Source organism: Kurthia sibirica (assembly GCF_003143975.1).
GTDB classification, from domain to species: Bacteria; Bacillota; Bacilli; order Bacillales_A; family Planococcaceae; genus Kurthia; species Kurthia sibirica.
In genome coordinates this window covers 1-115,343 of sequence record NZ_QFVR01000007.1, presented here as the reverse complement: position 1 = coordinate 115,343, position 115,343 = coordinate 1, and the positions used below count along the sequence as shown (strand labels likewise).

Sequence of the window (115,343 nt, the reverse complement as noted above, 5' to 3'; positions counted from 1 at the left end):
ATTTTTATCTTTGAACCAACATGGTTTTATCGCATAAAAGATGTATGGCATGAAGTAGATATAAAAACGGCCAGTGTTGGAGGTGATACTAGTGGATTGGAGTAAAACGAAAACCATTTTTATCATCGTTTTTTCTATCTTGAATGTCTTTTTATATTCTGTCTATGTGAATAATTATAACGAAGAAAAAGACCTTGAAATTCTTGGTGAAACCAGTCTAGAAAGCGATTTAAAACGAGCAAATATTACGCTAAATAAATTGCCGAATTCCGTTGAAAAAACAACGTATATGTCTGGTAAAATCAAGCAGTTTGAAAACAAAGATTTAGAAGATCTACCTAAAAATCAAATATTGACGATTCGTGATAATACAATCGTAGAAAGTACATTGAAAAACCCCATGCAACTAGATGAAATTACTGAGAGATCATTGACTGATTTCATAAAAAAAATGTCTTATGCAGGTAATTCATATGTGTTATGGAGTATTGATTTAGAAAATCGAGAAGCTACATTTTTCCAAGTAACAGATGATCATATCGTGTTTTACAACCAAAGTGCGGCAATCAAAGTATATTGGTCAGCTAAAAACGAAGTGACAAAATATGAGCAAACAATGTTTAATACATTGAAGCCAGTGGGGGAAAAAAGCTCCTTAATAAAAGCTTCTCAAGCTGTCAAAACAATCTTTGAAAAAGGGTATTTGAAAGATGACACAGTTATCACTTTAGCAGAGCTTGGTTATTCAACTTTGGTACCGTTAACAGAGACGCAAGTATTATCGCCTACTTGGCATATTCAGACGTCTATTCCAAATGGTAAAAAAGGGAAATTGGATGTTGATTTCTTTGTTAATGCAGTAGATGGGCAAGTACTTGAAATAGAAAAAAATATTGAATTTATCAATAAAGAAGCAGTCGCCGATTTAGACTATAAAGGGCAGAAAATTGAAAATTTAAGTGATACGGTGATCGAAGATTCAAGAATGAACAAGTAAAGTTAGGAGTCTTTTTATTATGCAATTTAGTGTCTTAGCAAGTGGTAGTACAGGCAATGCAGTTTATGTAGAAAGCGGGGACCATGCGTTTATCGTCGATGCAGGATTGACAGGTAAAAAAATGGATCAACTCTTTGAAAAGATAGATCGTGACATAAAAAAACTAACAGGTATTTTAGTGACACATGAGCATACAGATCATATTAAAGGTGTAGGTATATTAGCGCGTAAATATAATATACCGATTTATGCCAATGATAAAACATGGCAAGCAATGGATGGTTTAATTGGTAAAGTGCCACTTGAACAGCGTTTTAACTTTGATATGGAAACGGTAAAATCATTTGGTGGTTTAGACATTGAATCATTTGGCGTATCACATGATGCAGCAGATCCCATGTTTTACACATTTCATGAAAATGGACGTAAACTAGCTGTTATAACCGATACAGGCTATGTCAGCGATCGTATGAAAGGTATTATACGTGGAGCCGATTCCTATGTCTTTGAAAGTAATCATGATGTAGGAATGTTACAAATGGGACCACATCCATGGTCGATTAAACGACGTATTTTAAGTGATGTAGGTCATGTTAGTAACGAAGATGCAGCAATTGCCATGAGCGAAGTTATCTTTGAAAAGCAGACGCAAATTTATTTAGCTCATCTCAGCAAAGATAATAATATGAAAGATTTAGCACGCATGAGCGTGTCACAAACATTACAATCCGTTGGCATTATGCCGAATGAATACGTTCATTTACATGATACAGATGCTGAACAACCGACAAAACTTGTGCTTGTCTAATAAGAAAAAAATCATTAGCAACGATTGTTGTTGATGATTTTTTTTGTTTTGACGTTAATATCTGGGGGAAATACATAAAGTATCATGCAATTTTGACGTAATTTTTAATCAATTTTCATGTAATTTTCATGTTCACCTTGTAAAGTGAAAATATCAAATAATAATAACAGAGATTGAGGAGGAATGAACAATGGGTTACTATGATGACACAGAACATGGTAAACGTAATAAAGGAAATAAGGGTGGCAGTAAAGCGGGTTACTTTTTTTCAGCTTTATTAGGTGTAATTATTGGTGCATTACTCGTATGGTTAATCGTCCCATCTTTATCTAATTCATTGCCGGGTAGTACAAGCAACTCAGTCAATAAAACAGAGACACCTCAATTATCCACTGAAATATCGACAAATGTTACAGATGCTGTGGATAAGACAAAGGATTCTGTAATCGGCATTACAAATATTCAAAAAAAACAATCGACTGAAGATATTTTCGGTGGTGGCAAAAACACATCAGATGAAGAATCTAGTAGCGAAGCAGGTAGCGGTTCAGGTGTTGTGTATAAAAAAGATGGTGGTAAAGCATATATTGTTACTAATAACCATGTAGTTGATGAAGCAGACGCATTAGAAGTTACATTAGCTGATGGTAAAAAAGTAGATGCAAAACTAGTGGGTAAAGACCAGTGGACAGATTTAGCGGTTATTTCAATCGACGCAAAACATGTAACACAGGTCGCTAAATTTGGTGATTCAGATAAATTAAAACAAGGCGAATCTGTTATCGCAATCGGTAATCCACTTGGATTGGACTTATATGGCTCTGTAACAACGGGTGTCATTTCTGGTAAGGATCGCACAGTACCTATGGATATAAACGGTGATGGTACCGCAGATTGGAATGCAGAGGTACTCCAAACAGATGCCGCAATTAGTCCAGGGAACTCAGGTGGTGCCCTCATTAATTTAGCCGGTCAAGTAATTGGAATCAACTCGATGAAAATTAGTCAATCTCAAGCGGAAGGCCTTGGGTTCTCAATCCCAATCAATACAGCCATTCCTGTCATTGAAGAATTAGAGAAAAAAGGTAAAGTCGAAAGACCAGCAATGGGCGTATCGCTAATTGACTTAGCAGATGTTCCAGCATTTTATCAAAACCAAACATTGGAATTACCAAATGATGTGACGTCAGGTGTGGTGGTTGGTTCTGTTGAAAGTGGATCTGCAGCAGACAAAGCGGGGATCAAGCAATATGATGTAATCGTTGAGATGGATGGTAAAAAAGTAAGTAACTCTATTGAATTACGCAAAATTTTATATAGTAAAAATGTGGGTGATTCAGTGAAAGTTAAATTGTATAGCGGTGGTAAAGCAGTCAACAAAACTATCGATTTAAAAAGTACAATAAAAAACTAGTTGTGGATAAGTAATAGAAATGTAAAATGATATAAAAACTAGAGAGCCGTAAGGGGAATTGAATATCCTTTGCGGCTTTCTTGTTGTCTGTTACAATAGATTGTGGATAAAGTACGTAAAATTGTGTATAACTTTTATTATATTCTGAAAAATGAATGGAGGAGTCAAAGTGGCAATTAAATCATGTGAAAATCATATAGGGCATGCATTGGATGTTTTTGTAGCAAATGAAAAAGATTTTCCAATAATGGAAAACTTGAAAGAAGAAGAAAAGTTATCCACAAAGTGTGATTTCTGTGACGAGCAAGCAGAATATCTTGTGGGGAACAAATAATCCCCTACAACATATTGTGTAGCCTGTGGATATGTGTATAAGTTCTGTGGATAAAGTGTTCATAAATTATGGAAATGAGTGGATAAACCTGTGGGTATAACAATTGTATCAGTCGGAAAACTGAAGGAAAAATATTTAAAATTGGGAATAGAAGAGTACGCAAAACGTCTTGGAGCCTATTCGAAAATGGATTTAGTCGAAGTTCTCGATGAAAAAGCGCCAGAACAATTAAGCGATGCAGAGATGATCATCGTCAAGAAAAAAGAAGGCGAACGCATTTTAGCGAAAATTGCTCCAGATGCATATGTTTTTGCATTAGCGATTGAAGGTAAGCAACGTTCATCGGAGGAATTATCGAAAGAAATCGATCGTCTGTTAACATATGGTCATAGTAAAATTGTTTTTGTCATCGGTGGCTCTCTTGGTTTACATGATGATGTTTTGAAGCGTGCAGATGCTAAAATTTCCTTTGGCAAAATGACTTTACCCCATCAACTTATGAAACTAGTCTTAATTGAACAAATTTATCGTAGCTTCCGCATTATGAAAAATGAACCGTATCATAAATAAGTAATTTTTAGATTGTGAAGTACAAATGAAAAATGAGAAACGGCTTAGTAATAGACCGTTTCTCATTTTTTATGTTATTTCTTAAATGAACCTTCAAATAGAATTTCTGCCAATGGACGGCGGTTTGATGGTGTTTCGCGTGCTTGTAGTTCAGGAGATAGTGTATGTGTTTCTCCTTTATATCCGATAGCAATTGCCAAATGAACATCAAAATTTTCAGGAATATTAAAAGTTTCTTTTGCGACATCTTTATAAATACCACTCATTGGATGTGTAATTAAACCATCTTTTGCGGCTTGTAATGATAGGAATCCCCAAGCGGCACCTGCATCAAATTCGTTTGAGCCTTTTGTATTATCTGATACAACTAATGCCAAAACAGGTGCATGTTGAGCCCAAACAAAGTTGCCCTCCATTAAAATAGGGTGGAATTTTTTTAAATCAGCATCATTTTTCGCAATGATAAAACGCCAAGGTTGATTATTACCGGATGAAGGAGCCCAACGAGCTGCTTCGAATAATGTATTTAAAGTGGCATTCTCTACTTTTTTATTTGAGAATGCACGTGGCGACCAACGATTTAAAAATAGTTCTGCAATATCGTGATCAGCCGTGCGGAAATCTTTAGCTTGAAATGTCATCGAATAAATCCTCCTATAATATCAATTTACTTTAGTAGTGTAAATTATAGTAGAAAGTGAATGCAAGTAAAAAGACTTACTAAAAGTAACTATATAACTTTTTAATAGTGTACGTGATAAAAGAGATGAGAGCGTTTTTTATGCCTTTTTCAATTGATATAGAATAGCAGAAATTGAGTCATTATGAGTTTTTAAACATGGGCAGTCTTTTTAAAAATTTCGCGACAGGAATAGCGATGATGAAACCGATGACATTTTGCACGAGATCCCCTGGAATGGAAGCAGCAGGTATAATCCAGCTACTAAAAAGAATCGCTTCTCCCACGTAATAGCAGGCAACCATTAAAGGAATGGAGGCTAAAATCGCAAGCGTATTGAATTTTGTACTGCTCCCTTTTCGTCCGAGCGACCAAGCAATACGCCCAACAACATATCCTTGCACACCTCTGGCAATAAAGGTAATGGGTGCCCATACAACCCACCCGGAGAATAAATCGAATAAGCCCATTCCAATAGCGCCTACAAGAGCTCCTTTTTTAGGGCCAAGTAAGATAGCCAAGATGAATAACATAGCCGTACCTAAATGGACAAGCCCTCCATTTGCAGCGATGGGTAAGCGAATATTTAAAAATAAAGTAGAAACAAAAACAAGAGAAATGGCTAAAGCTGTAATGATTAAATCATATGTGCGATTGCGTGTAGTAGTGAGTGACTGTGACATAGTCAAAACCTTCCTTCTATTGGAATCTGTTTATTTGACCTAACGATAGCAAATACCTGGACTGTTTAAAAGTGTCAGAAATGATAAAAATATAGATGTCAGAATGCAATGGAAATAGCGCTTGTCAAAGATCGCTCAAATAAAGAGACAATAGGTTACACGGCAAGTTAAAATAAGGTATAGTAACAAAAAGAATCGTTGAATGATAGGAGGAAGATAAAGATGGGGATTTTGAAAATAGAAAATGTTGAAATAATGCTTGAAGATGCAAAGGATATGTTGAAGCAGTTAGAAGCACCGGGTGAAATTGATGCAGCAACACAAGAGTTAATTGATTTAACGAAAGAACAAATCGCAGAACTTGAAGAGATGAAAAAAGAGATGTCTAACTAATAAATCAACGTAGGCGATTCATATTTTGCCTACGTTTTTTAAATCATCATAAGTTATTTTAATTGAAAATATACCTAGCAGGGTATATGATATGAGGAATAACTGAAGGATTAATAGAAGGGGAGTAATGGGATGAAAGTAGTAGTAATTGGTGGTGTCGCAGGCGGTGCCTCAACAGCCGCACGCATCAGAAGACTGGACGAAAATGCAGAGGTGATTATGTTTGAACGAGGGCCACATGTATCTTTTTCAAATTGTTCATTACCTTTTCATTTGAGTGGTATTGTACCAACAACAGATAAACTGATTATGATGGACCCACAGCAGTTCAAATCAAAATATAATTTGGAAGCACGTGTCAGTCAAGAAGTAATTGCCATTAATAAAGAGCGTCAAACTGTGACGGTCAGATTTGTTGAAACGGATGAAGTGTATGAGGAGTCATATGATAAGTTAATGTTGTCTCCCGGTGCCAAGCCCATATTACCGGCAGTACAAGGTATTGAACAGCGTCATGTCTTTACAGTGCGAAATGTTGTAGATATTGAACGCCTGCAACGTTATACGCAATTTTCAGCAGTAGAAAATATTGCGATTATTGGCGGTGGTTTTATCGGAGTTGAGGTAGCAGAAAACCTTCATGCTGCCAATAAAAAAATATCAATTATTCAACGAGCACCTCAAATAATGAAACCCTATGATGACGATATGGCGCAAATTATGCATAAAGAAATAATGGATGCCAATATCGATTTATATGTTAATGCAGATGTCGCAAAAATTGCCACAGACCATATTGTTTTAGGTGATGGTCAAATTGTCAAAGCGGATGCTGTCGTAGTGGCAATCGGTGTTGAACCAGAAACGAAATTAGCGCAAGAAGCGAACTTAGAGATAGGTAAAACAGGTGGAATTAAAGTAGATGGCAATTATGTTACGAGTGACCCGGCTATTTATGCTGTAGGGGATGCTATTGAAGTGTATCATCAAGTATTACACAAACCAGTACGCTTAGCATTGGCGGGACCCGCCCAAAAACAAGCACGGGTAGCAGCAGATCACATGTATGGTATTACAAATCGTAATCGTGGAGTAATCGGTTCCTCAAGTATACGTATTTTTAATTTAAACTGTGCAACGACAGGCATTAATGAAAAAACGGCTAAAGAAGCAGGTTTTCAAGCGGATAGTGTATACGTGATTGCACCCGATAAAGTGGGCTTAATGCCATCTAGTAACGCGCTACATTTAAAATTGATTTTTGAAGTACCAACGGGGAAAATTTTAGGGGCACAAGCAATTGGTAAAGGGAATGCTGATAAGCGCATAGATGTTATTGCAATGTTAATTACAATGGGGGGAACGATTGAAGATCTTAAGGATGTGGAATTATCCTATTCACCACTATTCGGTACGGCAAAGGATGTCGTTAATATGGCAGCTCTTGTAGCAACCAATATCAGCTACGGCCGTTTCAAACAAGTACATGTCTCTGATGTGCGTCGCCTATATGAAGAAAATGCATTATTCGTCGATGTGCGTGAAGAAAAAGAATTTGCTAATGGTCATATTAAAAATGCACTTAATATTCCGTTGAGCCAGCTGCGTGAACGGATGGCTGAAATACCAAAAGATCGTGCAGTATATGTTCATTGTCGTTCAGCACAACGCAGTTATAATGCAGTGATGGCCTTATTAAATAATGGCTATACACAAGTGAAAAATGTATCTGGTTCATTTTTAGGTATTTGTTTGTATGAATATTTCCATGATCAGGTTGATAAACGACAACCAATTGTTACACAATATAATTTCAAATAAGGTATAAAACCTTCGAGACTATTGTTATTACTTTAGTCGCGAAGGTTTTTCCTTTAATATAGAGGATAATGAGAAATTTCAAAATGATCGTGAAATGTAAAATTTTAAACAGACTATTGTGCTATAGATTAGGGTATATTGAAAAGAGAATTGAGTAGAGTGGGGGACTTGGATATGGTAAATATTATCGAACGTAATAATGTTCAAATGATAGGTGACGGACAGCAGACAATTTTATGTGCACATGGTTTTGGCTGTGAACAAAGTATGTGGAAATATATAACGCCTAATTTCCAAGATGATTATCGCATCGTATTATTTGATTATGTAGGAGCGGGTAAATCAGATATTTCAGCGTATGATTCATCAAAATATAATTCACTACATGGTTACAAAGAAGATGTGATTGATGTGATTGAAGCCTTAGATTTAGAAAATATTATTTTCTTTGGTCATTCGATTAGTTCAATGGTAGGTATGTTAGCGGCAATCGAACATCCAGAATATTTTCAAAAACTAATAATGATTGGCCCATCTCCTTGTTATATCAATGAAAAAGATGGCTATCAAGGTGGTTTCGAAAAAAGTGATGTCTATGATTTATTAGAAATGATGGAGATGAATTTTAGCGGTTGGGCAAGTTATATGGCCCCGGTAGGTATGGGTGATGCCAAACCACAATTAACAGCGGAGTTAGAAGATACTTTTGTCTCGACAAATCCACGTATTGCTAGAGAGTTTGCTGAAGTAACATTTTTCTCTGATTATCGAAATCTAGTGAATAAATTAACGACGCCAACATTAATTTTACAATGTTCGGAAGATAGTATTGTGCCTATACATGTAGGGCAGTATTTACATGATCGCATGCAAAATAGTGAATTAGTGGTTTTAGATGCAAGAGGTCATTACCCCCATATTAGTCATCCTGTGGAGACGACGACAATTATTCAGAATTATTTAGTTAGATAGGAGAGAGCGAAAATGAACGAACGATTAGATTATGCACCATGCGGCATACTGACGATAGACCTTGATGGCAATATTATAGAAGTAAATCAAACGCTTCTAGATTGGCTCGGGACTTCACGACAAGCTGTTGTTGGTAGTCATTTTGAATCGTTGTTGTCGATTGCTAATCGCTTAATTTTTTATTCTTATTTTTACCCAACCATTAATCTGTACGGTAAGGTTGATGAATTGATTATAAAACTCAAAAATCAAGCGGGTGAGTCAACGCCCTATATAATGAATGCTAAAAAAGTGAATTTGACGAATAAAGTTGCCATCGATTGTGCTATTTTACAAATGGAAAAGCGCGTAAGCTATGAAACAGAGTTAAAGCAGGCGAGAACAGTCATTCAAAATGCGTTGTTGGCTAAGGAAACAGCCCTTGAAAAGCTTGAACAAATTTACAGTGAAATTGAAAAAAAGCAAGTGGAGCTCATGAAAATAAATATGGATTTAATTGAGGTAACAAATACTGATAAATTGACTGGTATTTATAATCGAAAATATTTCCAAGAGCAAATGGATTTTTATTTTTCACAAAAAGATTTTTCTAAGTTTGGTTTTTCCCTCATTATGATTGATATTGATTTTTTCAAAAATGTTAATGATACTTACGGTCACCCGATTGGCGATCAGGTGTTGACGCAACTCGCACAGTTATTGCATAAAAACGCACGTCAAGAAGATATTGTTACACGCTATGGTGGTGAAGAGTTTACCATTGTTCTACCAGACACTGGGCGGAAACAAGCAATTGATTTGGCCCAACATTACAAACATCTCGTGAGTAATTCACAGTGGCCAGAAGTCGGTCAATTGACGATTAGTTTAGGTGTTGCTACATATCAAAAAGCAGATAATGTGGAAGAGTTATTAAAGAAAGCTGATATTGCATTATATCATTCGAAAAATCATGGACGCAATTGCGTCACCCATTATGACCAGTTAAATTGAAGGGATGTTTTGTACATGAAATGGCATGCATTAACTAATTTTGACCTCGCTATGATGACGGAATTATGGAATCGGAGTTTTGAAGACTATTTTGTAGCAATCAATCTTTCGGAGGAAGATTTTTTACATCGTATGGAATCATTAAATTTATCAAGTAAACAGTCATTGGTTGTAGAATTTGATGATGAACATGCTGGAATGGTACTCTATGGTGAAGAAAAATTTAAAAATCAGCAAACTGCATGGATTGGTGGTATGGGTATTATTAAAGCGCTACGTCAACATGGAATCGGAAAAGAAATGCTCAAGAAAACGATTGAGATTGCTAAAGAAGATAGCGTTGATGCCTTGCATTTAGAAGTAATTATCGGAAATGAACGTGCTGAGAGATTATATCGAAAAGAAGGTTTTGATGTTGTGAATAGAGTCGGGGTTGGTACTTTAGCTGTATTACCATCTTTTCGTGATGACGAAAAATTAACGTTAAAAAGCACATCAATTACGGATGAACATAGAGCGTATGAAATGACGGGTACACCATGGCAAAATCGTTTAAATCGCAATTATCAACTATATGCTATTATGTTACAAGAACATGAAATTGGTTATTTGTATTGGATAGAAGAAGGTTATGCGTTAAAACAACTTGTATTCTATGATGAGCATAAACCAATGGTCGAAGCAGTACTCGCAGAACTATATAAGCGTTTTGGTGCTATACAACTGGCAATCGGCAATTATAATATTGAAGATACAACCTATGACGACTTATTAGAATTAGGTATGAAAGAAAAGTTAAGACAATACCATATGGCGCTGCAATTAACATCATAAAAAGTTTCATGTGAAACATTTTTGTGAAACATAAAAAAAGCCTTGAAAATCGTTTGCTGATTTTCAAGGCTTTTTGGCATATTATATTTCTTTTAATATTCCTTTTATTAGTTGGATAAAAGATGCACGGACTTTGCCAGCAACATCTAATACTTCATCGTGATTTAACGGTTGATCTAAAATACCAGCAGCCATATTCGTTAGGCAAGAAATACCAAGTACTTTCATACCCGCATGAGTAGCAACGATTGCTTCTGGTACGGTAGACATGCCAACAGCATCTGCTCCAAGTGTGCGGATCATACGGATTTCAGCAGGTGTTTCATAAGTTGGACCGCTCCACCAAGCGTATACGCCCTCGTTAATTTTTAAATTTTGCTGTGCAGCTGTATCTTTAGCAAGCTGACGTAAATCACGATTATAAACATTTGATAAATCAGGGAAGCGTGTGCCAAGTTCATCGTTATTTGGACCGATTAATGGATTGCCGCCAACCAAATTTAAATGATCGGAAATAATCATTAATTCACCAGGTTTGAAGTCTGTATTAATAGCACCACAAGCATTTGTTATGATGATATTTTCAATACCAAGAGCCTTCATAACACGAACTGGGAATGTAACTTCCTGCATAGAAAAGCCTTCGTAATAGTGGAAGCGGCCTTTCATAGCAGCGACGACTTTCCCGTTTAATTCACCAATTACTAATTCATTGGCATGACCGATTGCTGCAGATTTTGCAAAGTGAGGAATTTCACTGTACGGGATACTCACTGCATTTGTAATATCATCTGCAAGAGAACCTAGTCCAGATCCTAAAATCAAACCAATTACCGGTTTATGCGTTGTTTTTTTAGCGATAAACGCTGTTGCTTCTTGAATTGCTGAGATTGTATGCACGTTTAATTCCTCCTTAGGAATATCATTTTCACCTTCAAATCGTACTCAATTCATGAAGGAATGTAAACCAATAGGTTGGTAGCAGGGGTAAATGGAAGATGATGGTATACTGAACGTGGTTAAAATACGATGGAAAAGGAAGAAATTTGTATGAAAAAATGGAGAAACAGTATTCAATCCAAAATTACTTTAGGTTATGGAATCATCATCCTATCAGTCTTTGTATCGTTTATTGCCGTTAATTTTCAGCTACAGAAACTTCAGTCAGAGCGGATTACCATTGTGGATCAGGGCCTCAAAATTCAAATGTTAACGAATCGTATGGAACAAAGTGTGTACGAGATGGAAATTAGTCAACATGCGTCGTTTATTACTGATGAAAAAAAATATATGAATACTTACGATAGAGCATTAAGGCAATGGCAAGAAACGTATAATATACTCAATCCTCTACTAAACAAAAGACCCGAGCAACTAAAGCAACTATTGGCTATTCAGCAGAATTTGGATTTATGGATTATGCGTATGAAAGAACATATGAAAGAGCCCGTGATTGGAGATCATATGCACCGATCAATCGAAGAAGAGCGTATGAAAGAAATGACTGCATTACACAATCAATTTGAAAACTTTCGTCTTGTAGAAAATTTAACAATGGAGCAGGAAGCAGAATTGTTAAATGAACAAAATGCAAAACTATCATCATTTCTATTCATCGCCATATTTGGTGTTTCAATGCTTGCCTTCCTTTTAGCAAAAATTGTATCATCAGCTATTACAAGTACATTAAATCATGTAACACAAACGATTCAAAAGCTAGCAATATCACAAGGTGAGTTTGAAGAACGTATCGCAATCTCCTCAAATGATGAAGTGAAGGACCTTGCCATTGCAACCAATCATCTCTTAGATAATATGGAACAAAGGGAATGGCTTCAAAGTCATCTCAATACAGTCGTGTCCGCTTATCAAGGTGTGACTTCAATCATGTCATTAGCAGAAATCTTCCTAGCAGAAATTTCAGTAGTAATCGGTGCCTCCCATGGCGTATTTTATGTAAGAAGTGATGAACAGTTTTTTCATAAAAAAGCTTCCTTCGCAGATGGACAGGATAGTTTTGGCTGTGCTTCTTTTAAAGTAGGTGAAGGATTGATTGGTCAGGTTGTTAAAAGTAGAAAGCTCTATAAATCAGATGAAATGACAAAAAATCACCCATTTTTTACGACGGATCTGGATGAACGACAGCTGACTACCTTATTAATTGTACCCATTTTACATGATGGCAAAGTGATTGCTGTTGCTGAATTTGCGACAATGAAAGAGTTTAGTCCAATCGGTCAAGAGTTATTGATGCATGTGATGACTACGTTTGGTCTGACAATTGACAGTGTGATGCGTCGTCGAGAAATTGTGAAATTATTAAATGAATCAAGGCGTTTGACGATGGAGTTACAGGTGAAGTCTGAAAAAATGCGCGAGCAGTCGATGGAGTTACGCGTAAAATCGCTGGAATTAACGGAGATGAATATAAAACTAGAAGCACGAACTCTTGATGCAGAGGCAAAATCGAGAGAGTTGGAGTTGGCAAAGCAAGATGTTGAATTGAAATCACGTGAAATTCTACAAAGTGCACAATATAAAGCAGAGTTTTTAGCGAATATTTCACATGAATTACGTACGCCACTAAATAGTATTTTACTACTATCAGAAATGATGAAGGAAAATGCTGATGTTACAATTAGTGCTGAAGAAGTAGAATTTGCGACGATTATTCATTCATCTGGTCAGGACCTCCTCTGGTTAATCAATGATATTTTAGATCTGTCAAAAATTGGTGCGGGTAAAGTGCATATTGAGTTTTCCGAAGTGAATATAAATGCTATGCCAGAGCTTTTAAATTTAGCTTTTCATCATCATGCAAAAAAAGGTGAGTTGGAGTTTACGATTGTGATCGAAGAGGATGTACCAACAGTTTTTTGCACGGATGAGATGAGATTACATCAAATAGTAAAAAATCTACTATCGAACGCTTTTAAATTTACGGAAAAAGGCGCGATTCGTGTCATGATTCGTAAGGTAAAGGCACTATCGGCAGAGATGGCAGAAACAAGTGATACCTGGCTAGCAATTGAAGTGGAAGATACAGGAATTGGTATCCCGATAGAAAAACAGGACCTAATTTTTGAGTCATTTCAACAAGCCGATGGAGCAACTGTTAGAAAATATGGTGGTACGGGGTTAGGTTTGGCTATTTGTAAGGAATTCACAAAATTACTAGGTGGTTTTATAAAACTCCACAGTGAAGTAGGTAAAGGAAGTTGTTTTACGGTTGTACTACCAAGCGCTAAAAATGATAGTGTTCATATGGTTGAAGAATCCATTCATTCAAAGGATTATGCTATTGAATTTGAGGCGGATTTTGATACAAAACGAGTATTAATTGTAGGTGATAACTATCAAAACATTTTTGTTCTACGACGTATTTTGGAAAATTCGGGTGTTATTATTACAGTAGCCGAAAATGGGCGGCAAGCAGTAGAGGCTTTGCAGAAAACGATAGGATTTGATTTGGTTTTCATGGAAATCATGATGCCGGTTATGGATGGTTATGATGCCATGCGAAGAATTCGACAAAATTTACAGCTTCAGCAATTACCCATCATAGCGATAACCGCACATGCTATTGAGGCAGAACGTAATCGATGTATTCAAGCTGGTGCGTCAGACTATATTAGCAAACCATTGAGTGCACAAAAAATTAAGGAGGTTCTGCATAATTGGATTGTAACAGATGCACCGTTATTATAGGCATGGGCATGCGATCTATGACTATTTTTAAAAAGCTATATAAAAGAAGCTGAATTACAAGTAGAAGTGTACCTGTAGTTCAGCTTTTTTGTTTTATAGTTGAATTAAGATGACACACATATCGTCTGACTGTTGCGACTGTTTATGTTTTGGTAGTATTTCATCAAAAATATGATTGGAAAAATGCCAATGTTTTGATGCCAAAAGCTGCAATTTCCTTTCGGCTACAAATTCATTTGTATGAAGTGCTTCAATGACACCATCTGTAAATAATACGATTTGTAAAGAATGATCATAATTGAAACTAGTTTTTTGACAGTGTAAGTGATCAAAAAAACCGACAGCAGTAGCATTTGATTGTAATGGTATTGTTGTTTTGTCATCAATACTAATATAACATGTAGGATGCCCTGCGTTGATATATTCAACGGTCTTTTGATCGGTATCTATTAACAAATAAATCCCCGTAAAATAAAAGGGAATATCCTCATTATTTGTTGGGAGGAGTAACATATGGCGATTGAGCTCCTGCATAACCATTTCAGGCTCAATCATCGTTTTAATGGCGTCACGTAATACAGAAGACATGTACATACAAACGAGTGAGGCTGAAATACCATGTCCCATCATGTCGATTAATAGCACACCGTAACGATGTGCATCGATTTTATACCAATAATATAGATCACCGGCGAGTTTGGCAGATGGTTGATAGGATACAGCAATCCGTAGTTGATCATTTTGAAAAGGTTCACTCAGTAAGTTTTGCTGAACTTTTGCTGCAAGGGTCAATTCTTGTTGGATTTGTCGGTCATACTCGGTGTGCCAATCCAACTCTTTTTTTAAACGTAGTGCTGCACGTATGCGAGCAAGTAATTCTGTTTTATGGAGCGGTTTTGAAATATAATCATTGCCACCAATATCAAGTGCCTCTGCTAAACGCTTTTTGTCTTCTAATGCGGTAACGAAAATAATTTGAATGTTTTTAAACTGTTCATCAGCTCGAATGCTCTTACATGCTTCTATTCCGTCCATTTCAGGCATCATTATATCCAATAAAATAAGATCTACTTCAGCAGCTTGTGAGGGTTTCTGCAGATAGCATAATAATGCTTTTGCCGATGTGAGTGATACAAAATCATTATGACCTGAATTCGATAAAAGTTTTTCAAGTGTGAATAAATTTATTTCATTGTCATCGCCTTCCTTTTACAAAAGTAAAAATTGAGGGTGAAGAGTCCTTGGTCCACTAGTGAACTGCCCAGATTATCATGTTGAAATGGTCAATATAGCTAGTCTAAAATAAAGTGTTGATCCGTCAAAATGTGAAGAGCTATTTGTTTTTTTATGTAGCAGAAAAATGCGCTTGCATTAGTGATTACTTTCCGTCTATAGTGAATGCTAGAAGGGGTGGTTTCATGTTAAAAAAAATAATATTTGCTATTTTAGGTATTGTGATTGTCTTTGCGGGGGTGACATTATATTTTACAATGTCAGCAAAAACGAAACAGCCAAAAGCACAACAGCAAAATTTTAAAATTGATGAAGACAAGGCGATTAAAAATTTATCGACAGCCGTTACATTCAAAACGATTTCACAAGAGAAAGAGAAGGACATTAACTACGAATATTTTAAAGAATTTCAACAATTTTTAAAAGATACATATCCAGAAATATATAAACAGCTCGAATATAAAGAAATTAATGATTATAGTATGATATTTAAATGGTCGGGGAAAGATTCCTCAAAAAAACCAATTGGTCTAACTAGTCATTATGATGTCGTACCAGTTGCTAAGGGAACTGAAGTGAAATGGCAGGAAGATGCTTTTAGTGGTGCTGTTGACGAAAAGTATATTTGGGGTCGTGGAACGCTAGATGATAAAGTAGGTGTGATTGGGACATTAGAAGCAGTCGATTACTTATTGAAAGAAGGCTTTGTACCACCGCAAGATCTCTATCTATTCTTTGGGCATGATGAAGAAAATGGTGGCGATGCCGGTGCAGCAGAAATAACGAAGTATTTTAAAAATAATATGATTCAATTTGAATACATTATGGATGAAGGCGGGGCCATCGTCAATAATATGGTACCGGGTGTAGAAGACCCTGTGGGTGTAATCGGTGTAGCAGAAAAAGGTTCCGCTACTATTATGTTGTCGGTAGAAGGCAGTGGGGGCCATTCTTCTCAACCAAAAAACAAAACGACAATTGGTCGTTTATCAGCCGCTATTGCTGCACTAGAGGAACAACAATTTACTGCTTCAATTGCGGGTCCGACGAAGGAACTTTTCGAATATACAGCGCCCGAAATGTCATTTGGCTATAAATATGTTTTTGAAAATCAATGGCTATTTAAACCAATTATTAAAAAGATTTTACTAGGTAAGCCAGCGACTGCAGCTGTGACCCGTACGACAATTGCACCAACCATTTTTAAAGCAGGAGATAAAGGTAATATCTTGCCGGAATTTGCTGAGGCTCAGATTAATATACGCGTGATGCCGGGTGATACATTTAATAGCTTAAAAAAACAAGTCAACGCTATTATTGATGACAAGCATGTGAAAGTGACCATTACAGGAAATGAAGCATCGGCTGTATCTTCTTCGACAAGTCGTGGTTTTAAAATGATTCAGCAGGCAGCAATCAATACTAATGATCAAACAATTATTGCACCCTATATAATGATTGGTGCATCAGACTCAAAACATTATAGTAAAATTAGTGATGATGCATATCGTTTCTTGCCTATTGAAATGGAAGATGATGGTTTAGAGCGTATGCATGGAACGAATGAGCGTGTAGAAAAAGTTGCTTATATGAAAGCAATACAGTTTTACATCGACTTAATGAAGCAATAAAAAAAGGAGAGGAAATTGTTTTCAAATTTCTTCTCCTCTTTTTTATTTACGGCGAATAAAAGTCATATGTCGACCATCTGCGCGATTTTGACGATAGGAAAAACCATCATCATGAAGAAAAGTGCATGTTGCATCAACTGTAATTTGAGTGCTTGGTACACCAGCACGTTCAAATTGTCTTTTGACGACCAACTGATTATCGATATGATATTTGTCTGTTTCTTCCTTATAATACATAAAGGGTTCTGCATAGCCTAATGCCTCGAATTTTTCAAATACATCATAATCAACTTCGAACTTGTCTTGGCTTAATGCACGACCTAGATGAACGTGTAGTAGCTGTGGGTCTATTTGTTCAATCGTAATTAGATGGTGCATAACAGCACTGCTAATCTCTTGAATCGTCCCTTGCCAACCGGAATGAATGACACCGATTAATCCACGAGATGGTTCATGAAAAATGACTGGTACACAATCGGCAGTGAATATGCCAAGCATTATATTTTTTTCAAATGTATAAAGTGCATCGGTGTCGGCGATGGCATCTTTCACAGATAATGCGCCTCGCCCCTTATCCGTATCGACTACTTTATATATTGTGGCACTGTGAGTTTGGTTTGCAACGACAAGTTGCTGAAGGTCAATCTGTAGTGATTTTGCTAAACGCTGCCTATTCATTAGTACTTCTTGTGGAAGGTCACAGCAATGTAAAGCCATATTATTATTGTCTGGAATTTGTTCATTCTTTAATGTAATACCAGCCTGTATAAAATCATGATCTATATATAGTTTAGTTGTCATTGGATTCACCCCTTCTCTATAAAATACGTGATTTCTTGTAAATTGAACAGTAAAAAAAGGGCGACCATAAAAAAGTAATTTCTTACTTTTGGGTCGTCCCTTCATTTGACTGTATTATTTTGTGTAGTTATCGAAATAACCTTGGATATAGATCATCGGTGTTCCTTTATCGCCAGAACCAGATGTTAAATCAGATAGTGAACCAATTAAGTCTGTCAGACGACGAGGTGTCGTCCCTTGAGCAGCCATATGACCAGTTAAATCGGCATCTTTATTATTAATGTATTGTTTTATTGCTACTTGTAGCGCATCACCACGTAAATCTGCAAAATCATTGTCAGCTAAATATTTTAGCTTGATTTCATTTGGTGTACCTTCAAGACCAACTGTGTATGCTGGAGAGACGACAGGGTCAGCAAGTTCCCAAATTTGACCTACTGGATCTTTGAATGCACCATCACCGTAAATCATTACTTCGACTGTTTTACCAGTAGCAGCTTTGATGGCAGCTTGAATGCCGTCAACAACAGGTTGGCAATCACGAGGGAATAATTTGACGCTATCTTCAGTTGATTTGTTTGAGCCAAGAAGGCCAAAATCTTCATTGAAGCCACTACCGTTTACTGGTGTGTTTAAAATATCAGCTAAAGTGAATACTTTTTCAGCACCTGCAGCTTGCAAGTTGCGCACTGTACGATGACGTGAATGGATATCACAAGTTAATACAGATTTCGTATAGTTAAGAATTGATTTTGGATTGTTAGAGAAAATTACTTCCACTTCAACGCCATATTCTTCGATTAATGATTTATAGTATGCGATATAGTCTACGCCAGTGAATGGGTGAACATTTTCACCAAAATGTTGGCGGAATTCATCTTCAGTTAGCGTGTCAGTCCAAGGGTTTACACCTTTTTCATCTAAGTCATCCAAGCTTACTAAGTGATTCCCTACTTCATCAGATGGGTAGCTTAGCATTAATACAGCTTTTTTAATGCCTTTTGCAATACCACGTAAGCAAATAGCAAAGCGATTACGGCTTAAAATGGGGAATATTATACCGACAGTATCGTCGCCAAATTTTGCTGAAACATCTGTTGCAATGGCATCGATTGAAGCATAGTTACCTTGAGCGCGTGCTACGACAGATTCCGTAACTGTGACAACATCTTGATCAGCAATGTTAAAACCTTCAATAGTTGAAGCGTTTAAAACAGTATCAACGACGATTTGTGCGATGTCATCTCCCTTATTAATAATCGGACCACGAAGTCCACGTGCTACAGTTCCTACTACTCTTTCCAAAATAATCTCTCCTCATATTTAAAGCATTAGTATATAAATAACTATACTTTGTACTAATGTATAAGTAAAATTAATATATATAATAGTATATATAAGGAGTGCTTATATGGTTGTGAAGTTAGATTATTATCGAATTTTTTTACAAGTGGGTAAAAGTGAAAGTTTTTCTAAGGCTGCAAAATCGTTGTATATGACACAGCCAGCAATTAGCCAAGCAATTGCGCATCTTGAGACAGAATTGGGTAGTCGCTTATTCAATCGCACGACAAAAGGTGTTAATTTAACAGATGAGGGAAATATTCTTTTTGGTCATGTGAAATCAGCTTTGGAGCTTATCGAAGTGGGCGAAAATAAATTGCTGGAATTTAAACATTTAACTTTAGGGGAATTGAAAATTGGTGTGGGTGACACGATTTCAAAATATTATTTATTGCCGTATTTAGAGGATTTTAGAAATCGTTTTCCCAATATTCATTTTAAAATTGTCAATGGAACAACGACGGAATTGACGACACAAGTTAAATCGGGGGCAATTGATATTGCTGTGTGTAATTTGCCGTTGGATGATCACGCATTAACCATTCATAAAATTAAAGAAATTCATGATATTTTTGTTTGTGGTATCAAATATAAACCCTTAATCACACAACCACTCAGTTATGATCGGCTTGTCAAACTACCACTCATTATGCTAGAACGCCTTTCTAATTCACGCAATTATGTAGAAGATTTTTTAAATGAACAAGGAATTCGTATCGCACCAGAACTTGAATTGGGTTCACACGATTTACTCATTGAGTTTGCAAAAAGTAATTTGGGTGTAGCTTGTGTAATAAAGGAATTTTCTTATGAATATTTAACGCGTGGTACACTATTTGAAATACCACTTGAAATCGTAATACCACCGCGTTTCATTGGTGTATGTTATCTTGAAAATGTACCGCTTACACCATCATCTACACGATTTGTACAAATGCTTCTATCGAAATAATGCGTTATACTATAAATATGAAAAAAGAGTGAGGTAGAGGAATGAATAAATTTACGGACTACGGTCTAGAAGAAACAATTATTGATGCAGTAAAGGATTTAGGCTATGAACAACCAACAGCGATACAAGAACTTGTATTGCCACAAGTATTAGCTGGTCAGGACGTATTAGCTAAATCACAAACAGGTAGTGGTAAAACAGCAGCATATGCAATTCCAATCTCGAATAATATTGATTGGACTGAAAACAAACCACAGGCATTAATCTTAACACCGACGCGCGAGTTAGCAGTTCAAGTTATGGAGGATTTCACAAATATTGGTCGTTATAAGCGTATTAAAGCAGTTGCGATATACGGTAAACAACCGATTAAATTCCAAATTGCTGCACTTCGCCAAAAAACACATATTGTCGCAGGAACACCAGGACGTGTCATGGATCATATTGAAAGAGAAACGATTAATTTTGATAAAATTCAGTATTTAGTAATCGATGAAGCAGATGAAATGCTAAATATGGGCTTTATTGAGCAAGTAGAAAAAATTATTAAAAAATTACCAACAGATCGTAAAACATTGTTGTTTTCGGCGACTTTTCCTGAAGCGATTAAACGTTTAGCTAAAAAATATATGATCGAACCTGTATTGTTAGAGGCAGCAGGCAATCAATCGAAGGTATCGACAATTCGTCATGAAGTAATTGAAGTACCTGAAGAAATGAAATATGACACATTTAGAAAAGTAACAACAGCCGAAAATCCGGATAGTTGTATTGTTTTCTGTCGCACGAAAGACCAAGTTGCTAAGGTCTGTGATAATTTGACAGAGGATGGTTATAGCGTTGATATGTTGCATGGCGGCATGACACAAGATGATCGTCTTGCTGTCATGAATGATTTCCGTAAAGGTGACTTCCGTTATTTAGTAGCAACTGATGTAGCGGCACGTGGTATCGATATTGACCATATTACGATGGTTGTACAATATGATTTACCACTTGAAAAAGAGAGCTATGTCCATCGTGCAGGCCGTACGGGTCGTGCCGGTAAAGAAGGCAAAGTAATTACCTTCGTCACACCATATGAAGGCAAATTCCTTCATAGTATTGAAGAATTTATAGGGTTTAAAATCAATCGTGTAAATCTGCCAACTTCTGAGCAAGTTGCATTGAATATTGAAGCATTCAAGAAAAAAATGGCCACTTTACCAGAGCGTAAAATTGCCAAAAAAGATCAATTAAATGACCATATTACAAAACTCTACTTTAATGGTGGGAAAAAGAAAAAAATCCGCGCAATTGATTTTGTTGGAACATTAACGAATATTGATGGTATTGATGGTCAGGACATCGGGATTATTACAATCCAAGATTCTTGCACATTTATCGAGATTTTAAATGATAAAGGTCACATCGTCTTAAAAGCGATGCAAAATAAAACAGTTAAAAACAAACAATTAAAAGTTCATATTGCTAAAAAATAAAAAGTTGTAACTTTTATGTGATTTTGCCGTATGAAAAATAGACCGAAATAGATAGCTAATACAATAAGAAAATAAATCAACATGTATTTTTGCATAATTTTACATGATTGACTGATTTTTCTAAGGTTGTGTTAGCTATTTTTGTTTGCTATATTTTTAAATGATAATGATAATTATTTTCATTTAAAACAATTGGAGGTTATTTTTTATGCGCAGGCGTTTATATAGTGCAGTATTTTTATCTTCTGTATTAATGTTATCAGCATGTAATGGACAAGCAAAGGAAGGCGATCATACAACAACAAAGGTTGAAACAGCCGGAAGTGATACGACCAAAAATGAAGCGGTAATGACAAAAAAGGTGAAAAACCTCGTGAATACTTTCCCGCAACAACCCGCCAAAAAAATTGTTACAACGTCTGTGACGATTGCAGAAATGCTGGATATTTTACATATTACACCGGTAGGCTTACCGACAACAGCACATACTTTACCAACAGGTTTTGAAACAGTTGAAAAAATTGGTACGGCCGTGGAACCGGATATTGAGAGAATCGTGAGCTTAAGTCCAGATTTAGTTATAGGACCTGATTCAATTCATACGAGCTTGAATAAAAAAATGGCCAATACTAAAATTCCAGCAGCTTATTTACCGACAGATTCTTATAATGATTTGAAAGAATCATTTAAAGCATTGGCAATTGCACAAGGACAAGAACAGCTTGCGACGACCTATTTAGAGAAATTAGAAAAGCAAGAGCAGAAAATTATTGCGTCACATGATGTATCAATGAAAAAAGTGATGATTATATTTGGATCTGGAGAATCCTTTATGCTGATGAATACGACAACATATGTTGGCAGTTTAGTCGAGAAGCTAGGTGCGACAAACATCGTAGCGCAGGCAACAAAATCCAAAGAAGCCTATGTGCCGATGAATATGGAGGATGTTGTTGCAACAAATCCAGATAGTATTTTACTGGTATCTCATGGCGATGCAGAGGTAGCATTAAAACAGTTTAAAACAGAAGTGAAAAAAAATGGCGCATGGAATACTTTAAGTGCGTTTAAAACAGATCAAGTAGCAGCGCTCGATTATAAGGTTTTTGGTTATTCTTCCATCGTCAAAGCCCCACAGGGCCTAGCTGCATTACAAGAAATTTTTATGAAGTAAGGTGTGCATAAATGAACAGTACACCTAACAAAAAGTATCGTATTATCCTAACGGGGATTATTTTAGTCATAATGCTTATCCTAGCAATTGGTATTGGAAGTGTGACACTTACACCGCTTGAAACGCTCAAAACACTTTTTGGTCATGGAGAGGCAATGTCTCACACGATTGTTTGGGATTTGCGTGTACCACGTGTTCTCATCGCAGCAATTGTCGGAGTTAACTTAGCTATTTCCGGCGCCTTATTGCAATCAGTTATGCGCAACCCATTAGCTGACCCGGGGTTGACAGGTGTATCGAGTGGCGCATCTGTTGCTGTATTACTCATCATGCTTGTGTTACCTAATTTAGGGAATTGGATTCCGTTAGCAGCACTGGGTGGCGGCATTATAGCCGTAACGATTGTTTACGCATTAGCATGGAAGAAAAATGGTATCTCGCCAGTACGTATCATTTTAGCTGGCGTTGCTGTCAATGCTATTTTTGGTGGAATTACAGGTTTATTGTCCATTCTATACAGTGATAAATTGCCATCTGCATTGCAATGGATGAACGGTAGTCTATCAGGAAAGGGCATGGGAGACGTTACCTCACTTTTACCCTACTCGATGGTGGGTTGGATATTCGCATTATTTTGCATTCGTTCAGCTAATTTACTTGCACTAGGGGAGAAGGTGGCTGTCAATCTTGGCCAAAATACAACGACAATACGGGTATTATTATCGTTTGTTGCAGTGTATTTAGCAGCAATATCAGTTGCAATCGTTGGTCTATTAGGTTTTGTTGGTCTTGTTGTCCCACATATGGCACGTCTCATTGTTGGTTCAAACTACCGTTTACTCATGCCGATGAGTATGGTCTTAGGGGCTGTCGTACTACTGATTGCAGATACCATTGGACGCTCGCTTTTTGCACCGTTAGATATTCCCGCGGGTATCGTTATGGCGATGGTCGGCGGTCCATATTTCTTATACTTAATGAGAAAAGGAGATATGTAGGATGTTACGAATCAATGAATTGTCCATCACAATTGAACAACAGCAAATTATTAAAGGATTGTCATTCGTCATTCAACCTGGAGAGATTGTCTCCATTATCGGTCCAAACGGCTCTGGAAAATCAACGGCACTTAAAGCGATTTCTCGCATGATTTCTCCTGGTGAAAATACTGTTTTCATAGAAGGGATGGACTTGCTACATTTGAAGTCCAAAGAAATATCACAACGTATGAGCGTGTTATTTCAATCCAATGATTCACCGACAGATTTAACGGTTGAAGAATTGATTGAATATGGTCGAACTCCCCATAAAAAATGGTATGAGCGATTGAATGACGAAGATTATGACATGATTGATTGGGCGATTGAAAAAACAAATTTAGTAACATATAGGAAGCGTCAAGTAGCTTCCTTATCGGGAGGAGAAGCCCAACGTGCATGGATTGCTATGTCTTTAGCGCAGCGTCCTAAAATTTTACTACTTGATGAACCAACGACGTATTTAGATATTGCACATCAGTTGCAATTACTCGAGTTAATTCATTCTGTTAATCGAGAGTTGGGTATGACGATTGTGATGGTATTACATGATTTGAATCAAGCAAGTATTTATAGCGATAAAATTTGTGTTATTCATGAAGGTCAAATGGTGAAGTATGGAACGTCAGATGAAGTAATGACCAAGGAATTACTTCGACAAGTATATAAGGTGGATTGTGATATCGATCGTCATTTTAAACATAGTAAACCACGTATCAATTTAATCGGAATTGCAGAATAGGAGGACTATAACAATGAAAAAAATAGACATAGTACAGCGACAAAAAGATTGCAATACTTTACTTACAGAAGCTAAAACAATGATGATCAGTAGCTTAGACGAACAGGGCGAACCTTTTTTAAGCTATTCACCCTTCATCTTTAGTGACGGCAAATTTTATATTTATATTAGTAAAATTTCCGAGCATTATGGTTATATTGTTGCGCATCCACAAGTAACCATTATGGCATTACGAGACGAAGAAGCATCGCCGAATCTTTTTGCACGTGAACGTTTACGTTATAGCTGTCGAGCAGAGATTGTTGCAGAGGCAAAGCATGAACATATATTTCAGCAATTTAATGAACAACATGGCAAAGCAATGCTAGATGTATTACGAGGATTAGATTTTTCGCTCTTTGCGTTGACACCAACAGAGGGGCGTTATGTGGTTGGTTTTGGTTTAGCATTTGATTTACATATAGCGGATGAATCATTCACGCATGTCGTCATTGCTCAAGCTACAAAATAATAAATCAGCATCAAAGGACAAATAGGTTCTTTGATGTTTTTGTTTACAAGATAAAATCGATTTGATATAATCCCTATAAGATAACTAGGTTATGGAGGGTGATGAAGCATGAATACAAATAGTTTTTTTAGAACGACCATGGCTGCAGATTATACGACAAAGAAGTTTTTTGAGAAGGTTGCTTCTGATATAAATATGCAGCTAAAACAATGGGATGAATATACGATAATCGATGTGAAATTATGGCGTTCATATACCATAGCAATTATTCATGGTGGGAAAAATTATCGTGTTGTATTATCAAAAAATGAAGTAGATATTTTACGTCATACACATCCTTATGCAGTCGATCAAAAAATTTGGCATGCCTTACATCATCAAGGCCTATCATTACAAAAATCAGAGGGTAACTATTTTTCGAAGGTTTGGCAAAAATCAGTATTACATTATAATATCTCTTGAAAATTGACCACTCTTTCATGCTATGAGTAAAATAAATATACAAATGACGAAGGAGTGTTGAATATGGCAGTGAATGCTTATTTAATATTTGATGGGAATTGTAAGGAAGCTATGGCATTTTATGCACAGGTTTTTGATTCTGAAATAACGGAGCTTAAAACATTTGGTGAAGCGGGGGTCCCTAACTTATCAGAACAGCAAAAAGAGTTGATTTTACATGGTCGTGTGATGGTGGCAGGGGCTGATCTTATGTTCTCGGACAATAACCCTGCATTCCCTTATATTGTAGGTAATAATATTACTTTGGCAGTCATAACGCCTGATGAAGCCTATATTCGCTCTAGTTTTGCTAAATTACAAGTTGGCGGAAAAGTTCATATGGAGTTACAAAAAACGTTTTGGAGCGACTGCTATGGCAATGTAGCGGATCGTTTTGGTGTTGAGTGGCAACTTAGCAAAGAGTAGTTGTCATACGTTATTCCAAGTTAGATACACAAAAAATGTAATAAAAAACAGCAGTGCAATCGTGAAGGATTGCACTGCTGTTTTGTGTTTCTCTTAAAGTTTAAATTGACGAATAATCGCATTGACATGCTCAGACATTGCTAATAATTCTTGTGCTGTAGAGGACATATTCTCCATAGATGATAATGATTCTTCTGTTGAAGCAGAAACCTGTTCAGACGATGCAGCATTATCTTTTGCTATATCAGAGAGCATTTGTACATTCGTTGAAACTTCATGAATCGTCGCTGCCATCTCTTCAGAGGTAGCGGACATATTTTCCATGCGTGGGGTGATGTCTTTCATACTTGTGATAATCGCTGCAAACTTATCAGCTGTTTCAGTAGCAATAGCAGTCCCTTGCTGAACGCATGAAATTGTATTTTTCATAATTTCAACAGTAGCACCTGTATCTTGTTGTACGGCAGCAATTAGATCGTCGATTTGACGTGCTGATTGCTGCGAACTTTCTGCAAGCTTGCGCACTTCTTCTGCAACGACAGCAAAACCTTTCCCATGCTCACCTGCTCTAGCTGCTTCAATAGACGCATTTAATGCGAGCAAATTCGTTTGATCAGCGATAGTGCGAATCATTTCTAAAATTGTTCCTATTTCCTTTGTACGATCATACAAACCACGTATTTTTTGGTCGGTATTATTCACAGCCTCGTGAATGGAACGCATTTGTAAAACGGTATGATCAATTGCTTTACCGCCATCCAGTGCTTGTTCTCGTGCTGTTTGTGATAATACAGTTACTTTAGAAGCATCATTTGCAATGCCAGAAACACCTTGTGCCATCTCATCGATGGCTTGGTTCGATTGATCGATATTCGTCATTTGAGTCTCAGTACCAACAGTTACATGCTCCATAGCGGAGGTGATTTGTTGAGAGGCAGCAATATTCTGCTCCGCACTTGAGGCTAATAATTGTGCAGATGCTTGCACGGTTGTTGTAGCATCCTTCATATTACGTAACACATCTGCTAAATTATTTTTCATCTGATCAAATGCTTGTGCCAGATCACCAATTTCATCAGTCGAGTGAATGGTGATCGGTACAGTTAAGTTGCCGTTACTAATTTCGATGGCATGATCACGTAAACGTTTAAGTGGTGTAATAATTGCACGTATGACAATAAGAACGACAACACTACCGACAAGTAAAGAAATAATAATTAGAATAATATTTGTTTGTAATGTTTTATTGGCGATTGCTTGTCCTTCAGATTTATACGTAACACCAATTAAATGCCAATCCGTACTATTATTTGTAATAGCAGATGTATAAAATTTTTCATCTTCAATCGTTGCTTCACGATTAGATGATAGTATTTTTTTTAAGTTTTCTGGAGCAGACGAGCCGGCATCGGAATGAGGGTGTGAAATATAGTTACCAGCTTTATCAACGATGCTAATATATCCTTTTTTTCCGATTTTCACTTCGTTAGCAAGAGTGTCAAATTGTTGTAATGACATATCAATACCAATAATACCGGATGAATCAGAAAGTTTTTTTGAAATGGTAATGGTTAGGTCACCAGTATCTTCAGAGATATACGGATCTGAAATAGAATAGCTATCTGAAGCGAAGGCACCTTTATACCAAGGACGTGTTGTTGGATTGTAACTTTTATCGTAGATGAAGTAAGGCATGCGAATCATATCGCCTTCTGCCGTACCTACATAGGCGAGTTCAACATCTTTATGAGACGAAATATAATCGCCTAACACATTACGAATCACAGCATTTTTATTCATTTTTAACATGTCACGATCAATGCGCTCAGCTAAAAAATCGATTTCATGAATTTTTGAGGTAATGGCATTCGTAACATTGCTATTAAGTATATTAATACTCGTTTGAGCATACTGTTGTTGTTGGGTCATAATTTGCTTTTTAGCGCTATCATAGGATAACCAGCCAATTAATAAGGTAGGAATTAAAAGAATACCTAAAAAACTAAGAATTAATTTAAAACGGATGGACTTGTTCTTTTTCATTAGACTAACCTCACAATACAATTTTATAGTACATATGTAGTATCGGTTTATATAACTAAATTAATACTATAAAATGAAATTTTTAGTTATTTTAATATGCTAATAGTTACATTATTTTTAATGATCGTGATAAAAAATTATATTTTTATTATAGAAAAGCTATATAATAGGATAAAATGATGATATGGCTGTTTTTTATAGTGCTATTGTCTTGTCAAACGTCTATAATGAACAAATTGAGAGTTGATACGTCAAATTACAAAAATATAAATAGTAAATATGAGGTGTGGAAAGTGAAAAAGGTGGCATTAGCTTGTATGATCGCGATGCTTTTTATAGCGGGGTGTGAAAAGAAGCATGAGAAAGCATATACAGAGCAAATAGAATTAGCTTTTTTTGCGATTTCACAGGAAAAATTTAATAAGGCATCTGGTTATTTCAAAATTGCGGAGAAAATTGAACCGGATGATGAAGATGTCCAACTGTATATGAAACAACTTAGCTATATTATACAAGCGAATAAAAGAAAGCATGCAGGTGATATTGAGGACGCTGTCCATTATTTGAATGAGGCGATTGCCATGCCTAATGGCTCGAGCCGTATAACGGAAAAAGCTCGTGCAACGAAGGAAAAAATTTTATTATTATAAACATATAACAAAAGGGTTTTATATCAACTAGTGATGTGATTTGGATTTTTTAAATCATGCCACTTTTTCTATTTGTTTGTTTCGGACGAATGCTTTCCTCAGCTAAGGCCTGTGAGGTCTCATCATGCGGGCAGGAGTCCTCGTCCTTTACGACACAACTCATTTATCCTAAATGAAAATCCATTTCTTTATACTTCATATGCCATACAATTTTCGCTCGAAAATGAGCAAAGCATCTACATCCAAATACATTGCGTTTTAAAATCTCTACTTACCCATTTTTAAGCGTATGAATTGGTAGCATTGTATTTTTTTGCGTTACATACCACAAGCTTGCACAAAGCATCGAGCAGAGGTGCTATTGTTTGAAAATCCTAATAGTATAGAACCCAAAAAAGAGATAAGCAATGATTGCCTATCTCTTTTTTCCCATGTTTTGTGAAAATGAACGACTTAGTAAACTTTATCACCGTTGAAAATAGAATTTTTAACGATGACGTAGTCAACTGTACGAATGGCATCAAGTTTTGTACCACCAGCATAAGAAATCGATGATTGTAAATCTTGTTGCATTTCAACTAAAGTATCTTTTAGAGAACCTTTATGTTCGACATACATTTTTTTACCTTCGACATTTTTCTTCTCGCCTTTTTGGAACTCTGAAGCAGAACCAAAATATTCTTTCACGAGTTTGCCGTCTACTTCAATCGTGTTACCAGGTGATTCTTCATGACCAGCAAATAATGAGCCAATCATAACCATCGAAGCACCAAAGCGTACCGATTTTGCAATATCACCATTTGTGCGAATACCACCATCAGCAATGATTGGTTTAGTCGCTGCTTTTGCACACCAACGGAGAGCAGCTAATTGCCAGCCTCCAGTACCAAAACCAGTTTTGATTTTAGTGATACAAACTTTACCAGGTCCAATGCCGACTTTAGTAGCATCTGCACCTGCATTTTCTAATTCACGTACAGCTTCAGGCGTACCGACATTACCTGCAATAACAAATGCCTTCGGTAAATATTCTTTAATATGTTGAATCATATTGATCACGGCGTTTGAATGACCGTGTGCGATATCGATTGTTATAAAATCAGGTGTAATACCTTGCGCAGCTAAACTTTCAACGAATTCATATTCTTCTGGTTTAACACCAACGCTGATAGAGGCGATTAAGTTACGCGCCTGCATATCTTTTGTGAATTGCGTACGTTTTTCTGGATTAAAGCGGTGCATAATATAGAAATAGCCATCTTCGGCTAGTTGCGTTGCAATTGTTTCATCAATGATCGTTTGCATATTTGCAGGTACGACCGGTAGTTTAAATTTATGACCACCCAACTCAATTGAGGTATCACATTCTGAGCGACTGTTAACGATACATTTTGCTGGAACTAATTGAATATCTTCGTAATCAAATACATTATCCATGAAAACACTCCTAAAGACGAATATTATTTTTGTTCGGACGATAATTGTTCGTCCTTTGGTAATTTAACCTATTTTCAGAATTCTGTCAAAGGTTTTGTATATAAATAGTTTGAAAATTTTTCATTTTTAACACAAATTCAATAAAAAAATAGTTGAAAACGCTTTTATATCGAGCTTTCTGTACTATTGAAAGTTTTTTGTTTTTTTTGCTAACATAGGACGAAAAACATTCCATATGATAGAATCAACGAATAGAGGAAGTTAGTATACCAGGTCTTTTAGAATAGGAAGACTAACGGGTATATAGAAATACGAAATGGAAGGACATCACAAATGAAACGACTTGAAATAGAAATTAGAGATTTATTATTAGGCTGTCCGCCAATAAAAATCGTCGCGGATGAAGGCTTTGAACAATTTGGTGAAATTATGGATGCTAATCGTGATCTTATATATGGTAGTGTAGAAGTTTCCGAAGAAGGTAAAATGACTTCATTGATGGTCGATATGGACATGATTACTGATAATAACGATATTTCTTTAGATGAGTTTGAAGAATTATCTGTTGATGATATAAAAGAATTAGCAAGTGAATTTGTAGAAGAATTTGGTCGTGGAACACTAGAAATTATTTCTTTTGTTGAATGGGGAAATGATGTGTATCAAATTGAATTTGCAGCGATGGATACAAAATACAATATTCCATTACCAGAGTCTGGTGTCATGTTAGAAATGACAAAACAGGGCTTTGTATTATCAGCCACTTTAAATCAAAATTATTATCAACTTAAATATCCAGAAGTTACATTAACAAAACAAGAGGCGCATGATATTTTCTCTAGCACGATACAAGTAGAACTCGGTGCAGAAGAATTGGAAGATCAGTTAAAATTAATGTATTATCCTAAAAAAACAAATATTGTTGTTAATGTAGCAGGTCAACTAGTGGAGTTGAATGAATTATTAGGTGAAGAAGAAGTAGATTTTATCGATATCCCAAAAATTAAACCTTCAATCTCATTAAGTAATTTATTAGGTGTGACAGATGATATGTCTCTTTTAGAAGAGGACGGTGTTATGATCTATTCTTCACAAGAAAATCCTCAAAAATATATTAAGCTACATCGTGCTGATCTTAACGAAGTAACGGTAGAATCTTCAATACCTTTTGAAGTAACAGAAGAATTGGATATCGAAATTTTAAAAGATCGTGCTTTGCAATTTTTGGAATTAATCATCGGAAATATTGATTCTAAATATCTTCTTGAAGATCAACTGGTTGAAGAAGAAGAGGACGAAGAAGAAGACGATGATTTAACAGAGGAAGAAATTGCGCTGTTAAAAGCATTATCAGAAGAAGAGGACGAAGAAGAAGACGATGATGAAGAGGAAGATGATATCCTTGAACCATTCATCACATTCACTTTCAAACGTAAATTAGGAAATATTATGTTGGATGAATTTAACGCATATATCGATATGGGTATTTACACAGGTGCAGTCAAAGATACGACAATTCCCCTTTTAAATAGTCAGTTAATCGAAGATATGGTGACCGATGTAGATGTAACAATTGATGAGGCCAATAAATTGCACAATGATTCATTAGAGATGAAATTAGCACGTGTTCCCATTCAAACAGATGATTTTATTGTCTATGAACTCGTGTATAAAGCGAGTGAAAAGGTTAAAGGTCAACGAATCGAACGAATCGATGCTGCAAATGGAAATGTTTTTTATATCGATGATGTTGAATATTTGGAACCATATTCAGAAGCAGAAGAAGAAATTTTGTAAGCACTTTTTTATCTTCACAATAACTCAGGTCATTTTAGAGAGACGATTGACAGAAAATAGCGTGTACGTTAGACTAATTAGTAACATACAAACGAATAAGACCTCACTTTTCTTGTGAGGTAGAGGCGCGATATTTATTAGTGATTAGAATAGTTCGAGACAACTTAGAAGCTAATCAGAAGGAAATATCGCCGAAGTATAGTATTATCTCAAAATTCTATGCTGGGTCTGCAATGAATAATTGCAGGACTGTCTTACTTTTTTTACCCGAAAAATGTAAGTTGTGCTATCTCTAAAAGGGAATGTTGAGAATTTACAGGACTAATTCAAAAGGTCCATGAGTTCATCTCAATACCTTTTGGCATTAGTCCTTTTTCGTTTAGGGAAATATAATAATGAGGTGTATTCACTATGAAAAAATCATTTAGTTTATTATCTTTACTCATGTTAATGTTAGTGCTTGTATTATCTGCATGTGGTTCTAAAGATAAAGAGTCAGGATCAGGAGATTCTTCATCTGATGATAATAAAACATTGAAAATCGGTATGGAAGCAGGTTATCCACCATTCAATTGGACACAAAAAGATGATTCCAATGGTGCCGTGAAAATTGATGGCAATGCAGAATATGCTGGTGGCTATGATGTTCAAATTGCAAAATTAGTAGCAGAAAAATTAGATCGTAAATTAGTCATTGTTAAAACGGAATGGGACGGCTTAATTCCAGCGCTTATTTCCAATAAGATTGATGGTGTGATCGCTGGTATGTCACCAACAAAAGAAAGATTAGAAACAATCGATTTTTCAGATATTTATTATACATCTGATTTAGTAATGGTCGTTCGTGCGGATAGTAAGTATGCAGATGCAAAATCGATTAAAGATTTTAAAGATGCTAAAATTACAGGGCAATTAAATACTTTCCATTATTCAGTAATCGATCAAATTCCAGGTGTGAAAAAAGAAACTGCAGTTGAAAGTTTCCCGACAATGCGCGTAGCATTGGAATCTGGCAAAATTGATGGTTATGTATCAGAACGTCCAGAAGGAATTTCAGCCGCGATGGCGAATGATAAATTTGTCATGGTTGAATTTGACGATGGTGAAGGTTTCCAAGCTTCGACTGACGATACAGCAATAGCAGTTGGTCTGAAAAAAGGCAGTGACTTAACGGCGGATATTAACAAAGCCTTAAAAGAAATCACTGAAGAACAGCGCCAAAAAATCATGGACGAAGCAATCGCCCAACAACCGGCAGCAAAATAGAGTGTAAGAGACTACCGACGCTGTTGACTGGTCGGTAGTCTCTTTTTGGAGGAGGGATATTATGAGTTTAGAGTGGTTAGTTAATATTGCGGTAGATAACTGGCAAATGTTTTTACGTGGCATTGGTATGACGATGCTTATTTCCGTTATTGCTACGATTATTGGTGCTGTAATCGGTTTATTAATCGGAGTGATTGACACGATTCCTAAGCAAAAAAAAGGTGTGAAAAAATATATTCTACTGGTCATTCGTGTGGTGTTGAGAATTTATGTTGAGTTTTTCCGAGGCACACCGATGATGGTACAAGCGATGGTTGTTTTCTATGGTTTGCCACTGATCATGATAGAAATCAAAAATCTAATCGGTACAGATTTCGGATTTGATGGTGACATAAATCGTGTATTTGCAGGTATTTTAGTCGTATCATTAAATACAGGAGCCTATATGGCTGAGATTGTACGAGGCGGTATTATTAGCGTGGATCAAGGACAATTTGAAGCAGCCCAAGCAATTGGTATGAGTCATTGGAAGACAATGATTCACGTAGTATTACCACAGGTTATGCGTAATATTTTACCAGCGACAGGTAACCAATTTGTTATGAATATTAAAGATACAGCGGTGTTAAGCGTGATAGGTGTTACAGAAATATTCTTCCAAACGAAATCGATTGCCGGTAATAATTTCCGTTATTTTGAATCATTCTTTATTGCTTGTTTAATCTATTTAGTATTAACGATAATTGTGACGCAAATTCTGCGCTATTTCGAACGTAGACTTAATGGAAAAGCAAGTTATCAAATGATTGATGAAATGTCGATACGCAGACCAGAAAACCCGATGTAGTAAGGAGGAATTCACGTGGAAAATACAATTATTGATATTAAAAATTTAAGTAAATCCTTTGGCTCTCATGAAGTACTTAAGGACATTAACTTCTCTGTAAAAAAAGGAGAAGTTGTCACGGTAATCGGCTCATCGGGTTCCGGTAAATCAACATTACTACGCTGTTTAAATTTACTTGAAACACCAGATGGCGGAGAAGTGAATTATGATGGAAAAAATATATTAACACATATGGAAAACGTCAATGACTATCGCACGAAGTTGGGCATGGTATTCCAGCAATTTAATTTGTTTAATAATTGTAATGTGTTGGATAACTGTATATTGGGTCAAATGAAAGTGCTAAAACGTTCAAAGGATGAGGCGAAAAAAATCGCGGAAGAATATTTACAAGTTGTCGGTATGAGTCAGTATATTAACGCGCGTCCAGCGCAACTCTCAGGCGGTCAAAAACAACGTGTAGCAATAGCGCGCGCATTATCTATGAAACCGGAAGCGTTGTTATTTGATGAACCGACATCTGCACTTGATCCAGAAATGGTTGGTGATGTGTTACAAGTGATGAAAAAATTAGCAAAAGATGGTTCAACAATGATTATCGTGACACATGAAATGGAATTTGCACGTGAAGTATCAGATCGAATTGTCCTTATGGATAAAGGTATTATTGTTGAAGATGGTACTCCTGATGAAGTATTTAACCATCCAAAGCATGAGCGTACAAAAGCATTTTTAAAGCGTGCATTAAAAAATAACTAGTCATTAATTATAAATTAGATGAAATATCTCACACCGTCATAAAAATGATGGAAGTGAGATATTTTTTTTATTTCATTTTTATGTTAAATATAGTTAATTCAATCATTCTATATAGCTATAAATAACTAAGATAAATAGAAGAAACAGGTGAATGATATCATAAAAATATCAAAATATAAATTGTATGAGAAAAAAGAAAAGTTTAAGTGTTAATGAAAAAGTAAAGAATAGAAGAAAGTTAACTATTTTTATAAGAGAGCGGTGATGAATAGTATGGTCGCTTCGACATCTAAGAGAGCATTTACAGCATTGACCTTAGGGATACTTATTTTGCAAACACTACTTATTACAGCACCGGTTCAAGCAAAAAAATCTTTACCATCTATTAAAATTACTAAACAAACGACAGCATATAAGGGGATTGGAAAGGGGAAATTAACAACAAAGATACCGCCAAGTATTTATAAACAGTATGGAAAAAAAGGGCAATGGTTTAAAGTGAAAACACAATATAAACAATATGTCTGGATAAAGGGTGCAAAAAAAATTACAGCAACGCGTTCAGCGGAGTACCGCAAAATGGAAACGGATATTATCCGTTTGGTAAATAAGGAGAGAGGAAAATATAATTTAAAAAAATTAAAAAATAGCGCATCATTAAAAGTAATGACGACGGTGAGGGCGCAAGATATGATTAGTCAAAATTATTTTGGTCATTATAGTCCGATTTATGGTCGTTGGTCACAGTTTCTTTATACGAATGAATACAAGTTTTCTTTAGCTGGTGAAAATGTTGCATCAGGTTTTGTGACAGCACAAGGTTTTGTCAACGCATGGATGAAATCAGAAACACATAGGGAAAATATATTAAATCGTCGCTTTAATAAAATGGCGATTACTGTTTTACCTGGCAAGTCTAAAAATAGGTATCAAACCTATGCAGTACAATGGTTTGCACAGCAATGAAGGGGGGCTATATATCAGCCTCTTTACATAGAGTCAATTAGTGGATAAAACTTAGGGCTAGTTAAAAGAAGATTTCCAATGTTACACTAAATGAACATCATATATAATAGGAGAAAACTATGGAGCAAAAGTTTAAACAATTGTTCAAGTCGGATATTACATGGATTTTATTAATCGCCATTATTACAGCAATCGGTGGTGAAGTGAAATTATCCCCTTTTTCAGGTGAAAATTTTCGTTTTGGTATCGGTCCGATTACATTTTTATTTATGCTATTAATTCGCCAACCTAAAAATTATATTCTCACTGGTTTTATGACTGCTGGTATATTAATGTTCTTTCGAATTTCAATTGATCTAATTATATATGGGGAAGAAATGTCTTCAGCGATAAACGAACATCTACCTTCCAGTGTATTTTACATTGTATATAGCGTTGGTTTTTATGTGTTCAAGTTAGAACAATATAAAGATCGACCCGTTTTTTTAGGGTTATTTGCGACATTGATTGAAATTAGTAGTAATAGCATCGAGCATTTGCTACGTTTAATGTTATTACCGGAAATTGTATACAATGGTGGAGCCTGGTTATTACTTTTTGCTGTGGCCGTTTTAAGAAGCTTTTTTGTTGTAGGTCTATATAGCTCGATTACATTAGCAGAGCAAAAGAAAAGGTTAGAAGAACAACTGGCGATGGGGTCAGATTTATATATTGAGACACTCTATTTACAAAAATCGATGCATCATACGGAACAAATTATGGCGGATAGTTATGATCTTTATCGTTTATTAAAAAAACGTAACGATCAGGAACTAGCTAAAAAGGCGCTTTATATTGCCCAGGAAATTCATGAAGTGAAAAAAGATGCACAGCGTATTTTTTCAGGCTTGTCCGATTTGTCATTAATTCAAACAGATCGTGAACTATTTACATTATCACAAATCTTGGAGATGTCTGCGTCATCAAATAGTAAGTATGCACAACATATCGCCCGTCAAGTAGAGATTGATTGGTCAACAACTGTTGATTTTACGGTACGTGAATATATGTTATTTATGGCAATTCTAAATAATATCGTATCCAACGCCGTCGAATCAATTGCAGAAACAGGTCGGGTGACAATTGAAGTGCAAGAACAGGGGGCGCATATACGCGTCATCATTTCAGATAATGGTAAAGGGATTTCAGATGATGAACTGACGATTATATTTGAGGCGGGGTATACGACAAAATATAGTGAAAAAGGTGTCGCTGCAACCGGCATTGGATTATCGCATGTCAAGGAAGCAGTGAAGCTGTTAGAGGGTCAACTAACTGTACAATCTTCTATTGAAGGAACAACATTTATAATTGACTTACCACGGGAGAAATTGGAGCAAGGGGGAACGGTATAATGCGTTATTTTATAGTAGACGATGATGCGGCAAGCCGTAGAATGTTAAAAACAATTATTTTAGAGGGAGATATGGGTGTTGTGATTGGGGAATCGGATAGTGGAGAAACAGCTATTCCACAAATTCTTACAAGCGACCCAGATTTCGTACTCATCGATTTATTAATGCCACATTTAGATGGTATTGAAACGATTGATGAATTACGTAATCAAGGTTTTCGCGGTCATTTCATCATGTTATCGCAGGTTGTTAACAAAGAGATGGTAGGGGAAGCTTATGAAAAAGGCGTTGAATTTTTCATTCATAAACCAATCAATCGTATTGAAGTGCAAAGTATTTTAAAAAAAACAAGCGAACGTTTTGTATTAAAAAAATCATTGATGACAATTCGCAAGTCAATTATGAACTTTGAAGCGGATACGGAGGAAGAGTCACATCGTACGCAGAAGGATGTTGCCTTATCAATCTTAAATGATATGGGTATTGTTGGCGAAGTAGGCAGTGATGATATTTTAAATATATTAATGTATCTAGCGGAACGTAAAGATCATTCGATGCAAATACCAGCCCTAAAAGATTTGTATGAAGTAATTGCTAGTAATAATAAGGTGAGTAATGTTGATATAATGAAAGAAAGTAAGGCGATTGAACAAAGAATTCGTCGTACAATTAGCTCGGCAATGAACAACTTATCAACATTGGGCGTTGTAGATTATACAAATCCAGAGTTTGAGTATTATGCACCACGTTACTTCGATTTTTCAGAAATTCGTTCCATTATGAAAATAATTCAAAATGATGGGACACCGACAAAAATGAAGGTCAATGTTAAAAAGTTTTTACAAGTATTGTATATTGATATGAATGAAAAATATAATAACCCGATGAAGAAAATATAGTGAGGAAATCGTTTTCATATCAAACTGGCATATAATCGATCTCAATGATAAGGAAAAAATATATGTTTTGTCGTTTTTTGAAAATTTTTTCAAAATTAATTGTCGGATATTGTCGGATTCATTAAGTCATCAATAGTATTAGTTTATAGTTTTTAATGGACTTCTAAAACTAATATATTTTGAGAGGTGACTCATTGATGAAAAAATTTAAACTTGGCCTTGCTTGGCAAATTTTAATTGGACTTGTTCTTGGTGTAATTGTAGGCGCTTTATTTTATGGAAATGATAACGTTACCAAATATCTACAACCAGTAGGCACAATCTTTATGAATATGATCAAAATGATTGTAGTACCTATTATTATTTCTACATTAATTCTTGGTGTAGCAGGCACTGGAGATATGAAAAAACTTGGTAAACTTGGTTTGAAAACAATCATTTACTTTGAAATCATTACAACGGTAGCCATTTTAATTGGTATCGTAGCAGCGAATATCTTCAAGCCTGGTAAAGGTGTAGATATGTCTCATTTAACAAAAGGTGATATTTCACAATTCCAAAATACGACTGAAGCTGTGTCGCATAGTGGATTTGCAGAAACGCTGATCAACATCGTTCCAACGAATATTATTTCAGCAATGGCTAGCGGTAATATGTTAGCAATCATCTTCTTCTCAGTATTATTCGGTTTAGGAGTAGCGGCAATTGGTGAAAAAGGTAAACCAGTACTAGCGTTTTTCTCAGGCGTTGCAGATGCAATGTTCTGGGTGACAAATACCATCATGAAATTTGCTCCAATCGGTGTATTTGCACTGATTTCAGTAACAGTATCAACATTCGGTGTGAAATCACTTATTCCATTATCGAAGCTTGCATTACTTGTGTATGCAGCTATGATCTTCTTTATCTTTGTCGTTCTTGGCATTGTGGCTAAAATGGCAAAAATCAGCATTATTAAATTAATTAAAGTGTTAAAAGAAGAATTAATACTAGCATTCTCAACTTCGAGCTCTGAAACAGTTTTACCACGTGTAATGAAAAAAATGGAGAATCTAGGTGCTCCAAAAGATGTTGTATCATTCGTTGTACCAACAGGGTACTCCTTCAACTTAGATGGTTCAACGCTCTATCAATCTATTGCAGCGTTATTCATCGCTCAAATGTATAATATTGACTTATCAATTGGTCAACAACTGACACTAATCATCACATTAATGATCACTTCTAAAGGTATTGCTGGCGTACCGGGTGTATCATTCGTTGTCTTATTGTCAACGCTTGGTACAGTAGGTATTCCATTGGAAGGTCTGGCGTTCATTCTTGGTATTGACCGTATTCTTGATATGGGTCGTACAGTAGTAAATGTAGTTGGTAATTCATTAGCATCATTAGTAATGGCGCGTTGGGAAGGTCGATTTGACCAAACAAAATATGATAACTATTTTGAAAATGAAGAAAAAGAAGCTACAGCGAAAGCTTAATAGAACAACAAAAAAACGTGCAAGGACAATCCATTTGTCCTTGCACGTTTTTTCTTTTCGTATGAGTATACACGCCAACCGCCGTCAGTAATTAATGATGATTCGCCGGATATGAGGAATAGAGCGATATTTGATACATCTTCAACCATGCCGACTTTAGGCATTAAATGGACACCATATATGTTGCAACCTCTAAACCAAATTGATCGACAGGGGTCATCGTAGCAGTAAAATTAGTGGCGATATATGCCAGTGCAATTGCAGTGCCACGAATACCTTGAGGACTATATTGGGAGGCGATACTTTTGTCATACCTACTACAGCCAGTTTGACCGCCGTATAAGCAAGTCCATCACGACCACCAGTGAAGCCATATTGATAATTATGCTACCGTTATTTTCTATGAAATAGGGTATTACTTTACGACAAGCCCTCATTACACCGCTCAAGTTAATAGCAAGTACACGATCCCATATGACGTCTTCAACATTACTAGTAGCTTGCATTTGGTCATCAATTCCTGCATGGCAGTTTGTTGTAATTCTAAAACAGTAGCCTGCAAAGCCGTTTCATTGAAATCTGCCATAACAATCTTGGCCCCTTGACGTGCAAAAGTAAAAGTAATTTCTTTCCCAATACCAGCACCACTACCTGTGATGATTACAACTTGATTAGTCAATCGAGTCATAATAGTCACCTTTTCCTTCCATATCGTTTATTATAGAATACGCAATCATTATAATAGAGTGTGAATTTACTTATAAAGCCATGTCATACGCATTCATTTATCTAATAGATTCTAGAAAACAGCTATAAACTATGACATAATTTAAACGGAATAACGCAATTATATAGTATACATGCTCGAATCATCATTTTATCAGATCTACTATAGTGGAGGGTTTTATATGAATACTTGGCAAGAACATTTTGATACAGAAACTTATATTTACGGTACAGCACCTAATGAATTTATCGCTCAGCATTATGACCTTTTTAAAGGAAGTAAAAAGATAGGTGCATTTGCAGAAGGTGAAGGTCGTAATGCTGTTTTTCTCTCTTCAAGAGGTTTCATGCTAACGTCATTTGATTATGCACAAAATGGTTTAAATAAGACGAAAAAATTAGCGTCACAAAACAATGTCCATGTTGCGACAAGATTGACAGATTTACTGACAGATTCCACGCCAGTAGAAGAATTTGACGGTGCTATTATGGTGTATGGTCACTTTCATAAAAAAGATCAATTTCATGTCTTTAATAAGATTATGGCAGCTGTGAAAAAGGGTAGTCGCGTCATGATGGAAATGTATAGCGAAGAGCAGTTAGCTTATAAAACGGGTGGTCCTCAAACGATGGACATGCTCTATAACGCTCAGCAAGTACTTCAGTGGTGTAACAACTATCAAGTGGAGCATTTCTATACGGGAGAAGCGTTGCGTCAAGAAGGCGAACGTCATTCAGGTTTAGCGCATATTATTCAATTAATCATTATCAAATAACGATAAAGCCGTTTAGTATTTACTGCTAAATGGCTTTTTTGCTATGTATCACTACTTTGCTAATGAAAAAAACTATGATATATTAACAAGGTTAATTATACAGTTACCCAGAGTAACTAATGGAGGCGTTTTTTTGACAATAACATCCACATTTTTTCATCAGATAGTATTATTTTATCGACCATTTGAAACGAAACTTAATGCAGTTTTAGCGCAGCATAATTTGCATCGTGCACAGTGGGCGACATTGTATTATTTAGAAAAAAACGACTCGATGACACTTGTCGAGTTAGCCGATTTGCAGGGAGTTGAAAAACCGACTGTCAGCCGTACGGTGGCGAAACTAATAGCCAGTGGACTGCTGACAACGATTGAAACGCAGGATAAAAGACAAAAGCGTTTAATCCTAACGCCAAGTGGTCAAGCATTATACCAAGCAGTACGTATACCAATTGATGAATTTGAAACAGCTGTAATGGCAGGGGTTTCAGAAGATAAACAACTTGAAATGATTGAATTGCTTCAATCATTACGTGAAAAAATATAGTAAAAAGAGGCGTATTATGAAACAAGGAAAAGAAAAATTATGGACAAAACAATTTATCAATATGGCAATCATCAACTTTTTAATTATCGTTATTTTTTACTTATTGATGGTAACAATCGCCACATTTGCAGTCAAAGATTATCATGCTACAGTTAGCCAAGCGGGATTAGTAACAGGTATTTATATTATTGGTACATTATTGGGTAGACTATTTACAGGACGTGTCATCGATCAAATTGGGCGAAAAAAAGTACTCTTATTCGGTCTCCTATTTTTTGTCTTAACGACATCATTCTATTTTTTACATTTGGGCATTACCGTGCTATTAATAAGTCGTTTTGTGCACGGTATTGGAGTTGGTATCGCTTCTACAGCAACAGGCACAATTATTGCTAATTTACTACCGGCTAGTCGCAGGGGTGAAGGTATTGGCTATTATAGTATGAGCGCGACACTTGGTACAGCTATTGGGCCATTTATCGGTATTATGATGGCACAGCATACATCGTATAATACAATTTTTTCATTATGTATGTTCATTGCAGTTATCTGTTTACTACTAGCAATTTTTACGAAGATCCCTATGCTTCCAGCGATGGGGAAAATAGAGAAAAAAACAGAAAAAACATCATTTTTCGCACAGTATATTGAACCAAAAGCAATTCCGATTGCCCTTGTAACGTTATTGATGAGTTTTGGTTATGCAGCCATTTTAACGTTTATTAATTTCTTTGCTAAAGAACGCGATCTTGTATCGGCATCGAGTTTTTTCTTTGTCGTTTATGCTTTAGCTATATTATTGACACGCCCAATCTCTGGTAAATTATTAGATCGTTTTGGTAGCAATATTGTCATGTATCCAAGTTTTGTATTATTTGCTATTGGTTTGTTATTGATTAGTACGGCTCATACAGGTGTCATCTTATTGATCTCTGGTGCTTTAATCGGTATTGGTTACGGTAATTTATCGTCTGCTGCACAAGCAATTGCCGTAAAAGTAACACCCAGTCACCGTATGGGTCTAGCAACATCTACTTATTTTATCGCTTTAGATGCAGGATTAGGAATGGGACCTTATCTATTGGGGTATATAATTCCAGTGCTTGGTTACGGTAAACTCTTTACGATTCTAGGTCTTTTCATTTTGGTTGTGATGGTTATTTATTATTTCGCACATGGTCGTCACGATAAAAAAATAATTATACAGCAAGTAAAATAAGGATTTAAGTGAAAACCCTTTAACGTTAAAAGGTTTAGTGGTAAAGTATGAATGAACCAAACTAAAGGAGTGTTTAATTTGACTAAATTACAAGATAAAGTGGCAATCATTACTGGTGGCGCTGGCGGTATCGGTAGCGGTATGGCAAAAGCTATGGCAAAAGAAGGCGCTATTGTAGCAATCGTTGATTTAAATGAAGAAATGGGTTTAGCTACTGAAGCAGAGTTACAAAAATATTCTCCAAAATCTTTTTTCATCAAAGCTAACTTGATGGAGCATGCAAATTTAAAAAATATCGTAAAAACGGTTGTTGAAAAATGTGGTAAAATAGACATTCTAGTAAATAACGCACATGTTTCTAAACAAGTACCACTAGAAGATACTACACAAGAACACTTAGACTTATCATTCGGTACAAGTTTTTACCCAACATTTTACTTAATGCAAGCGGCATTACCATACTTGAAAGAAACAAAAGGTAATATTATAAACTTCGCCTCTGGTGCTGGTTTAGATGGTCATAAAACTCAAGGTGCTTATGCAGCTGCTAAAGAAGCAATTCGTGGTCTATCGCGTGTTGCAGCAAATGAATGGGGCGAATTTGGTATTAATGTCAACATTATTAGCCCATTGGCTTATACTCCTGGAGTAGAAGCTTGGTCTAAAGCACAGCCGGAATATTACGAGCAAGTTCGTAAGCAAGTTCCACTAGGTCGTTTTGGTGATGTAGAGCAAGATATCGGTCGTGCAGCTGTATTTTTAGCTTCTGCTGATTCTTCTTATATTACTGGTCAAACGATTATGGTTGACGGCGGTTCAATAATGCTTCATTAGAATGTGGTTTTTCGTGTTTATTGAGGAGGATAATTTTGAAAGAGTCCAATTTATTTCAATTAATACACATTACGGAGTATATAAACAATTCGAATATTTATCACTTTACGAAACGATTCCCACATAAGTTAGGTGTCTCGCCAGTATTAGTGTTAGCTGAATTGCAAAAAGATGGAGCGCAAAAACAAACCGTCCTTGCAGATAAGTTAGGTTGTACACCTGGAGCAATGACGAATATTGCCAATAAACTCGTCAAGCAAGGGTATGCAGAACGTCAATACAATGAAGAAGATCGTCGTCATGTATTAATGGAAATTACTATGGACGGTAAAGCTGTTTTGAAAGATGCGCAAGTATATGGCCGTCAGGTTCAAAAAGAGATTTTTGAAGTATTATCTGAAGAAGAATTAGATCAGTATATGGCAATTACTGGGAAATTATTAAAAGCCGCAATAGAGAGAAATGAAGAAGAGTAGTTCATTTTAATGAACGACTCTTTTTTTATTTTATTTTTTTATAAAATAACTAAAATGTTGCGAGCTTACAGCTCATTGAGTTTATTACATAAATTAACTATTTAGACAAATATATTTAGTGAGAATATTTAGAATTAACAGAAAATTGTGTAGACGGATTGTTTTTAATGATTTAAAATATGTAAGTGTTAAGGTATTTTGAACCATTTTAAGACCTAGAGCAGACGTGAACATTGCATAGAGGTTTGTTGGGAGAAAAAATTATTTCAGGGGGAGCTTTCAATATGAATAAAAAGCTTAAGAAGTATGGGTCGGTTTTTTTAGCATCATCACTACTAGTAGGGGCTCTAGCAGGCTGTGGGTCAAAGGGGAAAGAAGCAAGTGGAGATGATAGTAAGGAGATTAAAATTGGTATGAACCTAGAATTATCTGGGGGAGTAGCATCATACGGTTCAGGTATTGAAAAAGGTGCGACATTAGCCATTGACGAAATCAACGCTTCAGGTGGTATCGATGGGAAGAAAATAAAGGTCGTAAAAATTGATAATAAATCAGATTCGGCAGAAGCAACAGCCGCTGCCATCAAGCTAGCAACAAAAGAAAAAGTAGTGGCGCAAATTGGCTCTGCGACATCGGGGAATACATTGGCTTCTGTACAAATTGCCAACAAAAATAAAATGCCAGTCATCGGTCCATCGGCAACTTCGCCTACAGTAACGGTCGATGATAAAACAGGCAAAGTAAATGATTACGCATTCCGAACATGTTTCATCGATCCATTTCAAGGTGAGATTGCAGCGAATTTTGCAGTAGATACATTAAAAGCAAAAAAAGTAGCAATCTTTGCGGATAGCTCGAGTGATTATGCAAAAGGTTTAGCAAAATCATTTAAAGAAACAATCGAGAAAAAAGGTGGAGAAGTAGTTGAAGAGGCGGCTTATGTAGCGAAGGATACAGATTTCAAATCAACGCTAACATTACTTAAATCTAAAAAACCAGACTTTATCTATATCCCGGGTTATTACGAGGAAGTGGGCTTGATTGTTAAGCAAGCACGCGATGTTGGTATTGATGTGCCTTTAATGGGTGGCGATGGCTGGGATTCACCAAAAATGCAGCAATTAGCAGGAGGTACAGCGCTGAATAACACATACTTCACTAACCACTACTCGGCCGAAGATCCAGATGATAAAATCCAAAAATTTGTCAAAGCATTTAAAGCGAAAAATGATGATAAAACGCCCGATGCGTTCAATGCACTTGGTTACGATACAGTTTACTGGTTGAAGGACGCGATTGAGCGTGCTGGATCTACTGATGGTGAAAAAGTTCAAAAAGCGCTGGCAGATACAAAAGATTTGACATTGGTGACAGGTAACTTCACATTAGATGAAAATCATCACCCACAAAAAACAGCAACTGTACTTGAATACAAAGATGGTACACAGGTGTTTAACTCAAAAGTTAATCCTTAATTGTTTGAAAAAAGAGGGGGAACTTACCCCTCTTTTATTATTTCACGAAGTAGGGAGTGAAGCGTATGGAATGGTTACAACAACTAATCAACGGTGTGTCATTAGGTAGTATTTATGCACTGATTGCGCTTGGATATACGATGGTTTACGGCATCATAAAACTCATCAATTTTGCTCATGGTGATGTTTTTATGATCGGTGCCTTCGTCGGTTTTTATGCCGTAACGTATTGGAATGTCGGTTTTTTCCCGGCGCTTATTATCGCGATGATTCTTTGTGCGATATTGGGTGTTGTGATCGAACGTTTGGCGTATAAACGTTTAAGAAATGCTACGCGTATCGCGGCACTTATTACAGCGATTGGTGTATCGCTACTCATCGAATACACGATGATTTATTTTAGAGGTTCACAAATTGAAACCTATCCAGATGGCCTCGTACCAAATACGAAAATTGATATATTAGGTGCTCAAATTAGTTCGCAATCATTATTGATTTTAGGCGTGTCGATTTCATTGATGGTCCTGTTACAATTTATCGTACATAAAACAAAAATCGGTAAGGCGATGCGTGCAGTTTCTCACGATGCTGATGCTGCTCGTTTAATGGGTATTAATGTTGATAATACCATTTCAGCTACATTTGCGATTGGTTCTGCCTTAGCTGGCGCTGCTGGTGTTATTTTTGGTCTGTATTATACACGTATAGATCCTTTAATGGGTTTGTTGCCAGGTGTGAAAGCGTTTGTTGCTGCTGTGTTGGGTGGCATCGGAAGCATCCCGGGTGCGATGACAGGTGGTATGTTACTTGGAGTAGTAGAGACAGTTGTCAGCGGACTAGGCTTCTCTTTATGGAGAGATGCTGCTGCTTTTGTCATATTAATTATTATTTTAATCTTTAGACCGGCGGGTATATTCGGTAAAAATACTCGCGAGAAAGTGTAGGTGGCGAACTTATGAAAAAGTCTAAAGTATTTTGGGTTTATATAATTGTTGCGCTCATCGGTTATGGCATCATCAATGTATTGATCAATAACGGTACATTGGATTTGTATTATTCGAATTTGATTATTACAATCATGATTAATATTATATTGGCTGTTAGTTTACATTTAATCATTGGTATTACGGGTCAGTTTTCAATCGGTCATGCTGGCTTTTTAGCAGTTGGTGCATATGTTTCGGCCATTTGTACGATGTACTTTAATCTACCATTTGTTATCGCGTTAGTGGTTGGAGCAATAGTTGCGGGATTTATGGGCTTATTAATCGGTATACCTACGCTCAGGTTAAGAGGCGATTATTTAGCGATTGCTACATTAGGATTCTCTGAAATTATTCGAATTTTCTTCTTGAATTGGGATTATGTCGGTGGTGCTTCAGGTATGCAAGTAACACAGATGACGACGTGGACATATGCTTTTTTCTGTACATTAGCCACAATCATTGTCATTTTAAATTTCACGAATTCTCGTCATGGTCGCGCGTGTATCGCTGTGCGTGAAGATGAGATTGCAGCGGATTCCATGGGGATTAATACGACGTATTATAAAGTTGTTGCATTCGTAATTGGCGCATTTTTTGCAGGCCTAGCGGGTGGTTTATTCTCTCATAACTTCTATGTTATTTTACCGGTTCAATTCGGTTTCTTAAAATCCTTTGATATTTTAATCTATGTTGTTCTCGGAGGTTTGGGGAGTATGACAGGTGCCATTTTTGCTGCTATTTTATTGACGGTTGTATCATTATATTTACAAGATTTCCCAGAAACACGCATGATTATTTATAGTCTTGTACTAATTATTGTTATGTTATACCGTCCATCGGGTTTGATGGGTACAAAGGAAATTACTGATTTGTTTAAATTTAAGAAACGTAGCAAAGGGGGAAACGTAAATGACTAACCCTTTACTAAAAGTTGATAATGTAGGGATTCACTTTGGTGGTCTAAAAGCTGTTTCTGGTTTTGATATCACGTTAAACGAAGGGGAGTTAGTTGGTTTAATCGGTCCAAATGGTGCGGGTAAAACGACGAGTTTCAATATGTTAACGGGTGTTTATAAACCAACGGAAGGTACTATTATTTTTGATGGTAAAGCGACGAAAAATTTATTACCTCACCAAGTTACAAAATTGGGTATTAGTCGTACATTCCAGAATATTCGTCTGTTTAAAGAACTGTCTGTATTGGATAACGTAAAGGTTGCCAATCATTCATTGGCAAAACATTCAATGTTTAGTGCTATTTTTAGATTGCCTAGTTTTTTCGTTGGAGAAGAAAAAATGACGGAAGAATCGATCGCTTTTTTAAAAATATTTGGCTTAGATCAATATAAAGATGAGCTGTCGAAAAATTTACCCTATGGCATGCAACGTCGTCTGGAGATTGCACGTGCATTAGCAGCAGGACCAAAGTTGTTGTTATTGGATGAACCGGCCGCTGGTATGAATCCGCAAGAAACAAGGGAATTAATGGACCTCATTTCATTAGTACGCAAGAAATTTAATTTAACCATTTTATTAATTGAGCATGATATGGCTTTGGTGATGGGGATTTGTGAGCGTATTTATGTGTTAGATCACGGTCAATTAATCGCTAGTGGAACACCGGAAGAAGTACAAAACGATCCAAAAGTAATTCAAGCGTACTTAGGTGAGGAGGTTGAGGACTCATGTTAAAGGTTAATAATATCAATGTGTACTATGGTAATATTCAAGCACTAAAAGGCGTATCGCTCGAAGTGAACGAAGGAGAAATTGTGACGTTAATTGGAGCGAATGGTGCAGGTAAATCGACATTGCTCAAAACATTATCCGGACTACTAAGACCAAAACAAGGTACCATTGAATATTTAGGGAAAAATCTACAAAAAAGAGCGGCGCAAAGTATCGTTAAAGATGGTGTTATTCAAGTTCCAGAAGGACGTCGAGTCTTTTCGAATATGACGGTGGAAGAAAATTTAGATTTAGGTGCTTATTTACGGCATGATCGTGCGGGAATTGCGAAAGATAAAGAACGCGTATTTGAACTATTCCCTCGTTTACTGGAAAGGAGAAAACAATCATCTGGTACGTTATCTGGTGGTGAACAACAAATGTTGGCAATGGGACGTGCGATCATGGCGAAACCAAAGCTTTTATTATTAGATGAACCTTCCATGGGGTTAGCTCCTTTAATGGTCAAAACAATTTTTGAAATTATTAAGGAAATTAATGCGACTGGGACGACAATTTTACTCGTTGAACAAAATGCAAATATGGCGCTATCGATAGCAGATCGTGCCTATGTAATTGAAACGGGTAAGGTGGTGTTATCCGGTAGAGCTTCCGAACTTCAAAAGTCAGATGAAATACGTGCTGCCTACTTAGGGGGCCATTAAAAATAGAAGGCTTCCGAAATCATAGTTGATTTCGGAAGCCTTTTGTCACCAAATAATCTGTTCAGGATAATCAAATTCTAAAACAACATGATGTGGCGGTATTTGTGATTGTAATGCTAGGTATTCGATACGTTCTTTGAAATCTACATAGTCGATATCCTCCTGGCAAATGCGTTGTAAAATTCGCGGTAATTGAATTTTCCGTTCTGTCACATTGAGCGATAAATAATAGGCGTTCAGCATATCGATATACTGCAATGAGTAATTTTTCAAATTGAGTCGAGGATGTAGATAATAGTTGTGAATACTGTGTTTTTCAGAATTATGAACGATCATTAAGACGCATTTAAAAATGCTGGCTAAAAATTTACGCGCCGTCATAATATGTAAATGCAGCATTTGAAAAGATTCATCTTCGTAAGCAAATTTAATGAAAAAATCTAAAGAAACGACAATAAACAATAATTCAGGCCATAATACTTCGGTAGAAAAATAAATATTATCATACGGAAAGGGTTGTTTGAAATCTTGTTGCAATTGAGATGAAATGCCATTGGGGGTTGTTTCGATGTTGAAATCGCCGTTGAGTGTTTCTTGTAATTGGATACACAGGTCGATGATGCGAGAGCGTACAGCATTTAAACCATCTGTAGCGGGTGGTAGTGCTAGTAATATCTCCTCGAGTGATTGTTTTAATTCTGTAAAATCCCAAAAATCTCCGCTAATGCGGACGCCGGAAAGATGCTCGGTGTTGGTCAAAGCAAGCATGAATAATCCCTCCTTTTTCTCCTGCCAGTTATATACCCCTTTTTTTGAAAAGTAATGATTATTCAGAAAATATTTAACTGACTGATAGCAATTAGTTGTAAAAAAAGAAAAAGTAAGCGAAAATATAATTATAAAATACACATTAACGCTTATTGTGAACGCTTACTTTGTTGTGTATTTAAAATGAGTAGAAAAGAGGAGATTATAAATGATTTATGCAAATCCTAATACAGAAGGTTCTTTAGTACAATTCAAACCTCAATACGAAAATTTCATCGGTGGCCAGTGGGTGGCGCCGGTAAAAGGAGTTTACTTTGATAATGTATCTCCGGTAACGGGTAAAGTATTTACTAAAGCACCAAAATCTACTCCTGAGGATATCGAGTTAGCACTCGATGCCGCACACAAAGCTAAGGATGCTTGGGGGAAAACTTCACCAGCAGCTCGCGCAAAAGTTTTGAATGCTATTGCAGATCGTATCGAAGCTAATCTTGAGCAAATTGCCGTGGCAGAATCTTGGGATAATGGTAAAGCAGTTCGTGAAACATTGAATGCTGATATTCCACTAGCGGTAGATCACTTCCGTTATTTTGCGAGTGCTATTCGTTCACAAGAAGGCTTTTCAACGCAGATTGATGAAGATACAGTAGCGTATCATTTCCAAGAACCACTAGGTGTAGTTGGTCAAATTATCCCTTGGAATTTCCCGATTTTAATGGCGGTATGGAAATTAGCACCGGCGTTAGCAGCGGGTAACTGCGTCGTACTAAAACCAGCAGAGCAAACGCCTGTATCGATTTTATATGTTATGGAATTAATTCAAGATTTAGTACCAGCAGGTGTAGTGAATATCGTCAATGGTTTTGGAGCAGAAGTAGGTAAAGCGTTAGCAACGAATAAACGAATCGCTAAAATTGCCTTTACTGGTTCGACAGCTGTTGGTCGTCTAATTATGCAATATGCTACAGAAAATATTATCCCTGTAACATTAGAGTTGGGTGGTAAGTCACCGAATGTCTTCTTCCCGGATGTTATGGATCAAGATGATGCTTATTTAGATAAAGCAATTGAAGGCTTTGTCATGTTTGCACTAAATTCAGGGGAAGTTTGTACATGTCCATCTCGTGCATTAATCCACGAGTCTATCTATGAATCATTCATGGAAAAAGTATTAAAACGTGTTGAAGCGATTAAAATTGGCAACCCGTTAGATACAGATACTATGATGGGTTCTCAATGTTCAAATGAGCAACAACAAAAAATTCTATCATACTTGAAAATCGGTAAAGAAGAAGGAGCAGAGTTACTAATTGGTGGCGAAGCAAATAATCTTGGCGGTGAATTAACAGAAGGATTCTACATTAAACCGACGATTTTCAAAGGTCATAATAAGATGAGGATTTTCCAAGAAGAAATTTTTGGACCTGTATTAGCAGTTACGACATTTAAAGATTTTGATGAGGCAATTGAAATTGCTAATGATACAGAGTATGGTTTAGGCGCTGGTGTATGGTCTCGCTCGGGCGATATTGCATATAAAGCGGGTCGTGCAATTCAAGCAGGTCGCGTATGGACAAATACGTATCATCAGTATCCTGCAGGCGCTGCTTTTGGTGGTTATAAACTGTCAGGTATCGGTCGTGAAAACCATAAGATGATGCTTGATCACTATCAACAAACGAAAAACCTTCTTGTTAGCTACGCTGAAAACAAACAAGGTTTCTTCTAAACTCGAAAGGATTGTGAGTGTATGGTAAAACGTGTAGAAGTAACGGCTGCAGCATTGGAATTGATTAGGGATTTAAAAACCAAGCATGGTGCGATTATGTTCCATCAATCGGGTGGTTGCTGTGAAGGCTCGGCTGCTATGTGCTATAAGCAAGAGGATTTCAAAGTAGGCGGAGTCGATGTACTATTGGAAACGCTTGACGGGGATGTACCTTTTTATATGCATGAAGCATTGTACAACTATAGTAAACATACACAAATTATTTTAGATGCGATCGATGGTTTTGGAAGCGGATTTTCGCTGGAAAGTATAGATGGTAAAAGTTTTTTATCGAGAAGCCGCATGTTTACCGAAGATGAATATGAAGAAGTAAAAGTTCTTTTATAAGCAAGTAAAGTTGGGCGTCTATGACGCCCAACTTTTTTTGATAGTGAATATGTGGAAGCTTAATGTACAACAAGAAAGGGAATGGCTATAATACCAGGTATTATAGAGTCAGGATTCCTTGCATCTGTTTTTAATAACATATGGAATTTGATACAGATAAACATTGATTTTATTGAAAAAACGTATTGCAATAGCACAGTTTATCATTTACTATTAATACAGATGACAACTAATGTTAAGGGGTGTTTTCAATGTTAGAGGCAATTCCAATGTCCAATTCACGCACAATCCAAACAAGACTTGTATTACCACCAGATACAAATCATATGAATACGGTGTTCGGTGGTAAAATTCTTGCCTATATAGATGAAATTGCAGCAATTACTTCGATGAAGCATGCTAAAATGCAAACGGTAACGGCATCTTTTGATTCGGTCGATTTTATATCACCTGTTCGTTCGGGCGATATATTAGAGCTTGAAGGTGTTGTTAGTACGACAGGACGTTCGTCGATGGAAATTTATATTCGTGTATCCGCGCGTAATATCGAAACGAATGAACGTCGTTTAACAACGGAATCATTCGTGACGATGGTTGCTGTTGATAGCGAAGGGACACCGCAATCAGTTGCGCCCGTATTTCCAGAAACCAATGAGGAATCACGTCTGTTTGAATCAGGGCCTATGCGTCGGGACCATCGCCGAGCTAAACGAGAAATGCCTCATTCTTTTTTCTAACAACAAAAAGAGCCTGAGACAGAACAAAAATAGTATGTCTCCAATACGAATAATCAAATCAATTGAACGCGCAAAAAACCCTACAGGAACGCAGTGACGAGGCGTTTAAAGCCCTGTCCGCGGAGAGCGTTTTCCGAGGCGGGAATTGATTGAAATGAAAAATCCCGTATGATTTCGAAAAATCATACGGGATTTTCTCTGTTGGAAATACGTTTGTCTCAGGCTCTTTTTAGTAGCTTAGTGCTTCTTGTGCAATATGACTTGTATCGCCAATCAATTCAATCGTAACGCAACCATCATCGATATGGACAATCGTCAAACTTGTACCATGGATGAAAGGTGGCTCCCAAACATGAGCAATTGATTGGTTGTTGAAATAAACGATTAATAATTTTTTTACGACAGCATGTGTCACGATTAGTACCGTTGCATCCGCATCGTATTTAGTCGTGATTTCATCGATTAGTGATACCGAACGTTCTAAAACCTGCAAAAAGGATTCACCCTCGATCGAGTGATAGTGCAGTGGATCATTATAGTAAGCATCATATTGTTGTGGGTAGCGCTCTTTGATATCCTCAGCGCGCATCCCTTGCCATTCACCTACATGTATTTCCTTTAATTGTTGTTTGAAGAAAATAGGCAGTTGTCGATTTTGACAAATAATTTGTGCTGTATCAACAGTTCTACCGCTTGGACTAGCATAGACAGCGTTAAACGATATAGAAGCTAATCGTTTTCCTAGCGCATGAGCGGCTTTTACACCGGCTATAGTCAATGGTGAATCACACCAACCTTGCATGCGCTTTTGAAGATTCCATTCTGTTTCTCCATGCCTTGTTATATAAAGAGTAACCACCAATAATGCCCCCTAAAATTGCTATGGACATATTGTAGCTGACTTTACATTAAATAGACAGTTTTTCGATGTTTCTACACTCAAAATAGGAAGAAATAAATAGAAGAAAATTAATTTAATTCATATGTTACTTCGGATAATTGGACAGCAGATTGAGATACTTGTTCGGCACCTTCTGATAAATCATCTAGCAGACGTGAAATAGTTGAGATATCTTCTGTCGTATCTTCATTAATCTTTTGAATACCGTTGACAGCTTCAACGATTGTATGGAAGGCATCCGATAATTCCTGTTGCATATTTACGCCATCATTAATCTGTGTATCAACTTCCACTACAGAGGAAGACATATTTTCAATATTATTTTCAGTTTCATGGATGAGACGAGAAACATCCTGAACAGCTGCTTTTGTTTCTTCCGCTAATTTTCGAACTTCATCTGCTACGACTGCAAAACCTTTCCCATGCTCACCAGCTCGAGCCGCCTCTATAGAAGCATTTAATGCCAAAAGATTTGTTTGGTCAGCAATGCTTGTCACAAGTAGGACAATATCATTAATTTGTTTTGAAGAAATACGTAATTTACTCATTGTCGCATCAAGTTGTTGAATGCTCTTTGTCATTTTTGCCATTAAATTATTTTGAGTCGTTAATAAGATACGACCTTTTTCTGATTTTTCATTCGTTGAATTGACGAAATTTAAACCTTGTTTAGTTGAATTGGCAATATCATCTGTTTGTGTAGACAAAGATTGGATAGAGGCAGTTGTTTCTTCACTAACAGCTGTTAATTCTTGTGATGTACTTTGCACAGTTAAGATGATCTTTTGTTTAATTATTTCTTCTTTTTCACGTAATTCTTCCAGTCGGTTATCATAGGCTTCAATGACAATTTGTTGTTCAAAATTAATAAGTTTTGTAAAAGCTTTAATTGCACGTGACGCATCAGCTCGTGACATATCCAATGTGTCGATAAAATCGATAAATGAATTAATAAGTGATTGGAAAGAAGCTAAATACCATTTTGAAGATAGGCCGATTTTCACGTGAACAAAAGCGATTACTTTACGTTGCTTAATATAGTCTGTATTAATCGTTCCGGTAAACATTTCAAATATATGTTGCGTCAATGTTACCTTTAGTTTATCGATATGAGAATGTTTACTGATGATCTGCGTTAATTCAGGAGCTAATGAAATTGCTTCGTAGAATCCTGTGACCATATTATCTACAGCATCTGCTGCTAGTGGTTGTAGTTGATGGATGATGGCGAGATCTTCGCAAGTTAGTTTTAGTAGTTCCAATTGTTTCTCTAAAGCTGAGTTTCTAGGTAAGTTGATTGATACTTGTTTTACATGGTCATCAACATTAAAAAAAGTTGTTGATTCATTGTTCTTTTTGCGATTCCATATCATGTTAATAAATTCCTCCGATTTTTCTTTGGTCTTAAAGTACTAATTATAACTATTTTTTATATAGCTTAGAGGAACTTTTTATTACCAAAAAAAGTAAGTAATGTGATTATATAATCACTTCTATAGTTTAATTTATCATTATTTGATGATGAAAAGTATAAAAAAATATAAAAATCATTTTTTGTTATATATTTTTTTTACAAAAAAATGATAAAATCCATAAATGTAATATGTTGTAATTGATGATATGATGGAAGAAAAAGTTGCAGAGGATGTTTTAGATGAATCATATGAGAGGAATTAAGTTTGGTTTTCCGTTAACAATTGTCGTCATTGTTACTGCATTGATGGTACTCAATAACGACCATACAGCTGTGACTATTACTACGCGATGGTTGATTGCATTTGGTGGTGGTCTTGTTACCTTTATCGTATCTTACATATTATTTGGTTTGAAAGACCAAACAGAGCCTAAATAAAAGAGCCTGGGACAGAACAAAAATAGTATGTCTCATATACGAATAATCAAATCAATTGAACGCGCAGAAAACCCCGCAGAAACGCAGTGACGAGGCGTTTGAAGCCCCGTCCGCGGAAAGTGTTTTTCGAAGCGGAAATGGATTGAAATGAATAATCCCGTATGATTTCGAAGAATCATACGGGATTTTCTCTGTTGAAAATACGTTTGTCTCAGGCTCTTTTTATTTATCTTTAGAAAAATCGAGCCATCCACGCTTCTTAAATAAAATGAGCATGCTACCCCCTAATAACAGCATAGCCCCGAGTACGATGAAATAGCCATAATGCCATTCCAATTCAGGCATATTGATAAAGTTCATACCATATATGCCCGCGATAAATGTTAGTGGTATGAAAATAGTAGAGACGATTGTTAAAGTCATCATAATATTATTCATTCGAATAGCATTCATCGACATATGGCTATCACGCATATCCGCTGTCAGCTCACGATTGGACTCTACCATTTCCGTGAGTTTTACTAAATGGTCATGAACGTCACCAAAATAGGCTTGCTCTTGAGGGACAAGCTGGAGTCGTTTGGAACTTAAAATACTATAGAGTAAATCGCGCATTGGGAGTACGGTGCGACGAAGATGAAGTAAATCATTTCTGAGGTCGAAAACATCGTTCATTAAAGCAACGCTATTTTTATAATCAAGCTTATCTTCTATTGTATTTAAGTGATCTTCGATATTGTAAATCATCGGAAAAAAGTTATCGACGATTTTATCGATAATTTGATACATAATATAAATTGTTCCACGTTCCCAAAATTTTGGGTGTGTAAGCAGTCGTTTACGTGTCAGTTCTAGTTCTGGAGCATGAAATTTATGATAGGTTATGACGAATTTAGTCGAAACGAATAAATTCACTTCCTCCGCTTCAATTGTCTGTTGATTTAAGCGGTGAATGACAGTGAAATGATAATCTGAGTAATAGTCAATTTTAGGACGTTGTAACCGAGAAATTGCGTCTTCAACTGCAAGTGGATGGAACTGGAAAAAACTAGCGAGTAGTTGGCTTTCTTTTGCAGTAGGTGCATCAAAATCTACCCAATACCATTCGAATTTATCATCATGAATAGCTTCTAGTGGGAAATCACTCAGTAACTTTTGATCTTTTGTTAGGCCAAGTGTGTAAATCATTTTGTCACCTCAATTGAATTGTAAAGTTATTGCCATTTTCCCATAGTCGCTGTCCTTTGTCACATTTCACCTGAAAGAACTTACTAATTGTTGTATTTGATTGGTTGTCGTTTTAGCACATTGTGTAGAGGTACTTGTGCAATTCGGCTGAATAGAACTTTTTAACATCATATAAGGCATGATGAAAAAGATGCAAATACAAATGGTGATAGATAGGCTGTAATAGATGAATTTTTTCATACCGAATCGCCTCCTTGTTAATTTGTAGTAGTGAGGACGAAGAACAACTAAATATGTTCCAATATGAAACTTTCATGTAGTGATGAACGTAAATAGAGTATTAGAAAGAGAAAGGGTGTTGTAAATGGATAATAAATGGATCAAAGTAATCTTGCACGCAAGTCCACTATTCGCACCGTTCCTTGTGCCGATTTTATTTTTCCTTCTCATACAAGATGACGAAGTAAAATCATTGTCGATACAAGCACTACTATTCCAAATTGTTATGGCGGTATTGTTGGGTATTTCGGGTATTCTTGTCTTTGTGCTCATTGGTATACCAATGTTAATTGTCTTTGGATTGATGACGTTAATCGTACCAATTATTGGTATTGTAAAAGCGTTGAAGGGCGAAAAATGGCAATATCCTATTGTCGGTCGTTGGGTATAATGTCTAAAAAGAGCAATTGCGTAAAAAGCGATTGCTCTTTTTTTATTGTAAAATAAATGATTTTTGATCATCGAATCTTTTTATTTGCACAAAATACCTTCTGCAATTTATAATATAGTCAAAGATAGTCAAAGTCAGTATGGAGGACGGGGGTGGAGATGGCACGTGAAAAATATTTCGAATATTATCGAGAATTATTTGAAAGAAGTCATTGAATCTGAAGGTCGTGGACTCATAGAGATTAAAAGAAGCGAAATTGCCGACCGCTTCCAATGCGTTCCCTCTCAAATAAATTACGTGATTAATACACGCTTTACGATTGAAAGAGGCTACCATGTTGAAAGTAAACGTGGCGGTGGAGGTTATATTCGTATATTACGTGTACGCGCAAGTTCAAAGGCACATTTAATAGAAGAGATTTTGAAGCATATTGGTGATGAAGTATCACAAATTGCAACGGAAGATATTGTCTTTCGACTTATAGATGAACAAGTGATTTCTAAGCGTGAGGCGAAGATGATTCTTGCAGCGGTTGATCGTCAGGTAATCGCCATTGAATTACCCTATCGCGATCAACTACGCGCACGAATATTGAGTGCTATTTTGATGACGATTATGTATGAAAATGAATCATAAAAGAAGGTGTATGCAATGATATGCGAAAATTGTAAGCAAAGGCCTGCTACCGTGACGGTAACGCATACGAGAAACGGTGAGCACTATGCCAAACATTATTGTGATGTGTGCAGTGAAGAAATCGGCTATGCCAAAACAGCTAGTGAGGACACACAGCCAATGTCAATTGCACAAATTTTTTCAAGTTGGTTTGGCATACCGGATTGGTCTACAGATACACCGGAATCAACGATAGAAAACCAATCGGATATTCAATGTGCAAATTGTCATATGACCTACCAACAATTTTTACAGCAAGGCAAGTTCAATTGTCCACATTGCTATGAAACTTTTTCACAGCAGTTGCCACAAGTTTTTAAACGTATGCATAATGGTGCGACAAAGCATATTGGTAAAGTGCCAAGTGGTTTACAAGAATCCTACCAACTAAAAAAAGAAATAGAAAATTTACGCCAGATGATGAAAATAGCCATTCAAGATGAAAATTTTGAAGAAGCCGCATCTTTGCGCGATAAAATATATCATTTACAAGCGAAGTTACAACAAGGTGGTGCTGAAGACGATGAACTTTGAGCATTTTTTAAAAGATGATTCTGCAGCGTGGATGTCGGGTGATCAACAGCATGGTGATATTGTTATGAGTACACGCATTCGCTTAGCACGTAATCTAGATGGACATCGTTTTCCAAGAGCTTTTTCTGAAGAAACTGCGATGGCTATCGATCGCCAAGTGAGCGGTGTTCTATTGGATGCTGAACAACTGGCAATCCATTTTTCACATTTTGATTTAACGACGAAATCAGCACTACAAAAGCAGATGCTTGTTGAAAAGCATTTAATCAGTCCGCAACTCGCAAAAAAAGAAACAGTTGGCTCGGTATTACTAGCTGACGATGAATCAATCAGTATTATGATTAATGAAGAAGACCATATTCGCATTCAGTGTTTGGAAGCGGGTTTACAACTTGAAAAAGCATTGGCGAAAGCAAATGTAATCGATGATTATATCGAAGCGAGTATCGATTATGCTTTCGATGAAAAATATGGTTATATTACTTGCTGCCCGACGAATGTCGGTACAGGTCTTCGCGCTTCAGTTATGATGCATTTACCTGCATTGACAATGACTAATCAAATGCGTCAACTTATATCGATGATGCCACGTTTAGGATTGGTTGTAAGAGGTTTATATGGTGAAGGCACTGAAGCAATCGGTAATTATTATCAAATTTCCAATCAAGTAACACTCGGTAAAACCGAGGAAGAAATCATTCATGATCTCACGGTTATTGTTGAACAAATCGTTCTACGTGAAACAGCAGCACGCAAGGCGATGTTAGAACATGCTTCCATCGCTGTATCGGATAAATTACATCGCGCGATGGGAACCTTACAGCATGCGCGAATTCTTACCACTGAAGAAGCGGCTGTTTGTTTATCAAATGTTCGTTTGGGTATAGATTTAGGTATTATCAATAGCATACCAAATGAAGTTTTAAATAAGTGTATGCTTGCGATGCAACAGGGATTTTTACAACAATATGCGGGTACAACATTAAAGCCTAATGAGCGAGATGTCTATCGTGCAACTTTAATTAGAGACATGATTCTTGATGGGATTAACCACCATAACGGGGAAAAGGGAGAGGATTCATATGATGTTTAATCGATTTACTCAAAGAGCTCAAAAGGTTTTACAATTAGCACAAGAAGAAGCAATTCGCATGAAGCACGAAGCGATTGGCACAGAGCATATTCTACTCGGCTTAATTCGTGAGGGTGGCGGTATCGCTGCTAAGGCGTTAGAGGCGATTGAAGTTAGTCCAGAAATTATTGAGGAAGGCATCGAAGACTTAGTCGGTGTTGGCACGAAAAACGTTGGACCAATTGTACATTATACGCCTCGCGCTAAAAAAGTCATTGAATTGTCAGTCGATGAATCAAGAAAACTTGGACACACATATATTGGAACAGAACATATATTATTAGCATTAATTCGTGAAGGTGAGGGCGTAGCGGCACGCGTCTTAAATAACGCAGGTGTAAGCTTGAACAAAGCACGTCAGCAAGTATTGCAGCTATTGGGTAGTACGGATGCAGCTACAAATAGCAATGCATCGGCACCAACGGCTAGTACACCTACATTGGATAGCTTAGCGCGTGATTTAACAGAGATTGCTCGTGAAGGGAAGCTTGACCCGGTAATTGGTCGTAGCAAAGAAATTACACGTGTAATCGAAGTGTTATCTCGTCGCACGAAAAATAATCCCGTGTTAATCGGTGAACCGGGTGTTGGTAAGACAGCTATTGCAGAAGGTTTAGCACAGCAAGTAATCAACAATGAAGTACCTGAAATATTACGCGATAAACGCGTCATGACATTAGATATGGGTACGGTTGTTGCGGGTACAAAATATCGCGGTGAGTTTGAGGATCGTTTGAAAAAAGTAATGGATGAGATTAGCCAAGCAGGTAATGTGATTTTATTCATCGATGAATTGCATACATTGATCGGTGCTGGCGGAGCAGAAGGTGCAATCGATGCATCCAATATTTTAAAACCGTCTTTAGCACGTGGTGAATTACAATGTATTGGTGCGACAACATTAGATGAGTACCGTAAATATATTGAGAAAGATGCAGCGCTTGAAAGACGTTTCCAACCGATTCAAGTAGACGAGCCTTCAGTAGAAGAGGCCATCCAGATTATTGATGGTTTACGTGATCGTTATGAGGCTCATCACCGTGTGAAAATTACAGATGAAGCGGTTGAAGCAGCTGTTAAAATGAGTGATCGTTATATTTCTGATCGTTTCCTACCAGATAAAGCGATTGATTTGATCGATGAAGCAGGCTCAAAAGTACGCTTACGTTCATATACAACACCACCGAATTTAAAAGAATTAGAAAATAGCTTGGAAGCACTACGTTCAGAAAAAAATGCAGCAGTACAAAGTCAAGAATTTGAAAAAGCAGCAGGTTACCGCGATTCGGAGCAAAAACTAATCGAGGAGTTAGAGCAAACGAAGAAAAACTGGAAAGAAGCACAAGGTCGTGCGGAATCTAAAGTAACGGTCAATGATATTGCCGAAGTTGTATCGATGTGGACAGGTATTCCCGTGTCGAAACTTGAAGAAGCAGAATCAGCGAAACTATTGAATTTAGAAGGCGAGCTTCATAAACGTGTCGTTGGACAAAATGAAGCAGTCGAAGCTATTTCACGTGCGATTCGTCGTGCAAGAGCTGGTTTAAAAGATCCAAAACGTCCGATTGGATCGTTTATCTTCTTAGGGCCTACAGGTGTCGGTAAAACGGAACTTGCAAGAGCTTTAGCCGAAGTGATGTTTGGTGAAGAAGATTCAATGATTCGTGTCGATATGTCTGAGTATATGGAAAAACACTCGACATCACGTCTAGTTGGCTCACCTCCGGGTTATGTTGGCTTTGAAGAAGGCGGACAGTTAACGGAGAAAGTACGCCGTAAACCATACTCCGTTATTCTTTTCGATGAAATTGAAAAAGCGCATCCAGATGTCTTTAATATTCTATTACAAGTATTGGATGACGGTCGCCTAACCGATTCGAAAGGTCGTGTCGTTGACTTCCGTAATACCGTTGTGATTATGACATCAAATATCGGTGCTGAAGCATTGAAATTCAGAAAATCATTGGGCTTTGGTGCACAAGAGAAAAAACAATCACAGGACAATGCAAAAAATGTTATGTTAGAAGAATTGAAAAAAGCATTCCGTCCAGAGTTCTTGAACCGCGTGGACGAGATGATTGTTTTCCACGCATTAGAAAAAGACCAATTATCAGAAATTGTACAAAAAATGTCGGTACAATTGACAAGTCGTTTAGCAGAACAGGATATTCAATTGGAACTGACACCTGCAGCGCTTGAAAAACTTGCAGATGAAGGTTATGACCCAGAATATGGTGCGCGTCCATTGCGCCGTGCTATTCAGAAAAATGTGGAAGATCGCCTATCAGAAGAAATTCTAAAAGGCACGCTCTTACCAAATCATGTCGTTGTCTTTGATGTGAAGGATAAAGAGTTTGTAGTAGACATTAAAGAACCAAAAATTGAGAAAGAAGTGACAGAAGTTAAATAATTGTCACTTTTAATAAATGAATTAGACAAAGAGAACACCCCAAACGTTATTGTTTGGGGTGTCTTGCTTTATAATAGAACGAAGATGGAGGTGCAGATGAAGATGGTCAAGAAAAAAACGAAATTCATGTGTAATAGTTGTGGTTATGAAGCGCCAAAATGGATGGGTAGATGCCCGGGTTGCGGCGAGTGGAATAAGATGGTCGAAGATGTGGAAATTGTACAAAAGGGCCCAAGAGGTGCTTTTCAACATACAGTAAGTAAATCAGCACAAAAAGCACTGCCGATTATTTCTATTGAAACAGAAGACGAACCGCGTGTTAAAACGGAACTAAATGAACTTAATCGCGTCTTAGGTGGTGGAGTAGTTCCTGGTTCACTGATCTTAATCGGTGGAGATCCAGGTATTGGGAAATCGACGCTTTTATTACAAGTATCTGCGTTGCTATCAAATCAAGGACACCGCGTACTGTATATTTCGGGGGAAGAATCTATTCGTCAAACAAAAATGAGAGCAGAACGTCTTGGTGTAAAATCGTCCGAGCTTTATATCTATTCGGAAACAAATTTAGAATTTTTACATGATACGATTGAAGAAGTAAAACCGAAGTTTGTCATCGTTGATTCTATTCAAACGGTCCATCATCCAGAAGTGACAAGTGCACCTGGTAGCGTTTCGCAAGTGCGTGAATGTACGGCAGAATTAATGCGCATTGCAAAAACGAAAAATATTGCGATTTTCTTAGTTGGACATGTGACAAAAGAAGGTCAAATAGCAGGGCCGCGTATTTTAGAACATATGGTAGATACGGTTTTGTATTTTGAGGGTGAACGTCACCATACGTACCGCATCTTACGCAGTCAAAAAAATCGCTTCGGCTCCACGAATGAAATTGCTATTTTTGAAATGCTTCAAGATGGCTTGAAGGAAGTAAATAATCCATCTGAGCTTTTTTTACAAGAGCGTTCACAAGGAGCACCTGGCTCGACGGTCGTAGCGTCAATGGAGGGAACAAGGCCGATATTAGTTGAAATACAATCGCTAGTATCCCCATCAAGTTTTAATTATCCAAAGCGTATGGCAACGGGTTTAGATCAAAATCGTGTGTCATTATTAATGGCTGTGTTAGAAAAACGTATGGGTTTACTACTACAGGCGCAAGATGCTTATATAAAAGTAGCAGGTGGCGTCAAATTGGATGAACCAGCCATCGATTTGGCCGTGTTAGTATGTATCGTATCAAGTTTTAAAGATATGGCAGCCAATGAGCGTGATTGCTTTGTAGGTGAGGTAGGACTTACTGGTGAGGTACGTCGTGTTTCTCGCATTGAACAACGTGTGCAAGAAGCAGCAAAACTTGGCTTTAAACGTGCGATTATTCCAGCATCCAACTTAGGTGGTTGGGAATATCCAGAGGGCATTCAAGTAATGGGTGTCGAAACGGTTAATCAAGCGTTGAAAATCGCTTTTAAAGAGCTGTAACCAGTTTCAAGTTAGAAATGCTTATGACAGTGAATATAAGGGAATCAATGTATAATCAGAAATAAAGGAGGTGGATGTTAATGTTGAAAAAACTTATTCAAGTAGTATTCCTATTTATTGGAGGGACATTGGGTTTAATTTTATTACCGCCATTATATGAATTGATTAATTTATCCTCAAACCCATGGATTAATAATCCGTATGTATCGGTTATTATAGGAGCGATCATTTTATTCGCATTATCCTTCTCATTAGTCGATCCCTTTGTCCGTTTCTTAAAATGGATGGAAGACCGCTTGCTGAAGGCACCAGTTGGTGATCTATTATTTGGTACACTCGGATTAATTATTGGATTGATTGTCGCCTTTTTAATAAGCGTTGCCATTGATGGTATGATGTTGCCACCATTTACGAATATTATCCCCATCATTTTATCAATTGTTCTTGGCTATTTATGCTTTTCAATTGGTTTCAAAAAACGTGATGAACTCTTACATGTTTTTGCTACAAAAAATTCAAAACGTAAGGCGAATGCAGAGTCTGCAGAAGAACGGATCGTAGATGATAGCTATAAGCTTTTGGATACAAGCGTTATTATCGATGGGCGTATCGCAGATATTGCTAAAACAGGTTTTATAGAAGGTGTACTGGTTGTACCGCAGTTTGTCTTGACGGAACTGCAACATATTGCCGACTCTTCCGACACACTAAAAAGAACGCGCGGCCGTCGGGGTTTAGATATTTTAAAAGCATTACAAGATGACCATACATCCAATGTAATAATTACTGAAGTAGATTTTGATGATATTTTAGAAGTAGATTTAAAGTTGGTTCGTTTAGCAAAAAAAATGGGCGGACAAATTTTGACAAATGACTTTAACCTAAATAAAGTTTGTGATTTGCACAAAGTGAAAGTACTGAATATTAATGATTTGGCGAATGCAGTAAAACCAGTTGTTATTCCTGGTGAGGAAATGAATGTTGTCGTTATCAAAGATGGCAAAGAACATAATCAAGGTGTGGCCTATCTCGATGATGGTACGATGATTGTAGTAGAAGAAGGTAAGTTTTATATTGGTCAAGCGATCACAGTGATCGTCACATCCGTGCTACAAACATCAGCGGGTAGAATGATTTTTGCAAAGCCAAACAGTCATAAATAATGGTAGTATAAGAGCATAACAACAGGACAAGGGAGCAGTTGCCTTGTCCTTTCTATTGAAGGAGCGTGACACGCGATGCAATACGACGTTATTTTACCAGCTGCAGGAAGTGGCAAGCGCATGGGTGCAGGTAAAAATAAATTGTTTTTAGAGCTATTAAATAAGCCGATTTTAGCGCATACTTTAACCGTTTTTCAAGACGATCAAGCATGCCGGGCTATTTATTTAGCAATCAAATCAAGTGAAAAAACTGAAATTGAGGAGCTACTAGCACGCTATAGCATTTCTAAGGTAGTAGCGATGCCTGTAGGAGGCGATGAACGCCAATATAGTGTCAATGCATGCGTCAAGCAAATCAGGGCGGCAGACGTCGTTCTCGTCCACGATGCGGCGCGACCTTTCATTCAGCAAGAAACGATTCATAAGCTGATGCAAAAAGCAGCGACTCATGGGGCTGCAATTGCTGGTGTGAGAGCAAAAGATACGATGAAACGCGTGTCGAACGGTATCATAGAGGGTACGGTAAATCGTGAGGACCTGTGGATGATTCAAACGCCGCAAGCTTTTAATTTTGAGTTATTGCGAAGAGCGCAACAACAAGCCGAAAAAGATGGTTTTTTAGGGACAGATGAATCGATGCTTGTCGAAAGATTAGGGGAAGTAGTCTGTATGGTTGAAAGCGATTATGAAAATGTTAAAATTACGACTAAAGAAGATTTATTATTTGGAGAGGCGATTTTAAACCGCCGTCGAGGAGGACAACAGAATGTTTAGAATAGGACAAGGTTTTGACGTACATGAATTTGCAGAAGGGCGTCCACTGATTATCGGAGGGATTACGATTCCACACGAAAAAGGTTTGATCGGGCACTCGGATGCGGATGTTTTGTTACATACGGTAACGGATGCAGCATTAGGAGCGATTGGTGAAGGAGATATCGGCAGACATTTTCCAGATACAGATCCAGAATTTAAAGATGCCGATTCTGCAAAGTTATTACAGTATATTTGGCATATCGTTGAAGAAAAAGGGTATAAATTAGGGAATATCGATTGTACGATTATGGCACAACGTCCAAAAATGGCGCCCTATATTGAACAGATGCGCCAGCGAATTGCAGAATTATTAAATGCGGAAGCACAACAGGTCAATGTCAAAGCGACAACGACTGAGAAGTTAGGTTTCGTCGGACGTGAAGAAGGAATTGCGGCAATGGCTACAATTTTACTAATCAAGGACTGACTTCCTTTAAATTTTTAATCTACAGTGGTAAACTAAAAAAAGTTGAATTTCGACAGATAAACTAGGAGGAACTACAAATGGCTAACAAAGTTCGTGTTCGTTACGCACCAAGTCCAACGGGACAATTGCATATCGGTGGCGCGCGTACGGCACTTTTCAATTATTTATTCGCAAGACATCATGGTGGAGATTTCATCGTGCGCATCGAGGATACTGATATCGCCCGTAACATCGAAGGCGGAGAAGCATCTCAATTAGATAACTTGAAATGGTTAGGTATGGAATATGATGAGTCAATCGATATCGGTGGACCATATGCTCCTTATCGTCAAATGGAACGTTTAGATACGTACACAGATCACGCGCAAAAACTAATCGACATGGGCAGAGCGTATAAATGTTTTTGTACTTCTGAAGAATTAGAAGCAGATCGTGAAACGCAACATGACAATGGTGTGGCGGCTCCGATGTATAACGGTAAATGTAGCCATTTAACAGCTGAAGAAACGGCTGCTAAAGAAGCGGCTGGAGAAGCGTTCACAATTCGTTTCCGCGTACCAGAAGATGTAACATATGTATTTGATGATATCGTTCGTGGAGAAGTATCATTTGAATCATCAGATATTGGTGACTGGGTAATCGTCAAACAAAATGGCATCCCAACATACAACTATGCTGTTGTATTAGATGATCACTTAATGGAGATGACACATGTTTTCCGTGGTGAAGAACATTTATCAAATACACCAAAACAAATTATGGTCTTTGATGCATTTGGTTGGACAGCACCAAAGTACGGTCATATGACATTGATTATTAATGAATCACGTAAAAAATTATCAAAACGCGACGAATCAATTATTCAATTCATCACACAATATAAAGACTTAGGTTATTTACCGGATGCAATGTTTAATTTCTTCGCATTGTTAGGGTGGTCTCCAGAAGGTGAAGACGCTGAAAAAGAAATTTTCTCTAAAGAAGAGTTAATCGCTAAATTCAACGAATCACGCCTATCTAAGTCACCATCTATGTTTGATACGAACAAATTAAAATGGGTAAACAACCAATACATGAAGCAATTATCACATGAAGATGTTGTTGCTTTATGCTTACCATTCCTGCAAGCTGCTGGTAAAGTTTCTGAAAACCCAACTGCCGAAGAAGCTGAGTGGGCTAGTAAACTAATTGGTTTATACCATGAGCAAATGAGCTTTGGAGCTGAAATTGTTGAACTATCTGAACAATTCTTTACAGATGAATTACTATTTGATGAAGAAGAAAAAGAAGTATTAGCAGGCGAACAAGTTCCTGAAGTAATGGCTGCTTTTAAAGCACAATTAATCGCTCTAGAAGATTATGTTGCTCCAGAGATTAAAAAATGTATTAAAGCTGTTCAAAAGGAAACGGGTCATAAAGGCAAAAATTTGTTTATGCCAATTCGCGTTGCTACAACAGGAGAAATGCACGGTCCTGAATTAACAGATGCACTTGAAATTTTAGGTAAAGACGCTGTTATTGCACGTATCGAAGCATTCATCAAATAATTTACTATTTCAACGAGTCGTTGTACAATATATGTACTATTATAAGCAAAACGTTGAAGAGGAGAAGTATGTTGCGCAAGCTCCGATTAGAGAGGATCATCATCGTCTGAAAGTGATCCGAGCCACTGCAAAGCTGAAATGCACCTCTGAGTGTTAGAGTGAATCGAGTAGTTCTAACCGGTCGTCGCCGTTACCAGACTTTAAGTGGGGGTTTAGCGTATTTTGCTAGCTCCAATCAGAGTGGAACCGCGTATTTCTCGCCTCTGTCTATCCTTGCGATAGATGGAGGCTTTTTTATTTCAGTCATAAATGATGGTACACTAAATCAATAGATTATAAGGTAAGTGAATAACTAGTGAAAATATTTATAAAAAAGATTAAAAGGAGAGATTAAGCGATATGGCTATTCAAATTTTCAACTCGTTAAGTCGCCAAAAAGAATTATTCAAACCAATAGAAGAAGGAAAGGTGCGCATGTATGTATGTGGTCCAACAGTATATAACTATATTCATATAGGTAACGCTCGCCCTGTAATCGCCTATGATACAGTTCGTCGTTATTTAACATATCGTGGCTACGAAGTGGACTATGTTTCCAATTTTACAGATGTTGACGACAAAATTATTAAAGTAGCACATGAGCTTGGTGAGGAAGTTTCGGAGCTTACAGAACGTTTTATCGCTGCTTACTTTGAAGATATTACAGCGCTTGGTGCGGAAAAAGCAAACGCGCATCCTCGCGTGACGGATCATATGGATGAGATTATTGAGTTTATTGCTGTGTTGATTGAGAAAGAATATGCTTATGTTTCAGAAGGCGATGTATACTATCGCACGCGTAAATTTAAAAACTACGGTCAGCTATCACACCAATCTGTCGATGATTTAAAAATTGGTGCACGAATAGAAGCAGGGACAAAAAAAGAAGATGCACTTGATTTTGCATTGTGGAAAGCGGCGAAACCAGGTGAAATTTCATGGCAGGCACCATGGGGAGAAGGGCGTCCGGGTTGGCATATTGAATGTTCAGTAATGGTGCATAGTCACTTTGGTGATACTATTGATATTCATGCCGGTGGACAAGATTTGAAGTTCCCGCATCATGAAAATGAAATCGCACAATCAGAAGCATTTACCGATAAAAAATTCTCGAACTATTGGATGCATAATGGCTATATTAATATCGACAACGAAAAAATGTCTAAATCATTAGGGAATTTTATACTCGTGCATGATATTATTCAACAAATTGATCCACAAGTATTACGTTTCTTCATGTTATCTGTGCATTATCGTAATCCGATTAATTTTGCGCAGGATTTAGTAGAGGCTGCAGCAAATAGTTTGGATCGTTTGCGCACATCGCATAAAAACTTGGAACATCGTCTAACAGCGACGACTAATTTAGTAGCTGTTGATCCAGCTGAATTGGCAATTATTGAAGAAGCTCGTGCTTACTTCATCGAATCGATGGATGATGATTTTAATACTGCAAATGCTATTTCAGCATTATTTAACATTTCAACAGCAGCAAATAAATATTTAAATGAAGCAAATACAAATGCGGAAGTTTTAACGGCATATAAAACGGCTTTAGAAGAATTGATGCTGGTCTTAGGTCTACAGCTAGCACAAGATGAAGACCTACTAGACGAAGAAATTGATGCGTTAATTGCCGAACGTCAACAAGCGCGTAAAGATCGAGATTTTGCTAGATCGGATGAAATTCGTGACTTACTAAAAGCACAAAATATTATTTTAGAAGATACGCGACAAGGCGTTAGATGGAAACGGGGGTAATGAAGTGAGCGAACTTAGAGATGAGGATGTCAAACAAATTAAAGCTCTTGCTTTAGCTTATATGGGCGACTCGGTTTTAGAAATCGCTATTCGTGAGCATTTATTGCGACTTGGAAAAATAAAACCTAATATTCTCCATAAAGAAGCGACAAAATATGTCTCTGCAAAAGCACAGGCTAAAGTCGTTCGCCAATTAATGGCGGAAGAATTTTATACAGAAGAAGAGCTTGCTATACTACGTCGAGGACGTAATGCAAAGTCCGGCTCTGTGCCGCGTAATACAGATGTACAAACCTATAATTATAGCTCTGCGTACGAAGCGGTACTCGGTTATTTATATTTACTTGGACGTCATGAACGAGTTGCGCGTATAATCGACCATACAATAAAAATTGTCGAAACAAAAAATGAGGTGTCTCAACAAAATGGAAAATAAAATGGATCACAACGAAGAAACAAAAGAGATGATTGTCGGGAAAAATCCGGTTCTTGAAGCATTGCGTTCAACGCGCGATATCAACAAAATTTGGGTAGCAGAGGGCGTTAAAAAAGCGGGTATTGCAGAAATGTTAAACTTGGCGAAAGAGCGCGGTATCATTGTACAATTCGTACCAAAAGAAAAACTTAATAATCTATCATCTGAGACGCATCAAGGTGTAGTGGCTTCGGTTGCTGCTTATAATTATGCAGAACTAAATGATATTTTTGCTATCGCAGAAAAACGCGGAGAAGATCCATTTATCATTATTTTAGATGAATTGGAAGATCCACATAACCTTGGTTCTATTATGCGTACAGCAGATGCTGTTGGTGCACATGGAATTATCATTCCAAAACGTCGTTCAGTTGCTTTAACGGCTGTCGTAGCCAAAGCATCTACAGGTGCTATTGAATATATACCAACTGTACGCGTGACGAATTTGTCACAAACTGTTGAAGAACTAAAAGAACGTGGCGTATGGATCGCGGGTACAGATGCTAAAGGTTCAGCCGATTATCGCCGCATGGATGCTACATTACCACTGGCGATAATTATTGGCAGTGAGGGTAAAGGGATGAGTCGTATTTTAAAAGAAAAATGTGATTTCCTTTATAATTTACCAATGGTTGGACATGTAACTTCATTGAACGCTTCAGTGGCAGCTTCATTATTGATGTATGAAGTCTATCGCAAGCGTCATGAACTATAAGTGACCGCATATGGATATTATGTTGGTAGATGGCTATAACATTATTGGCGCATGGCAGGAATTACAAGCTTTGAAACGGATAAGCCTCGTCGATGCAAGGGATCGTCTCATCGAATTGATGGCCGATTATCAGGCATACTCGGGATTACGCGTCATCGTTATCTTTGATGCGTATCTCGTAGCTGGTAATGCGACAAAATTAAAAAAACATAATGTCGAAGTAATTTTTACAAAATCAAAAGAAACGGCAGATGCTCGAATTGAGCGTCTATCAAATGAGCTGATGACAAAACGTACGAAAATCTATGTGGCTACAAGTGATATGACAGAGCAAAATGTTATATTCGGCAATGGTGCACTTAGGAAATCTGCACGAGAATTTGAAATTGATGTGCAAAACGTTCAGCGAGGTATAACTGAAAAGGTACAAGAAACATTACAGCAAAAGCCATCACGTAAAATAAAAATGACGGATGAAGTTGCTGCGAGGTTAGAAGAAATTCGTAGAGGTAAAATTTAGGAGTATAGCTAAAGATTGTTAATTGAGTTATACTGATTTTAATTACGCGAAGGTCGCGGTTGAGGTGATACTTTGATAAATCATGATCAATTACTAATGAAGCAAAAGCAATTTAAATCCTTATCCGACGAAGAGTTGGTATCAAGAACTCGTGAGGGCGATAGTGACGCTTTAGATTTTTTGATTACAAAGTATAAAAATATTGTTCGACATAAGGCGAAATCTTATTTTCTTATTGGTGCAGATCGAGATGATATTGTACAGGAGGGAATGATCGGCCTTTACAAAGGTATTCGAGACTTTAAAGAAGACAGGCAAGTATCCTTTAAAGTATTTGCGGAACTATGTATTACAAGGCAGATTATTACGGCGATAAAAACGGCAACACGCCAAAAACATATCCCGCTAAACTCATCCGTATCACTGGATAAACCAATAAGTGATGAAGAACAATCCAACACATTGATGGATTTAGTATCAGTAGGTACAAGCGACGATCCCCAAGAAATGATGGTACACAGAGAACGCTTTGATTTCATGGAAGAACGCATCGAAACGGTGCTGAGTTCTTTTGAAAAACAAGTGTTAGCTCTCTATTTGGATGATTGTACATATCAGGAGATGTCATTGGCCTTAAAGAAAGATGTAAAATCAATAGATAACGCGCTACAACGAATTAAACGTAAGCTCGAGCAGCATATTTTAAGCTTTTAACGTATTTGACAGTCTATGCGAAAAAATGGTAGTCTTTTAAAAGAACAAATGCCTAAGGGTGATAAAATATGGCTAATAAGATCGTACTATGCTGTGAAAAATGTGGCGGACGTAATTATAGTGTACCGGCTCCTAAAGAGTCTACGAAACGACTAGAATTCAAAAAATTCTGCTCGCACTGTAACGAACACACATTGCATAAACAGACTAGATAAGAAATGAAGTTTTGTATATATGATTTTATTCGGAGGTTAGGTTAGATGGCAAAGATTAAACAGTTTTTAAAAAATGTTCTATCTGAGATGAGAAAAACAAGCTGGCCTAAACGTAAAGAACTTAGTAAATACACACTTGTTGTTATTTCAACGCTAATCTTTATGGCAGCATTCTTTATGCTAGTGGATTCAGGTGTCTCAAAATTATTCCGCATGTATTTGGATTTATAGACGAATAATGTTATTATTTTTGAAAGAGCCCGTAACAGACTACGGGTTTTTTCATTTGGCTAAAAAAGGGAGGGAATGGACTAAGCGTCCTGACAATCATGGAAAAAAATTGGTATGTCGTTCATACGTACTCAGGTTATGAGAATAAGGTTAAATTAAATCTTGAAAAACGTATCGAAACGATGGGAATGTCGGATAAAATTTTCCGAGTAATCATTCCAGAAGAGCAAGAAACAGAAGTAAAAGATGGTAAGAAAAAAGTATATATGCGTAAAACATTCCCGGGTTACGTATTAGTAGAATTAATTATGACAGATGACGCTTGGTACGTTGTTCGAAATACACCAGGAGTGACTGGGTTTATTGGTTCATCAGGTGGCGGAGTTAAACCAACGCCATTACTACCTGAAGAAGTAGATGCAATCCTGAAACAAATGGAAGCAACAAATCCAACCGTAGAATTGGATTATGCAGTAGGCGATTTAGTAGAAGTACTAGAAGGACCTTTCGCACACTTCCAAGGTATTGTTGAAGAAATAATTGAAGAAGATCAAAAAATCAAGGTAACAGTTGATATGTTTGGTCGCGAAACAGTTATGGAATTAGATTTTGCTCAAGTTTTAAAAGTTTAATATTAATTGAACTTGCACCGAAAACTTAAAAGTGTTATCATTTCAAAGGTCAGACTAAAAGGTCAGACTAAACCGTAATTATAATGTTTTCGGTATAAGCCGACGAACAGATATTGAGTGGGAGGGGTAACCCTTTGACCACATCACGGACTTAAGGAGGTGTGTCTCGTGGCTAAAAAAGTCGTAAAAGTTGTAAAACTTCAAATTGAAGCTGGAAAAGCAAATCCGGCTCCACCAGTAGGTCCTGCATTAGGTCAAGCAGGTGTTAACATCATGGGATTCTGTAAAGAATTCAATGCTCGTACACAAGACCAAGCAGGTTTAATCATCCCAGTTGAGATTTCTGTATTTGAAGATCGTTCATTCACTTTCATTACAAAAACTCCACCCGCAGCAGTTCTACTTAAAGTAGCAGCTGGTATTAAATCGGGTTCTGGTGAACCAAACCGCATTAAAGTAGCTACAGTAAAACGCGATAAAGTTCGCGAAATTGCTGAAACTAAAATGCCTGATTTAAATGCGTCGTCAGTTGAAACTGCTATGTTAATGGTAGAAGGAACTGCTCGTAGCATGGGTATTGTTATCGAAGACTAATACCATACTTGATCGAGAAGTATTGTTTTAAGAAAGGTTGCGCCTGTTTCTTATATTCATTTGAAACGCGCAACCTTTATTCGTGGGAGGTTTATCCCGTTACAACCACAATCAAGGAGGAAATTATAATGGCTAAAAAAGGTAAAAAATTACAAGATGCTGCTAAATTAGTAGATCGTAATACAGCTTATACTGTTGCAGCTGCAACAGAATTAGCAAAATCTACAAGTTCAGTGAACTTTGATGCAACTGTTGAAGTTGCTTTCAACTTAAACATTGATACTCGTAAAAATGACCAACAAATCCGTGGAGCAGTAGTACTTCCAAACGGTACTGGTAAAACTCAAAAAGTTTTAGTATTCGCTAAAGGCGAAAAAATCAAAGAAGCAGAAGCTGCTGGCGCTGACTTCGTTGGTGACGCTGAATACATCCAAAAAATCCAAGGTGGCTGGTTTGACTTCGACGTAATCGTTGCTACTCCAGACATGATGGGTGAAGTTGGTAAACTTGGTCGCGTATTAGGACCTAAAGGCTTAATGCCAAACCCTAAAACAGGTACAGTTACGTTTGACGTAACTAAAGCTGTTAACGAAATTAAAGCTGGTAAAGTTGAATACCGCGCTGATAAAGCTGGTATTGTTCACGCACCAATCGGTAAAGTTTCATTCGACGCTGCTAAATTAGCTGAGAACTTAAACACTATCATTGAAGTGATCCAAAAAGCTAAACCTGCAACAGCTAAAGGTGTATACTTGAAATCACTTCACGTGACTTCAACTATGGGACCATCAATTAAAGTTGATACTCAATCTTTAACTAAATAATTTCGTTATTGACAACGATTTGTTCGTTTGCTAAAATGAACAACGTTGTGAATTATCCATTTGTACCACAGACAGTAGGGGCGACTTAATTGATCGTTTAATAATCCTACCGAGGGCAAAGGAATCAGACTCTTTTAAGATGATGACTTTCCGCCCCTTGTCTACATGATAAGGGGCTTTTCTTTTGTCGGTATAGGTGACCCATTCTAATAGGAGGTGTCCAATATGAGCAAAGCAGTTGAATTAAAACAAACTGTTGTTCAAGAAATCGCTGAGAAATTTCAAGATGCAGCATCAGTAGTAGTAGTAGACTTCCGTGGTCTTACTGTTCAACAAGTTACTGAATTACGTAAGCAATTACGTGAAGCTGGCGTTGAATTTAAAGTATACAAAAATACTTTAGTTCGTCGTGCTGCTGAAGAAGTTGGTCATGCTGAATTAAATTCAGTTTTAACTGGTCCAAACGCAATCGCATTTTCGAAAGAAGATGTTATCGCTCCAGCCCGCATTATCAACAACTTCGCGAAAGAAAACGAACAACTTGTAATTAAAGCTGGTTTAATCGAAGGTACGTTTGCTAATGAAGAAGAAATCAAAGCACTTGCAGAACTTCCATCACGCGATGGTTTACTATCAATGCTTTTATCTGTTCTACAAGCACCAATGCGCAACTTCGCACTTGCAACAAAAGCTGTTGCAGAACAAAAAGAAGAGCAAGGCGCTTAATAGCGGCTTAGCCTTCACCGCATGACTTTCATGCACAAAAAAACAAAAATTAGATTCCAATAGGAGGAACTCATAATGAACCAAGAACAAATCTTAGAAGCAATCAAAGCTATGACAGTTCTAGAATTAAACGATTTAGTAAAAGCAATTGAAGAAGAATTTGGCGTAACTGCTGCTGCTCCTGTAGCTGCTGGCGCTGTAGCAGGTGCTGCTGCCGCTGAACAAACTGAATTCGACGTAATCTTAACTTCTGCTGGCGATTCTAAAATCAAAGTAATCAAAGTAGTACGCGAAATCACTGGTTTAGGTCTTAAAGAAGCTAAAGAAGTTGTAGATAACGCTCCTAAAGCTATCAAAGAAGGTATTTCACAAGCTGATGCTGATGAAATCAAAGCTAAACTTGAAGAAGTTGGCGCTTCACTAGAAATTAAATAATTTCTATTGGATACTGAAAAGCTCGTCAATGTATATTGACGAGCTTTTTCTTCATTTTCTGTGAAGGAGGGCAATGTGATGTCAGATCATTATTATACGAATAACCCACATGCAGAAAGTAAGCCCCGTCGCTGGGATTTCCCATTACGTGGTATGACTTTTACGTTTGAAACGGATGCAGGGGTATTTAGTAAAAGCGAGGTAGATTTTGGCTCCCGTGTTCTTATAGACCTTTTCGAAATGCCGGATGTTGCTGGAGATATTTTGGATGTAGGATGTGGATACGGTCCGATTGGCTTATCTATCGCGAAGAGTTATCCAACGCGTGAAGTTCATATGATGGATGTAAACGATCGTGCTTTAGGCTTAGCGAAGAAGAATGCAACATTAAACGGGGTACAAAATGTGCAGATTTATGAAAGTGATGCACTTTCAATAGTGAATACAAAAAATGTCGCTGCTGTTTTGACAAACCCGCCTATTCGAGCTGGAAAGCAAACGATTTTCAAGTTTTATGACCGTGCATTTGAATTGCTCGTAGAACAGGGAGAATTATGGATTGTTATACAAAAAAAACAAGGTGCTCCATCGACCATCGATCATTTGGCTGAAAAATTTAGCTCGGTAAATATCGTCGATAAGGTACGAGGGTACTGGATTATCAAAGCCGTGAAATAAAAATGTCAAGTGTAAACGATTGACTTGACAAATCGGCTATGATATTATAAGAAAATGCAAAAATATTAGATTGCATAGGTATGTCTACTTATTGAAATGTCAATAAGTAGTTTCGCAATTTTTACTTTGGTACAACGAAAATGAGCGCTTTAAATGAACTCGTTTTCTTTTTTGTCTTTCAAATCATACAGTAAATTAGTGTGGTTGTGAAAGACCTATTATCGCTTTATTGAGGGGTGAATGAGTTGACAGGTCAACTAGTTCAGTACGGACAACACCGCCAGCGTAGAAGCTTCGCGCGTATTAAAGAGGTGCTAGAACTTCCGAATCTTATTGAGATTCAAAGCGCTTCAAACGAATGGTTCCTTGAAGAAGGTCTACGAGAAATGTTCCGTGACATTTCACCGATCGAAGACTTTACAGGGAATCTATCACTTGAATTTGTCGATTATAGTCTCGGAGATCCGAAATATGATGTCGATGAATGTAAACAACGTGATGCGACTTATGCGGCACCATTAAGAGTTAAAGTGCGTCTGCACAACAAAGAAACTGAAGAAGTGAAAGAGCAAGAAGTATTCATGGGAGATTTCCCACTGATGACTGAAACTGGTACTTTCATTATCAACGGCGCGGAACGTGTTATCGTTTCACAATTAGTAAGATCACCAAGTGTTTATTATCATGATAAGACTGATAAAAACGGTAAAAAAGGCTTTGGAGCTACAGTTATTCCTAACCGTGGTGCTTGGCTTGAATATGAAACAGATGCAAAAGATGTCGTTCATGTTCGTATTGACCGTACACGTAAATTACCAGTAACGGTATTGCTACGTGCGCTAGGATTTGCTTCAGACCAAGAAATCATCGAGTTGATTGGTGATAACGAATACCTACGTAATACATTAGAAAAAGATAATACTGAAAGTACTGAAAAAGCACTTTTAGAAATTTATGAGCGTCTACGTCCTGGTGAACCACCAACAGTAGAAAGTGCTAAAAATCTATTGTATTCTCGTTTCTTCGACCCAAAACGCTATGATTTAGCAAATGTTGGTCGCTATAAAATGAACAAAAAACTTCATATTAAAAATCGCCTATTCAATCAAACAATTGCAGAAACATTGATTGACCCTGAAACTGGTGAAATTTTAGTTGAAAAAGGTACTTTAATTGATCGTCGTGTATTAGATCGTTTAATTCCGCATTTAGAAAATGGAGTAGGTTTCAAAACATTATCTAAAATTGGCGGCGTAATCGAAGGCGATGTATTGGTACAAGAAATTAAGATTTATGCTCCGAATGATGAATCGCAAAAAGAAATCAAAGTAATCAGTAACGCTTATATTGATGATGAAGTGAAAAATGTCACTCCAGCAGACGTTGTAGCATCTGTGTCTTACTTCTTTAACCTTCTATACGGCGTGGGCGATACAGATGATATCGATCACTTAGGTAACCGTCGTTTACGTTCTGTTGGTGAGCTTTTACAAAACCAATTCCGTATCGGTCTATCACGTATGGAACGCGTAGTTCGTGAACGTATGTCTATTAACGATACTGAATCAATCGTTCCACAACAATTGATCAATATCCGCCCTGTAATTGCGTCTATTAAAGAATTCTTTGGTAGCTCTCAATTATCTCAATTCATGGACCAAACAAACCCTCTTGCTGAATTGACGCACAAACGTCGTCTATCTGCATTAGGACCCGGTGGTTTAACACGTGAACGTGCTGGCTTTGAAGTACGTGACGTTCATTACTCTCACTATGGTCGTATGTGTCCAATTGAAACGCCAGAGGGTCCGAATATCGGGTTAATAAACTCTCTATCATCTTATGCAAAAGTAAATAAATTTGGTTTCATCGAAACACCGTACCGTCGTGTGGATCCTGAAACAGGTCATTTAACTGCGCATATTGATTATTTAACAGCAGATGAAGAAGATAATTACATCGTTGCTCAAGCGAACTCTCTCTTAAATGATGATGGCTCGTTCACTGAGGAAGAAGTAGTTGGACGTTTCCGCGGAGATAACTCTGTTTTCAAACGTGATTTAGTCGACTATATGGACGTATCTCCTAAACAAGTAGTATCTGCTGCGACAGCATGTATCCCATTTTTAGAAAACGATGACTCCAACCGTGCTTTAATGGGTGCCAACATGCAACGTCAAGCTGTTCCTTTGTTAAATCCAGAAGCTCCATTTGTCGGAACTGGTATGGAACATGTTGATGCTCGTGACTCTGGTGCTGCAGTAGTAGCTAAATTTACTGGTATTGTAGAACATGTAGAGGCTCGTTCTATCCACATTCGCCGTATTGAAGAAGTAGAAGGCAAAGAAGTTAAAGGCGATTTAACTAAATATAAATTACAAAAATTCATACGCTCAAACCAAGGTACTAGTTATAACCAACGCCCATTAGTACAAGTAGGAGATCGCGTAAATCCACGTGATATCATTGCTGACGGTCCTTCAATGGAACGCGGTGAGCTTGCTTTAGGACGTAATGTAGTCGTGGCATTCATGACTTGGAATGGTTACAACTATGAGGATGCCGTTATTATGAACGAAAGTCTTGTAAAAGAAGACGTTTATACTTCTGTCCATATTGAAGAATATGAATCAGAAGCGCGTGATACAAAATTAGGGCCTGAAGAAATTACTCGCGACATTCCAAATGTTGGTGAGGACGCTCTTCGCAACCTTGATGAACGCGGAATCATCCGTATTGGTGCTGAAGTAAATGATGGCGATATCCTAGTTGGTAAAGTAACGCCTAAAGGTGTTACAGAGCTAACTGCTGAAGAACGCTTATTACATGCAATCTTCGGTGAAAAAGCGCGTGAAGTACGTGATACTTCACTACGTGTTCCTCACGGCGCTGGCGGTATCGTACTAGATGTTAAAGTCTTCAATCGTGAAGATGGCGACGAATTATCACCAGGCGTTAACCAATTAGTGCGTGCTTATATTGTTCAAAAACGTAAAATTCGCGTTGGTGACAAAATGGCCGGACGACATGGTAACAAAGGTGTAATTTCACGCATCTTACCATCAGAAGACATGCCGTTCCTTCCAGACGGTACGCCGGTTGACATTATGTTAAACCCACTAGGTGTACCTTCTCGTATGAATATCGGACAAGTATTAGAGCTTCATTTAGGTATGGCTGCTCGTACTCTTGGTGTTCATATGGCTTCACCAGTATTTGATGGAGCGTCAGATGACGATGTATGGAAAACGATGGAAGAAGCTGGAATGAACCGTGATGGTAAAACTGTCCTTTATGATGGTCGCTCAGGTGAGCCACTAGACAACCGTGTATCAGTTGGGGTTATGTATATGATCAAACTTGCCCACATGGTTGACGATAAGCTTCATGCACGTTCTACAGGACCTTACTCATTAGTTACGCAACAACCACTTGGTGGTAAAGCGCAATTCGGTGGACAACGTTTCGGTGAGATGGAAGTTTGGGCTCTTGAAGCATATGGTGCAGCGCACACACTTCAAGAAATCTTAACTGTTAAATCAGATGACGTTGTGGGTCGTGTTAAAACATACGAAGCAATCGTAAAAGGTGATAGTATTCCAGAACCTGGTGTTCCAGAATCATTCAAAGTATTAATTAAAGAGTTACAATCTTTAGGTTTAGATGTGAAAATGTTAAACATCAATGACGAAGAAATTGAATTACGCGATACGGAAGAGGATGAAGAAAATGCCTCTAACGAAGCGTTAAATATTCTTCCAAAAGATGAAGAAACATCTGCAGTTAAAGAGAACTAATTAACAATTGTTTGGAGGATGGACAGGCCTTAATTAGGCTTGTCCTAATTCCAATTTATGAATAAAAATCAATCGTCGAGCTAATTTTAGTAGTCAATTAGACTTCAGAATAAAGGGAGGTAGGCTCCTTGATAGACGTTAATAATTTTGAGTATATGAAAATTGGTTTAGCATCACCGGATAAAATCCGCTCATGGTCTTATGGAGAAGTAAAAAAACCAGAAACAATAAATTACCGCACGCTAAAACCAGAAAAAGATGGTTTGTTCTGTGAACGTATTTTCGGTCCAACAAAAGACTGGGAATGCCACTGTGGTAAATACAAACGCGTTCGTTATAAAGGCGTAGTTTGTGATCGTTGTGGAGTTGAAGTAACACGTGCAAAAGTACGTCGCGAACGCATGGGCCACATCGAATTAGCAGCACCAGTATCACATATTTGGTATTTCAAAGGTATCCCATCACGTATGGGTCTAATTTTAGACATGTCACCTCGTGCACTTGAAGAAGTAATTTATTTTGCCTCTTATGTAGTAATCGAGTCAGCTGATACACCACTTGAGAAAAAACAATTGCTTTCAGAAAAAGAATATCGCGCATATCGCGAAAAATTCGGTTCAACATTCAGAGCAGCAATGGGTGCTGAAGCAATTAAAGATCTTCTAAGAGAAATCGATCTTGATAAAGAGACTGAAATGCTTAAAGAAGAACTTAAAACTGCACAAGGCCAACGCCGTACACGTGCTATCAAACGTCTTGAAGTTGTAGAATCATTCCGTCACTCAGGCAACCGTCCTGATTGGATGATCCTTGACGTACTACCAGTAATTCCACCAGAATTACGTCCAATGGTACAACTTGACGGTGGTCGTTTTGCAACGAGTGACCTTAATGATTTATATCGTCGCGTTATTAACCGTAACAACCGTTTAAAACGTCTATTAGATCTTGGCGCACCGGGAATCATTGTTCAAAATGAAAAACGTATGCTACAAGAAGCAGTAGATGCTCTAATCGATAATGGTCGTCGTGGCCGTCCAGTAACTGGACCAGGTAACCGTCCATTGAAATCTCTTTCTCATATGTTAAAAGGTAAACAAGGTCGTTTCCGTCAAAACTTATTAGGTAAACGTGTCGATTACTCAGGTCGTTCTGTAATTGTTGTTGGTCCATCTTTAAAAATGTACCAATGTGGTCTACCAAAAGGTATGGCAATCGAACTATTCAAACCTTTCTTAATGAAAGAGCTTGTTGAACGTGGTTTAGCGCATAATATTAAATCAGCTAAACGTAAAATCGAACGCATGCATGAAGAAGTTTGGGATGTTTTAGAAGAAATTATTCGCGAACACCCAGTATTACTTAACCGTGCACCGACGCTTCACAGACTTGGTATTCAAGCGTTTGAGCCAACGTTGATCGAAGGTAAAGCAATCCGTCTTCACCCATTAGTATGTACAGCTTATAACGCTGACTTTGATGGTGACCAAATGGCGGTCCATGTTCCTTTATCAGCAGAAGCACAAGCAGAAGCACGTTTATTAATGCTTGCAGCACAAAATATCCTGAATCCTAAAGATGGTAAACCAGTCGTAACACCTTCACAAGATATGGTTTTAGGTAACTATTACCTAACGCTTGAACGTAAAGGTAGCATCGGCGAAGGAACTATTTTTACAGATAGTGAAGAAATGATGATTGCATACCAAAACGAAAAAGTGCATTTACACACTCGCGTGGCGATTAAAGCATCATCTCTAAACAATGAAACATTCACTGAAGAACAAAATACAAAACTGTTATTAACATCAGTTGGTAAAATTATCTTCAATGAAATATTTGATAATAACTTCCCATTCATCAACGAGCCATCAAATGCTAACTTGTTAAATACACCAGATCATTATTTCGTATCGACAACAACAAACATTAAAGAGTATTTAGATAATGCAGAAGTTGTTAAACCGTTCACGAAAAAATATCTTGGTAATGTAATTGCAGAAGTATTTGCTCGTTATCACATTACTGAAACTTCAATAATGCTTGATCGCATGAAGGATTTAGGATTCAAATACTCTACTAAAGCCGGTATTTCAATTGGTATTTCTGATATCATCGTTTTACCAGATAAACAAGATATTCTTGTTTCTACTCAAGCAAAAGTAGATAATGTTTTAAAACAATTCCGTCGTGGTTTAATCACTGAAGAAGAACGTTATGACCGCGTTATTTCGTTCTGGACTGTAGCAAAAGATGAAATCCAAGCTAAGCTTATGAAATCACTTCCTGCAGAAAATCCAATCTTCATGATGAGTGACTCTGGTGCCCGTGGTAACGCGTCCAACTTCACTCAGCTTGCTGGTATGCGTGGTCTAATGGCCAATCCAGCTGGCCGAATCATTGAATTACCAATCAAATCTTCATTCCGTGAAGGTTTAACGGTATTGGAATACTTCATCTCTACCCATGGTGCTCGTAAAGGTCTTGCCGATACAGCCCTTAAAACAGCCGATTCAGGTTACCTTACTCGTCGCTTAGTAGATGTTGCACAAGATGTAATTGTCCGCGAAGATGACTGTGGTACTGATAGAGGTCTATTAATTTCTTCATTACGTGAAGGAACGGAAATTATTGAATCATTAGACGAACGTTTATTAGGTCGTTATGTGAAGAAAACTGTCCGTCACCCAGAAACGAAAGAAGTTATTGTTGCTCGTAACGAGTTAATTACTCAAGAGCTTGTTCGCACAATCGAAGAAGCTGGTATTGAAGAATTAACAATCCGTTCTGCATTCACATGTAATACAAAACATGGTGTTTGTAAGAAATGTTACGGCATGAACTTAGCTACAGGAGATAAAGTTGAAGTTGGTGAAGCTGTTGGTATTATCGCAGCTCAATCAATCGGTGAGCCAGGTACTCAGTTAACAATGCGTACTTTCCATACAGGTGGGGTTGCCGGTGCCGATATCACTCAAGGTCTTCCTCGTATCCAAGAAATTTTTGAAGCTCGTAATCCTAAAGGTCAAGCCGTTATTTCTGAAATCAACGGTATTGTTACTGACATTGAAGAGATTCGCGAAGGACAAAAAGAAATTACAGTTACAAGTATCGTTGAATCACGTAAATATCTTGCTCCATATAATGGCCGCGTTAAAGTACAAATTAACGACGAGGTTCATCATGGACAACCGCTTACTGAAGGTTCAATCGATCCTAAACAACTATTAAAAGTAACAGATGTTTCTACAGTAGAAGAATATCTACTAAAAGAAGTGCAAAAAGTTTACCGTATGCAGGGTGTAGAAATCGGTGATAAACATATCGAAGTAATGGTTCGCCAAATGCTTCGTAAAGTTCGCGTAATTGAAGCTGGAGATACATCGTTATTACCAGGTTCATTATTAGATATTCACCAATTCCACGAAGCAAATGGTCCTATAATTAAAGATGGCAAGATTCCAGCAACATGTCATCCAGTCATTTTAGGTATTACAAAAGCTTCTTTAGAAACTGAATCATTCTTATCAGCTGCATCATTCCAAGAAACAACTCGTGTTCTTACTGACGCTGCTATTAAAGGTAAACGTGATGAGTTATTAGGTCTGAAAGAAAACGTAATCTTAGGTAAACTTGTACCTGCTGGTACGGGTATGCAACGTTACCGTCAAATTAAAATTGCCGGTGAAGACGCAAAAAAAGCTGAAGAAACAATTTCTGCAGATTAATTATTGAAAAGCCGAGGGAATATTCCCTCGGCTTTTTTTTGTTTTATGTTGACACAACCCCTAGACAATGATAATATATTTTAGGTTGATAGTTGTCTGTCTATCATTTCGGAGGACATGAAAATTTTCTCGCGAAAAAATTAACAGTCACGGTTTAAGACGCACAGTAGTTAAATATTCGTTCATCATATAGGACGATAACGATACTCTATATGTCTACGATTGAATAGCCACGCATGCGGTGTAACTAGTAACACAAGAAATTGGTGTTCACGTAACATTAGCCCAGGCAGTAACCTGGTAGAGCTTTTCGCTATAAAAGCATGTGATAGACGATATTAGTATTGATGTAGTTTTTGCACTGATCATGCGAAAGCTTTGTTTTTTACCATTGAATGAACCACCTGGATGTGTGGGATTAAAAAAGAAGTAATGAGAGGAGGAAGAATGATGCCTACAATTAACCAATTAGTACGTAAGCCTCGTCAATCCAAAAGCAAGAAATCTAACTCACCAGCTTTAAACAAAAGCTATAACAGCTTTGCTAAAGCTTTAACAGATGTTAACTCACCACAAAAACGTGGTGTTTGTACACGTGTTGGTACAATGACACCTAAAAAACCAAACTCAGCGTTACGTAAATACGCTCGTGTACGCTTAACTAACCAACTTGAGGTTAATGCTTACATTCCCGGCGAAGGTCACAACCTACAAGAACATAGTGTTGTACTTATTCGCGGCGGACGCGTAAAAGATTTACCAGGTGTACGTTACCATATCGTTCGCGGTGCTCTTGATACTGCAGCTGTTTCTGGTCGTATGCAATCTCGCTCTTTATACGGTGCTAAAAAACCTAAAGAGAAAAAATAATAATAAGCTTTAGCGAAAGGAGGAAAACACATGCCTCGTAAAGGTCCTGTTTCCAAACGTGACGTGTTACCAGATCCAATTTATAATTCGAAACTAGTAACTCGTTTAATTAATAAAATGATGGTAGATGGTAAAAGAGGTACTTCTTCAAAAATCTTATACGGTGCTTTCGAATTAGTGAAAGAGCGTTCAGATCAAAACCCATTAGAAGTATTTGATGCAGCATTAACAAACATTATGCCAGTACTAGAAGTAAAAGCTCGCCGTGTTGGTGGAGCAAACTATCAAGTACCAGTAGAAGTACGTCCAGATCGTCGTACGACTCTTGGTCTTCGTTACCTAGTAAACTACTCTCGTCTTCGTGGCGAAAAAACAATGGAAGAACGTCTTGCTAATGAAATCATTGACGCTTCTAACAACACTGGTGCGTCAGTTAAAAAACGTGAAGATATGCATAAAATGGCTGATGCTAACAAAGCATTCGCTCATTACCGCTGGTAATCGTTTTAATATCTTAATCCATTATGGAAGGAGAAATACCGCATGACTAGAGAATTCTCCCTAGAGAACACGCGTAATATCGGAATCATGGCTCACATTGATGCCGGTAAAACGACAACAACAGAGCGTATCCTTTATTACACTGGTAAGATTCACAAAATCGGTGAAACTCACGAAGGTGCTTCTCAAATGGACTGGATGGAGCAAGAGCAAGAACGTGGTATTACTATCACTTCTGCTGCTACAACAGCTCAATGGAAAGGCCACCGCGTAAACATTATTGACACTCCTGGACACGTAGATTTCACTGTTGAAGTTGAACGTTCATTACGTGTACTTGATGGCGCTGTTACTGTACTTGATGCTCAATCAGGTGTAGAACCGCAAACTGAAACTGTATGGCGTCAAGCGACTACTTACGGTGTTCCACGTCTTGTATTCATTAACAAAATGGATAAAATCGGTGCAGATTTCTTATACTCTGTAGGAACACTTAAAGACCGTTTAGAAGCTAATGCACATCCTATCCAATTACCAATTGGTGCAGAAGACGAATTCAACGCGATCATCGACCTTGTAGAAATGAACGCTATTTTCTACAAAGAAGGCGACGACGGTTCAAATGCTGAAATCAAAGATATTCCTGCTGAATATCAAGAACAAGCTGCTGAATACCGTGAAAAATTAGTTGAGGCAGTTGCTGAATTAGACGAAGCTCTAATGGAAAAATACTTTGCGGGTGAAGAAATTTCAATCCCTGAGTTAAAAGCAGCTATCCGTAAAGCTACTCTTTCTGTAGAATTCTACCCTGTAGTATGTGGTACAGCATTCAAAAATAAAGGTGTTCAATTAATGCTTGATGCAGTAATTGACTACCTACCAGCTCCAACAGATGTTGAATCAATCAAAGGTATCTCAGTAGACGATGAAGATGTAGTGTTAGTACGTCACTCTTCAGATGACGAACCATTCTCTGCATTAGCATTCAAAGTTATGACTGACCCTTACGTTGGTAAATTAACATTCTTCCGCGTATATTCTGGTATTCTTAAATCAGGATCTTACGTACAAAACTCTTCTAAAGGTAAACGTGAACGCGTAGGTCGTATCCTACAAATGCACGCGAACTCTCGTGAAGAAATTGCAGAAGTGTACGCAGGCGATATCGCAGCAGCAGTAGGTCTTAAAGACACTACTACTGGTGATACTCTATGTGATGAAAAAGCACTAGTAATTCTTGAGTCAATGGAATTCCCAGAGCCAGTAATCTCACTTTCTGTAGAACCAAAATCTAAGGGTGACCAAGATAAAATGGGTCAAGCCTTACAAAAACTTCAAGAAGAAGATCCAACATTCCGTGCTCACACTGACACTGAAACTGGACAAACAATCATCTCAGGAATGGGTGAACTTCACCTAGATATCCTAGTTGATCGTATGCGTCGCGAATTCCACGTAGAAGCTAACGTAGGTGCTCCTCAAGTATCTTACCGTGAAACTTTCCGTGCTTCAGCACAAGTTGAAGGTAAATTCGTACGTCAGTCTGGTGGTCGTGGACAATTCGGACATGTTTGGATTGAATTTTCACCAAATGAAGAAGGTAAAGGTTTCGAATTCACTAACGCTGTTGTTGGTGGTGTAGTTCCTCGTGAATACATCCCTGCAGTAGAAGCTGGTCTTCGCGACAATCTTCCTAACGGTGTAATTGCTGGATTCCCATTAATCGATATTAAAGCTAAGCTTTATGATGGTTCTTACCATGATGTCGATTCAAATGAAATGGCGTTCAAAGTAGCTGCTTCGTTAGCTCTTAAAAACGCAATTTCTAAATGTAAGCCAGTTCTTTTAGAGCCAATTATGAAAGTTGAAGTTGTAATGCCAGAAGAATATCTTGGAGATATCATGGGTAATATCACTGCACGTCGTGGACGCGTAGAAGGTATGGAAGCTCGCGGTAACGCTCAAGTAGTTCGTGCAATGGTACCATTAGCTGAAATGTTCGGCTATGCTACAACTTTACGTTCAGCAACTCAAGGTCGCGGTACATTCTCAATGGTGTTTGATCACTATGAAGAAGTGCCAAAATCTATTGGTGAAGAAATCATCAAAAAACACAAAGGTGAATAATCGATTATTTATTAATTGAAATTTCCTCTGTGATACAGTATAAATAACATATAAGTTGTGATTGTTTGTGAAGCAGGGCCCTGTTGAGCGACAATCATGACTATAAAAAAATAAATTTATGAACCCTTAGGAGGCACATTTAAAATGGCTAAAGAAAAATTCGACCGTTCTAAAACCCACGCTAACATTGGTACAATCGGACACGTTGACCATGGTAAAACAACTCTAACTGCTGCAATCGCTACAGTTCTTTCTAAAAAAATGGGTGGGGAAGCAAAATCTTACGCTCAAATCGATAACGCACCAGAAGAAAAAGAACGCGGTATCACAATCAATACTTCACACGTTGAATACGAAACTGAATCTCGCCACTACGCTCACGTAGATTGCCCAGGACACGCCGATTATGTTAAAAACATGATCACTGGTGCTGCTCAAATGGACGGCGGTATCTTAGTAGTATCAGCTGCTGATGGCCCGATGCCACAAACACGTGAACACATCTTACTTTCACGTCAAGTTGGTGTTCCTTACCTTGTAGTATTCTTAAACAAATGCGACATGGTTGATGACGAAGAATTACTTGAATTAGTTGAAATGGAAGTTCGTGACCTGTTATCAGAATACGATTTCCCTGGCGATGACATTCCTGTAATCAAAGGTTCTGCACTTAAAGCTCTAGAAGGCGATGCTGATTACGAAGAAAAAATCATCGAACTTATGGACGCTGTAGATTCTTATATCCCAACTCCAGAACGTCAAACTGACAAACCATTCATGATGCCTGTAGAGGATGTATTCTCTATCACAGGTCGTGGTACTGTTGCTACTGGTCGCGTTGAACGTGGTCAAGTTAAAGTCGGAGACACTATCGACATCGTTGGTATTGCTGAAGAAACTAAACAAACAACTGTAACTGGTGTTGAAATGTTCCGTAAATTATTAGATTACGCTGAAGCTGGCGATAACATCGGTGCTCTTTTACGTGGCGTAGCTCGTGAAGATATCGAACGTGGTCAAGTACTTGCTAAACCAGGTACAATTACTCCACATACAACATTCAAAGCTGAAGTTTATGTTTTATCAAAAGAAGAAGGCGGACGTCACACTCCATTCTTCACTAACTACCGTCCTCAGTTCTACTTCCGTACAACTGATGTAACTGGTGTTGTTTCTTTACCTGAAGGCGTTGAAATGGTAATGCCTGGCGATAACGTTGAAATGATCGTTGATCTTATTCACCCAATCGCTATCGAAGATGGAACTAAGTTCTCTATTCGTGAAGGTGGCCGTACTGTAGGCGCTGGCGTAGTAGCAACAATCACTAAATAATTTTATTATTTAATTTGATGCACTACGGCAATGTTGAGTAGAAGCTAGCTACGGTTGTTGACGTTATAACATTTGTAGTAGCCGAACGCTTGTATCTAGTAACTACACAGTATTTCCAAACTTTTAAAACCCTGTCCAGGTGCACACTGGACAGGGTTTTTTATTATCTATAAAGTAGAGTAAAGGAGTGAAGAAAAAATGGACTATAAACTATTAATCATTGAAGACGATCTATCCATTTTTCAAGTGATTAAAGAACGATTTCAGCAATGGGCAATTGAGGTAATCGGTATTGATGATTTTAAAAATGTGATAGATATTTTTGATGAGGAGCAACCTCATCTCGTTATTATTGATATTCAACTACCAGCTTATGATGGTTTTCATTGGTGTCGCGAAATACGACGACATCACACCGTGCCAATTATTTTTTTATCATCGCGTGATCACCCAATGGATATGGTTATGGCAATGCAAATGGGTGCGGATGATTTCATACAAAAACCTTTCAATATGGATGTTCTCGTTGCCAAAGTGCAGGCCATATTGAGAAGAAGCTATGCTTATAAAGATGAGGGGAAATCATTGATGACAGTATGGAATGGTCTGACGATTGATTATGCGCGAAGCATGATTTACGATGAAGACAATCAACAAGAGCTTACTAAAAATGAACAATATATATTACGTATTCTATTAGAGCAAGTGAATCATATTGTGTCACGAGAAGAATTGATGAATCGTCTGTGGGATGATGAACGATTTGTAAATGATAATACCTTGTCTGTTAATGTTAATCGACTACGTACGAAAATGGAGTGCTTTGGATTATCAGATTGTATTCAAACTAAAAAAGGTTTAGGTTATATGGCTGTGACAAAGGAGTGATACGGAATGTGGTTATTTTTGAGGGAACGTAAAGCATGGATTGGTTTTTTTATTATTCTGCAATGCGTACTCAATATTTTTGCTCATATTGATGCAGGTTTCGCAACAGAAACAATTACTTATTTAAATAGTATTAATAGCTTATTATTTATTTTATTCTTAATTTGGCGATTTTTACGTGAACAAGATAGCCACCGTGCACTCATTGAGTTAGAAAAGAACAAGCTATTGCGCCCTTTTGATGAAGAAACAAAGAATTATTTCTTAGGTTATTCAAAGGAATTAAAAGATCACTTAAATGAAGCGATGATTCATCATGCAGAGGAAAATGATCGGATTTTAGCTTGGATTCATGATATTAAAACACCACTAACCGCGCAAAAATTATTGATTGATGCGATGTCATCTTCAGACCCTCTAAAAAAACGACTTGAAATTGAGTGGCTTCGAACATATCAACTAATTGACCAAGAGTTGTATGGTATTAGAATCCAATCAATTCATCAGGACAACAAAATAGAAGAAATAGATGTAAAACAATTATTAAAAGCTGAGTTAGCCATATTGCGTACCTGGTGTATGGAAAAAGATATTGGTATTAATGTGGAATTGGCTAGTTTTACTACTGTATTATCTGATACAAAATGGACGGTTTTTATTATCCGTCAAATACTGACGAATGCGGTGAAATATAGCAATGAGCATGCTGTTATTCATATTAAGCATATGTTAAGTGATCGCGGTCATGTAAAGATAGCGATAACAGATGAAGGAATCGGTATCCCAGCTGAAGATCTGCCACGAATTTTTCAAAAATCCTTTACAGGTACGGTTGGTAGAAAAAGAAATGTATCGACAGGAATGGGGCTTTATTTAGCAAAACAAGCTGCAGATGAATTAGGTATTCATTTAGATGTCCGGTCAAAAGTGGGAGAAGGAACAACAGTTACACTCCAATTCCCATTAGAAAATGACTATACAACAACAATCAATTTCTAAAGAGCTATGAATAATAGCTCTTTTTATTGTTTTAAAATGCTAAAGTGACAATAATGTCATCTACAAGCTTAAAATGTCATGTTAATCAAACGAATCTTTCAGGCACTTCATATAAAATAAGAGTACAACAAAAGTGTGAGGGAGGAAAAATAATAATGACGATTTTAAAAGCACGTAAAATTCGCAAAATCTATGGTAAAAAGCAAGCAGCTCAAGAAGTGCTGAAAGGTATTGATCTAGAAATTCAAGAAGGAGAGTTTGTTGGGATTATGGGACCATCGGGTTCAGGTAAAACAACATTATTAAATGTTTTATGCTCTATTGATGAGGCGACGGAGGGAACTGTCGCAATTGGTGGAGAGGAATTAGGTAAAATGACAGATAAAAAATTAGCACGCTTTAGAAGAGAGCATCTTGGCTTTATATTCCAAGATTATAATTTACTTGATACATTAACAGTCAAAGAAAATATATTACTACCTTTATCGATTAGTAATTTGTCAAAACAGGAAGCTGAAAGTCGATTCAATCAATTGGCGCAAATGTTAGGCATTATCGATCAGGCTGATCAATATCCGAATGAACTTTCTGGTGGGCAAAAACAAAGAACTTCAGCAGCACGTGCATTAATTGCCAAGCCTACTATTGTTTTTGGTGATGAGCCGACAGGTGCATTAGATTCAAAATCAGCAACAGCGTTACTAAAAAATCTTGCATATATAAATGAAGAAAATAATGTCACTATCATGATGGTTAGTCATGATGCAGTGGCGACAAGCTTTTGTTCGCGTGTGGTATTCTTGAAAGATGGTCAATTATATACTGAACTCTATCGTGGGAATAAAACACGTCAACAGTTTTTTCAAGATATTATGAGTACGCAAGGTGTGCTCGGTGGTGATGGCTATGAAAATTAGTCAACTGGCCATGCGTAGCATGAAGAAAAATATTAGAAATTATTTTTTATATTTTTTCGCATTAATATTTAGTGTGGCCTTATTTTTTGCATTTGTCACATTACAAACGAACCCAGTTGTTGATGTGTATACCGAGGCTAGTACAAAAGCCGATAGTGGATTTAAAGTAGCATCTTATTTATTACTTTTTATTGTTACGCTATTTGTCATCTATGCGAATAGCTTATTTATTAAGCAACGTAGTAAAGAAATCGGTTTATTCCAATTAATTGGCATGCCTAAAGTGACGATTGCGCGCATGTTATCAATTGAAAATTTTCTCTTATGGTTTACCGCAATTCTGATTGGCTCGTTTTTAGGGTTTATGGCAACGCGCTTTTTTGCGATGATTTTACTGAAAATCATTCAAATTAAACAAGTAACTGAAATTAACTTTTCATGGAGCGCTGTTACTCAAACCTTTATCGTTTTTGGTATTTTATATGGGATTACTATGATACAAGCATTTTGGAAAATAAAAAAATCATCATTGCTTACATTATTTCAAGAAAATAAAAAACAAGAAGTTCATATTAAACAAATTGGCATAGGGCAGATGTTCATTGGATTGCTAGGTATTGTATTGATTATATTGGGCTATTTTTATTCATCAAGGCTCTTTACTGTGGAAACTTCTTCAGGATTACTAGGGCGCATGATTTTTATTCTAGCATCCACAATTGGAGGAACCTACTTAGTATTTAGATATTCAGTAGCCTTTCTTTTAAATACAGTTCGTAAAATGAAAAAAGGGCATTTATCACTTTATGATGTCTTAGCAGCTGCGCCGATTATGCATCGCATGAAAGGAAATGCAAAATCTTTAACATTGATTACGGTTCTTACCGGCGTGGCATTGGCGATTTTGTCACTATCTTATATTTCCTATTATTCAATTGATTCAAATGTACAGGCGAGTGCACCATTCGACTATCAAACATACAATAATAACTATAAAAATCTTGGCAATCAATTTAAAGAAGCCAAAATAGCGGTGGATCAATATGATATTGCGATTATAGAAGGTTTCGTCGATTTTTCAGAAGCAGTAGAAAATCCGAATACTTCGATAAGAAAATTTGTGGGAACAAATATTGTGTCTCAATCTTCTGCGCAAATACTGTATCCAGATTTAAAATTAAAATCCAAAGAAGTAGCAATATTAGGATACACGGATGCATATGATGTTATGTCACCTATGAAAAAAGACCGTGTCATTCAAATTGAAAAGCCACATGGTAATACAAAATTGACGATTAATAGTTTTTATAAAAAAACGGTTATACCAAGTCGTTTGAGCGGTGGCTCTTTCACATTAGTTGTCTCAGATCAAGAGTGGCGGAATTTGGCGAAAGTAAAAACGATACATGAAGCGACAACATTTAAAAAATTGACAGGGTACAATTTAAAAGACCAAACGCAAGCACAAGAAGCAACGAAAATTTATTATGCTTATACAAATAATGGTTTAGTAACATCAAAAGATGAATTTATGAATGGTGTACTGCTACAATCAAAAGCCGATTTAAAAACAAATTTACAAAGTTCAATTGGTTTAACTATTTTTATCACAGGTTTTCTAGGGTTAGCCTTTTTACTAGCAACAGGAAGTATTTTGTATTTCAAACAAATGTCAGAGGCAGAAGATGAAAAACAATCCTATAAAACATTGCGTAAAATAGGTTTTACAGAGAGTGATATTATGACAGGAATCTATATGAAGCAACTGTTTAGTTTTGGTTTACCATTATTAATTGGTCTGCTCCACAGCTATTTTGCCGTGAAGTCAGGTTGGACTTTCTTTGGTTCAGAATTAACAGCACCTTTATTGATTGTCATGGGTATTTACACAATACTCTATATTCTTTTTGCGATGTTATCTGTCTCTTATTATCGTAAGGTTGTACATGACAGCTTATAAATATCAGAGAGAGCGTCTAAGAAACAAGCACGATGTAAAAAATCATTATAAATAATGTTTTTTAGTAATGAAAAGTATTTTATTACAGCAAAAGAAGCCCAAACATCGACTGGATGAGATGGGCTTCTTTTTTATTTTGAATGCATAATATAGAGTAGGAGACGCTGTAAGCGATAACGGATGACAGATATTCTAATGGTTATAAAAATACTTTACACGTCGTAGAACAGCTCGTAATATGCTTAAAATACGCGTTGAATCAGGTGCTTTACTTGAGTTCCTTCTATATAATAGCATCAAAAATCCTTACAAAAAATAATTCGAGAAATTTATAGTTTATCATTGATATTTTGCTCAATGTTTTATATACTGATAGTCGTTGTTAAAAACAGCAGTCAGTAGAGAGTTTTATGGAATAACACACACACGTCAAAAAAATTCTCTAAATGACTTGCGGATTACTATTTAATTATGTATAATATTGAATGTTGGTCTTTGACTGCGATGAAGCGAGAGGTTACCGACACACCCGGCCGCATTGCCATGGCGAGTGATCGGAAAATTTTCGTGGAGAATTGTCTAGGAAATAGGCGAGAAGGAGGGAAAGTAATGGCAAAACAAAAAATTCGTATCCGTTTAAAAGCATATGATCATAGAATTCTAGATCAATCTGCTGAGAAAATTGTTGAAACTGCTAAACGTTCAGGTGCTGGAGTATCAGGTCCGATTCCACTACCAACTGAAAGATCTTTATACACGATCTTACGTGCGGTGCATAAATACAAAGATTCTCGTGAGCAATTTGAAATGCGCACACATAAACGTCTAATCGATATCGTTAACCCAACACCTCAAACTGTTGATGCGTTAATGAAACTAGATTTACCATCTGGCGTTGATATTGAAATCAAACTTTAATGGTAAAAAATTATAATTTAAAATATTCACAGGAGGTGTGACTCATGACTAAAGGAATCTTAGGTAGAAAAATCGGTATGACGCAAGTCTTTGCTGAAAATGGTGATCTTATTCCAGTAACGGTAGTTGAAGCTACTCCAAACGTAGTACTTCAAAAGAAATCAGTTGATACTGATGGCTATGAAGCAATTCAACTTGGTTTCGAAGATAAGCGCGAAAAGCTTTCTAACAAACCTGCAAAAGGACACGTTGCTAAAGCTAACACTGCTCCTAAGCGCTTCATTCGCGAAATTCGCGATGCGGACTTAGCAGAGTACGAAGTTGGTCAAGAAGTCAATGTTGAAATTTTCGCAGAAGGCGATGTAGTAGATGTAACAGGCGTTACAAAAGGTAAAGGTTTCCAAGGTGTTATTAAACGCCACGGACAATCTCGCGGACCGATGTCCCATGGTTCTCGTTACCACCGTCGTCCTGGTTCAATGGGCCCAGTTGCTCCGAACCGCGTATTTAAACAAAAGAAATTACCTGGTCAAATGGGTGGTACTGTCGTAACAATCCAAAACTTAACAATCGTTAAAGTTGACGTTGAACGCAACCTACTATTAGTAAAAGGTAATATCCCTGGTTCTAAAAAAGCTCTTGTAACAGTGAAAACTGCAATCAAAGCTAAATAAATATCCGAAGAAAGGAGGAAACAGGAATGACAAAAGTTAATGTACTTAGTCAAACAGGTTCTTCTGTAGGAGAAATCGAATTAAACGATACTATCTTCGGAATCGAACCTAATGAATCAGTTATTTTTGACGCTGTAATCGCTCAACGCGCTTCACTTCGTCAAGGTACACACAAAGTAAAAAACCGTTCTGAAGTTGCAGGTGGTGGTCGTAAGCCATGGCGTCAAAAAGGAACAGGTCGTGCACGTCAAGGTTCTATTCGCTCGCCACAATGGCGTGGTGGTGGTGTCGTATTCGGTCCTACTCCTCGTAGCTACTCTTACAAACTTCCTAAAAAAGTTCGTCGTTTAGCACTTAAATCAGTATTATCAACGAAAGTTGCTGCTACTGAAGTCGTAGTACTTGATGGTTTAGTTGTTGCACCTAAAACTAAAGACTTCGTGAAAGTTCTTTCAGATCTTTCAATCGATTCTAAAGTTTTATTCGTAACTGCTGACTTAGATGAAAACGTAGTACTAGCTGCTCGTAACATCCAAGGCGTTAAAGTTTTAACAGCTACAGGAATCAACGTTCTTGACTTAATGAGTCACAATAAAGTTGTATTCACTAAAGCTGCAGTAGAAAAAGTTGAGGAGGTGCTTGGATAATGGAAGCACGTGATATTATTAAACGTCCTGTCATTACTGAGCAATCTTCAGCAGCTATGGCAGAACAAAAATACACTTTCGATGTTGACACTCGTGCCAACAAAACTGAAGTTAAAGATGCAGTTGAATTAATTTTTGGTGTTAAAGTTGAGAAAGTCAACATTATGAACATCAAAGGTAAATACAAACGCGTAGGTAAATTCGGTGGTTACAAAAACAAACGTCGTAAAGCTATCGTTAAGTTAGCTGAAGGCGAAATCGAATTATTCGAAGCTTAATTCGAATAGATAATTTTTAAAGGAGGGAAAAACATGGCGATTAAAAAGTATAAACCAACCACAAATGGACGTCGTAACATGACGACATCTGACTTTGCGGAGATTACTACTAATAAACCAGAAAAATCTTTATTAGAATCTACAAAACGTAAAGCTGGTCGTAATAACCAGGGTAAAATAACTGTTCGTCATAATGGTGGTGGACACAAACGCCAATACCGTATCATTGATTTCAAACGTATCAAAGATGGTATTCCTGGTAAAGTCGCTACTATTGAGTATGATCCTAACAGATCTGCTAACATCGCATTAATTAACTATGCAGATGGCGAAAAACGTTATATCCTAGCTCCAAAAGGTTTAGTAGTAGGTATGGAAATTGTTTCAGGTCCAGAAGTTGATATTAAAGTAGGTAATGCTTTACCACTTTCAAATATCCCAATGGGTTCTACAATCCACAATATCGAAATGAAACCTGGTAAAGGTGGACAATTAGTACGTTCTGCAGGTACTTCAGCTCAAGTACTTGGTAAAGAAGGTAAATATGTAATTGTACGCTTACAATCTGGCGAAGTACGTATGATCTTAGCTACTTGTCGTGCAACTATTGGCGCTGTAGGTAACGAACAACACGAACTTATCAACATCGGTAAAGCCGGTCGTAAACGCTGGATGGGTAAACGCCCAACTGTACGTGGATCTGTAATGAACCCGAACGATCACCCACACGGTGGTGGTGAAGGTAAAGCTCCAATCGGTCGCAAATCACCAATGTCTCCATGGGGTAAACCAACTCTTGGATTCAAAACTCGTGATAAAAAAGCTAAATCCGACAAGCTTATCATTCGTCGTCGTAAAAAATAAAGTGGTTAAACTACGGTTCAACGTTCGAACCGTGGTGGAATCACGGAGGGAGGTTCCAAAATGGGTCGTAGCTTGAAAAAAGGACCTTTTGTTGACGCTCACTTATTAACTAAAGTGGAAGCTCAACAAGATTCAGAAAAGAAACAGGTTATCAAAACTTGGTCTCGCCGCTCTACAATCTTTCCGACATTTATCGGACTAACAATCGCAGTATATGATGGACGTAAACACGTTCCTGTATACGTGACTGAAGATATGGTAGGTCATAAACTTGGCGAATTCGCACCAACTCGTACTTACAAAGGTCACGGTGCAGATGATAAGAAAACATCAGTACGCTAATTAAGAGGGGAGGTCAATCCTAATGCAACAAGCTAAAGCAATCGCTCGCACAGTTCGCATTGCTCCTCGTAAGGTTCGTCTAGTAGTAGACTTAATTAGAGGCAAGCAAGTTGGCGAAGCAATTTCTATTTTAAAACTAACTCCAAAAGCTGCTTCACCAGTAGTGGAAAAAGTATTAAAATCAGCAATCGCAAATGCAGAGCACAACTATGATTTAGATGTAAACAGCCTAATCGTTTCAGAAGTATTTGTAGACGAAGGTGCAACATTAAAACGTTTCCGTCCACGCGCACAAGGTCGTGCTAGTGCGATTAACAAACGTACAAGCCACATTACACTAGTGGTATCTGAGAAGAAGGAGGGATAATACCGTGGGTCAAAAAGTACATCCAATAGGTTTACGTGTTGGTATCATCCGTGACTGGGAGTCTCGCTGGTATGCTGAAAAAGACTATGCGACACTTCTTCACGAAGATATCAAAGTACGTACTTTCATTGAAACAGCTTTAAAAGAAGCTTCAGTTTCTAAAGTTGAAATTGAACGCGCTGCTAATAAAGTAAACATTACAATTAGTACTGCGAAACCAGGTATGGTTATCGGTAAGGGTGGTACTGAAGTAGAATCACTTCGTAAAAACCTTAACGCTATGACTGGCAAACGCGTACACATCAATATCGTTGAAATCAAACGCGCTGATCTTGATGCTAAACTAGTTGCTGAGAATATCGCTCGTCAATTAGAAAACCGTGTATCGTTCCGTCGTGCACAAAAACAAACTATCACTCGCACTATGCGTGCAGGAGCTAAAGGTATTAAAACTCAAGTTTCTGGTCGTTTAGGTGGCGCTGATATCGCTCGTGCTGAGCATTACAGTGAAGGAACTGTTCCACTTCATACTCTTCGCGCTGACATTGATTATGCTCACGCTGAAGCTGACACAACTTATGGTAAGTTAGGTGTTAAAGTATGGATCTACCGTGGAGAAGTACTTCCAACTAAGAAGAACTCTGTGGAAGGAGGCAAATAATATGTTATTGCCAAAACGCGTAAAATATCGTCGTGTACACCGCGGTAATATGAAAGGTAAAGCAAAAGGCGGCACTGAAGTAAACTTTGGCGAATACGGCTTACAAGCCCAAACAGCTAGCTGGATTACTAACCGTCAAATTGAAGCTGCTCGTATTGCTATGACACGTTACACAAAACGTGGCGGTAAAGTATGGATTAATATTTTCCCACACAAACCTTATACTAAAAAGCCTCTTGAAGTTCGTATGGGTTCCGGGAAAGGTGCTCCTGAAGGTTGGGTAGCAGTAGTAAAACCAGGTCGTATTATGTTTGAAATAGGCGGCGTGACAGAAGAGATCGCTCGCGAAGCACTACGTCTTGCATCACATAAATTGCCAGTTAAGTGTAAAATCGTGAAACGAGAAGAAATTGGTGGTGAATCTAATGAAAGCTAATGATATCCGTGAACTTACAAGTGTTGAGATCGAAAGTAAAGTAAAATCACTGAAAGAAGAGCTTTTCAACCTACGCTTCCAACTAGCGACTGGTCAATTAGAAAACACAGCTCGAATTCGTGAAGTACGTAAATCAATTGCACGAATGAAAACTGTTATTCGTCAAAGAGAAATCAGTGCTAAATAACTGATCGAAGGAGGTTTGTAACATGACTGAGCGTAACCAACGCAAAGTATACACTGGCCGTGTAGTTTCTGATAAAATGGACAAAACTATTACAGTATTAGTTGAAACTCATAAGAAACACGCATTATATGGTAAACGTGTAAAATACTCTAAAAAGTTCAAAGCGCATGATGAAAACAACGAAGTAAACGTTGGAGATATCGTCCGCATAATGGAAACTCGTCCGCTATCAGCTACTAAACGTTTCCGTTTAGTTGAAGTTGTAGAAAAAGCGGTTATTATCTAAATAATTTCGGAACACAAGATCCGAAGGGAGGTAACCTAAGTGATTCAACAAGAAAGTCGTTTGAAAGTTGCCGATAACTCTGGCGCTAAAGAAGTTCTTACAATTAAAGTACTTGGTGGTTCTGGCCGTAAAACTGCTAACATCGGAGATGTTATCGTTTGTACAGTTAAGAAAGCAACACCAGGTGGCGTTGTTAAGAAAGGCGAGGTAGTGAAAGCTGTCATCGTTCGTACTAAATCAGGTGCTCGTCGTAAAGACGGTACTTACATCAAATTTGACGAAAACGCATGCGTAATCATCAAAGATGATAAGTCTCCAAAAGGAACACGTATTTTCGGACCAGTTGCTCGTGAATTACGCGATAGCAACTTCATGAAAATCGTTTCATTAGCTCCGGAAGTTCTTTAATTAAACAAATGAAAGTAGCCATCAAGGAGGTGCGACAAATGCACGTTAAAAAAGGCGATAAAGTCAAAGTTCTTACAGGTAAAGATAAAGGCAAAGAAGGCGTTATCTTATCTGCATTTCCTAAGAAAGATCGCGTTTTAGTTGAAGGTGTTAACATCGTTAAAAAACACGTTAAACCTAACCAACTAAATCCACAAGGCGGAATTGTTAGCCAAGAGGCTGCAATCCACGTATCGAACGTAATGTTAATCGATCCTAAAACTGGCGAGCCGACTCGCGTAAGTTCTAAGATTGAAGATGGCAAAAAAGTTCGAGTATCTAAAAAAACAGGCAATGTAATCAACTAATAGTTAATAGAGGGGAGGTACACACATGAGCCGCCTAAAAGAAAAATTTGTAAATGACGTTTCATCTGCTCTAATGAGCAAATTCGAATATACTTCAATAATGCAAGTACCTAAAGTTGACAAGATTGTAGTCAATATGGGTGTTGGTGATGCTGTTCAAAACTCTAAAGTTCTTGACACTGCAGTAGAAGAATTAGCACTTATCACTGGTCAAAAACCAGTAGTAACAAAAGCTAAAAAATCTATCGCTGGTTTCCGTCTTCGTGAAGGAATGCCAATCGGTGCTAAAGTAACATTACGTGGAGAACGTATGTATGACTTCTTGGACAAATTAATCTCTGTATCACTTCCACGTGTACGCGATTTCCACGGTGTTTCTAAAAAAGCATTCGATGGTCGCGGTAACTACACTCTAGGTGTTAAAGAACAATTAATTTTCCCGGAAATCGATTATGATAAAGTTTCAAAAGTACGCGGTATGGATATCGTTATCGTTACTACTGCGAACTCTGACGAAGAAGCTCGCGAGTTGTTAACTCAATTCGGTATGCCATTCCAAAAATAAAAAGGGAGGCGAGATCGTGGCTAAAAAATCAATGATCCTCAAGCAACAACGCGGTTCGAAATTCAAAGTTCAGGAATACACTCGTTGTGAACGCTGTGGCCGTCCACATTCTGTATACCGCAAATTTAAACTTTGCCGTATTTGTTTCCGAGAACTTGCTTACAAGGGACAAATTCCTGGCGTTAAAAAAGCCAGCTGGTAACCCCTAATTTGGGAAGGAGGTAAATGTAATGACAATGACAGATCCGATTGCAGACATGCTAACTCGCATTCGTAATGCGAACATGGTACGTCACGAAAAATTAGAGCTTCCGGCTTCTAATATCAAAAAAGAGATCGCTGAAATCCTTAAGCGTGAAGGTTTTGTACGTGATGTTGAGTATGTTGAAGATGACAAACAAGGCATTATCCGTATTTTCTTAAAATATGGTCAAAATAACGAACGTGTTATTACAGGTTTGAAACGTATTTCTAAACCAGGTTTACGCGTTTACGCTAAAACTGAAGAAGTACCTAAAGTGTTGAACGGTCTAGGAATCGCTTTAGTTTCAACTTCAAACGGTTTATTAACAGATAAAGAAGCTCGCGCTAAAAAAGTTGGCGGAGAAATTCTAGCATACGTTTGGTAATAAGCAACAAATGAATGGAGGTGCAACATTAAATGTCTCGTATAGGTAAAAAACTAATCGAGGTACCTGCTGGTGTTACTGTTGAGGTTTCGGCTGACAACGTAGCAACTGTTAAAGGTCCAAAAGGCGAATTAGTTCGCTCTTTCAACAAAGATATGAAAATCGTGATCGAAGGCAACATCGTAACTGTTGAACGTCCTTCTGATTCAAAAGATCACCGTACTAACCACGGTACAACTCGTGCGTTACTAGCTAACATGGTAACTGGTGTTTCTGTTGGATTTTCTAAGAGTTTAGAACTTATCGGTGTAGGTTACCGTGCCCAATTACAAGGTAAAAAACTAGTACTTAACGTTGGTTTCTCTCACCCAGTTGAGTTTACACCAGAAGACGGTATCGAAGTAGAAGTACCAGCTAACACTAAAGTTATCGTAAAAGGTATTTCTAAAGAACAAGTTGGTGCTCTTGCATCTAACATCCGTGACGTCCGTCCACCAGAACCTTATAAAGGTAAAGGGATCCGTTATGAAGGCGAAGTTGTTCGTCGTAAAGAAGGTAAAACAGGTAAATAATGCTGCTTAGGCAAGCATTAATTTAGAAAGGAGTGACCTTTTGTGATTACGAAACAAGATAAAAATCAAGTTCGTAAAAAACGTCATGGCCGCGTGCGTGCAAAAATTTCAGGTACTACATTACGTCCTCGTTTAAATGTATACCGTTCAAATAAAAACATCTACGCTCAACTAATTGACGATTCTCAAGGCGTAACATTAGTTTCAGCTTCAACAATGGATAAAGGATTCGAAGGCGCTACTGGCAACGTTGAATCTGCTAAACTTATTGGTGAAACTATCGCTAAAAAAGCTGCTGACAAAAACATTAAAGAAGTTGTTTTTGATCGTGGCGGTTACTTATACCACGGACGCGTAAAAGCTTTAGCTGAAGCTGCCCGCGAAAACGGTTTAGAATTTTAATAAAAAGGAGGTACACATTTCATGGGTCACATTATTGACGCAAACAAACTAGAACTTGAAGAACGCGTTGTTACAATCAACCGCGTTGCTAAAGTTGTAAAAGGTGGACGTCGTTTCCGTTTTACTGCATTAGTAGTAGTTGGAGACCGCAATGGCCATGTAGGTTTTGGTACAGGTAAAGCTCAAGAAGTACCTGATGCTATTCGCAAAGCTGTTGAAGACGCGAAGAAAAACTTAGTGGAAGTTCCACGTGTTGGTGGTACTACACCTCACTTAGTATTCGGTAAATTTGGTGCTGGTTATGTAATGATCAAACCTGCTTCTCCTGGTACAGGAGTTATCGCTGGTGGTCCTGTTCGTGCCGTACTAGAACTTGCTGGTATTACTGATATTCTTTCTAAATCTTTAGGTTCAAACACACCGATCAACATGGTGCGTGCAACTGTTAAAGGTTTAACAGAACTTAAACATGCTGAAGAAGTTGCAAAACTTCGTGGCAAAACAGTAGAAGAACTATTAGGTTAAGGGGGGAAATGACTATGGCAAACAAACTAGAAGTTACCCTAACTAAAAGTTTAATTGGTACTAAACCAGGACAACGCGCTACTGCAGAAGCACTAGGCTTACGCAAAGTGAATCATACTGTAGAACACAACGACAACGTTGCTGTTCGCGGTGCGGTTGCGAAAATCTCACATTTAGTAACAGTTATTGAAAAATAATTTCAAATCTAATATTTAAGGAGGTGCCATCTAATAATGAAACTTCATGAGTTAGAACCAGCTGCTGGTTCACGTAAAGAACGTAACCGTGTAGGTCGTGGTATGGCGACAGGTAACGGTAAAACTTCAGGTCGCGGACACAAAGGTCAAAATTCTCGTTCAGGCGGCGGCGTACGCCCCGGTTTTGAAGGTGGACAAAATCCTTTATTCCGTCGTTTACCAAAACGCGGCTTCACAAACATTAACCGTAAAGAGTTCGCTATCGTGAACCTTGACGCGTTAAACCGTTTTGAAGAAGGCACAGAAGTTACACCAGCATTATTAATTGAAACTGGTGTTGTAGGCAATGAAAAATCTGGTATCAAGATTCTAGGTAATGGAACACTTGATAAAAAGCTTTCTATTAAAGCCCACAAATTCTCAGCTTCTGCTAAAGAAGCAATCGAAAATGCAGGCGGAAACATTGAGGTGATCTAATGTTTCAGACAATCTCGAGCTTTTTTCGTGTGAGAGATATTCGAAATAAAATCATCTTTACACTTTTGATGCTGGTAATCTTCCGTATAGGAACGTTTTTACCAGTACCAAATGTGGATGCTAAAGTATTACAAGACACTGAATCATATAGCTTGGTTGGTTTCTTAAATACATTTGGTGGAGGAGCGTTAAAAAACTTCTCAATCTTTGCGATGGGGATCATGCCGTATATTACAGCATCAATCATCGTACAACTGTTACAAATGGATGTCGTTAAGAAGTTTACAGAATGGTCTAAACAAGGTGAAGCCGGTCGTAAAAAAAGCGCACAATTCACGCGTTATTTTGCAATTATCCTAGCATTTATCCAATCAATCGCAATGTCTTATGGTTTTAACCGTATGTATGGCGGTTCATTGATACAAGATGAAGGATTCTTTACTTACTTCACGATTGCCATTGTGTTAACTGCCGGTACAGCATTTCTTTTATGGTTGGGCGAGCAAATTACTGAAAAAGGTATTGGTAATGGTATTTCCATTCTAATCTTTGCAGGTATCGTTGCAGCACTACCAACAACAGTTAACCAAATTTATGCTCAGCAACTTGAAAATGCTGGTGATCAAATGTTCATCAACATCGTAAAACTTGCACTTGTGGCACTTGCAGCTTTAGCTATCGTCGTTGGGGTAATTTACTTCCAACAAGCGGATCGTAAGATTCCAATTCAATATGCGAAGGGTACAAGCGCTAATCGAGGAGTACAACAATCGCATTTACCACTTAAAGTTAATGCTGCGGGAGTAATTCCAGTAATCTTTGCTGTTGCGTTTATCGTAACACCTAGAACACTTGCATCTTTATTCGGTGAAGGCAAAACTGCCACATTTATCGAGAACACTTTTGATTATTCAAAACCTGTGGGGATGATAATCTACATTGCATTGATTGTTGCGTTTACGTACTTTTATGCATTTGTACAAGTGAATCCAGAAAAAGTAGCAGATAACTTGAAAAAGCAAGGTGCTTATATCCCGGGTATTCGCCCAGGTAAGAGTACTGAAAGCTATTTAACAAGTGTGTTATATCGCTTAACATTTGTAGGAGCAATTTACTTATCGATTGTAGCAGTCCTCCCTATATTATTCGTTAATATAGCGAATCTACCTCAATCGGCACAAATTGGTGGTACTAGCTTGATTATTGTTGTCGGTGTTGCATTGGAAACGATGAAACAACTAGAATCACAATTAGTAAAACGTCACTACAAAGGTTTTATGAAATAAAGGTCGGTTTGTTAGGAGCTTTCCTGTTCCTACTACCTTCATTTAAGAAAATAGGGGGCTTAACCGTATGAATATCATATTGATGGGCTTGCCTGGTGCCGGTAAAGGTACTCAAGCAGACCGTATTGTTGAGAAGTACGACATCCCTCATATTTCTACAGGCGATATGTTCCGCGCTGCTATTAGTAACGGCACGGAATTAGGCTTAGAAGCAAAATCGTATATGGATAAGGGAGCATTAGTTCCTGATGAAGTTACGATTGGAATCGTTCGCGAGCGCTTAAGCCAACCTGATTGCGATCAAGGATTCTTACTAGATGGTTTCCCACGTACAATTGAACAAGCTGAAGCTTTAGATGGAATTTTATCTACACTTGGCAAATCAGTTGACCACGTTGTAAATATCGAAGTAGAGAAGGAAGAATTGATCAAACGTTTAACAGGTCGTCGCATCTGTAAAGTATGTGGTTCGTCTTATCACTTAATCTTCAAACCTTCGAAAGAAGATGGAGTTTGTGACAAAGATGGAGGAGAACTTTATCAAAGAGCAGACGATAATCCAGAAACAGTGAATAACCGTCTGGAAGTAAATATTAAGCAATCTCAACCATTGCTTGATTTCTACAAAGCCAAAAATATTCTAACAAATATTAATGGTCAGCAAAATATCGATTTGGTATTTGCTGATGTAGATGCTCTTATTAAGAGCAGCCGCAACTAATAACCTGATAATCGGGCGCAGTAATTCTGCCTAATTAAGGAATTATGCGGTGGCACAACGGAATTTAATTTTCGAGAGATGCAAAAGCATATTGTGCCCGGTCTATGCACTGTGTAATTATTTGCTTCGTACGAAGGATACCCTTTGTCCTTGATGCAATTTTAATTACAACAGGGTATAATGGGTTTCGTGAAAAAGTATCTGTGAAAACAGGTATGCAGGATCTCATCTAGGACATTACGGGTGATCGTGTTGACATTAAGGATACAAGTTCTCCACGAACTTGTTCTAGGATTATGAGATGCGAAACCTTATGAACGTCTTTCGAACATCTTCATAAACCAAGCAAATGTTGATACGTATTATCTTGCACAAGATGATACTTGCAGCAAATTCTGTTTGAATTTGACGATGAGAACCTGAATTGCATATAGAAGGGAGACAGGCTCGATGGCGAAAGACGATGTAATTGAAATCGAAGGTAAAGTTCTTGAAACTTTGCCAAACGCGATGTTTAAGGTAGAATTAGAAAATGGTCATACAGTGCTTGCGCATGTATCTGGCAAAATCCGTATGCACTTTATCCGTATTTTACCAGGAGATAAAGTAACTATAGAATTATCTCCGTATGATTTAACACGCGGTCGTATCACATACCGTTTTAAATAATCTTTTGCACTCCGGACCACAAGGAGGTTAGGTTAAGATGAAAGTAAGACCATCAGTAAAACCGATCTGCGAAAAATGTAAAGTTATTCGTCGACGCGGTAAAGTAATGGTAATCTGTGAAAATCCTAAACACAAACAAAAACAAGGATAATTTCAAAGGAGGTGCACATCATACATGGCACGTATTGCTGGTGTTGACATTCCACGCGAAAAACGCGTAGTAATTTCATTAACATACATTTACGGTATCGGTAACACTACAGCTAAAGCAGTTCTTGCAGGCGCTGGAGTTTCAGAAGATACTCGTGTTCGTGATTTAGATGAAGATCAATTAAACAAAATCCGTGAACAATTAGATAAATATAAAGTAGAGGGTGACTTACGTCGCGAAATCTCACTTAATATTAAACGTCTAATGGAAATCGGATCATTCAGAGGTATCCGTCACCGTCGCGGTTTACCAGTTCGTGGACAAAATACGAAGAACAACGCGCGTACGCGTAAAGGACCTCGTAAAACTGTTGCGAACAAGAAAAAATAATTAATAAGTAAAGGAGGTTTCTTCTTAACATGGTACGTAAACAACAATCACGTAAACGTCGTGTGAAAAAGAATATCGAATCTGGTATTGCTCACATCCGTTCTACATTTAACAACACAATCGTAACCATCACAGATGTTCAAGGTAATGCTATTTCTTGGTCTTCTGCTGGTGCTTTAGGTTTCCGTGGATCACGTAAATCTACTCCATTCGCATCACAAATGGCTGCTGAGGCTGCTGCTAAAACTGCAATGGAACACGGTTTGAAAACATTAGAAGTAACTGTTAAAGGTCCTGGTGCAGGTCGTGAAGCTGCTATTCGTGCGCTTCAAGCTGCAGGTCTTGAAGTTACAGCTATTAAAGACGTAACTCCAGTTCCTCATAACGGTTGCCGCCCACCAAAACGTCGTCGTGTTTAATTAATTCGTTTCTGTTTTGATTTGAATTATGGCACTTTAACTATATTTAACAATCGTAAAGATTGATTGACATTTGATTTTATGTTGAAATATATATATATTCGATGTTTTTAAGGAGGGTAAATTGAATGATCGAAATTGAAAAACCAAAGATTGAAACCGTTGAGATCAGTAATGACCTTAAATTCGGCAAATTTGTTGTAGAACCACTTGAACGTGGGTATGGTACTACTTTGGGTAATTCACTACGTCGCATTCTTCTGTCTTCTTTACCAGGAGCTGCTGTTACTTCAATTCAAATTGACGGCGTACTTCACGAGTTCTCTACTATAGAGGGCGTTGTGGAGGATGTTGCTTCAATTATTTTGAACCTTAAAAAGCTTGCATTAAAAATTTACTCTGATGAAGAAAAAGTCATTGAAATTGATTTTTCAGGCGAAGGTGTAATCACAGCTGCTGATATTACTCATGACAGTGATGTGGAAGTGTTAAATCCGGATCTATACATTGCAACTGTTGCTAAAAATGGTCATTTACGTATGCGTATGTACGCACAACGTGGGCGTGGATATACTCCAGCTGATCAAAACAAACGCGAGGATCTTCCTATCGGCGTTATCCCGATCGACTCTATTTACACTCCAGTTTCACGCGTCAACTTCACTGTGGAAAATACTCGTGTTGGACAATCGTCTGATTTCGACAAACTTTCACTAGATGTGTGGACAGATGGCAGCATCGGTCCAAAAGAGGCGATTTCTTTAGGTGCTAAGATTTTAACAGAGCACTTGAATATCTTCGTTGGTTTAACTGATGAGGCAAAATCTGCCGAAATCATGGTTGAAAAAGAAGAAGATCAAAAAGAAAAAGTTCTTGAGATGACTATCGAGGAACTTGACCTTTCTGTTCGTTCTTACAACTGCCTAAAACGCGCTGGTATCAATACTGTTCTTGAACTTGCTAACAAGTCTGAGGATGATATGATGAAAGTTCGTAACTTAGGTCGTAAATCATTAGAAGAAGTAAAAGCTAAGTTAGAAGAGCTTGGTTTAGGGTTACGCGAAGAAGACTAAGCAAATCTTAATATAATAAGCATGATCAGTATTTGAACGAAGGAGGGAAACATCCATGGGTTACAGAAAACTTGGACGTACAAGTTCTCAACGTAAAGCGATGTTACGTGATTTAGCAACAGACTTAATCATTAACGAGCGCATTGAAACAACTGAAACTAGAGCAAAAGAATTACGCTCTGTAGTTGAAAAAATGATCACTTTAGGTAAACGCGGTGACTTGCACGCACGTCGTCAAGCAGCAGCTTTTATCCGTCGTGAATTAGCTACTACAACTGACTCTGAGGGTAATGAATCAACAGTTTTTGCTTTGCAAAAATTATTTGATGACGTAGCACCACGCTACACTGACCGTCAAGGCGGTTATACTCGCATTATGAAAATGGGACCTCGCCGTGGTGACGGTGCGCCTATAGTTGTGATTGAACTAGTTTAATCATTAACAAATGCAACGGAGGGTGTACTTGTTCATACACTGAACTTTGCACCCTCTTTTTTATAAAAACACATGATATGATTTATACGACAAATTTAAAAGCTGAGTGTTATGATGAGCGGACATAAGTGCCGTCTCGTTTAGCTCTACGCATCCCATTCCCTACTTAGTCTGAGCAACTAAGACCAGGTGAGATAACCAATTATTTGCGCATTTCTCTTGAATGGGGTGCGCGCTTTTTTATTTATTTTTACGACAAAAAAAGACGACTTTTGCTATTTAGCGAAGTCGTATTTTTATACATAGAAAATTCTACCTAGCAATCAAACATAAAACAGTGTAAGTTAAATAGATGAGTAAAGCATCGTATAGTATTGAAATGGAGGGGGGAAATCGTATGAATAACATATTAACGTTAAATAACATTATATTCTCATATGAGGTAGACCAACCTGAGGTGAAAAATGCAGTGGAAGATGTATCCTTTACTGTGACTGAAGGTGAGTGGATTGCAATCGTTGGGCATAATGGCTCTGGTAAATCGACTATAGCCCGTATCATAAATGGTTTACTTTTCCCTCAAAGTGGAGATGTAACCGTATTTGGTAAACTGATGAACGAAGATAATCTTTGGTCTATCCGCACAGAACTCGGTATGGTTTTCCAAAACCCAGATAATCAATTTGTTGGTGCTACTGTACAAGATGATGTGGCTTTCGCTTTAGAAAATAACGGTGTACCTTATGAAGATATGGTCGCTCGCGTACATCAATCTTTAGCGCAAGTAAAAATGGAGCAATTTTTGAATCATGAACCACAGCATCTATCTGGTGGGCAAAAACAACGTGTTGCCATTGCAGGCGCATTGGCATTGCGACCAAAACTTTTGATTTTAGATGAAGCAACGTCTATGCTTGATCCACAAGGCAGACAAGAAGTACTTGATATAGTAAGAAAACTGCGAGATGACACAGGCTTAACTGTGCTATCGATTACGCATGATTTAGAAGAAGCCATACTGGCAGATCGTATATTGTTTATGAATCAAGGTAGAAAGTTTGCAGAGGGACAACCATCTGAAATCTTTGCATTAGGTGATGAATTAGTAGAGCTTGGACTGGATTTACCTTTTTCGATGAAAATGGCTAAAATGTTGCAAGAAAAAGGCATTCAGCTAGACGGTACACATATGTCGGATGAAGAATTGGTGGAGAATTTATGGATATCGAACTTCAAAAAGTAAGTTATTCTTATGCAAAAGGTACACCGTTTGAAAAAGCTGCATTATTTGGTGTTGATTTGATGATTGAAAGTGGTAAATACCATGCAATTATTGGTCATACTGGTTCTGGTAAATCGACCGTATTACAACATTTAAATGCGCTATTAAAACCGAGTGAAGGTATTGTGAAAATCGGTGATGAGATGATTGAGGCTGGAAAAAAGAATAAAAAATTACGGCAGGTTCGACAACATATAGGCATCGTTTTTCAGTTTCCGGAACATCAACTTTTTGAAGAAACGGTCTTAAAAGACATTGCCTTTGGTCCGATGAATTTTGGTGTATCAGAAGAAGAAGCATATGCACGAGCGCATGAGGTGATTAAAACTGTCGGTTTGGATGACTCGATATTACAGAAATCACCATTTGATTTATCTGGTGGACAGATGAGACGTGTAGCGATTGCCGGTGTATTAGCGATGAAACCAGATGTTATTGTTCTAGATGAGCCAACAGCCGGCCTAGATCCACGAGGTCGTCATAATATTATGGAATTGTTTAGCAAGCTTCAAAAGGATCATAATTTAACAATGATTCTCGTTACACATAGCATGGAAGATGCTGCGCGCTATGCAGATGATTTGACGATTATGCACGATGGTAAAAGCGTATTGCGTGGCATGCCTAGAGAAATTTTTAAGGATGTAGACAAGCTCGCTCAGTATCGCTTGAAAGTGCCACATGTCGTAGCATTTCAAATGCGCTTAGAACAACGCCTTGGTAGTAAATTAGCGAAGCTATGCCTAACGGAAGAAGACCTCGTTGATGAAATTGCTAGAGCAGCTAAAAAGGTGCGTGAAGAATCATGATGGAAAAAATGATATTTGGTCGTTTCATACCAGGAGATTCCTTCGTACATAAAATGGATCCGCGAGCGAAACTCGTTTTCGTCTTTGCATTTATATTGGTCGTGTTCATTGCCAATAACATACCAACTTATATTGCATTAGTCGTTGTGACATTTTTTGTAATCGCATTATCACGTATTCGTTTGTATTTTTTAATCAATGGTTTGAAACCTGTTATGATTTTGATGGTGTTCACTTTCTTGATTCATGTATTTTTCACAAAAGGTGGCACGGTCTTGATCGATTGGGGTATATTCAATATCCAAGAAGAAGGTGTCAAACAGGGGATATTCATCTCTATACGATTCCTTGTTCTTGTATTCATGACATCGATCTTAACGTTGACGACGTCACCAATCTCGATTACGGACGGTTTAGAAACCTTATTGAACCCGTTAAAAAAAATAAAGGTACCTGTTCACGAGTTGGCATTGATGATGTCGATTGCCTTACGTTTTATACCAACGTTAATGGACGAAACAGATAAGATTATGAAAGCGCAAATGGCACGTGGCTCAGATGTGACATCAGGGACCATTAAAGAGCGTTTAAAGGCTGTTGTGCCATTGCTCATTCCATTGTTCGTCAGCGCCTTCAAACGTGCTGAGGACCTTGCTACGGCGATGGAAGTACGCGGTTATCGTGGAGGCGAAGGACGAACGCGTTATCGTCAGTTAAAATGGTCGATGCGTGACACCTATGCTTTACTACTACTGGTGTTATTTGCTGTAGGATTATATTATTTTAGAACGACGAAATAGGAGACTTGCATAACGATGAAAAGAAGAATGAAAGCTACAATCGCATATGATGGTACAAACTTCTCTGGCTATCAGGTTCAGCCCAATCAAAGGACTGTTCAAGAAGAAATTGAGAAAGTGCTAACTGTCATGCATAAAAATGAAAAGATTGTCCAAGTGACAGCAAGTGGAAGAACGGATGCACGTGTTCATGCAACTGGACAGGTACTCCATTTTGATACGACGCTATCCATTCCCCTTGATCGTTATGCACACGCATTAAACGTCCAACTCCCAAGTGATATTCGAGTTGTGAAAGTAGAAGAAGTCGCATCTGATTTTCATGCTAGATATAATGTTCATGGCAAGCGGTACCGTTATATTTGGTCTTGTGAAAAGGTGCAAAGCCCTTTTAGACGTTTTTATGCAACACCCACCAATGGGGTGACACCAGATGTCGAAGAAATGAAAAAAGCTGCACAGTATATTTTGGGAACGCATGATTTCTCTTGTTTTTGCGCTGCAAATACAAGTGTTGTCGATAAAGTGCGTACTGTTACGGCACTCGAGTTTGAATGGCATGGCAATGAATTGCATATGATCATTACAGGAAACGGTTTTTTATACAATATGGTACGCATTATTGCAGGCACATTATGGGAAGTGGGCATTGGCAAAAGAAATTCAGCTCAGCTGAAGGACATTGTCGCGTCAATCAATCGTACAACAGCTGGCAAAACTGCACCACCACAAGGTTTATACCTTGAAACTGTCTATTATCCAGAGTGAAACAACATCACCTGGCGTTTTTTGAAAAAACTTGACTTATGTTGTTTTTTATTATACGATGACTTATGGTATTTTCATTACCCCACAAGATAAGCCCCGAATCTTAACTTATGCGGATAAAGAAAACAATTGGAACAGAATTATAGAACAATTAGTTAGTAGGAGGATACTATTATGCGTACAACATTCATGGCTAAAGGTCACGAAGTAGAACGTAAATGGTTAGTTATCGATGCAGAAGGCCAAACACTTGGTCGTTTAGCTTCAGAGGTAGCAGCTATTTTACGCGGTAAACACAAAGCGATTTTCACACCAAACGTTGACACTGGTGACCATGTCATCTTAATTAACGTTGAGAAAATTCATTTAACAGGTAATAAATTAGAAGGTAAAATTTACTACCGTCACACTCAATACACTGGTGGTTTAAAACAACGTACAGCTGGCGAAATGAAAGAAAAATACCCTCGTCAAATGCTTGAGTTAGCAATCAAAGGCATGCTTCCTAAAAACTCTTTAGGTCGTCAAATGTTCACTAAATTGAACGTTTATGCTGGTCCAGAGCACCCACACGCAGCACAAAAACCAGAAGCTTACACGCTTCGCGGATAATTATTAGAGGAGGATACACCCTTGGCACAAGTTCAATATATCGGCACAGGTCGTCGTAAAAGCTCAACTGCCCGCGTACGTTTAGTACCAGGCGAAGGCAATATCGTAATTAACAACCGTGTTGTTGAAGATTACGTACCATTCGCATCTTTACGCGAAATTATCAAACAACCATTAGTAGCTACTGAAACACTAGGCAGCTATGACATTCACGTAAACGTGAATGGCGGTGGATACACAGGTCAAGCTGGCGCAGTGCGTCACGGTATCGCTCGCGCGTTACTAACTGTTGATCCTGATTTCCGTTCAGTTCTTAAATCTGCAGGTTTACTTACTCGTGACCCTCGTATGAAAGAACGTAAAAAACCAGGTCTACGCGGCGCTCGTCGTGCACCTCAATTCTCAAAACGTTAATCAATCGATTCGCGTTTTGTGGAAGCTCTTTCTCACTTTTGTGGGAAAGAGCTTTTTTGCGTTTAAAAAGATTCTTTGTCAAATCGTAGTTGTTACCGTAATAGAAAGAAATAATCTATTGAAGTGACAGTTTTTTTACTAGCGACTAGATATAATATTCAACAAGCCAGTAGATAATCAGTAAATATCAAAATACTGATCGTAGCATAATGCAATGAATTGAGGGCAAAATATGAATGGTTTTCAGAACGACTATGTTATACTAAATGAAGATATTGATATAAATAAGGAGTGTTATAAGTGATTAATGAACAACAAGTCCGCGAAATTATTGGCGCTTTAAAAGATCCCTTTTTACATAAAACATTAGCAGAGACAGAGGGAATCGTTGAAGTTTCAATTAAAGAAGAAAAAGAACATGTCAGCGTGAAAATTGCCGTAGCGAAAACAGGTACGCCTGAACAATTAACACTTCAAATGGAGATTGTTGATGTATTAAAAGGTGCAGGTGCTAAGTCTGTAGGTATTCGATTCTCTGAACTTGATCCTTCTAAATTAGAACAATTCCGTGGCGTAGCGACGCCTGCTGAAGCGCAAGATATGCTATCCCCATTAAATAATACAAAATTCATCTCGATTGCGTCAGGTAAAGGTGGCGTTGGTAAATCAACTGTATCTGTCAATCTTGCTGTAGCATTAGCACGTTTAGGTAAAAAAGTAGGGTTAATTGATGCTGATATCTATGGTTTTAGCGTACCAGACATGATGGGTGTTCAAACAATGCCTAAAGTGGTTGATGATCGCATTTATCCAGTTGAACGCTTTGGTGTGAAAATGATTTCTATGGGATTCTTCGTAGAAAATAATGCGCCAGTCGTATGGCGTGGTCCGATGTTAGGTAAAGTATTAGATCAATTCTTCCGCGATGTAGAGTGGGGAGAGTTAGACTATCTTCTATTAGACTTACCACCTGGTACAGGAGATATTGCTTTAGACATTCACCAAATGTTACCAGAATCAAATGAAATTGTTGTTACTACGCCGCATCCAACAGCCGCATTCGTTGCTGCTCGTGCAGGTGCAATGGCGATCAAAACAAATCATCATATTATTGGTGTTATTGAAAATATGTCTTGGTTCCAATCAGATGTATCAGGTCAAAAAGAGTTTGTCTTTGGTAAAGGTGGCGGTAATAAATTAGCTGAAGAACTACGCGCTGATTTATTGGGTCAAATTCCGCTAGGTCAACCAGAAATTATTGAAGCAGATTTTGCGCCATCCGTATACGCACGCAACCATTCAACAGGTCAGCTGTTTATTGATATCGCAGAAAAAGTAATCGATCAATTAGATAAAAAAGATCAATAGACGACAACAGATAGCAGAACCCTTTACAAAATACGTAAAGGGTTCTTTTTTTTACATGAAAAAAGGGAAAAACATAGTATAATGGAAGAAATACTTATTTATACCATTTACATAACAATGAAATAGAGGAGGCGTAAAATTGACGATACGAAATTGGCTGAAGTTTTTCACGATGTCTTTACTAATCGGGGGAGCAATTACAGGGATAGCGAGTTTGATTATTCAATGGAATGACTTTTATAAACCATTGTATATAGATGGAGACTGGAAGAATATAATTGTCGGATTTATTTGGTTTGTAGGATTGGGCTTTACAATGAGCGTAGTAGTGCAAACGGGTTATTTTGCTTATTTAACAATTCATCAAATCGGTGTGAACTTATTCAGATCCTTAACACTTTGGAACTGGATACAATTACTTTTAATCATCATGGCAATAGTTGATCTTATACTCTTTAGATTCAAACCATCGGCAACGGGGTGGCATGATTGGCTCTTGTATAGTGGTTTGCTGATTCTTCTATTAGGAGTAGCTGTATTCACGGCTCATCAAAAAGTACGTCTTACAGGGAAAAAGCATGTTTTTATTTCAGCGCTCTTTTTTATGATTGTTGTTAGTTCGTTGGAATGGTTAATTGCCCTGTGGGTTAAAACGAGTAATGGTGATATGTTTGTAGCACTACTGATTTTTCCAATATTAAGTGTCAATATGTATCAGTTACTGATTTTACCGAAGTATAATGCAAAATCAATTGCTGATATTGAAAAAAGAGCTAAAAGAAGAAAAGAACGTAAAGCAGCACAAATGACACCTCAATCAAAATAATTAAAGAAGCTGGACGCTAATAGATAGCGATACAGCTTCTTTTTAAATTATATCAAAATAATTTGTTGACAGTTTGTAGAATAAGAGGTATAGTTATAAATGTTGAACAAGCAAACAACGCCGATAACAATTAAATTAATTTTTAAAAAATTATTGACATTGATTACTAAGTCAGCTATACTATTATAAGTCGCTAAGGTGACGCAAACAAAACATCAAAAACATCTTCGAAAAAACAATTTGAAAAAGTTGTTGACAAAGAAAAGTTATGATGATATAATAAGTAAGTCGTTAAGGTGACTTTGCGACAACAACAAAACATGAACCTTGAAAACTAAACAAGCAGTGAAGTTAATCAATATAAAGTCTTACAAACTTTAATTAGTGCGTAAGCAAACGAAGACATTCTATTCGTAGAATGTCGTTATCGA

At 37.5% G+C, this 115,343-nt stretch carries 126 protein-coding genes, 1 pseudogene, 1 riboswitch and 2 other annotated features (1 of these 130 running past the window's edge); of the genes and pseudogenes, 114 read left to right on the top strand and 13 right to left on the bottom strand.

Annotated elements, in window-relative coordinates:
• From DEX24_RS07325 to rlmH, 6 genes are all read left to right on the top strand, one after another.
• Positions 1 to 105, top strand: the 3' end of a protein-coding gene (locus tag DEX24_RS07325) for a YycH family regulatory protein (protein WP_109305767.1). Its footprint begins 1,260 nt before the window's first position; 105 of the gene's 1,365 nt are visible here — the last part of the coding sequence; its start codon lies beyond the left edge, outside the window; it ends in the stop codon at positions 103 to 105.
• Entirely contained in the window at positions 92 to 997 is a 906-nt protein-coding gene (locus DEX24_RS07320; protein WP_109305766.1) for a two-component system regulatory protein YycI, read from the top strand. Before DEX24_RS07325 ends, DEX24_RS07320 begins: the two co-directional genes overlap by 14 nt.
• A gap of 19 nt (positions 998 to 1,016) precedes the next feature.
• Complete coding sequence (locus DEX24_RS07315; protein WP_109305765.1) at positions 1,017 to 1,805, top strand: MBL fold metallo-hydrolase; 789 nt, start codon at positions 1,017 to 1,019, stop codon at positions 1,803 to 1,805.
• 190 nt (positions 1,806 to 1,995) lie between these two features.
• The gene (locus DEX24_RS07310; RefSeq protein WP_109305764.1) at positions 1,996 to 3,219 is read left to right on the top strand and encodes a S1C family serine protease; all 1,224 of its coding nucleotides are present in this window, start codon (positions 1,996 to 1,998) and stop codon (positions 3,217 to 3,219) included.
• A 169-nt stretch (positions 3,220 to 3,388) separates the two neighbouring features.
• Positions 3,389 to 3,553 (top strand): CxxH/CxxC protein, encoded by a 165-nt coding sequence (locus DEX24_RS07305; RefSeq protein WP_109305763.1) that lies wholly within the window; start codon positions 3,389 to 3,391, stop codon positions 3,551 to 3,553.
• 90 nt (positions 3,554 to 3,643) lie between these two features.
• On the top strand, positions 3,644 to 4,123 hold the full coding sequence (gene rlmH, locus DEX24_RS07300; RefSeq protein WP_109305762.1) for a 23S rRNA (pseudouridine(1915)-N(3))-methyltransferase RlmH: 480 nt from the start codon (positions 3,644 to 3,646) through the stop codon (positions 4,121 to 4,123).
• Positions 4,124 to 4,197: 74 nt separating this feature from the next.
• On the opposite strand, the gene DEX24_RS07295 is transcribed toward rlmH, so the two are convergent.
• Both DEX24_RS07295 and DEX24_RS07290 read right to left on the bottom strand, forming a co-directional pair.
• Positions 4,198 to 4,764 carry a nitroreductase family protein gene (locus tag DEX24_RS07295; RefSeq protein WP_109305761.1) on the bottom strand — a complete coding sequence of 189 codons (567 nt, stop codon included), beginning with the start codon at positions 4,762 to 4,764 and terminating at the stop codon, positions 4,198 to 4,200.
• Positions 4,765 to 4,945: 181 nt separating this feature from the next.
• Positions 4,946 to 5,485, bottom strand: coding sequence for an ECF transporter S component (locus DEX24_RS07290; RefSeq protein WP_109305760.1), 540 nt, complete (start codon positions 5,483 to 5,485; stop codon positions 4,946 to 4,948).
• A 222-nt stretch (positions 5,486 to 5,707) separates the two neighbouring features.
• Here DEX24_RS07290 and DEX24_RS17160 point away from each other — a divergent pair, with 222 nt between their 5' ends.
• The 5 genes from DEX24_RS17160 to DEX24_RS07270 all read left to right on the top strand — a co-directional run bounded on the left by DEX24_RS17160 (position 5,708) and on the right by DEX24_RS07270 (position 10,498).
• Entirely contained in the window at positions 5,708 to 5,878 is a 171-nt protein-coding gene (locus DEX24_RS17160) for a hypothetical protein (RefSeq protein WP_170112878.1), read from the top strand.
• A gap of 132 nt (positions 5,879 to 6,010) precedes the next feature.
• Positions 6,011 to 7,699, top strand: coding sequence for an FAD-dependent oxidoreductase (locus DEX24_RS07285; protein ID WP_109305759.1), 1,689 nt, complete (start codon positions 6,011 to 6,013; stop codon positions 7,697 to 7,699).
• A gap of 174 nt (positions 7,700 to 7,873) precedes the next feature.
• The gene (locus DEX24_RS07280; RefSeq protein ID WP_109305758.1) at positions 7,874 to 8,671 is read left to right on the top strand and encodes an alpha/beta fold hydrolase; all 798 of its coding nucleotides are present in this window, start codon (positions 7,874 to 7,876) and stop codon (positions 8,669 to 8,671) included.
• A 12-nt stretch (positions 8,672 to 8,683) separates the two neighbouring features.
• Positions 8,684 to 9,664 (top strand): sensor domain-containing diguanylate cyclase, encoded by a 981-nt coding sequence (locus DEX24_RS07275; protein WP_109305757.1) that lies wholly within the window; start codon positions 8,684 to 8,686, stop codon positions 9,662 to 9,664.
• 15 nt (positions 9,665 to 9,679) lie between these two features.
• Entirely contained in the window at positions 9,680 to 10,498 is an 819-nt protein-coding gene (locus DEX24_RS07270; protein ID WP_109305756.1) for a GNAT family N-acetyltransferase, read from the top strand.
• Between the two features lie 81 nt (positions 10,499 to 10,579).
• Here the strand turns inward: DEX24_RS07270 and DEX24_RS07265 are convergent, their stop codons facing one another.
• Positions 10,580 to 11,398, bottom strand: a complete 819-nt coding sequence (locus tag DEX24_RS07265; protein WP_109305755.1) for a purine-nucleoside phosphorylase — start codon at positions 11,396 to 11,398, stop codon at positions 10,580 to 10,582.
• Positions 11,399 to 11,548: 150 nt separating this feature from the next.
• Between DEX24_RS07265 and DEX24_RS07260 the strand changes: the two genes are divergently transcribed.
• On the top strand, positions 11,549 to 14,206 hold the full coding sequence (locus DEX24_RS07260) for an ATP-binding protein (RefSeq protein ID WP_170112877.1): 2,658 nt from the start codon (positions 11,549 to 11,551) through the stop codon (positions 14,204 to 14,206).
• A gap of 93 nt (positions 14,207 to 14,299) precedes the next feature.
• On the opposite strand, the gene DEX24_RS07255 is transcribed toward DEX24_RS07260, so the two are convergent.
• Positions 14,300 to 15,394 carry a PP2C family protein-serine/threonine phosphatase gene (locus DEX24_RS07255; RefSeq protein WP_109305753.1) on the bottom strand — a complete coding sequence of 365 codons (1,095 nt, stop codon included), beginning with the start codon at positions 15,392 to 15,394 and terminating at the stop codon, positions 14,300 to 14,302.
• Between the two features lie 230 nt (positions 15,395 to 15,624).
• Here DEX24_RS07255 and DEX24_RS07250 point away from each other — a divergent pair, with 230 nt between their 5' ends.
• On the top strand, positions 15,625 to 17,070 hold the full coding sequence (locus tag DEX24_RS07250) for a M20/M25/M40 family metallo-hydrolase (protein ID WP_109305752.1): 1,446 nt from the start codon (positions 15,625 to 15,627) through the stop codon (positions 17,068 to 17,070).
• A 42-nt stretch (positions 17,071 to 17,112) separates the two neighbouring features.
• Here DEX24_RS07250 and pgeF read toward each other — a convergent pair whose 3' ends face one another.
• Together pgeF and DEX24_RS07240 are read right to left on the bottom strand one after the other, a co-directional pair.
• The gene (gene pgeF, locus DEX24_RS07245; RefSeq protein ID WP_109305751.1) at positions 17,113 to 17,871 is read right to left on the bottom strand and encodes a peptidoglycan editing factor PgeF; all 759 of its coding nucleotides are present in this window, start codon (positions 17,869 to 17,871) and stop codon (positions 17,113 to 17,115) included.
• A 114-nt stretch (positions 17,872 to 17,985) separates the two neighbouring features.
• On the bottom strand, positions 17,986 to 19,176 hold the full coding sequence (locus tag DEX24_RS07240) for a coenzyme F420-0:L-glutamate ligase (protein WP_109305750.1): 1,191 nt from the start codon (positions 19,174 to 19,176) through the stop codon (positions 17,986 to 17,988).
• A gap of 106 nt (positions 19,177 to 19,282) precedes the next feature.
• On the opposite strand from DEX24_RS07240, the gene DEX24_RS07235 reads away from it, so the two are divergent.
• The 8 genes from DEX24_RS07235 to DEX24_RS07200 all read left to right on the top strand — a co-directional run bounded on the left by DEX24_RS07235 (position 19,283) and on the right by DEX24_RS07200 (position 26,039).
• On the top strand, positions 19,283 to 20,167 hold the full coding sequence (locus tag DEX24_RS07235) for a LysR family transcriptional regulator (RefSeq protein ID WP_109305749.1): 885 nt from the start codon (positions 19,283 to 19,285) through the stop codon (positions 20,165 to 20,167).
• Positions 20,168 to 20,208: 41 nt separating this feature from the next.
• A complete protein-coding gene (locus DEX24_RS07230; protein ID WP_109305748.1) occupies positions 20,209 to 21,648 on the top strand; it encodes a DEAD/DEAH box helicase in 1,440 nt (479 codons plus the stop codon).
• A 208-nt stretch (positions 21,649 to 21,856) separates the two neighbouring features.
• Positions 21,857 to 22,822 carry an ABC transporter substrate-binding protein gene (locus DEX24_RS07225; protein ID WP_109305747.1) on the top strand — a complete coding sequence of 322 codons (966 nt, stop codon included), beginning with the start codon at positions 21,857 to 21,859 and terminating at the stop codon, positions 22,820 to 22,822.
• A gap of 11 nt (positions 22,823 to 22,833) precedes the next feature.
• Positions 22,834 to 23,820: a FecCD family ABC transporter permease gene (locus DEX24_RS07220; RefSeq protein WP_109305746.1), complete on the top strand. Its 987-nt coding sequence runs from the start codon at positions 22,834 to 22,836 to the stop codon at positions 23,818 to 23,820.
• Between the two features lies 1 nt (position 23,821).
• The gene (locus tag DEX24_RS07215; protein ID WP_109305745.1) at positions 23,822 to 24,601 is read left to right on the top strand and encodes an ABC transporter ATP-binding protein; all 780 of its coding nucleotides are present in this window, start codon (positions 23,822 to 23,824) and stop codon (positions 24,599 to 24,601) included.
• Between the two features lie 13 nt (positions 24,602 to 24,614).
• On the top strand, positions 24,615 to 25,112 hold the full coding sequence (locus DEX24_RS07210; protein ID WP_109305744.1) for a HugZ family pyridoxamine 5'-phosphate oxidase: 498 nt from the start codon (positions 24,615 to 24,617) through the stop codon (positions 25,110 to 25,112).
• A gap of 108 nt (positions 25,113 to 25,220) precedes the next feature.
• Complete coding sequence (locus DEX24_RS07205; protein ID WP_109305743.1) at positions 25,221 to 25,574, top strand: hypothetical protein; 354 nt, start codon at positions 25,221 to 25,223, stop codon at positions 25,572 to 25,574.
• A gap of 63 nt (positions 25,575 to 25,637) precedes the next feature.
• Positions 25,638 to 26,039, top strand: a complete 402-nt coding sequence (locus DEX24_RS07200) for a VOC family protein (RefSeq protein WP_109305742.1) — start codon at positions 25,638 to 25,640, stop codon at positions 26,037 to 26,039.
• A gap of 93 nt (positions 26,040 to 26,132) precedes the next feature.
• Here DEX24_RS07200 and DEX24_RS07195 read toward each other — a convergent pair whose 3' ends face one another.
• Positions 26,133 to 28,082, bottom strand: coding sequence for a methyl-accepting chemotaxis protein (locus DEX24_RS07195; RefSeq protein ID WP_109305741.1), 1,950 nt, complete (start codon positions 28,080 to 28,082; stop codon positions 26,133 to 26,135).
• Between the two features lie 293 nt (positions 28,083 to 28,375).
• Here DEX24_RS07195 and DEX24_RS07190 point away from each other — a divergent pair, with 293 nt between their 5' ends.
• Positions 28,376 to 28,732: a hypothetical protein gene (locus DEX24_RS07190; RefSeq protein WP_146192970.1), complete on the top strand. Its 357-nt coding sequence runs from the start codon at positions 28,376 to 28,378 to the stop codon at positions 28,730 to 28,732.
• Positions 28,733 to 29,185: 453 nt separating this feature from the next.
• On the opposite strand, the gene guaC is transcribed toward DEX24_RS07190, so the two are convergent.
• Complete coding sequence (gene guaC, locus DEX24_RS07185; protein ID WP_109305739.1) at positions 29,186 to 30,169, bottom strand: GMP reductase; 984 nt, start codon at positions 30,167 to 30,169, stop codon at positions 29,186 to 29,188.
• A 333-nt stretch (positions 30,170 to 30,502) separates the two neighbouring features.
• Between guaC and DEX24_RS17370 the strand changes: the two genes are divergently transcribed.
• The 8 genes from DEX24_RS17370 (at position 30,503) to gltP (ending at position 39,578) form a co-directional block, all read left to right on the top strand.
• The gene (locus DEX24_RS17370) at positions 30,503 to 31,966 is read left to right on the top strand and encodes a hypothetical protein (RefSeq protein ID WP_109305738.1); all 1,464 of its coding nucleotides are present in this window, start codon (positions 30,503 to 30,505) and stop codon (positions 31,964 to 31,966) included.
• 112 nt (positions 31,967 to 32,078) lie between these two features.
• Positions 32,079 to 32,263: riboswitch (Lysine riboswitch) on the top strand.
• A gap of 114 nt (positions 32,264 to 32,377) precedes the next feature.
• Entirely contained in the window at positions 32,378 to 33,232 is an 855-nt protein-coding gene (locus DEX24_RS07175) for a transporter substrate-binding domain-containing protein (protein WP_109305737.1), read from the top strand.
• 61 nt (positions 33,233 to 33,293) lie between these two features.
• A complete protein-coding gene (locus DEX24_RS07170) occupies positions 33,294 to 34,079 on the top strand; it encodes an amino acid ABC transporter permease (protein WP_109305736.1) in 786 nt (261 codons plus the stop codon).
• Positions 34,080 to 34,094: 15 nt separating this feature from the next.
• On the top strand, positions 34,095 to 34,838 hold the full coding sequence (locus DEX24_RS07165; RefSeq protein ID WP_109305735.1) for an amino acid ABC transporter ATP-binding protein: 744 nt from the start codon (positions 34,095 to 34,097) through the stop codon (positions 34,836 to 34,838).
• Positions 34,839 to 35,102: 264 nt separating this feature from the next.
• Positions 35,103 to 35,804: a CAP domain-containing protein gene (locus DEX24_RS07160; RefSeq protein ID WP_109305734.1), complete on the top strand. Its 702-nt coding sequence runs from the start codon at positions 35,103 to 35,105 to the stop codon at positions 35,802 to 35,804.
• A 119-nt stretch (positions 35,805 to 35,923) separates the two neighbouring features.
• A complete protein-coding gene (locus DEX24_RS07155) occupies positions 35,924 to 37,198 on the top strand; it encodes a sensor histidine kinase (RefSeq protein ID WP_109305733.1) in 1,275 nt (424 codons plus the stop codon).
• Positions 37,198 to 38,097 carry a response regulator gene (locus DEX24_RS07150; RefSeq protein ID WP_109305732.1) on the top strand — a complete coding sequence of 300 codons (900 nt, stop codon included), beginning with the start codon at positions 37,198 to 37,200 and terminating at the stop codon, positions 38,095 to 38,097. The genes DEX24_RS07155 and DEX24_RS07150 overlap by 1 nt, the downstream gene beginning before the upstream one ends.
• Positions 38,098 to 38,291: 194 nt before the next feature.
• Positions 38,292 to 39,578 (top strand): glutamate/aspartate:proton symporter GltP, encoded by a 1,287-nt coding sequence (gene gltP / locus DEX24_RS07145; protein WP_281288170.1) that lies wholly within the window; start codon positions 38,292 to 38,294, stop codon positions 39,576 to 39,578.
• A 317-nt stretch (positions 39,579 to 39,895) separates the two neighbouring features.
• On the opposite strand, the pseudogene DEX24_RS07135 reads toward gltP, so the two are convergent.
• Positions 39,896 to 40,266: pseudogene (locus DEX24_RS07135) on the bottom strand (SDR family NAD(P)-dependent oxidoreductase).
• 220 nt (positions 40,267 to 40,486) lie between these two features.
• On the opposite strand from DEX24_RS07135, the gene DEX24_RS07130 reads away from it, so the two are divergent.
• The 10 genes from DEX24_RS07130 to DEX24_RS07085 all read left to right on the top strand — a co-directional run bounded on the left by DEX24_RS07130 (position 40,487) and on the right by DEX24_RS07085 (position 49,010).
• Complete coding sequence (locus tag DEX24_RS07130) at positions 40,487 to 41,080, top strand: class I SAM-dependent methyltransferase (RefSeq protein WP_109305728.1); 594 nt, start codon at positions 40,487 to 40,489, stop codon at positions 41,078 to 41,080.
• Between the two features lie 133 nt (positions 41,081 to 41,213).
• A complete protein-coding gene (locus DEX24_RS07125) occupies positions 41,214 to 41,627 on the top strand; it encodes a MarR family winged helix-turn-helix transcriptional regulator (RefSeq protein ID WP_246131375.1) in 414 nt (137 codons plus the stop codon).
• Positions 41,614 to 42,846 carry an MFS transporter gene (locus DEX24_RS07120; RefSeq protein WP_307725572.1) on the top strand — a complete coding sequence of 411 codons (1,233 nt, stop codon included), beginning with the start codon at positions 41,614 to 41,616 and terminating at the stop codon, positions 42,844 to 42,846. The genes DEX24_RS07125 and DEX24_RS07120 overlap by 14 nt, the downstream gene beginning before the upstream one ends.
• 78 nt (positions 42,847 to 42,924) lie before the next feature.
• Positions 42,925 to 43,680 carry an SDR family NAD(P)-dependent oxidoreductase gene (locus DEX24_RS07115; RefSeq protein ID WP_109305725.1) on the top strand — a complete coding sequence of 252 codons (756 nt, stop codon included), beginning with the start codon at positions 42,925 to 42,927 and terminating at the stop codon, positions 43,678 to 43,680.
• Positions 43,681 to 43,715: 35 nt separating this feature from the next.
• On the top strand, positions 43,716 to 44,156 hold the full coding sequence (locus tag DEX24_RS07110) for a MarR family winged helix-turn-helix transcriptional regulator (RefSeq protein ID WP_109305724.1): 441 nt from the start codon (positions 43,716 to 43,718) through the stop codon (positions 44,154 to 44,156).
• 284 nt (positions 44,157 to 44,440) lie between these two features.
• Positions 44,441 to 45,631: an ABC transporter substrate-binding protein gene (locus DEX24_RS07105; RefSeq protein ID WP_109305723.1), complete on the top strand. Its 1,191-nt coding sequence runs from the start codon at positions 44,441 to 44,443 to the stop codon at positions 45,629 to 45,631.
• 65 nt (positions 45,632 to 45,696) lie between these two features.
• Entirely contained in the window at positions 45,697 to 46,575 is an 879-nt protein-coding gene (locus DEX24_RS07100) for a branched-chain amino acid ABC transporter permease (RefSeq protein ID WP_109305722.1), read from the top strand.
• A gap of 11 nt (positions 46,576 to 46,586) precedes the next feature.
• Positions 46,587 to 47,534 carry a branched-chain amino acid ABC transporter permease gene (locus DEX24_RS07095; protein WP_109305721.1) on the top strand — a complete coding sequence of 316 codons (948 nt, stop codon included), beginning with the start codon at positions 46,587 to 46,589 and terminating at the stop codon, positions 47,532 to 47,534.
• Positions 47,527 to 48,309 (top strand): ABC transporter ATP-binding protein, encoded by a 783-nt coding sequence (locus DEX24_RS07090; RefSeq protein WP_109305720.1) that lies wholly within the window; start codon positions 47,527 to 47,529, stop codon positions 48,307 to 48,309. Before DEX24_RS07095 ends, DEX24_RS07090 begins: the two co-directional genes overlap by 8 nt.
• Positions 48,303 to 49,010 carry an ABC transporter ATP-binding protein gene (locus tag DEX24_RS07085; RefSeq protein ID WP_109305719.1) on the top strand — a complete coding sequence of 236 codons (708 nt, stop codon included), beginning with the start codon at positions 48,303 to 48,305 and terminating at the stop codon, positions 49,008 to 49,010. Before DEX24_RS07090 ends, DEX24_RS07085 begins: the two co-directional genes overlap by 7 nt.
• Before the next feature lie 45 nt (positions 49,011 to 49,055).
• Here DEX24_RS07085 and DEX24_RS07080 read toward each other — a convergent pair whose 3' ends face one another.
• Positions 49,056 to 49,778 carry a DUF6904 family protein gene (locus DEX24_RS07080; protein WP_109305718.1) on the bottom strand — a complete coding sequence of 241 codons (723 nt, stop codon included), beginning with the start codon at positions 49,776 to 49,778 and terminating at the stop codon, positions 49,056 to 49,058.
• Positions 49,779 to 49,986: 208 nt separating this feature from the next.
• On the opposite strand from DEX24_RS07080, the gene exaC reads away from it, so the two are divergent.
• The 3 genes from exaC to DEX24_RS07065 all read left to right on the top strand — a co-directional run bounded on the left by exaC (position 49,987) and on the right by DEX24_RS07065 (position 52,631).
• Positions 49,987 to 51,507 (top strand): acetaldehyde dehydrogenase ExaC, encoded by a 1,521-nt coding sequence (gene exaC / locus DEX24_RS07075; RefSeq protein ID WP_109305717.1) that lies wholly within the window; start codon positions 49,987 to 49,989, stop codon positions 51,505 to 51,507.
• Between the two features lie 21 nt (positions 51,508 to 51,528).
• Complete coding sequence (locus DEX24_RS07070) at positions 51,529 to 51,894, top strand: DUF779 domain-containing protein (RefSeq protein WP_109305716.1); 366 nt, start codon at positions 51,529 to 51,531, stop codon at positions 51,892 to 51,894.
• A 251-nt stretch (positions 51,895 to 52,145) separates the two neighbouring features.
• Positions 52,146 to 52,631: an acyl-CoA thioesterase gene (locus DEX24_RS07065; RefSeq protein ID WP_109305715.1), complete on the top strand. Its 486-nt coding sequence runs from the start codon at positions 52,146 to 52,148 to the stop codon at positions 52,629 to 52,631.
• 229 nt (positions 52,632 to 52,860) lie between these two features.
• Here DEX24_RS07065 and DEX24_RS07060 read toward each other — a convergent pair whose 3' ends face one another.
• Together DEX24_RS07060 and DEX24_RS07055 are read right to left on the bottom strand one after the other, a co-directional pair.
• Positions 52,861 to 53,490, bottom strand: a complete 630-nt coding sequence (locus DEX24_RS07060) for a histidine phosphatase family protein (RefSeq protein WP_109305714.1) — start codon at positions 53,488 to 53,490, stop codon at positions 52,861 to 52,863.
• Positions 53,491 to 53,600: 110 nt separating this feature from the next.
• Positions 53,601 to 54,905 carry a globin-coupled sensor protein gene (locus DEX24_RS07055; protein WP_109305713.1) on the bottom strand — a complete coding sequence of 435 codons (1,305 nt, stop codon included), beginning with the start codon at positions 54,903 to 54,905 and terminating at the stop codon, positions 53,601 to 53,603.
• A 281-nt stretch (positions 54,906 to 55,186) separates the two neighbouring features.
• Between DEX24_RS07055 and DEX24_RS07050 the strand changes: the two genes are divergently transcribed.
• Positions 55,187 to 55,384, top strand: coding sequence for a hypothetical protein (locus tag DEX24_RS07050; protein ID WP_109305712.1), 198 nt, complete (start codon positions 55,187 to 55,189; stop codon positions 55,382 to 55,384).
• Positions 55,385 to 55,606: 222 nt separating this feature from the next.
• Here the strand turns inward: DEX24_RS07050 and corA are convergent, their stop codons facing one another.
• A complete protein-coding gene (corA, locus tag DEX24_RS07045; RefSeq protein ID WP_109305711.1) occupies positions 55,607 to 56,572 on the bottom strand; it encodes a magnesium/cobalt transporter CorA in 966 nt (321 codons plus the stop codon).
• Between the two features lie 364 nt (positions 56,573 to 56,936).
• Here corA and DEX24_RS07040 point away from each other — a divergent pair, with 364 nt between their 5' ends.
• From DEX24_RS07040 to DEX24_RS06695, 70 genes are all read left to right on the top strand, one after another.
• Positions 56,937 to 57,242, top strand: coding sequence for a DUF4870 domain-containing protein (locus DEX24_RS07040; protein WP_109305710.1), 306 nt, complete (start codon positions 56,937 to 56,939; stop codon positions 57,240 to 57,242).
• Positions 57,243 to 57,407: 165 nt separating this feature from the next.
• Positions 57,408 to 57,878 carry a CtsR family transcriptional regulator gene (locus tag DEX24_RS07035; RefSeq protein ID WP_109305709.1) on the top strand — a complete coding sequence of 157 codons (471 nt, stop codon included), beginning with the start codon at positions 57,408 to 57,410 and terminating at the stop codon, positions 57,876 to 57,878.
• A 15-nt stretch (positions 57,879 to 57,893) separates the two neighbouring features.
• The gene (locus tag DEX24_RS07030) at positions 57,894 to 58,451 is read left to right on the top strand and encodes a UvrB/UvrC motif-containing protein (protein WP_109305708.1); all 558 of its coding nucleotides are present in this window, start codon (positions 57,894 to 57,896) and stop codon (positions 58,449 to 58,451) included.
• On the top strand, positions 58,441 to 59,544 hold the full coding sequence (gene mcsB, locus DEX24_RS07025) for a protein-arginine kinase McsB (protein WP_109305707.1): 1,104 nt from the start codon (positions 58,441 to 58,443) through the stop codon (positions 59,542 to 59,544). The genes DEX24_RS07030 and mcsB overlap by 11 nt, the downstream gene beginning before the upstream one ends.
• The gene (locus tag DEX24_RS07020; protein WP_109305706.1) at positions 59,534 to 61,993 is read left to right on the top strand and encodes an ATP-dependent Clp protease ATP-binding subunit; all 2,460 of its coding nucleotides are present in this window, start codon (positions 59,534 to 59,536) and stop codon (positions 61,991 to 61,993) included. The genes mcsB and DEX24_RS07020 overlap by 11 nt, the downstream gene beginning before the upstream one ends.
• A gap of 102 nt (positions 61,994 to 62,095) precedes the next feature.
• Positions 62,096 to 63,475, top strand: a complete 1,380-nt coding sequence (gene radA / locus DEX24_RS07015; protein WP_109305705.1) for a DNA repair protein RadA — start codon at positions 62,096 to 62,098, stop codon at positions 63,473 to 63,475.
• Between the two features lie 80 nt (positions 63,476 to 63,555).
• Complete coding sequence (locus tag DEX24_RS07010) at positions 63,556 to 64,638, top strand: PIN/TRAM domain-containing protein (RefSeq protein WP_109305704.1); 1,083 nt, start codon at positions 63,556 to 63,558, stop codon at positions 64,636 to 64,638.
• A gap of 75 nt (positions 64,639 to 64,713) precedes the next feature.
• A complete protein-coding gene (gene ispD, locus DEX24_RS07005) occupies positions 64,714 to 65,412 on the top strand; it encodes a 2-C-methyl-D-erythritol 4-phosphate cytidylyltransferase (RefSeq protein ID WP_109305703.1) in 699 nt (232 codons plus the stop codon).
• Entirely contained in the window at positions 65,405 to 65,881 is a 477-nt protein-coding gene (gene ispF / locus DEX24_RS07000; protein ID WP_109305702.1) for a 2-C-methyl-D-erythritol 2,4-cyclodiphosphate synthase, read from the top strand. The genes ispD and ispF overlap by 8 nt, the downstream gene beginning before the upstream one ends.
• Before the next feature lie 77 nt (positions 65,882 to 65,958).
• Complete coding sequence (gene gltX, locus DEX24_RS06995) at positions 65,959 to 67,428, top strand: glutamate--tRNA ligase (RefSeq protein ID WP_109305701.1); 1,470 nt, start codon at positions 65,959 to 65,961, stop codon at positions 67,426 to 67,428.
• Between the two features lie 44 nt (positions 67,429 to 67,472).
• Positions 67,473 to 67,696: a binding site (T-box leader), on the top strand.
• Between the two features lie 131 nt (positions 67,697 to 67,827).
• Positions 67,828 to 69,228, top strand: coding sequence for a cysteine--tRNA ligase (gene cysS, locus DEX24_RS06990; protein WP_109305700.1), 1,401 nt, complete (start codon positions 67,828 to 67,830; stop codon positions 69,226 to 69,228).
• 4 nt (positions 69,229 to 69,232) lie between these two features.
• Positions 69,233 to 69,664 carry a Mini-ribonuclease 3 gene (locus tag DEX24_RS06985; protein ID WP_109305699.1) on the top strand — a complete coding sequence of 144 codons (432 nt, stop codon included), beginning with the start codon at positions 69,233 to 69,235 and terminating at the stop codon, positions 69,662 to 69,664.
• Positions 69,654 to 70,418 (top strand): 23S rRNA (guanosine(2251)-2'-O)-methyltransferase RlmB, encoded by a 765-nt coding sequence (gene rlmB, locus DEX24_RS06980; protein WP_246131422.1) that lies wholly within the window; start codon positions 69,654 to 69,656, stop codon positions 70,416 to 70,418. Before DEX24_RS06985 ends, rlmB begins: the two co-directional genes overlap by 11 nt.
• Positions 70,419 to 70,428: 10 nt before the next feature.
• Positions 70,429 to 70,938 (top strand): NYN domain-containing protein, encoded by a 510-nt coding sequence (locus DEX24_RS06975; RefSeq protein ID WP_109305698.1) that lies wholly within the window; start codon positions 70,429 to 70,431, stop codon positions 70,936 to 70,938.
• Between the two features lie 96 nt (positions 70,939 to 71,034).
• On the top strand, positions 71,035 to 71,652 hold the full coding sequence (sigH, locus tag DEX24_RS06970) for an RNA polymerase sporulation sigma factor SigH (RefSeq protein ID WP_109305802.1): 618 nt from the start codon (positions 71,035 to 71,037) through the stop codon (positions 71,650 to 71,652).
• Between the two features lie 68 nt (positions 71,653 to 71,720).
• Positions 71,721 to 71,867 (top strand): 50S ribosomal protein L33, encoded by a 147-nt coding sequence (gene rpmG, locus DEX24_RS06965; protein ID WP_109305697.1) that lies wholly within the window; start codon positions 71,721 to 71,723, stop codon positions 71,865 to 71,867.
• Positions 71,868 to 71,912: 45 nt separating this feature from the next.
• Positions 71,913 to 72,098: a preprotein translocase subunit SecE gene (gene secE, locus DEX24_RS06960; RefSeq protein ID WP_109305696.1), complete on the top strand. Its 186-nt coding sequence runs from the start codon at positions 71,913 to 71,915 to the stop codon at positions 72,096 to 72,098.
• A 98-nt stretch (positions 72,099 to 72,196) separates the two neighbouring features.
• The gene (gene nusG / locus DEX24_RS06955) at positions 72,197 to 72,730 is read left to right on the top strand and encodes a transcription termination/antitermination protein NusG (RefSeq protein WP_109305695.1); all 534 of its coding nucleotides are present in this window, start codon (positions 72,197 to 72,199) and stop codon (positions 72,728 to 72,730) included.
• 168 nt (positions 72,731 to 72,898) lie between these two features.
• Entirely contained in the window at positions 72,899 to 73,324 is a 426-nt protein-coding gene (gene rplK, locus DEX24_RS06950) for a 50S ribosomal protein L11 (protein WP_146192969.1), read from the top strand.
• 128 nt (positions 73,325 to 73,452) lie between these two features.
• Positions 73,453 to 74,148, top strand: a complete 696-nt coding sequence (gene rplA, locus DEX24_RS06945) for a 50S ribosomal protein L1 (protein ID WP_109305693.1) — start codon at positions 73,453 to 73,455, stop codon at positions 74,146 to 74,148.
• A gap of 47 nt (positions 74,149 to 74,195) precedes the next feature.
• Positions 74,196 to 74,340 (top strand) — a sequence feature (ribosomal protein L10 leader region).
• 33 nt (positions 74,341 to 74,373) lie between these two features.
• Positions 74,374 to 74,874 (top strand): 50S ribosomal protein L10, encoded by a 501-nt coding sequence (gene rplJ, locus DEX24_RS06940; protein WP_109305692.1) that lies wholly within the window; start codon positions 74,374 to 74,376, stop codon positions 74,872 to 74,874.
• Between the two features lie 75 nt (positions 74,875 to 74,949).
• Positions 74,950 to 75,309: a 50S ribosomal protein L7/L12 gene (gene rplL, locus DEX24_RS06935; protein WP_109305691.1), complete on the top strand. Its 360-nt coding sequence runs from the start codon at positions 74,950 to 74,952 to the stop codon at positions 75,307 to 75,309.
• A gap of 78 nt (positions 75,310 to 75,387) precedes the next feature.
• Positions 75,388 to 75,987: a class I SAM-dependent methyltransferase gene (locus DEX24_RS06930; RefSeq protein ID WP_109305690.1), complete on the top strand. Its 600-nt coding sequence runs from the start codon at positions 75,388 to 75,390 to the stop codon at positions 75,985 to 75,987.
• Between the two features lie 236 nt (positions 75,988 to 76,223).
• Positions 76,224 to 79,784 carry a DNA-directed RNA polymerase subunit beta gene (gene rpoB, locus DEX24_RS06925; RefSeq protein WP_186819611.1) on the top strand — a complete coding sequence of 1,187 codons (3,561 nt, stop codon included), beginning with the start codon at positions 76,224 to 76,226 and terminating at the stop codon, positions 79,782 to 79,784.
• 128 nt (positions 79,785 to 79,912) lie between these two features.
• Positions 79,913 to 83,512, top strand: a complete 3,600-nt coding sequence (gene rpoC, locus DEX24_RS06920; RefSeq protein WP_109305688.1) for a DNA-directed RNA polymerase subunit beta' — start codon at positions 79,913 to 79,915, stop codon at positions 83,510 to 83,512.
• Between the two features lie 450 nt (positions 83,513 to 83,962).
• Complete coding sequence (gene rpsL, locus DEX24_RS06915) at positions 83,963 to 84,382, top strand: 30S ribosomal protein S12 (protein WP_109305687.1); 420 nt, start codon at positions 83,963 to 83,965, stop codon at positions 84,380 to 84,382.
• 30 nt (positions 84,383 to 84,412) lie between these two features.
• Complete coding sequence (rpsG, locus tag DEX24_RS06910) at positions 84,413 to 84,883, top strand: 30S ribosomal protein S7 (protein WP_109305686.1); 471 nt, start codon at positions 84,413 to 84,415, stop codon at positions 84,881 to 84,883.
• A 42-nt stretch (positions 84,884 to 84,925) separates the two neighbouring features.
• Positions 84,926 to 87,010 (top strand): elongation factor G, encoded by a 2,085-nt coding sequence (fusA, locus tag DEX24_RS06905; protein WP_109305685.1) that lies wholly within the window; start codon positions 84,926 to 84,928, stop codon positions 87,008 to 87,010.
• Positions 87,011 to 87,154: 144 nt separating this feature from the next.
• Entirely contained in the window at positions 87,155 to 88,342 is a 1,188-nt protein-coding gene (tuf, locus tag DEX24_RS06900) for an elongation factor Tu (protein WP_109305684.1), read from the top strand.
• A 198-nt stretch (positions 88,343 to 88,540) separates the two neighbouring features.
• Positions 88,541 to 89,230 (top strand): response regulator transcription factor, encoded by a 690-nt coding sequence (locus DEX24_RS06895; protein ID WP_109305683.1) that lies wholly within the window; start codon positions 88,541 to 88,543, stop codon positions 89,228 to 89,230.
• Positions 89,231 to 89,236: 6 nt separating this feature from the next.
• Positions 89,237 to 90,229: a sensor histidine kinase gene (locus DEX24_RS06890; protein ID WP_109305682.1), complete on the top strand. Its 993-nt coding sequence runs from the start codon at positions 89,237 to 89,239 to the stop codon at positions 90,227 to 90,229.
• Positions 90,230 to 90,384: 155 nt separating this feature from the next.
• Positions 90,385 to 91,146, top strand: coding sequence for an ABC transporter ATP-binding protein (locus DEX24_RS06885; RefSeq protein WP_109305681.1), 762 nt, complete (start codon positions 90,385 to 90,387; stop codon positions 91,144 to 91,146).
• Positions 91,136 to 93,106 (top strand): ABC transporter permease, encoded by a 1,971-nt coding sequence (locus DEX24_RS06880; protein WP_170112876.1) that lies wholly within the window; start codon positions 91,136 to 91,138, stop codon positions 93,104 to 93,106. The genes DEX24_RS06885 and DEX24_RS06880 overlap by 11 nt, the downstream gene beginning before the upstream one ends.
• Positions 93,107 to 93,715: 609 nt before the next feature.
• Complete coding sequence (rpsJ, locus tag DEX24_RS06875) at positions 93,716 to 94,024, top strand: 30S ribosomal protein S10 (RefSeq protein WP_146192968.1); 309 nt, start codon at positions 93,716 to 93,718, stop codon at positions 94,022 to 94,024.
• Positions 94,025 to 94,068: 44 nt separating this feature from the next.
• Positions 94,069 to 94,698 carry a 50S ribosomal protein L3 gene (gene rplC / locus DEX24_RS06870; protein ID WP_109305678.1) on the top strand — a complete coding sequence of 210 codons (630 nt, stop codon included), beginning with the start codon at positions 94,069 to 94,071 and terminating at the stop codon, positions 94,696 to 94,698.
• A 26-nt stretch (positions 94,699 to 94,724) separates the two neighbouring features.
• On the top strand, positions 94,725 to 95,345 hold the full coding sequence (gene rplD, locus DEX24_RS06865; protein ID WP_109305677.1) for a 50S ribosomal protein L4: 621 nt from the start codon (positions 94,725 to 94,727) through the stop codon (positions 95,343 to 95,345).
• The gene (gene rplW / locus DEX24_RS06860; protein ID WP_109305676.1) at positions 95,345 to 95,623 is read left to right on the top strand and encodes a 50S ribosomal protein L23; all 279 of its coding nucleotides are present in this window, start codon (positions 95,345 to 95,347) and stop codon (positions 95,621 to 95,623) included. Before rplD ends, rplW begins: the two co-directional genes overlap by 1 nt.
• A gap of 33 nt (positions 95,624 to 95,656) precedes the next feature.
• On the top strand, positions 95,657 to 96,487 hold the full coding sequence (gene rplB / locus DEX24_RS06855; RefSeq protein WP_109305675.1) for a 50S ribosomal protein L2: 831 nt from the start codon (positions 95,657 to 95,659) through the stop codon (positions 96,485 to 96,487).
• A gap of 60 nt (positions 96,488 to 96,547) precedes the next feature.
• On the top strand, positions 96,548 to 96,829 hold the full coding sequence (gene rpsS, locus DEX24_RS06850) for a 30S ribosomal protein S19 (RefSeq protein WP_109305674.1): 282 nt from the start codon (positions 96,548 to 96,550) through the stop codon (positions 96,827 to 96,829).
• A gap of 22 nt (positions 96,830 to 96,851) precedes the next feature.
• Positions 96,852 to 97,196: a 50S ribosomal protein L22 gene (gene rplV / locus DEX24_RS06845; protein WP_109305673.1), complete on the top strand. Its 345-nt coding sequence runs from the start codon at positions 96,852 to 96,854 to the stop codon at positions 97,194 to 97,196.
• 4 nt (positions 97,197 to 97,200) lie between these two features.
• Entirely contained in the window at positions 97,201 to 97,857 is a 657-nt protein-coding gene (rpsC, locus tag DEX24_RS06840; RefSeq protein ID WP_109305672.1) for a 30S ribosomal protein S3, read from the top strand.
• A 1-nt stretch (position 97,858) separates the two neighbouring features.
• Positions 97,859 to 98,293, top strand: coding sequence for a 50S ribosomal protein L16 (gene rplP / locus DEX24_RS06835; RefSeq protein WP_109305671.1), 435 nt, complete (start codon positions 97,859 to 97,861; stop codon positions 98,291 to 98,293).
• Positions 98,283 to 98,480, top strand: coding sequence for a 50S ribosomal protein L29 (gene rpmC, locus DEX24_RS06830; protein ID WP_109305670.1), 198 nt, complete (start codon positions 98,283 to 98,285; stop codon positions 98,478 to 98,480). Before rplP ends, rpmC begins: the two co-directional genes overlap by 11 nt.
• Before the next feature lie 22 nt (positions 98,481 to 98,502).
• Positions 98,503 to 98,766, top strand: a complete 264-nt coding sequence (rpsQ, locus tag DEX24_RS06825) for a 30S ribosomal protein S17 (RefSeq protein ID WP_109305669.1) — start codon at positions 98,503 to 98,505, stop codon at positions 98,764 to 98,766.
• Between the two features lie 39 nt (positions 98,767 to 98,805).
• Positions 98,806 to 99,174, top strand: coding sequence for a 50S ribosomal protein L14 (gene rplN, locus DEX24_RS06820; RefSeq protein ID WP_109305668.1), 369 nt, complete (start codon positions 98,806 to 98,808; stop codon positions 99,172 to 99,174).
• Between the two features lie 38 nt (positions 99,175 to 99,212).
• Entirely contained in the window at positions 99,213 to 99,521 is a 309-nt protein-coding gene (rplX, locus tag DEX24_RS06815; protein WP_109305667.1) for a 50S ribosomal protein L24, read from the top strand.
• Between the two features lie 25 nt (positions 99,522 to 99,546).
• Positions 99,547 to 100,086, top strand: coding sequence for a 50S ribosomal protein L5 (gene rplE / locus DEX24_RS06810; protein ID WP_109305666.1), 540 nt, complete (start codon positions 99,547 to 99,549; stop codon positions 100,084 to 100,086).
• A gap of 16 nt (positions 100,087 to 100,102) precedes the next feature.
• Complete coding sequence (locus tag DEX24_RS06805; RefSeq protein WP_109305665.1) at positions 100,103 to 100,288, top strand: type Z 30S ribosomal protein S14; 186 nt, start codon at positions 100,103 to 100,105, stop codon at positions 100,286 to 100,288.
• A 28-nt stretch (positions 100,289 to 100,316) separates the two neighbouring features.
• Positions 100,317 to 100,715: a 30S ribosomal protein S8 gene (gene rpsH / locus DEX24_RS06800; RefSeq protein ID WP_109305664.1), complete on the top strand. Its 399-nt coding sequence runs from the start codon at positions 100,317 to 100,319 to the stop codon at positions 100,713 to 100,715.
• A 32-nt stretch (positions 100,716 to 100,747) separates the two neighbouring features.
• On the top strand, positions 100,748 to 101,287 hold the full coding sequence (rplF, locus tag DEX24_RS06795) for a 50S ribosomal protein L6 (RefSeq protein ID WP_109305663.1): 540 nt from the start codon (positions 100,748 to 100,750) through the stop codon (positions 101,285 to 101,287).
• Positions 101,288 to 101,329: 42 nt separating this feature from the next.
• Positions 101,330 to 101,689 carry a 50S ribosomal protein L18 gene (gene rplR / locus DEX24_RS06790; RefSeq protein ID WP_109305662.1) on the top strand — a complete coding sequence of 120 codons (360 nt, stop codon included), beginning with the start codon at positions 101,330 to 101,332 and terminating at the stop codon, positions 101,687 to 101,689.
• 21 nt (positions 101,690 to 101,710) lie between these two features.
• On the top strand, positions 101,711 to 102,214 hold the full coding sequence (rpsE, locus tag DEX24_RS06785; RefSeq protein WP_109305661.1) for a 30S ribosomal protein S5: 504 nt from the start codon (positions 101,711 to 101,713) through the stop codon (positions 102,212 to 102,214).
• Positions 102,215 to 102,228: 14 nt separating this feature from the next.
• Positions 102,229 to 102,411 (top strand): 50S ribosomal protein L30, encoded by a 183-nt coding sequence (gene rpmD / locus DEX24_RS06780; protein WP_109305660.1) that lies wholly within the window; start codon positions 102,229 to 102,231, stop codon positions 102,409 to 102,411.
• Positions 102,412 to 102,447: 36 nt separating this feature from the next.
• Positions 102,448 to 102,888, top strand: coding sequence for a 50S ribosomal protein L15 (gene rplO / locus DEX24_RS06775; protein WP_109305659.1), 441 nt, complete (start codon positions 102,448 to 102,450; stop codon positions 102,886 to 102,888).
• A complete protein-coding gene (secY, locus tag DEX24_RS06770) occupies positions 102,888 to 104,174 on the top strand; it encodes a preprotein translocase subunit SecY (protein ID WP_109305658.1) in 1,287 nt (428 codons plus the stop codon). The genes rplO and secY overlap by 1 nt, the downstream gene beginning before the upstream one ends.
• Before the next feature lie 67 nt (positions 104,175 to 104,241).
• Complete coding sequence (locus DEX24_RS06765; RefSeq protein ID WP_109305657.1) at positions 104,242 to 104,895, top strand: adenylate kinase; 654 nt, start codon at positions 104,242 to 104,244, stop codon at positions 104,893 to 104,895.
• A gap of 450 nt (positions 104,896 to 105,345) precedes the next feature.
• Positions 105,346 to 105,564, top strand: a complete 219-nt coding sequence (gene infA, locus DEX24_RS06760) for a translation initiation factor IF-1 (protein ID WP_109305656.1) — start codon at positions 105,346 to 105,348, stop codon at positions 105,562 to 105,564.
• Positions 105,565 to 105,601: 37 nt separating this feature from the next.
• Complete coding sequence (rpmJ, locus tag DEX24_RS06755) at positions 105,602 to 105,715, top strand: 50S ribosomal protein L36 (protein WP_000868344.1); 114 nt, start codon at positions 105,602 to 105,604, stop codon at positions 105,713 to 105,715.
• A 24-nt stretch (positions 105,716 to 105,739) separates the two neighbouring features.
• Positions 105,740 to 106,105, top strand: a complete 366-nt coding sequence (gene rpsM, locus DEX24_RS06750; protein WP_109305655.1) for a 30S ribosomal protein S13 — start codon at positions 105,740 to 105,742, stop codon at positions 106,103 to 106,105.
• A gap of 29 nt (positions 106,106 to 106,134) precedes the next feature.
• Complete coding sequence (gene rpsK / locus DEX24_RS06745; RefSeq protein WP_109305654.1) at positions 106,135 to 106,524, top strand: 30S ribosomal protein S11; 390 nt, start codon at positions 106,135 to 106,137, stop codon at positions 106,522 to 106,524.
• Between the two features lie 128 nt (positions 106,525 to 106,652).
• A complete protein-coding gene (locus DEX24_RS06740; protein ID WP_109305653.1) occupies positions 106,653 to 107,597 on the top strand; it encodes a DNA-directed RNA polymerase subunit alpha in 945 nt (314 codons plus the stop codon).
• A 55-nt stretch (positions 107,598 to 107,652) separates the two neighbouring features.
• A complete protein-coding gene (rplQ, locus tag DEX24_RS06735; protein WP_109305652.1) occupies positions 107,653 to 108,033 on the top strand; it encodes a 50S ribosomal protein L17 in 381 nt (126 codons plus the stop codon).
• 397 nt (positions 108,034 to 108,430) lie between these two features.
• Positions 108,431 to 109,276, top strand: a complete 846-nt coding sequence (locus DEX24_RS06730; protein WP_109305651.1) for an energy-coupling factor ABC transporter ATP-binding protein — start codon at positions 108,431 to 108,433, stop codon at positions 109,274 to 109,276.
• Entirely contained in the window at positions 109,252 to 110,124 is an 873-nt protein-coding gene (locus DEX24_RS06725) for an energy-coupling factor ABC transporter ATP-binding protein (protein WP_109305650.1), read from the top strand. The genes DEX24_RS06730 and DEX24_RS06725 overlap by 25 nt, the downstream gene beginning before the upstream one ends.
• Positions 110,121 to 110,924, top strand: coding sequence for an energy-coupling factor transporter transmembrane component T family protein (locus tag DEX24_RS06720; protein ID WP_109305649.1), 804 nt, complete (start codon positions 110,121 to 110,123; stop codon positions 110,922 to 110,924). Before DEX24_RS06725 ends, DEX24_RS06720 begins: the two co-directional genes overlap by 4 nt.
• A gap of 15 nt (positions 110,925 to 110,939) precedes the next feature.
• The gene (gene truA, locus DEX24_RS06715; protein WP_109305648.1) at positions 110,940 to 111,692 is read left to right on the top strand and encodes a tRNA pseudouridine(38-40) synthase TruA; all 753 of its coding nucleotides are present in this window, start codon (positions 110,940 to 110,942) and stop codon (positions 111,690 to 111,692) included.
• Between the two features lie 174 nt (positions 111,693 to 111,866).
• Positions 111,867 to 112,304, top strand: a complete 438-nt coding sequence (gene rplM, locus DEX24_RS06710) for a 50S ribosomal protein L13 (protein WP_109305647.1) — start codon at positions 111,867 to 111,869, stop codon at positions 112,302 to 112,304.
• A gap of 21 nt (positions 112,305 to 112,325) precedes the next feature.
• Positions 112,326 to 112,718, top strand: coding sequence for a 30S ribosomal protein S9 (rpsI, locus tag DEX24_RS06705; RefSeq protein ID WP_109305646.1), 393 nt, complete (start codon positions 112,326 to 112,328; stop codon positions 112,716 to 112,718).
• Between the two features lie 300 nt (positions 112,719 to 113,018).
• Entirely contained in the window at positions 113,019 to 114,086 is a 1,068-nt protein-coding gene (locus tag DEX24_RS06700) for a P-loop NTPase (RefSeq protein WP_109305645.1), read from the top strand.
• 139 nt (positions 114,087 to 114,225) lie between these two features.
• Positions 114,226 to 114,912 (top strand): KinB-signaling pathway activation protein, encoded by a 687-nt coding sequence (locus DEX24_RS06695; RefSeq protein ID WP_109305644.1) that lies wholly within the window; start codon positions 114,226 to 114,228, stop codon positions 114,910 to 114,912.
• The last annotated feature ends 431 nt before the right edge of the window (positions 114,913 to 115,343 follow it).

What these genes read in the sequence shown, in the direction of transcription:
- DEX24_RS07315 (WP_109305765.1), top strand. Translation starts at nt 1,017, where the DNA reads ATGCAATTTAGTGTCTTAGCAAGTGGTAGTACAGGCAATGCAGTTTAT.
- DEX24_RS07310 (WP_109305764.1), top strand. Translation starts at nt 1,996, where the DNA reads ATGGGTTACTATGATGACACAGAACATGGTAAACGTAATAAAGGAAAT.
- DEX24_RS07295 (WP_109305761.1), bottom strand. Translation starts at nt 4,764, where the DNA reads ATGACATTTCAAGCTAAAGATTTCCGCACGGCTGATCACGATATTGCA.
- DEX24_RS07290 (WP_109305760.1), bottom strand. Translation starts at nt 5,485, where the DNA reads ATGTCACAGTCACTCACTACTACACGCAATCGCACATATGATTTAATC.
- DEX24_RS17160 (WP_170112878.1), top strand. Translation starts at nt 5,708, where the DNA reads ATGGGGATTTTGAAAATAGAAAATGTTGAAATAATGCTTGAAGATGCA.
- DEX24_RS07285 (WP_109305759.1), top strand. Translation starts at nt 6,011, where the DNA reads ATGAAAGTAGTAGTAATTGGTGGTGTCGCAGGCGGTGCCTCAACAGCC.
- DEX24_RS07280 (WP_109305758.1), top strand. Translation starts at nt 7,874, where the DNA reads ATGGTAAATATTATCGAACGTAATAATGTTCAAATGATAGGTGACGGA.
- DEX24_RS07275 (WP_109305757.1), top strand. Translation starts at nt 8,684, where the DNA reads ATGAACGAACGATTAGATTATGCACCATGCGGCATACTGACGATAGAC.
- DEX24_RS07270 (WP_109305756.1), top strand. Translation starts at nt 9,680, where the DNA reads ATGAAATGGCATGCATTAACTAATTTTGACCTCGCTATGATGACGGAA.
- DEX24_RS07260 (WP_170112877.1), top strand. Translation starts at nt 11,549, where the DNA reads ATGAAAAAATGGAGAAACAGTATTCAATCCAAAATTACTTTAGGTTAT.
- DEX24_RS07250 (WP_109305752.1), top strand. Translation starts at nt 15,625, where the DNA reads ATGTTAAAAAAAATAATATTTGCTATTTTAGGTATTGTGATTGTCTTT.
- pgeF (WP_109305751.1), bottom strand. Translation starts at nt 17,871, where the DNA reads ATGACAACTAAACTATATATAGATCATGATTTTATACAGGCTGGTATT.
- DEX24_RS07235 (WP_109305749.1), top strand. Translation starts at nt 19,283, where the DNA reads ATGGTTGTGAAGTTAGATTATTATCGAATTTTTTTACAAGTGGGTAAA.
- DEX24_RS07230 (WP_109305748.1), top strand. Translation starts at nt 20,209, where the DNA reads ATGAATAAATTTACGGACTACGGTCTAGAAGAAACAATTATTGATGCA.
- DEX24_RS07225 (WP_109305747.1), top strand. Translation starts at nt 21,857, where the DNA reads ATGCGCAGGCGTTTATATAGTGCAGTATTTTTATCTTCTGTATTAATG.
- DEX24_RS07220 (WP_109305746.1), top strand. Translation starts at nt 22,834, where the DNA reads ATGAACAGTACACCTAACAAAAAGTATCGTATTATCCTAACGGGGATT.
- DEX24_RS07215 (WP_109305745.1), top strand. Translation starts at nt 23,822, where the DNA reads ATGTTACGAATCAATGAATTGTCCATCACAATTGAACAACAGCAAATT.
- DEX24_RS07210 (WP_109305744.1), top strand. Translation starts at nt 24,615, where the DNA reads ATGAAAAAAATAGACATAGTACAGCGACAAAAAGATTGCAATACTTTA.
- DEX24_RS07205 (WP_109305743.1), top strand. Translation starts at nt 25,221, where the DNA reads ATGAATACAAATAGTTTTTTTAGAACGACCATGGCTGCAGATTATACG.
- DEX24_RS07200 (WP_109305742.1), top strand. Translation starts at nt 25,638, where the DNA reads ATGGCAGTGAATGCTTATTTAATATTTGATGGGAATTGTAAGGAAGCT.
- DEX24_RS07195 (WP_109305741.1), bottom strand. Translation starts at nt 28,082, where the DNA reads ATGAAAAAGAACAAGTCCATCCGTTTTAAATTAATTCTTAGTTTTTTA.
- guaC (WP_109305739.1), bottom strand. Translation starts at nt 30,169, where the DNA reads ATGGATAATGTATTTGATTACGAAGATATTCAATTAGTTCCAGCAAAA.
- DEX24_RS17370 (WP_109305738.1), top strand. Translation starts at nt 30,503, where the DNA reads ATGAAACGACTTGAAATAGAAATTAGAGATTTATTATTAGGCTGTCCG.
- DEX24_RS07175 (WP_109305737.1), top strand. Translation starts at nt 32,378, where the DNA reads ATGAAAAAATCATTTAGTTTATTATCTTTACTCATGTTAATGTTAGTG.
- DEX24_RS07170 (WP_109305736.1), top strand. Translation starts at nt 33,294, where the DNA reads ATGAGTTTAGAGTGGTTAGTTAATATTGCGGTAGATAACTGGCAAATG.
- DEX24_RS07160 (WP_109305734.1), top strand. Translation starts at nt 35,103, where the DNA reads ATGAATAGTATGGTCGCTTCGACATCTAAGAGAGCATTTACAGCATTG.
- DEX24_RS07155 (WP_109305733.1), top strand. Translation starts at nt 35,924, where the DNA reads ATGGAGCAAAAGTTTAAACAATTGTTCAAGTCGGATATTACATGGATT.
- DEX24_RS07150 (WP_109305732.1), top strand. Translation starts at nt 37,198, where the DNA reads ATGCGTTATTTTATAGTAGACGATGATGCGGCAAGCCGTAGAATGTTA.
- DEX24_RS07130 (WP_109305728.1), top strand. Translation starts at nt 40,487, where the DNA reads ATGAATACTTGGCAAGAACATTTTGATACAGAAACTTATATTTACGGT.
- DEX24_RS07105 (WP_109305723.1), top strand. Translation starts at nt 44,441, where the DNA reads ATGAATAAAAAGCTTAAGAAGTATGGGTCGGTTTTTTTAGCATCATCA.
- DEX24_RS07100 (WP_109305722.1), top strand. Translation starts at nt 45,697, where the DNA reads ATGGAATGGTTACAACAACTAATCAACGGTGTGTCATTAGGTAGTATT.
- DEX24_RS07095 (WP_109305721.1), top strand. Translation starts at nt 46,587, where the DNA reads ATGAAAAAGTCTAAAGTATTTTGGGTTTATATAATTGTTGCGCTCATC.
- DEX24_RS07090 (WP_109305720.1), top strand. Translation starts at nt 47,527, where the DNA reads ATGACTAACCCTTTACTAAAAGTTGATAATGTAGGGATTCACTTTGGT.
- DEX24_RS07085 (WP_109305719.1), top strand. Translation starts at nt 48,303, where the DNA reads ATGTTAAAGGTTAATAATATCAATGTGTACTATGGTAATATTCAAGCA.
- DEX24_RS07080 (WP_109305718.1), bottom strand. Translation starts at nt 49,778, where the DNA reads ATGCTTGCTTTGACCAACACCGAGCATCTTTCCGGCGTCCGCATTAGC.
- exaC (WP_109305717.1), top strand. Translation starts at nt 49,987, where the DNA reads ATGATTTATGCAAATCCTAATACAGAAGGTTCTTTAGTACAATTCAAA.
- DEX24_RS07070 (WP_109305716.1), top strand. Translation starts at nt 51,529, where the DNA reads ATGGTAAAACGTGTAGAAGTAACGGCTGCAGCATTGGAATTGATTAGG.
- DEX24_RS07065 (WP_109305715.1), top strand. Translation starts at nt 52,146, where the DNA reads ATGTTAGAGGCAATTCCAATGTCCAATTCACGCACAATCCAAACAAGA.
- DEX24_RS07055 (WP_109305713.1), bottom strand. Translation starts at nt 54,905, where the DNA reads ATGATATGGAATCGCAAAAAGAACAATGAATCAACAACTTTTTTTAAT.
- DEX24_RS07050 (WP_109305712.1), top strand. Translation starts at nt 55,187, where the DNA reads ATGAATCATATGAGAGGAATTAAGTTTGGTTTTCCGTTAACAATTGTC.
- corA (WP_109305711.1), bottom strand. Translation starts at nt 56,572, where the DNA reads ATGATTTACACACTTGGCCTAACAAAAGATCAAAAGTTACTGAGTGAT.
- DEX24_RS07040 (WP_109305710.1), top strand. Translation starts at nt 56,937, where the DNA reads ATGGATAATAAATGGATCAAAGTAATCTTGCACGCAAGTCCACTATTC.
- DEX24_RS07030 (WP_109305708.1), top strand. Translation starts at nt 57,894, where the DNA reads ATGATATGCGAAAATTGTAAGCAAAGGCCTGCTACCGTGACGGTAACG.
- mcsB (WP_109305707.1), top strand. Translation starts at nt 58,441, where the DNA reads ATGAACTTTGAGCATTTTTTAAAAGATGATTCTGCAGCGTGGATGTCG.
- DEX24_RS07020 (WP_109305706.1), top strand. Translation starts at nt 59,534, where the DNA reads ATGATGTTTAATCGATTTACTCAAAGAGCTCAAAAGGTTTTACAATTA.
- radA (WP_109305705.1), top strand. Translation starts at nt 62,096, where the DNA reads ATGGTCAAGAAAAAAACGAAATTCATGTGTAATAGTTGTGGTTATGAA.
- DEX24_RS07010 (WP_109305704.1), top strand. Translation starts at nt 63,556, where the DNA reads ATGTTGAAAAAACTTATTCAAGTAGTATTCCTATTTATTGGAGGGACA.
- ispD (WP_109305703.1), top strand. Translation starts at nt 64,714, where the DNA reads ATGCAATACGACGTTATTTTACCAGCTGCAGGAAGTGGCAAGCGCATG.
- ispF (WP_109305702.1), top strand. Translation starts at nt 65,405, where the DNA reads ATGTTTAGAATAGGACAAGGTTTTGACGTACATGAATTTGCAGAAGGG.
- gltX (WP_109305701.1), top strand. Translation starts at nt 65,959, where the DNA reads ATGGCTAACAAAGTTCGTGTTCGTTACGCACCAAGTCCAACGGGACAA.
- cysS (WP_109305700.1), top strand. Translation starts at nt 67,828, where the DNA reads ATGGCTATTCAAATTTTCAACTCGTTAAGTCGCCAAAAAGAATTATTC.
- rlmB (WP_246131422.1), top strand. Translation starts at nt 69,654, where the DNA reads ATGGAAAATAAAATGGATCACAACGAAGAAACAAAAGAGATGATTGTC.
- DEX24_RS06975 (WP_109305698.1), top strand. Translation starts at nt 70,429, where the DNA reads ATGGATATTATGTTGGTAGATGGCTATAACATTATTGGCGCATGGCAG.
- sigH (WP_109305802.1), top strand. Translation starts at nt 71,035, where the DNA reads ATGAAGCAAAAGCAATTTAAATCCTTATCCGACGAAGAGTTGGTATCA.
- rpmG (WP_109305697.1), top strand. Translation starts at nt 71,721, where the DNA reads ATGGCTAATAAGATCGTACTATGCTGTGAAAAATGTGGCGGACGTAAT.
- secE (WP_109305696.1), top strand. Translation starts at nt 71,913, where the DNA reads ATGGCAAAGATTAAACAGTTTTTAAAAAATGTTCTATCTGAGATGAGA.
- nusG (WP_109305695.1), top strand. Translation starts at nt 72,197, where the DNA reads ATGGAAAAAAATTGGTATGTCGTTCATACGTACTCAGGTTATGAGAAT.
- rplA (WP_109305693.1), top strand. Translation starts at nt 73,453, where the DNA reads ATGGCTAAAAAAGGTAAAAAATTACAAGATGCTGCTAAATTAGTAGAT.
- rplJ (WP_109305692.1), top strand. Translation starts at nt 74,374, where the DNA reads ATGAGCAAAGCAGTTGAATTAAAACAAACTGTTGTTCAAGAAATCGCT.
- rplL (WP_109305691.1), top strand. Translation starts at nt 74,950, where the DNA reads ATGAACCAAGAACAAATCTTAGAAGCAATCAAAGCTATGACAGTTCTA.
- DEX24_RS06930 (WP_109305690.1), top strand. Translation starts at nt 75,388, where the DNA reads ATGTCAGATCATTATTATACGAATAACCCACATGCAGAAAGTAAGCCC.
- rpsL (WP_109305687.1), top strand. Translation starts at nt 83,963, where the DNA reads ATGCCTACAATTAACCAATTAGTACGTAAGCCTCGTCAATCCAAAAGC.
- rpsG (WP_109305686.1), top strand. Translation starts at nt 84,413, where the DNA reads ATGCCTCGTAAAGGTCCTGTTTCCAAACGTGACGTGTTACCAGATCCA.
- fusA (WP_109305685.1), top strand. Translation starts at nt 84,926, where the DNA reads ATGACTAGAGAATTCTCCCTAGAGAACACGCGTAATATCGGAATCATG.
- tuf (WP_109305684.1), top strand. Translation starts at nt 87,155, where the DNA reads ATGGCTAAAGAAAAATTCGACCGTTCTAAAACCCACGCTAACATTGGT.
- DEX24_RS06895 (WP_109305683.1), top strand. Translation starts at nt 88,541, where the DNA reads ATGGACTATAAACTATTAATCATTGAAGACGATCTATCCATTTTTCAA.
- DEX24_RS06890 (WP_109305682.1), top strand. Translation starts at nt 89,237, where the DNA reads ATGTGGTTATTTTTGAGGGAACGTAAAGCATGGATTGGTTTTTTTATT.
- DEX24_RS06885 (WP_109305681.1), top strand. Translation starts at nt 90,385, where the DNA reads ATGACGATTTTAAAAGCACGTAAAATTCGCAAAATCTATGGTAAAAAG.
- DEX24_RS06880 (WP_170112876.1), top strand. Translation starts at nt 91,136, where the DNA reads ATGAAAATTAGTCAACTGGCCATGCGTAGCATGAAGAAAAATATTAGA.
- rpsJ (WP_146192968.1), top strand. Translation starts at nt 93,716, where the DNA reads ATGGCAAAACAAAAAATTCGTATCCGTTTAAAAGCATATGATCATAGA.
- rplC (WP_109305678.1), top strand. Translation starts at nt 94,069, where the DNA reads ATGACTAAAGGAATCTTAGGTAGAAAAATCGGTATGACGCAAGTCTTT.
- rplD (WP_109305677.1), top strand. Translation starts at nt 94,725, where the DNA reads ATGACAAAAGTTAATGTACTTAGTCAAACAGGTTCTTCTGTAGGAGAA.
- rplW (WP_109305676.1), top strand. Translation starts at nt 95,345, where the DNA reads ATGGAAGCACGTGATATTATTAAACGTCCTGTCATTACTGAGCAATCT.
- rplB (WP_109305675.1), top strand. Translation starts at nt 95,657, where the DNA reads ATGGCGATTAAAAAGTATAAACCAACCACAAATGGACGTCGTAACATG.
- rpsS (WP_109305674.1), top strand. Translation starts at nt 96,548, where the DNA reads ATGGGTCGTAGCTTGAAAAAAGGACCTTTTGTTGACGCTCACTTATTA.
- rplV (WP_109305673.1), top strand. Translation starts at nt 96,852, where the DNA reads ATGCAACAAGCTAAAGCAATCGCTCGCACAGTTCGCATTGCTCCTCGT.
- rplP (WP_109305671.1), top strand. Translation starts at nt 97,859, where the DNA reads ATGTTATTGCCAAAACGCGTAAAATATCGTCGTGTACACCGCGGTAAT.
- rpmC (WP_109305670.1), top strand. Translation starts at nt 98,283, where the DNA reads ATGAAAGCTAATGATATCCGTGAACTTACAAGTGTTGAGATCGAAAGT.
- rpsQ (WP_109305669.1), top strand. Translation starts at nt 98,503, where the DNA reads ATGACTGAGCGTAACCAACGCAAAGTATACACTGGCCGTGTAGTTTCT.
- rplX (WP_109305667.1), top strand. Translation starts at nt 99,213, where the DNA reads ATGCACGTTAAAAAAGGCGATAAAGTCAAAGTTCTTACAGGTAAAGAT.
- rplE (WP_109305666.1), top strand. Translation starts at nt 99,547, where the DNA reads ATGAGCCGCCTAAAAGAAAAATTTGTAAATGACGTTTCATCTGCTCTA.
- rpsH (WP_109305664.1), top strand. Translation starts at nt 100,317, where the DNA reads ATGACAATGACAGATCCGATTGCAGACATGCTAACTCGCATTCGTAAT.
- rplF (WP_109305663.1), top strand. Translation starts at nt 100,748, where the DNA reads ATGTCTCGTATAGGTAAAAAACTAATCGAGGTACCTGCTGGTGTTACT.
- rpsE (WP_109305661.1), top strand. Translation starts at nt 101,711, where the DNA reads ATGGGTCACATTATTGACGCAAACAAACTAGAACTTGAAGAACGCGTT.
- rpmD (WP_109305660.1), top strand. Translation starts at nt 102,229, where the DNA reads ATGGCAAACAAACTAGAAGTTACCCTAACTAAAAGTTTAATTGGTACT.
- rplO (WP_109305659.1), top strand. Translation starts at nt 102,448, where the DNA reads ATGAAACTTCATGAGTTAGAACCAGCTGCTGGTTCACGTAAAGAACGT.
- secY (WP_109305658.1), top strand. Translation starts at nt 102,888, where the DNA reads ATGTTTCAGACAATCTCGAGCTTTTTTCGTGTGAGAGATATTCGAAAT.
- DEX24_RS06765 (WP_109305657.1), top strand. Translation starts at nt 104,242, where the DNA reads ATGAATATCATATTGATGGGCTTGCCTGGTGCCGGTAAAGGTACTCAA.
- infA (WP_109305656.1), top strand. Translation starts at nt 105,346, where the DNA reads ATGGCGAAAGACGATGTAATTGAAATCGAAGGTAAAGTTCTTGAAACT.
- rpmJ (WP_000868344.1), top strand. Translation starts at nt 105,602, where the DNA reads ATGAAAGTAAGACCATCAGTAAAACCGATCTGCGAAAAATGTAAAGTT.
- rpsM (WP_109305655.1), top strand. Translation starts at nt 105,740, where the DNA reads ATGGCACGTATTGCTGGTGTTGACATTCCACGCGAAAAACGCGTAGTA.
- rpsK (WP_109305654.1), top strand. Translation starts at nt 106,135, where the DNA reads ATGGTACGTAAACAACAATCACGTAAACGTCGTGTGAAAAAGAATATC.
- DEX24_RS06740 (WP_109305653.1), top strand. Translation starts at nt 106,653, where the DNA reads ATGATCGAAATTGAAAAACCAAAGATTGAAACCGTTGAGATCAGTAAT.
- rplQ (WP_109305652.1), top strand. Translation starts at nt 107,653, where the DNA reads ATGGGTTACAGAAAACTTGGACGTACAAGTTCTCAACGTAAAGCGATG.
- DEX24_RS06730 (WP_109305651.1), top strand. Translation starts at nt 108,431, where the DNA reads ATGAATAACATATTAACGTTAAATAACATTATATTCTCATATGAGGTA.
- DEX24_RS06725 (WP_109305650.1), top strand. Translation starts at nt 109,252, where the DNA reads ATGGATATCGAACTTCAAAAAGTAAGTTATTCTTATGCAAAAGGTACA.
- DEX24_RS06720 (WP_109305649.1), top strand. Translation starts at nt 110,121, where the DNA reads ATGATGGAAAAAATGATATTTGGTCGTTTCATACCAGGAGATTCCTTC.
- truA (WP_109305648.1), top strand. Translation starts at nt 110,940, where the DNA reads ATGAAAAGAAGAATGAAAGCTACAATCGCATATGATGGTACAAACTTC.
- rplM (WP_109305647.1), top strand. Translation starts at nt 111,867, where the DNA reads ATGCGTACAACATTCATGGCTAAAGGTCACGAAGTAGAACGTAAATGG.